General features: G+C 62.9%; 68 protein-coding genes. 26 read left to right on the forward strand and 42 right to left on the reverse strand.

Going from position 1 to position 82578, the window contains the following annotated elements:
• Positions 1-119: 119 nt before the first annotated feature.
• Together recJ and HMPREF3173_RS16750 are read right to left on the reverse strand one after the other, a co-directional pair.
• Entirely contained in the window at positions 120-1829 is a 1710-nt protein-coding gene (gene recJ, locus HMPREF3173_RS16745; RefSeq protein ID WP_070574688.1) for a single-stranded-DNA-specific exonuclease RecJ, read from the reverse strand.
• A gap of 30 nt (positions 1830-1859) precedes the next feature.
• The gene (locus HMPREF3173_RS16750) at positions 1860-2402 is read right to left on the reverse strand and encodes a YaeQ family protein (RefSeq protein ID WP_043212483.1); all 543 of its coding nucleotides are present in this window, start codon (positions 2400-2402) and stop codon (positions 1860-1862) included.
• 131 nt (positions 2403-2533) lie between these two features.
• Between HMPREF3173_RS16750 and HMPREF3173_RS16755 the strand changes: the two genes are divergently transcribed.
• Together HMPREF3173_RS16755 and HMPREF3173_RS16760 are read left to right on the forward strand one after the other, a co-directional pair.
• Positions 2534-3733: a CaiB/BaiF CoA transferase family protein gene (locus tag HMPREF3173_RS16755; RefSeq protein ID WP_070574690.1), complete on the forward strand. Its 1200-nt coding sequence runs from the start codon at positions 2534-2536 to the stop codon at positions 3731-3733.
• Between the two features lie 10 nt (positions 3734-3743).
• Positions 3744-4631, forward strand: coding sequence for a TIGR02285 family protein (locus HMPREF3173_RS16760; protein WP_070574692.1), 888 nt, complete (start codon positions 3744-3746; stop codon positions 4629-4631).
• Between the two features lie 148 nt (positions 4632-4779).
• Here HMPREF3173_RS16760 and HMPREF3173_RS16765 read toward each other — a convergent pair whose 3' ends face one another.
• The 6 genes from HMPREF3173_RS16765 to xerD all read right to left on the reverse strand — a co-directional run bounded on the left by HMPREF3173_RS16765 (position 4780) and on the right by xerD (position 10517).
• Positions 4780-5061 carry a DUF3509 domain-containing protein gene (locus HMPREF3173_RS16765; RefSeq protein ID WP_043212477.1) on the reverse strand — a complete coding sequence of 94 codons (282 nt, stop codon included), beginning with the start codon at positions 5059-5061 and terminating at the stop codon, positions 4780-4782.
• Between the two features lie 79 nt (positions 5062-5140).
• Positions 5141-5566, reverse strand: a complete 426-nt coding sequence (locus tag HMPREF3173_RS16770; protein ID WP_070574694.1) for a response regulator — start codon at positions 5564-5566, stop codon at positions 5141-5143.
• A 174-nt stretch (positions 5567-5740) separates the two neighbouring features.
• A complete protein-coding gene (thrC, locus tag HMPREF3173_RS16775; protein WP_043212473.1) occupies positions 5741-7150 on the reverse strand; it encodes a threonine synthase in 1410 nt (469 codons plus the stop codon).
• Between the two features lie 167 nt (positions 7151-7317).
• Entirely contained in the window at positions 7318-8622 is a 1305-nt protein-coding gene (locus HMPREF3173_RS16780) for a homoserine dehydrogenase (protein ID WP_043212471.1), read from the reverse strand.
• 82 nt (positions 8623-8704) lie between these two features.
• Positions 8705-9466, reverse strand: coding sequence for a DsbC family protein (locus HMPREF3173_RS16785; RefSeq protein WP_070574696.1), 762 nt, complete (start codon positions 9464-9466; stop codon positions 8705-8707).
• A 154-nt stretch (positions 9467-9620) separates the two neighbouring features.
• A complete protein-coding gene (gene xerD / locus HMPREF3173_RS16790) occupies positions 9621-10517 on the reverse strand; it encodes a site-specific tyrosine recombinase XerD (RefSeq protein ID WP_043212466.1) in 897 nt (298 codons plus the stop codon).
• Between the two features lie 68 nt (positions 10518-10585).
• On the opposite strand from xerD, the gene HMPREF3173_RS16795 reads away from it, so the two are divergent.
• Positions 10586-12424, forward strand: a complete 1839-nt coding sequence (locus tag HMPREF3173_RS16795) for a cation:proton antiporter (RefSeq protein WP_070574699.1) — start codon at positions 10586-10588, stop codon at positions 12422-12424.
• Here the strand turns inward: HMPREF3173_RS16795 and HMPREF3173_RS16800 are convergent.
• The 6 genes from HMPREF3173_RS16800 to ffh form a co-directional block, all read right to left on the reverse strand.
• A complete protein-coding gene (locus HMPREF3173_RS16800; protein WP_070574701.1) occupies positions 12418-12828 on the reverse strand; it encodes an acyl-CoA thioesterase in 411 nt (136 codons plus the stop codon). The two genes, HMPREF3173_RS16795 and HMPREF3173_RS16800, sit on opposite strands and share 7 nt — an antisense overlap.
• 208 nt (positions 12829-13036) lie before the next feature.
• A complete protein-coding gene (gene rplS, locus HMPREF3173_RS16805; protein ID WP_043212460.1) occupies positions 13037-13387 on the reverse strand; it encodes a 50S ribosomal protein L19 in 351 nt (116 codons plus the stop codon).
• Positions 13388-13429: 42 nt separating this feature from the next.
• Positions 13430-14182, reverse strand: coding sequence for a tRNA (guanosine(37)-N1)-methyltransferase TrmD (gene trmD, locus HMPREF3173_RS16810; RefSeq protein WP_070093151.1), 753 nt, complete (start codon positions 14180-14182; stop codon positions 13430-13432).
• A gap of 3 nt (positions 14183-14185) precedes the next feature.
• Positions 14186-14722, reverse strand: a complete 537-nt coding sequence (rimM, locus tag HMPREF3173_RS16815) for a ribosome maturation factor RimM (RefSeq protein ID WP_070574704.1) — start codon at positions 14720-14722, stop codon at positions 14186-14188.
• A 5-nt stretch (positions 14723-14727) separates the two neighbouring features.
• Positions 14728-14979 carry a 30S ribosomal protein S16 gene (gene rpsP, locus HMPREF3173_RS16820; RefSeq protein WP_043212455.1) on the reverse strand — a complete coding sequence of 84 codons (252 nt, stop codon included), beginning with the start codon at positions 14977-14979 and terminating at the stop codon, positions 14728-14730.
• A gap of 238 nt (positions 14980-15217) precedes the next feature.
• Positions 15218-16594 (reverse strand): signal recognition particle protein, encoded by a 1377-nt coding sequence (ffh, locus tag HMPREF3173_RS16825; protein WP_043212452.1) that lies wholly within the window; start codon positions 16592-16594, stop codon positions 15218-15220.
• Positions 16595-16885: 291 nt separating this feature from the next.
• On the opposite strand from ffh, the gene HMPREF3173_RS16830 reads away from it, so the two are divergent.
• The 3 genes from HMPREF3173_RS16830 to HMPREF3173_RS16840 all read left to right on the forward strand — a co-directional run bounded on the left by HMPREF3173_RS16830 (position 16886) and on the right by HMPREF3173_RS16840 (position 20463).
• Entirely contained in the window at positions 16886-17695 is an 810-nt protein-coding gene (locus tag HMPREF3173_RS16830; protein ID WP_043212451.1) for a cytochrome C assembly family protein, read from the forward strand.
• 9 nt (positions 17696-17704) lie between these two features.
• Positions 17705-18907 (forward strand): transporter associated domain-containing protein, encoded by a 1203-nt coding sequence (locus HMPREF3173_RS16835; RefSeq protein ID WP_070574706.1) that lies wholly within the window; start codon positions 17705-17707, stop codon positions 18905-18907.
• A 254-nt stretch (positions 18908-19161) separates the two neighbouring features.
• Complete coding sequence (locus HMPREF3173_RS16840; RefSeq protein WP_070574708.1) at positions 19162-20463, forward strand: MFS transporter; 1302 nt, start codon at positions 19162-19164, stop codon at positions 20461-20463.
• A 90-nt stretch (positions 20464-20553) separates the two neighbouring features.
• On the opposite strand, the gene purT is transcribed toward HMPREF3173_RS16840, so the two are convergent.
• The 5 genes from purT to HMPREF3173_RS16865 form a co-directional block, all read right to left on the reverse strand.
• Positions 20554-21735: a formate-dependent phosphoribosylglycinamide formyltransferase gene (purT, locus tag HMPREF3173_RS16845; RefSeq protein WP_043212445.1), complete on the reverse strand. Its 1182-nt coding sequence runs from the start codon at positions 21733-21735 to the stop codon at positions 20554-20556.
• 115 nt (positions 21736-21850) lie between these two features.
• Positions 21851-22318 (reverse strand): VUT family protein, encoded by a 468-nt coding sequence (locus HMPREF3173_RS16850; protein WP_070093158.1) that lies wholly within the window; start codon positions 22316-22318, stop codon positions 21851-21853.
• A gap of 49 nt (positions 22319-22367) precedes the next feature.
• Positions 22368-22571 carry a DUF1289 domain-containing protein gene (locus HMPREF3173_RS16855; RefSeq protein ID WP_070574710.1) on the reverse strand — a complete coding sequence of 68 codons (204 nt, stop codon included), beginning with the start codon at positions 22569-22571 and terminating at the stop codon, positions 22368-22370.
• A 1-nt stretch (position 22572) separates the two neighbouring features.
• On the reverse strand, positions 22573-23097 hold the full coding sequence (locus HMPREF3173_RS16860; RefSeq protein WP_070574712.1) for a gamma carbonic anhydrase family protein: 525 nt from the start codon (positions 23095-23097) through the stop codon (positions 22573-22575).
• A 45-nt stretch (positions 23098-23142) separates the two neighbouring features.
• Positions 23143-23742 carry a CoA pyrophosphatase gene (locus HMPREF3173_RS16865; RefSeq protein WP_070574714.1) on the reverse strand — a complete coding sequence of 200 codons (600 nt, stop codon included), beginning with the start codon at positions 23740-23742 and terminating at the stop codon, positions 23143-23145.
• A gap of 133 nt (positions 23743-23875) precedes the next feature.
• Between HMPREF3173_RS16865 and HMPREF3173_RS16870 the strand changes: the two genes are divergently transcribed.
• The 5 genes from HMPREF3173_RS16870 to HMPREF3173_RS16890 all read left to right on the forward strand — a co-directional run bounded on the left by HMPREF3173_RS16870 (position 23876) and on the right by HMPREF3173_RS16890 (position 33610).
• On the forward strand, positions 23876-24430 hold the full coding sequence (locus HMPREF3173_RS16870; protein ID WP_070574715.1) for an NUDIX hydrolase: 555 nt from the start codon (positions 23876-23878) through the stop codon (positions 24428-24430).
• A 19-nt stretch (positions 24431-24449) separates the two neighbouring features.
• Positions 24450-24986: a L,D-transpeptidase family protein gene (locus tag HMPREF3173_RS16875; RefSeq protein ID WP_043212440.1), complete on the forward strand. Its 537-nt coding sequence runs from the start codon at positions 24450-24452 to the stop codon at positions 24984-24986.
• 155 nt (positions 24987-25141) lie between these two features.
• Positions 25142-26824: a ShlB/FhaC/HecB family hemolysin secretion/activation protein gene (locus HMPREF3173_RS16880; protein WP_070574716.1), complete on the forward strand. Its 1683-nt coding sequence runs from the start codon at positions 25142-25144 to the stop codon at positions 26822-26824.
• 23 nt (positions 26825-26847) lie between these two features.
• Positions 26848-31374 carry a hemagglutinin repeat-containing protein gene (locus HMPREF3173_RS16885; RefSeq protein WP_070574718.1) on the forward strand — a complete coding sequence of 1509 codons (4527 nt, stop codon included), beginning with the start codon at positions 26848-26850 and terminating at the stop codon, positions 31372-31374.
• A gap of 190 nt (positions 31375-31564) precedes the next feature.
• Positions 31565-33610 (forward strand): PhoX family protein, encoded by a 2046-nt coding sequence (locus HMPREF3173_RS16890; protein WP_070574720.1) that lies wholly within the window; start codon positions 31565-31567, stop codon positions 33608-33610.
• Positions 33611-33704: 94 nt separating this feature from the next.
• Here HMPREF3173_RS16890 and HMPREF3173_RS16895 read toward each other — a convergent pair whose 3' ends face one another.
• On the reverse strand, positions 33705-34016 hold the full coding sequence (locus HMPREF3173_RS16895; RefSeq protein WP_043212432.1) for a YqfO family protein: 312 nt from the start codon (positions 34014-34016) through the stop codon (positions 33705-33707).
• Positions 34017-34018: 2 nt separating this feature from the next.
• On the reverse strand, positions 34019-37915 hold the full coding sequence (purL, locus tag HMPREF3173_RS16900; protein ID WP_070574722.1) for a phosphoribosylformylglycinamidine synthase: 3897 nt from the start codon (positions 37913-37915) through the stop codon (positions 34019-34021).
• 275 nt (positions 37916-38190) lie between these two features.
• On the opposite strand from purL, the gene mltF reads away from it, so the two are divergent.
• Positions 38191-39648 (forward strand): membrane-bound lytic murein transglycosylase MltF, encoded by a 1458-nt coding sequence (gene mltF, locus HMPREF3173_RS16905; RefSeq protein ID WP_070574725.1) that lies wholly within the window; start codon positions 38191-38193, stop codon positions 39646-39648.
• Positions 39649-39661: 13 nt separating this feature from the next.
• On the opposite strand, the gene tadA is transcribed toward mltF, so the two are convergent.
• From tadA to HMPREF3173_RS16940, 7 genes are all read right to left on the reverse strand, one after another.
• Positions 39662-40141 (reverse strand): tRNA adenosine(34) deaminase TadA, encoded by a 480-nt coding sequence (gene tadA / locus HMPREF3173_RS16910; protein ID WP_070574726.1) that lies wholly within the window; start codon positions 40139-40141, stop codon positions 39662-39664.
• A complete protein-coding gene (locus HMPREF3173_RS16915; protein WP_070574727.1) occupies positions 40141-41523 on the reverse strand; it encodes a multicopper oxidase family protein in 1383 nt (460 codons plus the stop codon). Before HMPREF3173_RS16915 ends, tadA begins: the two co-directional genes overlap by 1 nt.
• A 182-nt stretch (positions 41524-41705) precedes the next feature.
• Entirely contained in the window at positions 41706-44951 is a 3246-nt protein-coding gene (locus HMPREF3173_RS16920; RefSeq protein ID WP_070574729.1) for a dermonecrotic toxin domain-containing protein, read from the reverse strand.
• A gap of 176 nt (positions 44952-45127) precedes the next feature.
• Entirely contained in the window at positions 45128-46705 is a 1578-nt protein-coding gene (gene guaA / locus HMPREF3173_RS16925) for a glutamine-hydrolyzing GMP synthase (protein ID WP_070574734.1), read from the reverse strand.
• A 78-nt stretch (positions 46706-46783) separates the two neighbouring features.
• The gene (gene guaB, locus HMPREF3173_RS16930; RefSeq protein ID WP_043210622.1) at positions 46784-48253 is read right to left on the reverse strand and encodes an IMP dehydrogenase; all 1470 of its coding nucleotides are present in this window, start codon (positions 48251-48253) and stop codon (positions 46784-46786) included.
• 147 nt (positions 48254-48400) lie between these two features.
• Positions 48401-48955 carry a sugar ABC transporter ATPase gene (locus HMPREF3173_RS16935; RefSeq protein WP_070574736.1) on the reverse strand — a complete coding sequence of 185 codons (555 nt, stop codon included), beginning with the start codon at positions 48953-48955 and terminating at the stop codon, positions 48401-48403.
• Between the two features lie 46 nt (positions 48956-49001).
• Positions 49002-49757, reverse strand: coding sequence for a sulfite exporter TauE/SafE family protein (locus HMPREF3173_RS16940; protein ID WP_070574738.1), 756 nt, complete (start codon positions 49755-49757; stop codon positions 49002-49004).
• 97 nt (positions 49758-49854) lie between these two features.
• On the opposite strand from HMPREF3173_RS16940, the gene HMPREF3173_RS16945 reads away from it, so the two are divergent.
• The 7 genes from HMPREF3173_RS16945 to HMPREF3173_RS16975 all read left to right on the forward strand — a co-directional run bounded on the left by HMPREF3173_RS16945 (position 49855) and on the right by HMPREF3173_RS16975 (position 58786).
• Positions 49855-50760 (forward strand): LysR family transcriptional regulator, encoded by a 906-nt coding sequence (locus tag HMPREF3173_RS16945; protein ID WP_070574740.1) that lies wholly within the window; start codon positions 49855-49857, stop codon positions 50758-50760.
• Positions 50761-50780: 20 nt separating this feature from the next.
• On the forward strand, positions 50781-52160 hold the full coding sequence (gene xseA / locus HMPREF3173_RS16950; protein ID WP_070574820.1) for an exodeoxyribonuclease VII large subunit: 1380 nt from the start codon (positions 50781-50783) through the stop codon (positions 52158-52160).
• Positions 52161-52163: 3 nt separating this feature from the next.
• Entirely contained in the window at positions 52164-52991 is an 828-nt protein-coding gene (locus tag HMPREF3173_RS16955; protein ID WP_070574742.1) for a M23 family metallopeptidase, read from the forward strand.
• Between the two features lie 431 nt (positions 52992-53422).
• A complete protein-coding gene (gene leuA / locus HMPREF3173_RS16960) occupies positions 53423-55096 on the forward strand; it encodes a 2-isopropylmalate synthase (protein WP_070574744.1) in 1674 nt (557 codons plus the stop codon).
• A 218-nt stretch (positions 55097-55314) separates the two neighbouring features.
• Entirely contained in the window at positions 55315-56619 is a 1305-nt protein-coding gene (locus HMPREF3173_RS16965) for a hypothetical protein (RefSeq protein ID WP_070574746.1), read from the forward strand.
• A complete protein-coding gene (locus HMPREF3173_RS16970; RefSeq protein WP_070574749.1) occupies positions 56616-57761 on the forward strand; it encodes a merozoite surface protein 3b in 1146 nt (381 codons plus the stop codon). Before HMPREF3173_RS16965 ends, HMPREF3173_RS16970 begins: the two co-directional genes overlap by 4 nt.
• A complete protein-coding gene (locus HMPREF3173_RS16975; RefSeq protein ID WP_070574751.1) occupies positions 57758-58786 on the forward strand; it encodes a DUF6384 family protein in 1029 nt (342 codons plus the stop codon). Before HMPREF3173_RS16970 ends, HMPREF3173_RS16975 begins: the two co-directional genes overlap by 4 nt.
• A 143-nt stretch (positions 58787-58929) precedes the next feature.
• Here HMPREF3173_RS16975 and HMPREF3173_RS16980 read toward each other — a convergent pair whose 3' ends face one another.
• Genes HMPREF3173_RS16980 through zwf form a run of 3 tightly spaced genes read right to left on the reverse strand, consistent with a single transcriptional unit; the run spans position 58930 to position 61791 of the window.
• Positions 58930-59604, reverse strand: coding sequence for a bifunctional 4-hydroxy-2-oxoglutarate aldolase/2-dehydro-3-deoxy-phosphogluconate aldolase (locus HMPREF3173_RS16980; RefSeq protein ID WP_070574753.1), 675 nt, complete (start codon positions 59602-59604; stop codon positions 58930-58932).
• Positions 59605-59621: 17 nt separating this feature from the next.
• Positions 59622-60335 (reverse strand): 6-phosphogluconolactonase, encoded by a 714-nt coding sequence (pgl, locus tag HMPREF3173_RS16985; protein WP_070574755.1) that lies wholly within the window; start codon positions 60333-60335, stop codon positions 59622-59624.
• The gene (gene zwf, locus HMPREF3173_RS16990; protein WP_043210640.1) at positions 60322-61791 is read right to left on the reverse strand and encodes a glucose-6-phosphate dehydrogenase; all 1470 of its coding nucleotides are present in this window, start codon (positions 61789-61791) and stop codon (positions 60322-60324) included. Before zwf ends, pgl begins: the two co-directional genes overlap by 14 nt.
• A 210-nt stretch (positions 61792-62001) precedes the next feature.
• On the opposite strand from zwf, the gene hexR reads away from it, so the two are divergent.
• Positions 62002-62865 (forward strand): DNA-binding transcriptional regulator HexR, encoded by an 864-nt coding sequence (hexR, locus tag HMPREF3173_RS16995; RefSeq protein ID WP_177343703.1) that lies wholly within the window; start codon positions 62002-62004, stop codon positions 62863-62865.
• Positions 62866-62883: 18 nt separating this feature from the next.
• Here the strand turns inward: hexR and HMPREF3173_RS17000 are convergent, their stop codons facing one another.
• The 10 genes from HMPREF3173_RS17000 to edd all read right to left on the reverse strand — a co-directional run bounded on the left by HMPREF3173_RS17000 (position 62884) and on the right by edd (position 74621).
• Complete coding sequence (locus HMPREF3173_RS17000) at positions 62884-63738, reverse strand: D-hexose-6-phosphate mutarotase (protein ID WP_070574760.1); 855 nt, start codon at positions 63736-63738, stop codon at positions 62884-62886.
• 117 nt (positions 63739-63855) lie between these two features.
• Complete coding sequence (locus tag HMPREF3173_RS17005) at positions 63856-65199, reverse strand: carbohydrate porin (RefSeq protein WP_070574762.1); 1344 nt, start codon at positions 65197-65199, stop codon at positions 63856-63858.
• Between the two features lie 42 nt (positions 65200-65241).
• Entirely contained in the window at positions 65242-66390 is a 1149-nt protein-coding gene (locus HMPREF3173_RS17010) for an ABC transporter ATP-binding protein (protein ID WP_070574764.1), read from the reverse strand.
• A gap of 3 nt (positions 66391-66393) precedes the next feature.
• Entirely contained in the window at positions 66394-67230 is an 837-nt protein-coding gene (locus HMPREF3173_RS17015; protein WP_043210652.1) for a carbohydrate ABC transporter permease, read from the reverse strand.
• Positions 67223-68131: a carbohydrate ABC transporter permease gene (locus HMPREF3173_RS17020; RefSeq protein ID WP_070574766.1), complete on the reverse strand. Its 909-nt coding sequence runs from the start codon at positions 68129-68131 to the stop codon at positions 67223-67225. The genes HMPREF3173_RS17015 and HMPREF3173_RS17020 overlap by 8 nt, the downstream gene beginning before the upstream one ends.
• 98 nt (positions 68132-68229) lie before the next feature.
• Complete coding sequence (locus HMPREF3173_RS17025; protein ID WP_070574768.1) at positions 68230-69495, reverse strand: ABC transporter substrate-binding protein; 1266 nt, start codon at positions 69493-69495, stop codon at positions 68230-68232.
• A gap of 133 nt (positions 69496-69628) precedes the next feature.
• Complete coding sequence (locus HMPREF3173_RS17030) at positions 69629-71083, reverse strand: ATP-binding protein (protein ID WP_070574770.1); 1455 nt, start codon at positions 71081-71083, stop codon at positions 69629-69631.
• Positions 71064-71762 carry a response regulator gene (locus HMPREF3173_RS17035; RefSeq protein ID WP_371906688.1) on the reverse strand — a complete coding sequence of 233 codons (699 nt, stop codon included), beginning with the start codon at positions 71760-71762 and terminating at the stop codon, positions 71064-71066. Before HMPREF3173_RS17035 ends, HMPREF3173_RS17030 begins: the two co-directional genes overlap by 20 nt.
• A 76-nt stretch (positions 71763-71838) precedes the next feature.
• Positions 71839-72798, reverse strand: a complete 960-nt coding sequence (locus HMPREF3173_RS17040; RefSeq protein WP_070574774.1) for a glucokinase — start codon at positions 72796-72798, stop codon at positions 71839-71841.
• Positions 72795-74621 (reverse strand): phosphogluconate dehydratase, encoded by a 1827-nt coding sequence (gene edd / locus HMPREF3173_RS17045; RefSeq protein WP_070574776.1) that lies wholly within the window; start codon positions 74619-74621, stop codon positions 72795-72797. The genes HMPREF3173_RS17040 and edd overlap by 4 nt, the downstream gene beginning before the upstream one ends.
• Before the next feature lie 265 nt (positions 74622-74886).
• Between edd and gap the strand changes: the two genes are divergently transcribed.
• From gap to HMPREF3173_RS17075, 6 genes are all read left to right on the forward strand, one after another.
• A complete protein-coding gene (gap, locus tag HMPREF3173_RS17050) occupies positions 74887-75888 on the forward strand; it encodes a type I glyceraldehyde-3-phosphate dehydrogenase (RefSeq protein WP_070574778.1) in 1002 nt (333 codons plus the stop codon).
• Positions 75889-76062: 174 nt separating this feature from the next.
• Positions 76063-76575, forward strand: a complete 513-nt coding sequence (locus tag HMPREF3173_RS17055) for an RNA polymerase sigma factor (protein ID WP_070574779.1) — start codon at positions 76063-76065, stop codon at positions 76573-76575.
• Between the two features lie 91 nt (positions 76576-76666).
• On the forward strand, positions 76667-77629 hold the full coding sequence (locus HMPREF3173_RS17060; RefSeq protein ID WP_070574782.1) for a FecR family protein: 963 nt from the start codon (positions 76667-76669) through the stop codon (positions 77627-77629).
• Positions 77630-77755: 126 nt separating this feature from the next.
• Complete coding sequence (locus HMPREF3173_RS17065) at positions 77756-80353, forward strand: TonB-dependent receptor (protein WP_070574783.1); 2598 nt, start codon at positions 77756-77758, stop codon at positions 80351-80353.
• A 183-nt stretch (positions 80354-80536) separates the two neighbouring features.
• A complete protein-coding gene (locus tag HMPREF3173_RS17070) occupies positions 80537-81130 on the forward strand; it encodes a biliverdin-producing heme oxygenase (RefSeq protein ID WP_043210679.1) in 594 nt (197 codons plus the stop codon).
• A gap of 55 nt (positions 81131-81185) precedes the next feature.
• Complete coding sequence (locus tag HMPREF3173_RS17075) at positions 81186-81602, forward strand: YbaN family protein (RefSeq protein WP_070574785.1); 417 nt, start codon at positions 81186-81188, stop codon at positions 81600-81602.
• On the opposite strand, the gene HMPREF3173_RS17080 is transcribed toward HMPREF3173_RS17075, so the two are convergent.
• A partial coding sequence (locus tag HMPREF3173_RS17080; RefSeq protein ID WP_256544523.1) for an amino acid permease occupies positions 81582-82578 on the reverse strand: 997 nt, incomplete at its 5' end. The genes HMPREF3173_RS17075 and HMPREF3173_RS17080 overlap by 21 nt on opposite strands.

The following is an 82578-nucleotide window of genomic DNA, read 5'->3' on the forward strand; positions in this document are numbered from 1 at the left end:
CTTTGGCCAAGACCAAAGTGACCCGCCGTAAGGGCGGAAAGGTGAATCAGCGTCGACAAATCAAACGGATAAGCCCACAAACCTCAAAACCAACAACCAACAACCAACAACCAACCAGCTCACCGCGGCTCCATGTGCGCAATCATCAACTGCACACTCTCATTCCCCCGAAACTCATTCACATCCAGCTTGTAGGCCAACTCCACCCACCGCACCGTCGGATTCGGCCAGACATCCCGATCGATGCCAAAGGCGATGCCATCGAGCTTGACCGAGCCGCACTCGCTCTTGAGCACCACCTTCAGATGCCGCTCGCCCACCACCCGTTGTTCAATCAGTTGGAACACACCATGGAACAGTGGCTCCGGAAAGTGCTGCCCCCAGGGCCCCGCATGACGTAGGGCACGGGCCAGGTCCAGGTGGAACTCCTCGACCGCGAGGGTACCGTCAGACAGCAATCGCCCGGTCAGGTCCTCTTCCACCAGATGCCGACGAACCTCCTCATCGAAGGCCGCGGCAAACGCCTGGAAGTTTTCCACCGGCAATGACAGACCAGCCGCCATGGCATGCCCGCCGAACTTGCTGATCAAGTGCGGCTGACGCGCCGCCACCGCATCCAGCGCATCGCGAATATGGAACCCTGGCACCGAGCGCGCAGAGCCTTTGAGCATGCCCTCGCCGACATCGGCGAAGGCGATGGTCGGGCGGTGATAGCGCTCTTTCATGCGCGAGGCGAGGATGCCGATCACACCCTGGTGCCAGTCGGCCTCGAACAGGCACAGGCCATAAGGCATGGATTCGACCGGCAGGTCCTTGAGCTGGGCCAGCGCTTCACGCTGCATGCCTTGCTCGATGGACTTGCGGTCCTGGTTCAGGCCATCCAGGGCTTGGGCCATCTCCAGCGCTGCGACCGGATCGTCGCAGAGCAGACATTCGATCCCCAGGCTCATATCGTCCAGGCGGCCAGCAGCGTTCAGGCGTGGGCCCAGGATGAAGCCCAGGTCGGTGGAGGTGATGCGCCGATGATCGCGCCGAGCGACTTCGAGGATGGCCTTCAGGCCAGGGCGGGCGCGGCCGGCACGGATGCGCTCCAGGCCCTGGTGCACCAGGATGCGGTTGTTGGCGTCCAGCGGGACAACGTCAGCGACACTGCCCAGCGCCACCAGGTCAAGCAGTTCACCGATGTTCGGTTGCGGCTGATGATCGTAGCGCCCCAGGGCGCGAAGGCGAGCACGCAGCGCCATGAGCACGTAGAAGATCACCCCTACGCCGGCCAGCGCCTTGCTGGGGAAATCGCACCCTGGCTGGTTCGGGTTGACGATGGCATCGGCATCGGGCAATTGCGCACCCGGCAGGTGATGGTCGGTCACCAATACCTTGAGCCCGGCGGCCTTGGCTGCTGCCACGCCCTCGACACTGGAGATACCGTTGTCCACCGTGATCAGCAGTTGTGGCTCCCCCTGCAAAGCCACTTCGACGATCTCAGGCGTCAGGCCATAGCCGTACTTGAAACGGTTGGGCACAAGGTAATCGACCTGGGCCGCGCCCAGCAGGCGAAGCCCCAGCACACCGACCGTACTGGCCGTGGCCCCGTCGGCATCGAAGTCGCCGACAATGACAATACGCTGGCGCTGGTCCAGCGCCTCCAGCAACAGGTCCACCGCCGCGTCGATGCCCTTGAGCTGTTGATACGGCAGCAGGCGCGCCAGGCTCTTGTCCAGTTCGGCCTCGGACTGCACGCCACGGGCGGCGTACAGGCGGGTCAGCAAGGGGGGCAGGTTACCGAGGAACGGCAGGCTCGGTGGCAGGGGACGGGGTTCGATACGCATGAGGTCTTCGGCAGTCAGGTTGAGGACAGGTCAGCCACGCTCACCGAGCAGCCATTCCAGCTGCACTTCGTGCTGGCCACGGTCGTCGGTCACGAACACGGTGCCTTCACTGATCATGACGTCCCACTTGATCGAGCGGGGCATGTCGGTGGCCAGAATCTCCAGCACGTCCTGGGGAACCGCGGCGATGCTGAGGTTCTTCAGGCCCTTGACCGCATCGACCACTTTGTTCTGCCACACCCGCAGGCTGCCGTAGGCCAGCAGACTGGTACGCTCGGTGCGACGCGAGCACCAGGTCAGGCGCTCGGCGTCCGGTTGGCCGACTTCAATCCAGTGCAGGACGCGGTCGTCCAGGCTCTTTTCCCACAGGGCTGCTTCGTCCACGTCGGACAGACCACGGCCAAATGACAGGTTCTCGTTGTACCAGAGCGCGTAGGCCAACAGGCGTACAGCCATGCGCTCCTCGGTTTCCGATGGGTGACGGGCGATGGTCTGACGAACGTTCTCGTACACACCGCGGTCGAGGTCGGTCAGATTCAGTTCGAACTTATAAGTGGTCGATGGCTGGGCCATGGGCGGGGGCTTCTTGCGAAATAAAAGTCACACAGTCTAACCGATCCCACTCTTCGTTGCGCCGCGGCAGTACCTGACGTCGACGACCTATGATAAAACCACGGGCTAAGCCCAGCTGCCACGGATGCCCCATGCCCACGCCAAGCAAACCCCTCGCCGGCCTGAAAGTGATCGAGCTCGGCACCCTGATCGCCGGCCCCTTCGCCTCGCGTATCTGTGCCGAGTTCGGTGCCGAGGTGATCAAGGTCGAGTCGCCCAACGGCGGCGACCCGCTGCGCAAGTGGCGCAAGCTGTACGAGGGCACTTCGCTGTGGTGGTTCGTCCAGGCGCGCAACAAGCAATCGCTGACGCTCAACCTCAAGCACCCCGAAGGCCGTGAAGTGCTCAAGCGCCTCCTGGCCGAAGCGGACATCCTGATCGAGAACTTCCGTCCGGGCGTGCTGGAAAAACTGGGCCTGGGCTGGGATGTGTTGCACGCACTCAACCCGCGCTTGGTCATGGTGCGTCTGTCAGGCTTCGGTCAGACGGGGCCGATGAAGGACCAGCCCGGCTTCGGCGCGGTCGGCGAGTCCATGGGCGGCCTGCGTTACATCACAGGCTTCGAGGACCGGCCACCGGTACGCACGGGCATCTCCATCGGCGATTCGATTGCCGCCCTGTGGGGCGTGATCGGTGCGTTGATGGCCCTGCGCCACCGCGAGGTCAACGGCGGCCAGGGGCAAGTGGTGGACGTCGCGCTGTACGAGGCCATCTTCGCGATGATGGAAAGCATGGTGCCGGAGTTCGACGTGTTCGGCTTCATCCGCGAACGCACCGGCAACATCATGCCCGGGATCACGCCCTCCTCCATCCACACCAGCGCCGACGGCAAGCATGTACAGATCGGCGCCAATGGCGATGCCATCTTCAAGCGTTTCATGCAGGCCATTGGCCGCGACGATCTGGCCAACGATCCAAGCCTGGCCACCAACGACGGGCGTGACCTGCGCCGCGACGAGCTGTACGGCGTGATCGACCGCTGGGTCAACAGCCTGCCGCTCGAAGAGGTCATGCGGGTCCTCACCCAGGCCGAGGTACCAGCCAGCCGCATCTATTCGGCCGAAGACATGTTCAGCGACCCACAGTACCTGGCTCGCGAAATGTTCCTCCAGGCCAAATTGCCCGATGGCAAGCCGTTCAAGATGCCAGGCATCGTTCCCAAGCTTTCGGACACGCCAGGCTCCAGCGAGTGGGTCGGTCCGGCCCTCGGCGAACACACCGAGTCGGTATTGACGCGCCTGGGCTACGACGCCGTAGCCATCGGTCGACTGCGCGAAACCGGTGCGGTCTGAACGCCCACCGATGCGCACAATCGCCAGGCACCTGCTTGGGCTGCTGATCATCCTGTGTGGGATGCTGCCGACCATGGGGCAGTCCAAGGAGCGCTTGATCTGGCTGGTGCGCGATCTGCCGCCTTTCACCATCTTCGAAGGCACGGCCAAAGGCCAGGGTGTCGTTGACAACCTGCTGCCGCGGCTGATCGCGCAGATGCCCGAGTACGATCACAGTATCGTCAGGGTGAACCGTGCACGGGGCCTACAGATGCTCCAGGAGCCCAGCTTTACCTGCGACCCGACGCTGCTATGGACGCCTGAGCGCGCCAAGTTCGTGCGCTTTTCCATCCCTTCGCTGGGGGTATTGAGCAGCGGATTGGTGATACGCAAGCAAGACCAGGCGGCCCTGGCCCCGTTTCTCGACAACCAACAGGTCGACCTCAAAAGCCTGCTCAGCCAGACTCCACTCAAGCTGGGCATCGTCGCCGAACGCAGTTACAGCGTTCAAATCGACGAAATCCTCCGAGAACTACCCGACACGGCCTTGAGCCGCCATTACGGCAATGAAGCTACCGCCAATTTGCTACAGATGCAGCGCTTGGGCCGTCTGCAGCTGGTGTTGGGCTACTGGCCGGAAATCCGCTACTTGATCCAGGCTCAGGGCAACAACCCGGATGAATACGCCTTCCACCCGATCCAGGGCGTGAACCGCTACCAGTTTCTGCATGTGGGCTGTTCCGATACGCTTTTGGGACGCGAGGCCGTCCGTCATATCGACCAACTGCTGCTCACCCTACGTCGCGAGACACTGCCAGCGTTCTATGCCCGCTGGCTGGCCCCGGAAGAGCACGAACAATACTTGATCGATAGCCAGCACTTTTTCGACACCCAGACCGATAGCGCCGAGAAGCACTGAAACTGCCTCGACTGGCTTTAAAAAAAGAAACCCCGGGCGCAGGAAGGAACACCCAGGGTCGAACGAAAGTCAGGGGGACTTTCCGGAACAGCCTTGAGCACCGGAGCCAAGTGCTGTCGAACTGCTCTTAAGGATTCTGACGAAACCTTCAGGCAAAGGTTCCGGAAAATGCTCGCTGATGCTGCAAGGCTGCAATTACACAAGGTTGCAGACGCCCTTCGGCGATTTGCAGGTCTCGGTGCAGGCCGTCAACCAAGTCAACCAGCAGGCGCTGGTCCTGTAGCTGATGCGGGCTGACCGAACGCCTGAGTGTCACATCACCCTGCTGATCGATCACGGTCAGTTGACGGTTGCCGCTGGCGTCTGTTTCGCCGAGCAGGGCCTGGTAAGGGGTCAAGGCGTCGTTGAGCAGTTTGCAGATTCTTTCCATCCGGCGTACTCGCTGTTCGTGGAACCTATCGGAACTGACCACCAGACGCCCTGCAAAGTTCGTTTATGCCGCGCCGGTATCAGTGAGCATGCGCGGGGTACATGACAGTTTGAATATGCCCCTCGACTTCATGATGGATACGCTCCAACGCCCGCTGCAACCTCGGCATCACCAACGGCCAGGACAGCTCACCGATCACTCGAACCCCCTGGCGCCGAGCCTCCCGGGCCAGGCCTTCGTCATGGTCGATCGATTGTCCGACGAACAACAATGCACAGGGTTGCTGCGCCTGCGCCACCTGCCGAAGCAGTGTTCGCCCGTAATGTACAGGCAAGCCGTGATCGAGGATCAACAGGTCGATGATGCCCCGCTGAGCCAGGCAATCTTTTGCCTCGGCCAGGTCCTGGGCCACGCGCACATTGAAGACGCCTTGGGCATTGCAGGCCTGATGCAGCGAGATATCGTGGGAAGGTCGTGCGTGAATCAGTACGTTGAGCCAATGCATGAACCGCTCCTGGAGTAGCACTATGCCCATATGGACGGGCGAGCCACTCTAAAAGCCCCATGCAGCGGCTGGAATAGGAAATTACTTAAGCTTCTAAAGAAAGATCTGACTCATCTTTTGCAGACGAGTAGGAAACCGTCTGGGGCCGCTGCGCGACCCCGAGCGGGTTGAATCTTAGAGCGGTTTACCGCGGTTGCCATGCTGGGCGACGAATGCCTGGACAGCCTTCAGATCGTTGGCCAGGACCGTGCAGCGTTCGTCACGGCTGAACAGGTCGCTCAGGTGCGCTGGCAGCTCAAGGGCTTTGCCGACACCTGCCTTTTCCACCGCTTCCGGGAACTTGACCGGATGCGCGGTACCCAGGACAACCATCGGCGTATCCAGGCTGCGACGGCACTCACGGGCGGCCTTGACGCCGATCGCTGTGTGCGGATCGAGCACCTCACCGGTGGTGGCGAACACCTCGGCGATGGTCTGGCAGGTTTGCTCGTCAGTCACGGCCAGCGAATCGAACAACTTGCGCGCCTCGGTCCAACGGTCCTGTTCGACACTGAAGCCGCCGCCCTGCTTGAAGCGCTCCATCAGCTCGGCGATGGCGGCGCCGCTGCGCCCGTGCAGGTCGAACAGCAGGCGTTCGAAGTTGGAGGAGACCATGATGTCCATCGACGGCGACAGCGTCGGGTGCAAGGTGTCCTTGACGTACTGGTTACCGCTCATGAAGCGATGCAGGATGTCGTTGCGGTTGGTCGCCACGATCAGTTGGCTGATCGGCAGGCCCATGTTGCGTGCCAGGTAGCCAGCGAAGATATCGCCGAAGTTGCCGGTCGGCACCGAGAAGGCCACCGAACGGGCCGGGCCGCCCAGCTGCAGCGCCGCATGGAAGTAGTAGACGATCTGGGCCATGATCCGCGCCCAGTTGATCGAGTTCACCGCCACCAGACGGGTGCCCTTGAGGAACGACTGGTCGGCGAAGCTGGCCTTGACCATCTCCTGGCAGTCGTCGAAGTTGCCTTCGATGGCGATGTTGTGGATGTTGTCGCCGAAGATGGTCGTCATCTGGCGACGCTGCACTTCCGAGACACGCTGGTGCGGATGCAGGATGAAGATGTCGACGTTGTCGCAGCGGCGGCAACCTTCAATGGCGGCCGAACCGGTGTCACCGCTGGTGGCTCCGATGATCACCACGCGTTCACCGCGCTTGGCCAGGACGTGGTCGAGCAGGCGGCCGAGCAACTGCAGGGCGAAGTCCTTGAACGCCAGGGTCGGGCCGTGGAACAGCTCCATCACCCACTCGTTGCCCGCCAGTTGGCGCAGCGGCGCCACCGCGGCATGGGCGAACTCACCATAGGTTTCTTCGAGAATCTTCTTGAAGTCGGCGTCAGCGATGCTGCCATCGACGAACGGGCGCATCACCCGGAAAGCCAGCTCGTGGTACGGCAGGCCAGCCCAGGAAGCGATCTCTTCCTGGGTGAAGCGTGGCAGGTTCTCCGGCACGTACAGACCGCCATCGCTGGCAAGGCCCGCCAGCAGGACGTCTTCGAAATTCAGGGCCGGTGCCTGGCCGCGGGTACTGATATAGCGCATGGGTGCAAACCTTTGGTTTGAGCGGCACGTTTGAGATGCAAGCTAAAAGAGATGCCGACCGGCGTTGCTCTCGTGCTTTGCGTCTCGCCCTTGCCGCGAATTTACTCTGTTCGAAGCCTCAACACCGCACTGCCTTCATTTGCAGCTTGCAGCCTGAAGCTTGCCGCTTAATTGAGCTGTTCGACGCGGATACGCACGACTTTGCCGACCACGTCCTGCAAAGCTTCCAGAGCGACGATGGCGTCGTTGATGCGCTTTTCCACCACTCGGTGGGTCAGGAGGATCATCGGCACCAGGCCGTCCTGCTCCTCGGCTTCCTTCTGCATGATCGACTCGATGTTGATACCACGTTCGGAGAGGATGCTCGCCACTTGAGCCAATACGCCCGGGTGGTCCTTGGCCTGGATACGCAGGTAGTAGGCACTTTCACAGGCTTCGATCGGCAGGATCGGGTGAGCCGACAGCGAGTCGGGCTGGAAGGCCAGATGTGGCACGCGGTTTTCGGGGTCGGAGGTCATGGCACGGACCACATCGACCAGGTCGGCGACCACCGAAGAGGCGGTCGGCTCCATGCCGGCGCCGGCGCCGTAATACAAGGTGGAGCCGGCAGCATCACCGTTGACCATGACAGCGTTCATCACGCCATTGACGTTGGCGATCAGACGATCATTGGGAATCAGGGTCGGGTGGACACGCAGCTCGATGCCGGCGTCGGTGCTGCGGGCCACGCCCAGGTGCTTGATGCGATAACCCAGCGCCTCGGCGTAATTGACGTCGGCGGTGGTCAGCTGGGTGATGCCTTCGGTGTAAGCCTTGTCGAACTGCAGCGGAATGCCGAAGGCAATGGAGGCCAGGATGGTCAGCTTGTGGGCAGCATCGATACCTTCGACATCGAAGGTCGGGTCGGCTTCGGCGTAACCCAGGGCCTGGGCTTCGGCCAATACGTCGGGGAAGGCACGGCCCTTGTCACGCATCTCGGTGAGGATGAAGTTGCCAGTGCCGTTGATGATGCCCGCCAGCCAGTTGATGCGGTTGGCAGAGAGACCTTCGCGGATCGCCTTGATCACCGGGATGCCACCGGCCACGGCTGCTTCGAAGGCAACAATGACGCCCTTCTCGCGGGCCTTGGCAAAGATCTCGTTGCCATGCACGGCAATCAGCGCCTTGTTGGCAGTGACCACGTGCTTGCCGTTCTCGATGGCCTTCAGGACCAGGTCGCGGGCGATGGTGTAGCCACCGATCAGTTCGATGACGATATCGATCTCGGGGTTGCTCGCGACTTCGAACACATCAGCGGTAATGGGGGTACCGGTAATCTGGCAGTTCGGGTTCTGCGAGCGCATGGCGATCTGTGCCACTTCAATACCGCGCCCGGCACGGCGGGCAATCTCCTCGGCGTTGCGCTGAAGTACATTGAAGGTTCCGCCACCGACGGTCCCCAACCCACAGATGCCTACTTTGACCGGTTTCACTGTGAACTCCCCATTGAACGGCCGGCACCTGCGCCGACCGTGAAACATGCCGTCTCCCCATGGTGACGGCGTACTGATTGAATTACTTGGCAGCCTTGCCGTCACTGGCCAAGGCCAGCTTGGCGACCTGCGGTGCCGGCTGGTAGCCCGGGATCACCTGACCGCTCTGCAGGACGATCGCCGGCGTGCCGTTGACGCCGATCGACTGCCCCAGCTCGAACTGCTTGCTGACCGGGTTGGCGCACTTGGCGGCCTTGATTTCCTTGCCCTCGATCATCTTGTCAAGCGCCGCGCGACGGTCACTGGAGCACCAGACTGCCTGCAACTGCTCGTCACCCGGCGAGCCGAGGCCCTGGCGCGGGAAGGCGACATAGCGCACCTCGATACCGCGGCGATTGAGCTCCGGCACTTCAGCATGCAGTTTGTGGCAATACGGGCAGGTGGTGTCGGTGAAGACGGTGATATGCGACTTGGTCTCGCCCTTGGCAGGATAAACCACCATTTCGGCAGCTGGAATGCCGTTGATGAGCTTGGCGATGCCCTGGCGTTCGGTCTTCTCGGTGAGGTTGACCGGCTTGCCATCCTGGATCTGGTACAGGTACCCCTGCATCACGAACTGGCCATCGCCACTGGCATACAGGACACGACCACCTTGCAGCTTGACTTCATACAGGCCGTTGACCGGGCTGCTGGCGACGCTTTCGACCGGCACTTCCAGCGCAAGGGTCTTGAGGGTATTACGAATGGCCTGCTCGGCACCGGCGCTGGCATCGGTGGCCGCGGCGACGGCAAAAGTGCTGGCCAACGCCAGGGCGGCGGCGGCGAAAATCTGGGTCACGCGCATGGGGTACTCCTGAAGGCGGACGGGGCCGGAGGATGTCGATCCGCGGCAAAAACGCGGCGAGTGGACGGCCCTTGATGCAAACCGTCCAAGCCTACCACAACAGGCTGATGCTAAATGCCCCCTCAACCTCCATAGGTCGGAACATGAAAATCATTCATCCACGAGGATGGTGCTGGGCATGCAGCTGCTGCAACCGTGCCTTAGCGACATGGGTGTAGATCTGGGTGGTGGACAAGTCACTGTGGCCCAGCAACATCTGCACCACACGCAGGTCGGCCCCATGATTGAGCAGATGCGTTGCGAAGGCGTGGCGCAAGGTATGCGGCGACAGCGGTTTGTCGATGCCGGCAACCCGCGCCTGGTGCTTGATGCGGTGCCAGAAGGTCTGGCGGGTCATCTGCTCCCCGCGCTGGCTGGGGAACAGCACATCACTCGGGCGCCCGTTCAACAGGTCGTTGCGGCCGTCGCGCAGGTAGCGTTCGAGCCAGATCACCGCCTCTTCGCCCATCGGCACCAGGCGTTCCTTGCTGCCCTTGCCCATCACCCGCAGAACCCCCTGGCGCAGGTTGACCTGATCGAGGGTCAAACTGACCAGTTCGGTCACCCGCAGGCCACAGGCATAGAGCACTTCAAGCATGGCCCGGTCGCGCTGACCGATGGCTTCGGCCAGGTCCGGCGCCTGCAACAGGGCCTCGACATCGTCCTCCGACAGGGATTTGGGCAATGGTCGCCCCAATAGCGGCATTTCCACTTGTAGGGTCGGGTCGACGCCTACCAGCTTTTCTCGCAGCAGATAACGAAAGAAGCCACGCAGACCGGAGAGAAAGCGTGCCGTGGAGCGTGGCTTGTAGCCTTCCTCCAGGCGCCAGGCCAGATGGTCCAGAATCAGGTCACGGCCGGCATCAGGCAAAGCCACGCCACGCTCCTGCAGCCAGCCGTTGAACAGCGCCAAGTCGCTGCGATAGGAGACGCGGGTATTGTCGGACAGGCCTTTTTCCAGCCAGAGGGCATCAAGAAACTGGTCGATCAGGGGATGGTCGAGAGCGGGCATGAAAACTCGGTGGCAAACGGTGCAATGGCGCTTAGTCTTTCATAACAACGATGGCATAGGGAGCCCATATGAGCGAACAGCAGATTCTCTTGAGTTTCGGTGGCATCGGCGCGGCCGCCCTTGCCTGCCAATGGCTGGCCTGGCGCCTGAAACTGCCAGCGATACTCTTTCTGCTGCTATGTGGAATTCTGGCCGGCCCCGTGCTGGGCTGGCTATCGCCGCAGCAATTGTTCGGCCCGCTGCTGATGCCACTGGTGTCCCTGGCCGTAGCCCTGATCCTGTTCGAGGGCAGCCTGACCCTGCATTTGTCCCAATGGCGCGAGATCGGCAGCGTGGTGCATCGACTGGTGACGGTGGGCGCCTTGAGCACCTGGCTGGTGATCGCCCTCGCCACCCACTGGTTGCTGGGCTTCGAGTGGCCCCTGGCAATCCTCTTCGGCACCCTTACCTTGGTCACAGGCCCGACCGTGATCGTGCCAATGCTGCGAGTGGTGCGACCCAAGGCTGCAATCGCCAACATCCTGCGCTGGGAAGGGATCGTCATCGATCCGATCGGCGCCCTGCTGGCAGTGGTGGTCTACAGCTTCATCATCGCCCGAACCGACGGCGACGGGCTGAGTCAGAGCCTGGTGACCTTTGCCGGCGTGATTTTCTGCGGCAGTACCCTGGGCGCCGCGGGTGGCTGGCTGCTGGGCCAGATCATGCGCGCGCAATGGCTGCCAGAGTACCTGCACAACCTGGCGTCGCTGGCAGCGGTGCTGGGCATCTTCATCGCCGCCAACCAGATCGTCCATGAGTCGGGACTGCTGGCCGTGACGGTCATGGGTATGTGGCTGGCCAACATGCCCGGCGTGGATGTGCGGCAGATCCTGCACTTCAAGGAAAACCTCAGCGTGCTGTTGATCTCCGGGCTGTTCATTCTGCTGGCCGCCCGCCTCGACCTGCATGCGCTGCTGGCACTGGGCCCGGCGGTGCTGGCACTGCTGCTGGTTATCCAGTTGCTGGCCCGGCCGCTCAATGTCTTGTTGTCTACCTGGGGCTCGAACCTGAACTGGCGCGAGCGCCTGCTGCTGGCCTGGATCGCGCCACGGGGCATTGTCGCCGCGGCCGTTTCGGCGATCTTCGCCATTCGCCTGGATGAAGCCGGCCACGAGGGTGCACTGCTGCTGGTCCCTTTGACCTTCGCGGTCATCATCGGCACTGTGGTTTTGCAAAGCGCCACCGCAAGGCCACTGGCCCGTCTGCTCAAGGTGGCCGAGCCTGCCCCAAGCGGCTTTCTCATCGTCGGCGCCAACCCGCCGGCCCGCACCATTGCAAAGGCCTTGCAGCAATTGGGCAGCCGGGTGTTGCTGACCGATTCGAGCTGGGAGAACATCCGCGCCGCGCGCATGGATGGGCTGCCGACCTACTTCGGCAACCCTGCATCTCAGCACGCCGACGCCCACCTGGACCTGGTCGGCCTGGGCCATCTACTGGGCCTTTCGCCTGCCGGTGAACTCAACGCCCTGGCCTGCGCACGCTTTCGCCACGACTTTGGCCACAATCGATTGTTCGTATTGGCCAGTGGCCTGGAAAAGCAGCGCAGCGACAAGCACCGTGCCAGCGAGGAGCATCGCGGCCAACTGCTCGGTTCGAGCACGATGACCTATGGGCAACTGGCCAATCGCCTGCATCAAGGCGCCGAGCTGTACAGCACCCACCTGACCGACAGTTTCAACTGGCAGGACTACCAAGCGCTGCATGGCGAACGCGCAACCTTGCTTTTCGCCCGTGACAGCAACGGCTGGGTCCATGTCGCCAGCCCGGACTCCCCTCTCAAGCCCCAGCCTGGCTGGACCCTGGTGGCACTGGTGGAGGCAGACCTGGAGGCGACTACCAAGGTCGAGGCGCAGACCTTGGATCAATGAGCGGGGAGCACGGGCACCGGCCGCTTGTCCTCGTCGATGGCGACGAAGCTGAACACACCATGGATGGCCCGTTCGCGGCCATCCAGGTACATGTTCTCGACAAAGACATCCACTTGTACCTGCAGGCTGGTATTACCGACCTTGATCACCGTCCCCACCAGCTCGACGATCGAGCCCGCGGGAATCGGGTGTTTGAAGTCGATGCGGTCGGTCGACACGGTCACCAGCGGCAAACGACAGAATCGCGTGGCGGCGATGAACGACACTTCGTCCATCCAGGCCAACGCAGTACCGCCGAACAGGGTGTTGTGGTGGTTGGTGGTGCTGGGGAAGACAGCCTTGGTCACGCGGGTCACCGACAGCTCGGTGCGGCGATGGATTTCCTGATCTCGAGGGGTGGTCATGAAGGGCTCTTGTCGCAGGGGCTTGAAAGCGGTGTCGCCTGATTCGCGGGGAACCCTGATTCCACAGGGTTGGCGCAATCGTGGTGGGAGCAGGTTTACCCGCGAAGAAGCCCGCACCGCCAATACAGAAATTCAAAAAGCAAAAAAGCAGCCCGAAGGCTGCTTTTTTCTCGCAAGGTGGCCGCTGGGGCCACCGGTCAAACGGCACTTAGGCCAGTTTTTCCTTGATGCGAGCGGCTTTGCCGGACAGGTCGCGCAGGTAGTACAGCTTGGCCTTACGCACGTCACCACGACGTTTCACGGACAGGCTGTCGATCTGCGGGCTGTAGGTCTGGAAGGTACGCTCTACGCCAACGCCGCTGGAGATCTTGCGCACGGTGAAGGCGCTGTTCAGACCGCGGTTGCGCTTGGCGATAACGACACCTTCGAACGCCTGCAGACGGGAACGGTCACCTTCCTTCACTTTAACCTGGACAACAATGGTGTCGCCTGGTGCGAAGGTTGGGATTTCCTTGTTCATCTGCTCGGCTTCGAGCTGCTGGATGATCTTGTTGGTCATGCTGTGCTCCTAAGGCGGATAACTCGATCCACCATCGATACGTTAACTATCGTCCCGCTCGCGGAGATATTCCTCGAGCAGCTTCTTCTCTTCTCCAGAAAGCGAGCGACTTTCCAGAAGATCGGCGCGTCGTTCGAAGGTCCTACCAAGGGACTGCTTCAATCGCCAACGCCGGATGTGTGCATGGTTGCCACTAAGCAACACGTCGGGAACGCGCTGATCCGCATACACCTCCGGTCGGGTGTAGTGCGGGCAGTCGAGCAGACCGTCGGTGAAGGAGTCTTCCTCCGCCGAGTCCACATGCCCTAAAGCTCCGGGCAGCAGTCGCGTAACCGCATCGATCAGTACCATGGCCGGCAGCTCGCCACCGGAAAGCACATAGTCACCAATCGACCACTCTTCATCGACATGAGCTTCGATAAAACGCTCGTCAATGCCTTCGTAACGACCGGCGATCAGGATCAACGATTCCTGTTGCGCCAAGTCTTTGACCGCCTGCTGGGTCAGCTTGCGGCCTTGTGGCGAGAGGTAGATCACCTTCGCCGATGCTCCGGTCGCTTGCCTGGCGCTGGCCAGGGCGTCTTCCAGAGGCTTGATCTTCATCACCATGCCCGGACCACCGCCAAACGGCCGATCATCCACCGTGTGGTGACGATCAGTGGTGTAGTCCCGCGGGTTCCAGCAGGTCACTTGCAGCAACCCCTGTTTCACCGCGCGGCTGGTAATGCCGTACTCCGTGATGGCCGAGAACATCTCGGGGAACAACGTGACGACTTCTACGCGAAGGTTACCCATCGTTTAGAAATCCGCGTCCCACTCGACCCGCATCACACCTGCTTCCAGGTCGACTGCCAGCACGCATTGCTCCGTATAGGGCAACAGTCGCTCGCGATCATCCAGGCTGCCTGCGCAAGGCTTGACCACCATTACATCGTTCGCACCGGTCTCCAACAGGTGATCGATCTTGCCGAACAGTTGTTCGTCTTGATTGATGACCTTCAGACCTACCAACTGGTACCAGTAGTACTCGTCAGCGGCCAGGTTGGGCAAAAGGCTCCGCGGAATGCAGATTTCATAACCGCTCAGAAGACGGGCTTCATCACGATCATCAAGGCCCTTCAGTTTCACGACCAGGCCCTTTTGGGAGCCACGACCGTTGACCAGCTCGACCTGTTTTACCTTGCCTTCGTGCCGAAGCGTCCAGCGCGGATAATCCAACAGGTTTTCAATCGGATCGGTAAAGGAATACACCTTCACCTCGCCGCGAACGCCGTGAACCGAAAAAATCTTGCCGACTACAATGAGAGCGTCAGCGTTTTCTGGCGTCGCGTTCATACTGCTCAGGCAGCGGCCTTGGCAGCGTCCTTCAGCAGCTGAGCAACGCGCTCAGACGGCTGTGCGCCCTGGCTCAGCCAGTAGTTGACGCGTTCCTGATTGACCGACAGCTTGACTTCAGCGCCGGAAGCAACCGGGTTGAAGAAGCCAACGCGCTCAACGAAACGGCCGTCACGGGCGTTACGGCTGTTGGTCACGGTCAGGTGATAGAAAGGGCGCTTCTTGGAGCCGCCACGGGCAAGACGGATGGTTACCATGTGAACATCGTTCCTATAGTCGGTGCTGCAAATCTGAATGCCCAAATGGGCACAGGGTGCCCAAAAGGCCGCATATTCTCGGGGAATACACGGACATTTGCAAATGCCTTTTTCGGCGCGGGGCTACCACACCGTTCAGATCTGCCGGTTAAGCCGCGAATTTCGCGACATCGTTCCCGCCGAAGCGGGATTTCGGGAGAGCTGCCTTATAGATAGAAGGCAACCTCCCAGAATCGAATTAGAGCTTCGGCATGCCGCCACCTGGCAGCATCCCGCCAAGGCCACGCATCATCTTGGCCATGCCGCCCTTGGCGGAGAATTTCTTCATCATCTTCTGCATCTGCTTGTGCTGCTTGATCAACCGACCGACGTCCTGCACCTGGGTGCCGGAGCCGAGGGCGATGCGGCGCTTGCGCGAACCGCTGATGATTTCCGGGTCGCGACGCTCGGCAGGGGTCATGGAGTCGATGATCGCTTCCATCTGCTTGAACTGCTTCTCAGCCGCACCCTGGGCATTGCCCATTTGCGACAGGTTGACCCCACCGATGCTCGGCAGCTTGTCCATCAGGCCGCCCAGGCCGCCCATGTTCTTCATCTGCTGCAGTTGGTCGCGGAAGTCTTCGAGGTCGAAGCCCTTGCCCTTCTTGAGCTTCTTGGCGAGCTTGTCGGCCTTGGCCTTGTCGATGTTCTGCTCGGCCTGTTCGATCAGGCTGAGCACGTCACCCATGCCCAGGATGCGCGAGGCGATACGGTCAGGGTGGAAGGGCTCGAGCGCTTCGGTCTTCTCGCCCATACCGATGAACTTGATCGGCTTGCCGGTGATCGCGCGAACCGACAGGGCTGCCCCCCCACGAGCGTCACCGTCGACCTTGGTCAGCACCACACCGGTCAGCGGCAAGGCATCGCCGAAAGCCTTGGCGGTGTTGGCGGCGTCCTGGCCAGTCATGGCGTCGACCACGAACAACGTCTCGACCGGCTTGACCGCGGCGTGCAGTGCCTTGATCTCGTCCATCATGTCGGCGTCGATGTGCAGACGACCGGCAGTGTCGACGATGACCACATCGATGTACTTGAGCTTGGCTTCGCGGATCGCCGCCTCGGCAATGGCCACAGGCTTCTGGCTGATGTCCGACGGGAAGAAGGTCACGCCGATGTCATTGGCCAGGGTTTCGAGCTGTTTGATCGCTGCCGGACGATAGACGTCGGCAGAGACCACCATCACGCTCTTTTTCTTGCGTTCTTTAAGGAAGCGCGCCAGCTTGCCGGCAGTGGTGGTCTTACCCGCACCTTGCAGACCGGCCATGAGCACCACGGCTGGTGGTGCGGCATTGAGCGCCAGGTCTTCGTTGGCCGCGCCCATCAGGCCTTCGAGTTCAGCCTGGACGATCTTCACGAACGCCTGGCCCGGGGTCAGGCTGCGCGACACTTCGGTGCCGACCGCGCGCTCTTTGACGCTGTTGACGAAATCCTTGACCACCGGCAGGGCGACGTCGGCCTCGAGCAGGGCCATGCGCACTTCGCGCAGCGTGTCCTTGATGTTGTCTTCGGTCAGCTTGGCCTTGCCGGTGACATGGCGCAGCGTCTGTGACAGGCGGTCGGTCAGGTTTTCGAACATGGTGATCCTTTCAGGCCCTAATGAAGCCGAGGTTTTTCAGGCGCCCAGGTGAATATGCACACGCGCTGGGCACAGCAAGGCGGCGATTATAGCGAAGAGCGAGGGCGGCGCACACCTGGGTGCTGACCACTGGGGTCCAGGTGACTTGTTCGCGGGCGAACCCGCGCCTACAAGGCCAGCGCCGGCCCTGTGGAATCTTGCAGATGGGGTAGGCCCTACCGTCTCCAGTCTTCCTAGAGCGGCGGGATCTATGCCAAACTCCGTCCCTTTAGGGCTTGCCTACCAGGACTTATGCTCTCTTCCCCCAGCCTCATCCCCAACCTGCTCGCCGCCGGCCTCTACATCGCCGCCGCTCTCTACCAAGGCAGTCGCCTGGCCCAGGGCAGCCGCGCCGACAAACGGCTGCTCGGTCTGCTCGGTGCCCTTGCGGTCATTGCCCAGGGTAGCGCCCTGTTCTTCCAGCTGATCACCCCGCTGGGCCTTAGCCTCGACTTCTTCAGCGCCGCCAGTCTGATCGCCGTCGCGGTGATCGCGCTGACCTTGCTGGCCTGCCTGCGCATCCCGGTCGAAAACCTGCTGATGCTGCTGTTCCCGCTCGGCGCGGTGACCGCCCTGCTGGCCCAGTTCGCCCCGCCTGGCACCGTACCGCTGGTCAATGAGGAGCCTGGGATCCTGGCGCATATCCTGCTTTCGATCCTGGCCTATGGCTTGTTCACCATCGCCGTGTTCCAGGCCCTGCTGCTGCTGTTGCAGGACTACCAGCTCAAGCACAAGCATCCTTCTGGGCTGATCCGTAACTTCCCGCCCCTGCAAACCATGGAAAGCCTGCTGTTCGGCTTCCTCTGGGCCGGTTGGGGTCTGCTGTCGCTGTCGCTGGTGTCCGGCTGGCTGTTCCTGGACAACCTGTTCGCCCAGCATCTGGTGCACAAGACGCTGCTATCCTGTGTGGCCTGGGTGGTGTTCGGCCTGCTGCTGTGGGGACGCACCCGCCTGGGCTGGCGCGGCCACAAGGCGATTCGCTGGACCCTCGCCGGTTTCTGCCTGCTGATGCTGGCCTATTTCGGCAGCAAGCTGGTACGTGAATTCATCCTGCATATCTGACGACCGCCCATGGACACCCTGCCGTACGCTCCGCTATTCGGCACTCTGGCACTGGCGCTGCTCTGGTCGGCGCTATTCACCGCCGTCGACGCGGCCCGCCAGCAATTGAACGGCCATCAGCGCCCTGCTGACAGCGCCGAGCCCGCAGTGCCCGCCCAAGCCGTGGTGCTCTGCGCAAGCCTGGGCAAGCTGCTGGTGCTGGGCCTGGCCTGCCTGATCGGCCAACGCTACAACGGCGAACACGGCTTCTGGCTGGCGGGCCTGGCCGCCAGCGGCGCCCTGTTGGTCTTGGCCGAGTACCTGCCAAGGCGCGCCGCCCGACGCAACCCGCACGCCTTCCTCAACCTCGGCACCCTGCTCAGATGGCCTCTGCTCGCATTGCAACCCTTGGCCTGCGTGCTCGACGGCTGCGCCAAGTTGATCCTTCGCCCATTGCGCGCGCAACCCGCCGCCGTGGCATTGCACCCACAGGAGCACGACGATTTCGACGAACCAGAGCCCTACGAAGCACCACGCCAAGGGCTGCTCGAAGGGCTGCAATCCCTAGACAAGATCACCGTCAACGACATCCTGGTGCCCCGCAACGAGGTGGACGGGATCAACCTGGACGACTCGCTCGAGCAGATCGCTGAACAACTGATCGTCAGCCGCCATACCCGCCTGCCGGTCTACCACAGTGATATCAACCAGGTCGAAGCCATCCTCAATACCAAGCTGATCAGCCATCTGCTGCCCCATGGCGAGCTGACCCTCCAGGCGCTGCGCGCGGCCTGCTACGAACCCTACTTCGTTCCCGAGAGCACTCCGCTGCAACGGCAGTTGCTGAACTTCCACAAGCAGCAGAGACGCTTGGGCGTGGTGGTGGACGAGTACGGAGAGGTCCAAGGCATCGTCACCTTGGAGGACATCCTCGAGGAGATCGTCGGCGAGTTCGAGGATGAGCACTCGCTGGAAAACGCGCACGTCCACCCCCTGGCCGACGGCCGCTACGTGATCGAAGGCACCGCCTCGCTGCGCGAAATAAACCGCAGCCTGGGGTGGCACCTGCCCTGCGACGGCGGCCCGAAGACCCTCAACGGGCTGGTCACCGAAGCGCTGGAAAGCATTCCGGAAAGCGCTGTATGCCTGAAGATTGGCCGCTATCGCCTGGAAATCCTCGAAACAGAGGACAATTGCGCCAGCAAGGTACTGGTGTGGACCGTGACCCGATAGCTATACTCCGGTCACGCTTACCCAGCCCTGCCGTCCCGCCTGCTACCCGCTTCCGGCACCACACGGCCGGTGCGCTCCACTGACACGCCCCGCGGTCCTGCTTCGACACCCAGAACAGCCCGCTCCCGTCCCTACCCTTGGGCTATCGTCGGTCGAGCGACTCACACTTTGACGCTCCGGCGCCCGCACGCCCATGCCTGCCTGGCAGGGAGCGACCCGCCCATAGGGAGCAATGACTGTCAGGGACCTAAAACATGACTATCAGCAGTACCTGCGCCGACACCTCGGCAGCCCCCGTCAATTCCCCCGCCCGTGTGGCCACCGCCAGCTTCATCGGCACCGCCATCGAGTTCTACGACTTCTACGTCTATGCCACTGCCGCCGCGCTGGTGATCGGCCCGGTGTTCTTCCCGTCGGGTTCCGGCACCGCGCAGATGCTCGCGGCCTTTCTGACCTTCGGTATCGCCTTCCTCGCCCGCCCGCTGGGTTCGGCACTTTTCGGCCACTTCGGCGACCGTATCGGCCGCAAATCCACCTTGGTCGCCTCGTTGCTGCTGATGGGCGTTTCGACCACCCTGATCGGGGTTCTTCCGGGTTATGACAGCATCGGCGTCTGGGCGCCGATCATCCTTTGCCTGCTGCGCTTTGGCCAAGGCCTGGGCCTGGGCGGCGAATGGGGCGGGGCGGCACTGTTGGCCACCGAAAACGCCCCTGAAGGCAAGCGTGCCTGGTTCGGCATGTTCCCGCAGCTTGGCCCCTCCATCGGTTTTCTGGCGGCCAATGGGCTGTTCCTGACCCTGGCGCTGGTGCTCAGCGACGAGCAATTCCGTGACTGGGGCTGGCGCATTCCGTTCCTGCTCAGCGCCGCGCTGGTGATCGTCGGCCTGTACGTGCGCCTGAAGCTCGAGGAGAGCCCGGTATTCGCCAAAGCCGTGGCACGCCACGAGCGGGTGAAGCTGCCGGTGGTCGATCTGTTCGCCAAGTACTGGCTGCCCACCTTGCTGGGCGCGGCGGCGATGGTGGTGTGCTACGCGCTGTTCTACATCTCCACGGTGTTCTCCCTGAGCTATGGGGTCTCGACACTGGGCTACAGTCGCGAGAGCTTCCTGGGCATGCTGTGCTTTGCCGTGGTGTTCATGGCCTTGGCCACGCCGCTGTCGGCCTGGCTGAGCGATCGCTATGGACGCAGGCCGGTGCTGATCGTCGGCGGCCTGCTGGCGGTTGCATCGGGATTCACCATGGAGCCGCTGCTGACCTCAGGCTCGACCACCGGCGTTGCGCTGTTTTTGGCCATCGAGCTGTTCCTGATGGGCGTGACCTTCGCACCGATGGGGGCATTGCTGCCTGAGCTGTTCCCGACCCACGTGCGCTACACCGGCGCCTCGGCAGCCTACAACCTCGGCGGCATCGTCGGCGCCTCGGCGGCACCGTTCTTTGCCCAGCAGTTGGTGAGCATGGGGGGATTGAGCTGGGTGGGCGGCTATGTGTCGGTAGCCGCAGTGATCAGCCTGATCGCCGTCTTGTGCCTGAAAGAGACACGCAATACAGAGCTGTAAGTGCGGAGCGGCAAGCTTCAAGCGGCAAGAAAAAGCCAAAGCCTGCGCGGATTTGCTTTTTCTTGCAGCTTGAGGCTTGAGGCTTGTGGCTTAAAATTCGACCGTGACCGCCTGGGCAGCCCGGGTCGCTTTGGCCCGAGCCGCTTCGATCGACTCGTCCCGCGCCAGGCATACGCCCATGCGACGTTGGCCATTGATTTCCGGCTTGCCGAACAGGCGGATGGCGGTATCGGGCTCGCTCAGGGCCGCACCCAGGTTGGCGAAGGTGGTCTGCTGTGACCGGCCTTCAGGCAAGATTACCGCCGAAGCCGACGGACCGAACTGACGCACCACCGGGATCGGCAGGCCCAGAATCGCGCGAGCATGCAAGGCGAATTGCGAGAGGTCCTGAGAAATCAGGGTCACCAGCCCGGTATCGTGGGGGCGCGGAGAGACTTCGCTGAACCACACCTGATCGCCCTTGACGAACAGTTCCACGCCGAACAAACCACGACCGCCCAAGGCGTCGGTGACCGCCTGGGCCACACGCTGGGACTCGGCCAAGGCCTTCGGGCTCATGGCCTGTGGCTGCCAGGATTCCTGATAGTCGCCCTTCTCCTGACGGTGACCGACCGGTGCGAGGAAGGTGGTGCCGCCTACATGACGCACAGTCAACAGGGTGATTTCGTATTCGAAATCGATGAAACCTTCGATGATCACCCGGCCTTTGCCGGCGCGGCCGCCTTCCTGGGCATAGTCCCAGGCCTTCTGCAGGTCGGCATCGCTGCGCAGCAGGCTTTGCCCCTTGCCCGAGGAACTCATCACCGGCTTGACCACGCAGGGGTAGCCCAGGTCAGCGACGGCCTTGGCGTAGTCTTCGAAGGTATCGGCGAAATGGTACGGCGAGGTCGGCAGGTCCAGCTCTTCGGCGGCCAGCCGACGGATGCCCTCACGGTTCATGGTCAGCTGGGTGGCGCGGGCGGTGGGGACGACATTGAAGCCTTCGTTCTCCAGCTCGACCAGGGTCGCGGTGGCGATGGCTTCGATCTCTGGGACGATGTAGTGCGGCTTTTCAGCTTCGATCACCGCACGCAGGGCAACGCCATCGAGCATGTTGATGACGTGGCTGCGGTGCGCCACCTGCATGGCGGGGGCATTGGCGTAGCGGTCCACGGCGATGACTTCGACACCCAGACGCTGCAGCTCGATCACCACTTCCTTGCCCAGCTCGCCACAGCCACACAGCAGTACACGGGTCGCGGTGGGCGACAATGGGGTTCCGATACGGGTCATTTCAGGTCCTCGAAGGCGTCCGGGGCCGCGCCGGGTTGGCTGCCGCCCGCTGAAAAAGGACCGATATTCTACACCCGCCGAGGCATTCCGGGGCCGCTGCGCAACCCCGATCACATCACCCTGCGACGACCTCGCGTCGGGCGCGCCAGGTCATGGCCAGCCACACGGCAGTGACGCCGGCAAACTTGGACGCCAGAGCCGTACCGATCACTGCCGGGGTCAGGGCGCCGATCATGCCGAAGAAGATGAAGGTGTCCACCGGAATGCTCAGAGCCGAGCTGAGCCATAGACGGTCACGCAACGGCCGACGGGTGATGCTGAACACCAGCCAATCGATCAGCTCGGAGACGAAGAACGCGGTGGCACTGGCCAGGGCAATGGCAGGCTCCGAAGTGACATAGGACAGCACCAACGCCGCCAGCATGGCCAACAATGCGCCATGACCATAGCGGGTCTGCACCATGTCGCGCAGGATGAACACCAGCCCACCCCAGGCGGACCAGATCACATCCAGGTGCGGGGCACTGGAAAAGGCGTAGTTGATCAGCACTACGCTACTGATATAGGCAATGAGATAGAACATGGGATCACACGTTGGGCAAGCGGCACAGAATACTTGATTTTCGAGTCAACTACAGCCTCGACCCGATGACCAAGCCTGACGCCACCGCCCGCTCGTGGCACAGCACCAGCACCTGACGGCGCTCGTCGTTGCTCATGCGCGACCAGCGGGTGATCTCGCTCACCGTGCGCTGGCAGCCGACGCAGATGTCCTGCTCGTCCAGCGCACAGACATTGACGCACGGCGAGGCGACCGGGCGTTCGGCGTTCTGCATGTCAGTCATCCTGGGGGGCCAGCTCGCGCGCGTAGCGCTCGGCATTATGGACATAATGTGTGGCGCTGGCTTCGAGCATGCGCTTCTGCGCCTCGGTCAACTCGCGCACCACCTTGCCTGGCGAACCCATGACCAGCGAGCCGTCCGGAATTTCCTTACCCTCAGGAATCAGTGCGTTGGCGCCGATGATGCAATGCTTGCCGATGCGCGCGCCGTTGAGAATCACGGCATTGATACCGATCAGGCTGTGATCGCCCACCGTGCAGCCGTGGAGCATCGCGTTATGGCCGACGGTCACGCCCTTGCCGAGGGTCAGCGGCGAGCCCATGTCGGTGTGCATCACCGTGCCATCCTGGACGTTGCTGCCTTCGCCGATGTCGATCAGTTCGTTGTCGCCGCGCAGCACCGCGCCGAACCAGACACTGGCCCCGGCCTGCAGGCGCACCTTGCCGATCAAGGTGGCATTGGGGGCGGCCCAACTGGTGGGATGGGTCTCGACCCGCAGGTCGCCCAGGCGGTATTTCATGTCTTGCTCCTCACGGTTGAAGGCAGATGGCGGGTTGGGCCCCGCTCAGATCTGGGTATAGCGCTCAGGGGGCTGGTGCAGGCTGATGCCAGCGTCGAACAGCACATTGACCAGTTCGACGATCATGATCGCCGACAACCCCCAGATCTTGTACTCGCCGTAGCGGTAGGCCGGCACGTACCAACTGCGCCCTTGGTAGTCGATACGGTGGGTATGGTCGCGCGGGTCCTGGCGGAAAAACGCCAGCGGAACCGTGAACACGGCGGCAATCTCCGCGTCGTTGGCCCGGTATTCGACGTAATCGGGGATGATCCCGACGAATGGCGTCACTTTAAGGCCATGCAGTGAGATCACCGGGCTCAGCGGGCCGATGACTTCCACCAGTCCCGGCGGCAGACCGATTTCCTCCTCGGCCTCGCGCAGGGCGGTGAACACCAGGTCCGGATCCTCCGGGTCGCGTCTACCACCGGGGAAGGCCACCTCGCCTCCATGGGTGGAAAGCCCTTTGGCCCGCAGGGTCAGCACCAGCTCGGGCTCTTCGCTACGCGTGATGGGCAAGAGCACCGCCGCCTCGGGGAAACGCCGGTCGGTTTCCAGTGACGTGGGGGTGTGATTGCTCATTCGGCGAAGAAGCTCGTCCAGCATTGCACTCTCTCGATTCCAAGGCCTGCCCTGCATGATGCACCAAAGCCGTGAAGCACCCAAGCCCCGCCAGCAGGCCGCTTGCGCAGCGCAGGCCCGGCACGCCAAGATAGCTGCAGATAAAGGGAAGAACAGCATGAAATTCTGCAGCGTGTGCGGCCAGGCGGTCATTCAGCGGATCCCCGAGGGCGACAGCCGCCTGCGGTATGTCTGCGATCATTGCCATACCATCCATTACCAGAACCCCAACATCGTCGCCGGCGTGCTTCCCACCTGGGGCAGCCAAGTGCTTCTTTGTCGACGGGCGATCGAGCCGCGCCGGGGGTTCTGGACGCTGCCCGCCGGGTTCATGGAGAACGGTGAAACCCTCGATGCGGCCGCCCGACGTGAAACCGTCGAGGAGGCCTGCGCCCGGGTCGGGCAGATGAGCCTGTACCAGTTGTTCGACCTGCCTCACATCGACCAGGTACATGTATTCTTCCGCGCCGAGCTGGCTGACCTGGATTTTGCCGTTGGCGTCGAGAGCCTGGAGGTGCGCTTGTTCGAGGAACATGAAATTCCCTGGAACGAGTTGGCTTTCCGCACCGTCGTACGGACACTAGAATGCTATTATCGCGACCGCATCGGGCAGCACTACCCCGTAGGCCATGAGTACCTGCCGCCGATGAACGTCTCGTCGTCCACCATTTAGCTCTCAGGGATACGGTTTCATGCGTTGGTTGCTTGCCCTTTTCTGCCTTTCCGTTGCATCGGTGTCCCAGGCCGCCTTCACCGAGACCATCATTCGCAAGCCTGTCGAACCGTCTGCGGTCGCCAACCAACCACTGATCGACAAGGTCCTGGTGATCAAGTCCGAGCGCCGCCTGCAACTGATCAGCCGCGGCGAGCCACTCAAGACCTACCGCATCTCCCTGGGCAAGCAACCCAAAGGCACCAAAGAGCGCGAAGGCGACAGCAAGACGCCCGAAGGCCTGTACTGGCTTGACTGGCGCAAGGTCAGTGACCGCTTCAACCTGGCCATGCACATTTCCTACCCGAACATCAGCGATGCCGCCCGCGCCCGCCGCGAGGGCGTGAGCCCAGGCGGCATGATCATGATCCATGGCACGCCGATCAACGAGGACTACCCGGAGTGGTACTTCCATACCCTGGACTGGACCGAAGGCTGCATCGCCATGCGCAACAATGACATGCGCGAGGTCTGGGACATGGTCAAGGACGGGACCTTGATCGAGATCCGTCCCTGATTCCTACAATTCGATTAACTTTGTAGGAAATTACACACATTAAACCCACCCCCACCTGACGCCCAGATGGGTACGGGACCGCATCCAAACGGTAAGTCGGATTCTTAGAATCCCCGCAAAAAAGCACATACGTGCAGCCATTGCGGGGCTTCTCCATGTCGACTTCCTTGCGTCGCTTCGCCAGGCCAATACTGGCCAGCCTGGCCCTTGCCTTGATGGTCCACCCAACTGCGTGGGCCAACGATCCCGCCACCTCGCAACTACGCGAGCAACAACGCACCCTGCAGCTTCAAGAACGCCGGCAGCGCCTCGAGCGATGGCAACGCCGTCGTCAGCCAGGCCCGGTACGGGTCGACCCTGCCCCACCTACTCGCGCAGATTCACACTGCTGGCCCACCGCCGGGTTACGCCTGAGCGGGAACCGAGTGCTATCGAACCAGCAGCTGGAAGCGGTCCTGCGTCCCCTGTGGCGCCCTTGCCTGAGCGTCGACGACATCAACACGCTGCTCAGGGCCATCACCGACAGCTACGTCCAGGCAGGTTATCCGGCCAGCCGCCCTTACCTGGCGCATCGGCCCCAGGCCGGCAAGCCACTGGCTATCGTCATCGTCGAAGGCTTCGTCGAATCCATCGAACTGGCCGGTGCCGACCTGCCGCTTTCCTTGCGAGGCGCCTTTCCCGACCTGCTCGGTCACCCCTTGTACCTGCCCGCACTCGAGCAAGGCCTGGACCAGCTCAACCGCCTGCGGGCCTATGACCTGAACGCCGACCTGCTACCGGGTGAGATCCAAAGTGGTACACGCGTGGTCATCCAGCCGCGCCGCACCGGTTCGCGCTGGCACCTGGACAGCCGCTTGGACAACCGTGGCAGCGACCTGACCGGTCGTCATCGCCTCAACCTTGGGTTAGGACTGGACAGCCCACTGGGCTTGAACGACGACCTGCGCCTGGGCGTGGCCTCGACCGTGTTCGACGCCCCCGGCCGAAGCCAAGGTGTGAACCTCTATTACAGCGTGCCCTACGGCCCGTGGAGCCTGGCCGTGAACGCCAGCTGGATGCGTTATCGCACTCCCCTGCCACAACGGCGTCAGGTCAGCACCGGCGAAAGCCATCTCCAGGGCCTGAGCGTGGAACGCCTGCTTTGGCGCAACAGCCAAGGGATGTTGAGTGCGCTCGCCCGACTGGACCGCAAGCAACTGGTCAACCGCATTCAACACACGGCGATCGCGCAGCAAAGCCCGACGCTGACCACCTTCGAGGCCGGCCTCAACCTGCTGTGGCTCGAAGGGGGGCTGTGGAACGCCTATGTGGGCGTGTCACAGAACCTGGACTGGTTTGGCGCCGAGCATTCACTGCTGCCCTCGAAAAGGGCTGCGCAAACGCATTGGCGCAAGTACCGGGCCAGCTTCGTGCATTTGCGCCAGGGGCCTGCGCAATGGCCCTGGCGTTGGCAGAGCGAGTTGAACCTTCAGTACAGCGAGCAACCGCTTCCGGCGATCGAGCAATTGCTGCTTAGCGACGACGCCGCCGTTCGCGGCTGGCGTCAGGACACGGTCGCCGGTGCCAGCGGCGCGGTCTGGCGCAACACCTTCAGCCAGCCCCTGCCCTTCTTCCGGGCATTGGAGATACGCCCTCACCTGGGCCTGGACCTGGGCTGGACCCGCTTCACCCCCGCCAGCGCTCCCCAACGGATCGCAGGGGGCGCTCTGGGTGTAGTGCTAGGGCCTCCCGCCAATCACCTGCGCCTGGACTACCAACGAGCCCTGTACGCCAGCGAACGCAACCGCCGCTCGCTGGAACCTGGCCTCTGGGTCCTGGAGTGGACCCTGAGTCTCTGATCACACAACAAAAGAGAAAAACAGTGACCCTTACTACCCACCCCCACTCAGTGAGCCCGGATGTCTTGCGCTGGGCCATTTTCATTGCCCTGGTGACATGCTCCTGCGCCGTGGCCGCAGATGGCTTGCAACCAACCTCCGGGCCCGGCGGTACGCCGGTCGTCAACAATAACCACGGTGTACCGGTGATCGACATCGTCGCCCCCAATGCCCGCGGCCTGTCCCACAACCAGTTCCTCGACTACAACGTCGCCAAGCCCGGCGTGGTGCTCAACAACGCCTTGCAGCCTGGCCAATCACAACTGGTCGGTGCCCTGAACGCCAATCCACAATTCCAGGGCCAGGCAGCGTCGACCATCCTCAACGAAGTCGTCAGCCGCAACGCTTCGCTGATTGAGGGGCCGCAGGAGATTTTCGGTCGCGCCGCCGACTACATCCTGGCCAACCCCAACGGCATCACCCTCAATGGCGGCAGCTTCATCAACACCACACGTGCCGGACTGCTGGTCGGCACGCCGGACATACAGGATCAACAGATCCGCTTTCTCGATACCCTGCACGCCAGCGGTACCCTGCAGGTGCTCGAAGGCGGACAATCCAACCGCGAGACGGCATTGGAGCTGATCGCCCCACGCATCGATCAGCAGGGGGCGCTCGAAGCCCGCACAGATCTGAACCTGACTGTCGGGCGAAATCGCATCGATGCCCAGGACGGACAAATCATTCAGCACCTGCCCAGCGCCCCGGCCAGCATCGATGCCAGCCTGTTCGGCGCCATGCGTGCCGGGCGCATCCGGGTGGTAAGCACTGCCGAAGGTGCAGGTGTACGCGTGGGCCCTTCCCCATTGAGCGCGGACGATGGCATCAGCGTTCGTTCTTCAGGCACCCTGCACGTCAGCGGCACGGCCGATGAACGTGCGCGTCTGCGCACCGAGCGGGGTGAACTGGCGTTGACCGCAGCTGGCGACCTGACGCTCGACGCCGTCGAGGCCAAAGCCGGGCGTATCGAATTCGCCGCCGGCAACAAATTGACCCTGGACGCCAAGACTCGGGAAAGCCTCCAGCGCGATCACGAACAATGGAACAACAAGTTCCTCTTCGTCACCACCGAGACCTACAACCGCGAGCGCACCACCACCGACCGTCAGCAACAAGGGACACTGCTGCACGCCGACGAAGGGATCGCACTGCAATCAGGCGATGACATGCGCCTGGTGGCAGCGAACCTTCGAACCCGAGGCGAGCTGAGGCTCGAAAGCGCGGCCAAGCTCGATGTCGAAGCCGGCATCGACAGTCAACGGATCGAAGAACAGGTGCGCCACCGCAAGCACCTGTGGCGCGGCGACAGCGATACCGACCGCTACAAGGAAACCGCCAACGCCAGCCAGCTGGAAGGCGGACGCATCGTGATGACCGCCGGCGATACGCTCAACGTGCAGGGCAGCCGCCTGCAAAGCCAGGGCGACACCCTGTTCAAGGCCGGCCAGGTGAGCGTGACCACGACCACCCTGCAGGACACAGGCACACAACGCGACTATCGGGGCGATCTGGTCTCCGGCGCATTCTTCGGTTCACGCGATGGCAACGAACGCAAGGGCCAGACGGTGGCCGGCAGCGAGCTCAAGGTAGGAGGCGATCTCGACATCATCGCCGATCAGGTCACGGTCAAGGGCAGTACCTTGAGCAGCCAGGGCGATTCGGTCCTGTTCAGCGAAAAGGGCCTGCTGGCCATCGAGGCCGATCGCAACCGCATCACCACGACCGAGCACGAGCGCGACAGCAAGCTGTTTGGCCTGTTCGGTAGCGACCAGACACGCACCACGCGCCAGGAGCAAGCAATCGTCAGCGACCTGAACGCCACCAGCGACCTGCGCCTGGCCAGTGCTGAAGAGATGCGCCTGATCGGCGCCAAGGCCACGGCAGGCAAAACGCTGCAGGTGCAGGCCAAGGGCGACCTGCTGATCGCCAGCGCGCAAGCCCAGACCCACAGCGAAACCCAGCAGGTACAGCGCGGGCTGAAAACCAGCGCCCGCCAGACCCAGGATGCCCAGGACGGTAAGGCGGATTCGCGCCAGTTCGAAGCGAGCCTGGGGTACCAGGTAACCAACACCCAACAGCAGGCCGATCAGACGATGCAGACACCCAGTGAACTTAAAGGGGCAACGGTAAGCCTCGACAGCGGCGCTCACCTACAGGTCAATGGCTCCAGGGTCCAGGCCACTGCCGGCATGCTCACCGTCCAGGGCGCGAAAATCTCCCTCGGCGCAACACACGATACCGTCCGATCGACCACCGAAAAGACCCGCAGCGAAGGAGGCCTCACAGTCTCGGGTGGCATCGACCGGCTGGGCAGCGCCACCACAGGCCAGCGTCGCCAGGACACCACCGTCGAAAACGACAGCACGGCCGTGCGCAGCGAACTGCTGGCCAAGGGCGATCTGACGCTCTCTACCGCAAACCTTGCCAGCGACGCCGCCCGGGTGGAGGCAGGCGGGACCTTGCAAGTCAACGCAGGGCAGATCGACAACCGGGCCGTTGAAGACCTCAAAGAGCGCAAGCAGGATGCCACCGGCTGGCGCGCCGGCCTTGGCGCCAGCCTGGAATACCGCGACCTGACCCGGCCCATCGAGCGCCTGGTCCAAGGCGAGGAGGCTGCGCGCTTCCAACAAGCCTCGGTCGAGGATGCCCTGGCCGCCCCCAGCATCGGCGGCGACCTGACTGTCGAGCACATCAAGCGCCTGGAAAACCAGCGACGAGGCTATGCACAGGTCAGCGAATTCACCGGTGCCTCGGTCCAGGTCAAGGCCGACCGGATCGAGGACCAAGGCACTCAATGGCGAGCCACTGCCGGCACGCTGAAGATCGACGCCGGGCGCCATCAACTGAAAGCGGCCAGCGATACCCAGTCCGACACCCTCCAGCGCCTGGATGTCGGGGGCGACCTACGCGTGGACACCAGTACCGGGCAGGACATCAATGGCCGCGGCGCAGGTAAGGGAGGCTCTGTGGATAAAACGCAAACCCAGCTCACCGCACGCCCTGGCGGGCTGTTCGGCCAACAAGGCGTCCAGATCCAGCTCGCAGGCCCGGGCCTGTATGAAGGCACGCGCGTCGATGCAGGCAACGGCGCCTTCAGCGCGCAGAGTACCGGCAGCTTGACCTTTGCCGCGGCCACCAACAGCACATCCGAGCAATCGCTCCAGCTCACCGGCAATGCCTGGCTCAAGGGCGGCAATCGCCCCGGCAGCACAGGCCTTGAGGGGCGTGGCTATCTTGACCGCGAGCGCGAGCAACGCCAATCGAGCACCGCCCACGTCGCGCAGATCGACGCCAAAGGCGACGTCGCCCTCAAAAGCGGCGGCGACCTGCTACTCGAAGGCACCCGTATCGGCAGCCGGGAAGCGCCTACAGGCGAGGTCCGCCTGGACAGTGACGGCCTGCTGCAGGTCAAGGCCGCCCGCAATACCCAAACGGCCAGTGGCGGCAAGATCGGTGGGGGCCTGGAACTGGCCGCCAAGACGGGTAACAGCAAGGGGGGCGCCCTGGGCGGCCACTTCACCCATGCAAAACTGGACGAAGATGCCAACCAAGCGGTCGACGCGCGCATCGACACTCGCGCAGAAGTGCATATGAGCAGCCGCGCCCGCGAGGACGTCGCCCTGCACGCGCAAGGTCTGCAAGTCTCGGCCACGCTGCTCGATCTGCAGACGCCCAATGGCGGCCTGCTGCTAGAGGCTTCAGGCAACCAGGACAAGCGCAGTAACCTGGACATCACCGGTGGCGCCGGCTTGACCCTCAGCCGAGGCGAACTCGACAGCCGCGGCCTGTATGGCCGGATCAAGCTCGACCTCGATAAACGCGACAACCAGATCTGGAATGCCAACACCCTACGCGCAGACCACATCAATCTGTACACCCAGGGCGATGCCCGCTTCGAAGGTATCAGCCTGGGAGCCAGACGTATCCAGGGTTCGGTTGGCGGCGACCTGTTGCTGGCCAGTCGCAAGGACCGCATCGATACCCTCACCGTCGGGGTAGATGCGCGCTTGAGCCAAGAGAAGAACCCACAAAGCTATACCAACGCGGCCAAAGCCCTGGCGGGCCCGGCAGCAGGCAAAGTCGGCAATAAGACCAGCTCCGCCCTGAGCCAGGCCGAGCCCGGCTTCTCCCCTACCTTCAAGCTGGACCTGTCCCATCAACAGCGCGACACCGTGGCCCATCAAGCCACCTTCAGGGGCACCGACGGCATCGCCCTCAAGGTCGGTGGCGATGCGAAGCTGGTGGGCGCGCGCTTGCTGTCGGCGAATGGCCCTGTCGGGCTGGATGCAGCCTCGGTCACCCGCCAAACCCTCTCGGGCACCGACTACCGTCGAGATGTCTCGATCGACGCGTCCAACTCGCCGGTCGACCTGGGGGCGGCCATCGCCGAGCTGGCCAAGGACAAAGGCGCGGCCGAGGGCGACAACCCACTGGATCTGGGGCTGGTACGCACCAGTGGACACAACCGCACGGAGCAATGGGCCTCGCACATCGAGCAGAAGCGCCGCTAGGCCAACCGTGGCACGAGCAGGCATGCCTGCTCGTGTTCGAGGGCAAGGCCATCCATCACACATCCTGAAAACCAATCTTGACCGTGACGAACGGGTTTCGGCGGCCCTTTCATGGTTTTGCCAAAAAATCGTCATACTTTGCGTTCAAAGTCGCGGTCTTCCTTCCACTCAGCAATGCAAGGACACCCTGATGAGTCGAGAAAGCGGCGATAACCTTGATCGCAACTCCAGCGGCAATCTGCCAATGGCCAGTGTCATGGATGCCTACCTGAGCCGACGCAGTGTCATGCGCGGCAGCTTGGGGGCGGCCATCGCGCTGATCGCAGGGGCAGGCCTGACCGGCTGCCTGGGCAGTGGCACCAACCAAGGCACGCCCGCTCCGGCTCGTCCCGCCACTCCCAGGCCCAGACTGGGGTTCCAGTCGATCCCCGGCTCGCGTACCGATGGCTGCGCCGTGGCCGCCGGCTACAGCGCCTATGTACTGGCGCCCTGGGGCACACCGTTGAACAGTAAGGCCAGCCCCTGGAAAGCCGACGGCAGTAACACATCCACAGATCAGGCCAACGCCATGGGCATGCACCATGACGGCATGCACTTCTTCCCCATCGGTGGCAGTTCCGACGATGGCCTGCTGGCAATCAACTTCGAATACATCGACCCTGCCGCGCTGCACCCGCACGGCCCGACCACCTCTGCCAATGGCAAGCGCCCGGCCGAAGAAGTGCGCAAGGAAATCAACGCCCACGGCGCCGGCGTGGTTCGCCTGCGCAAACTCAACGGGCGCTGGCAGGTGGTCGACAACGACCCGCTCAACCGACGCTTCACCACCGCCTCGCTGATGGAGATCGCCGGCCCTCTGCGCGGCAGCGAGCACGTCAAGACCCGGTTCTCGCCCGCCGGCACCCAGTGCCGTGGCACCAACAACAACTGCGGTAACGGCTATACACCCTGGGGCACTTACCTCACGTGCGAGGAGAACTGGCCCGGCATCTTCGTCAACAAGGGCGCCCGCCCTGCCGACCAAGTGCGCATCGGCGTGGCCACCTCGAGCGGCCAGTACGGCTGGGAGAGCGCCGCAGGTGACCGCAGCGAAGCCAACGATGAGTTCGCCCGCTTCGACATCACCCCTCGCGGCGCCAGCGCCACCGAGGACTACCGCAACGAAGCCAGCACTTACGGCTACATCGTCGAGATCGACCCGTACGACGCCCGCACGCGCGCCGTCAAACGCACCGCGTTGGGCCGGTTCCGCCATGAGGGCTGCTGTCCTGGCCTGGCGGTAGCCGGCAAGCCGCTGGTCTGGTACATGGGCGACGACTCCAACAATGAATACCTGTACAAGTTCGTCTCTGACGCTGTCTGGGACCCTGCCGACGCCAACCCGAGCGATCGACTGGCCACCGGCGCCAAGTACCTGGACCAAGGCAAGCTCTACGTGGCGCGCTTCGATGCCGACGGCACCGGCCACTGGCTATTGCTCGCCCCCGGCACGGCCACCACGGGCGGCAGCACCTTGGGTGCGCTGTACGGCGACCTGGCCGGGATCATTCTCAATACCCGGGGTGCTGGCGATGCCGTGGGCGCAACGCCCATGGACCGCCCGGAGTGGACGGCGGTCAATCCCCTCAATGGTGACGCCTATGTCACCCTGACCAACAACAGCGAACGCACACCGGCCAAGGTCGATGCGGCCAACCCACGCGGCCCGAACCGCCACGGCCACATCATCCGCTGGCACGACAGCGACGATCAGCGCAGCTTCACCTGGGACATCTTCGTCTTTGGCGCCAATGCCGATGGCGGTGCCGACATCAATCGTTCGGGCCTGACCGAACTGAACCAGTTCGCCAGCCCCGATGGAATGAGTTTCGATAGCCGCGGTGTGCTGTGGTTCGAGACCGACAACAGCGAATCGAGCGTGACCCGCTATACCAACGACCAGTTGCTCGCGGTGATCCCCACCGATCTGGTGGACGCAAACGGCAGGCAAGTGCCGATCGATGCCCGCAACCAGGCAGACTTGCGCCGCTTCTTCGTAGGGCCGAACGGCTGCGAAGTGACTGGCATCACCTTCACTCCCGACAACAAGACGTTGTTCGTCAACATCCAGCATCCGGCCAACTGGCCCCGCAGTGACATCGCTACCGACGCCACCCCCACAGGCAGCCGCGTGCGGCCTCGGTCGTCAACCGTGGTGATTCAACGCAAGGATGGAGGAGAGATCGGCATCGGCTGATGCCTGTAGAAAGGGCCGCTACGCGTCCCATCGCAAGCATCGAGCGCGCTGCGATGGGCTGCATAGCGGCCCCTGGGATATCACACGAACGGGATCAGAACTCGGCGAGCCGCCAGACCTCATAGGCTGGCGTCTCGTACGGGTGGCTCGCCTTGAGCGCGGCGACGACTTGGGCGATCAACTCATCCGCCACCACCAGCTCGACCTTCCACTCCTCCACCTGCTCGACCTGACCGGTCTGCCCGAGGTACGGCTGGCTGCCGTCCAACGGGCGGAACTGGCCCAGGCCCTGCGTCTGCCAGGCACAGTGGTCATAGTCGCCGATGCGTCCGCCGCCTGCGGCGAACACAGCGGCCTTGACCACTTCCACATGGCTCGGTGGCACGAAGAAGGCGAGCTTGTACACGCTTAGTTCACCCAGACGCGCGCGTTGCGGAACATGCGCATCCAGGCGCCGTCTTCCTGCCACTCATCCGGACGCCAGGAGTTCTGCACGGCACGGAATACACGCTCAGGGTGCGGCATCATGATGGTCACGCGACCGTCGCGGCTGGTGAGGCCGGTGATACCACGCGGCGAGCCGTTCGGGTTGGCCGGGTAGGCCTCGGTGACCTTGCCGTGGTTGTCGACAAAGCGCAGGGCCACGCAACCGGACAGGTCCGCTTCCAACAGGGCTTCCTCGCTGGCGAACTCGGCATGGCCTTCACCGTGGGCGATGGCGATCGGCATGTGCGAACCGGCCATGCCCTGCAGGAAGATCGAGTTGGACTTCTGCACCTCGACCATCGCCACACGCGCCTCGAACTGCTCCGAACGGTTGCGCACGAAGTGCGGCCAGTACTCGGTGCCCGGGATGAGTTCGTGCAGGTTGGACATCATCTGGCAACCATTGCACACGCCCAGGGCGAAGCTGTCGTTACGCTCGAAGAACGCCTGGAAGGCTTCACGGGCACGGCTGTTGAACAGTGCCGACTTGGCCCAGCCTTCACCGGCGCCCAACACGTCACCGTAGGAGAAGCCACCGCAGGCCACCAGCCCCTTGAACTCGGCGAAGTCGACACGACCGGCGAGAATGTCGCTCATGTGCACATCGATGGCGGCAAAGCCTGCGCGGTCGAAGGCGGCAGCCATCTCGACCTGGCCGTTGACGCCCTGCTCGCGCAGGATGGCCACTTGCGGGCGCACGCCCTTCTTGATGTACGGCGCTGCGATGTCGTCGTTGACGTCGAAGCCCAGCTTGACCGACAGGCCTGGGTTTTCTTCTTCCAGCAGGACGTCGTATTCCTGGTCGGCGCAATCGGCGTTGTCACGCAGGCGCTGGATCTGGTAACTGGTCTCGGCCCACTGGCGCTGCAGCAGACGACGCTGGTCGTCGAACAGCACTTCGCCATTGAGGCTGATGGACACTTCGCCGTTGTTGACCGGCTTACCGATCACCGCGACGCAGTCGCCCAGGCCAGCGGCGCTGAACTGCGCCAGCACATCCGGGGTGGCGTCCTGGCGAACCTGGATGACCGCGCCCAGCTCTTCGTTGAAGAGAATGGCCGGTACGTCGCCTTTGCTGTCGGTCAGCGGATCGAGTTGCAGGTCCAGACCGCAGTGGCCGGCGAAGGCCATCTCCAGCACGGTGGTCAGCAGGCCACCGTCGGAACGGTCGTGGTAGGCCAGCAGGTGGCCGTCGGCGTTCAGGCCCTGAACCACTGCGAAGAAGGCCTTGAGATCCTCTGGGTCGTCGACGTCCGGTGCCTGGGCGCCGAGCTTGCCGAAGGTCTGGGCCAGGATCGAGGCGCCCATGCGGTTCTTGCCGCGGCCCAGGTCGATCAGGATCAGGTCGGTCTCGCCCTTGTCCATGCGCAGTTGCGGCGTCAGGGTGTCACGGATGTCGACCACCGGTGCGAATCCGCTGACGATCAGCGACATTGGTGCGGTGACGCTCTTCTCGACGCCGTCCTCGCTCCATTTGGTCTTCATCGACATGGAGTCCTTGCCGACCGGAATGGTCAGGCCCAGCTCAGGGCACAGCTCCATGCCGACCGCCTTGACGGTGTCGTACAGACGGGCGTCTTCACCTGGGTGGCCAGCCGCGGACATCCAGTTGGCCGACAGTTTGATGTCGGAGAGCTTCTCGATACGGGCACCGGCCAGGTTGGTCAGCACTTCGCCGATGGCCATACGGCCAGAGGCTGGGGCATCGAGCAGGGCCAGCGGGGTGCGCTCGCCCATGGCCATGGCTTCGCCGGTGTAGACGTCGAAGCTGGTGGCGGTGACGGCGCAGTCGGCTACCGGGACCTGCCACGGGCCGACCATCTGATCGCGGGCGACCAGGCCGGTGATGGTGCGGTCGCCGATGGTGATCAGGAAGCTCTTGCTGGCAACGGCCGGGTGGTGCAGGACGCGCTCGACGGCGTTGTCCAGGTCCAGCGTGCTCGGGTCGAAGTCATCGCCCAGCTCGGCTTCACGGGTGACCGAGCGGTGCATGCGCGGCGGCTTGCCGAGCAGCACATCCAGCGGCATGTCCACCGGGGTGTTGTCGAAATGGCTGTCGGTGACGGTGAGGTGTTTCTCCTCGGTGGCTTCGCCGACCACGGCGAACGGGCAGCGCTCGCGCTCGCAGATGGCCTTGAAGCGCTCGAAGTCCTCGGCGCTGACCGCCAGCACGTAACGCTCCTGGGACTCGTTGCTCCAGATCTCGTGCGGGGCCATGCCCGGCTCGTCGTTGGGCACGTTGCGCAGTTCGAAACGCCCACCGCGACCACCGTCGTTGACCAGTTCAGGGAAGGCGTTGGAAATACCACCGGCGCCGACGTCATGGATGAAGGCGATCGGGTTCTTGTCGCCCAGTTGCCAGCAGCGGTCGATGACCTCCTGGCAACGGCGTTCCATTTCCGGGTTTTCGCGCTGTACCGAGGCGAAGTCCAGGTCGGCGGAGCTGGCGCCGGTGGCAACCGACGAAGCCGCGCCGCCACCCAGGCCGATCAGCATGGCCGGGCCGCCGAGCACGATCAGCTTGGCGCCGACAGTGATTTCGCCCTTCTGCACGTGGTCTTCACGGATGTTGCCCATACCGCCGGCGAGCATGATCGGCTTGTGGTAGCCGCGCACTTCTTCACCGCGCGGGGTGTCGATGGCTTGCTCGAAGGTACGGAAGTAGCCGGTCAGGGCCGGACGGCCGAACTCGTTGTTGAATGCGGCGCCGCCCAGGGGGCCTTCGACCATGATGTCGAGAGCGTCGACGATACGGCCCGGCTTGCCATAGGCCTGCTCCCACGGCTGTTCGAAGCCAGGGATGCGCAGGTTGGAAACGGTGAAGCCGGTCAGGCCGGCCTTGGGCTTGGCCCCACGACCGGTGGCGCCTTCGTCGCGGATCTCGCCGCCGGAGCCGGTGGAGGCGCCGGAGAACGGGGCGATGGCGGTCGGGTGGTTGTGGGTCTCGACCTTCATCAGGATATGCACCGGCTCCTGGACCGCGCCGTACTGGCGGGTTTCAGGATTCGGGAAGAAGCGGCCCGCCACGTGGCCGACGATGACCGAGGCGTTGTCCTTGTAAGCGGACAGCACGCCTTCGCTGTGCATCTGGTAGGTGTTCTTGATCATGCCGAACAGGCTCTTTTCCTGAGCCTGGCCGTCGATGTCCCAACTGGCGTTGAAAATCTTGTGGCGGCAGTGTTCGGAGTTGGCCTGGGCGAACATCATCAGCTCGATGTCGTTCGGGTTGCGCTTGAGGCCCTGGAAGGCATTGACCAGGTAGTCGATCTCGTCTTCGGCCAGGGCCAGGCCCAAGTCGACGTTGGCCTGGGCCAGTGCGGCACGGCCACCGCCGAGAATGTCCACGGAGGTCATCGGCTTGGGCTGGGCGTGGCTGAACAGATCGGCGGCGTCTTCCAGGCGGGCCAGCACACGCTGGGTCATGCGGTCGTGCAGCTCGGCGGCGATCAGCGCGGCGTCGGCATCGGACAGCTCACCGGCGACGTAGTAGGCGATACCGCGCTCAAGGCGCTGGATGCTCTGCAGGCCGCAGTTATGGGCGATGTCACTGGCCTTGCTGGCCCAGGGCGAGATGGTGCCCAAGCGCGGGACCACCAGGAACAGGCGACCGGCCGGCTCCTGGACCGGAACGCTCGGACCGTACTTGAGCAGACGCCCCAGCACCTGCTGCTGGTCGGCGGTCAGCTCGCCATCGACATCGGCGAAGTGGGCGAATTCGGCATACAAACCAGTAACAGCGGGGACTTTCTGGCTCAGTTGCTCGAGTAACTTACCGTGGCGGAAGGCAGAAAGGGCAGGAGCGCCGCGCAGGATCAACATCGTCGGGACAGCCTCAGGAAGGGGTGTGCTTAGAGGCCGTGCATTCTAGCCTAATTCGCAGACTTTCGGCACCCGCTCTAAGCCAATGCTGCCGGGCGGCGGAACCGGACTTCGGGGTCAGAAATATCGCTTCAAGCGGCAAGCCTCAAGCGCAAAGAAAATGCAGGCCGCCATGGTCCGCTTTTCGCTTATCGCTTGCCGCCTGAATCAGCTAGCAGACCTGCCAACCATTGTCGAGATATGGCGGGACCGGTCCTTTGCGTATACTGCAACCTATGTTCGCCCTCACTGCTTTGCGCCAGCGCTGCGCCAGATGGCTCTTCGCAACCGGACTCTTCCTGCTGCTCGGTGCCTGTGTTGAAAAACCCAGCACCCTCGAGCGCGTCAAGGAGGACGGCGTGCTGCGCGTGATAACCCGCAACAGTCCCGCCACCTATTTCCAGGACCGCAACGGTGAAACCGGCTTCGAGTACGAACTGGTCAAGCGTTTTGCCGACGAACTGGGCGTGAAACTCGAGATCGAGACCGCCGACAGCCTCGATGAACTGTTCGACCAGCTGGGCAAGCCCTCCGGCCCGGTGCTGGCCGCCGCCGGACTGGTCAGCAGCGAAAAACGCACGGCCCAGGCGAGATTCTCCCACCCTTACCTTGAGGTGACCCCGCAGGTCATCTACCGCAACGGCCGCTCACGCCCCACCAACGTCAAGGGGCTCATCGGCAAGAAGATCATGGTGCTCAAGGGCAGCAGCCACGCCGATCAACTGGCCGAACTGAAAAAGCAGAATCCTGCCCTGGAATACGAAGAGTCCGACGCGGTCGAGGTCGTTGATCTGCTGCGTATGGTCGATGAAGGTCAGATCGACCTGACCTTGGTGGATTCCAACGAACTGGCCATGAACCAGGTCTACTTCCCCAACGTCCGAGTGGCCTTCGACTTGGGGGATTCCCGCGATCAACGCTGGGCGGTTGCCGCCGGCGAAGACAACAGCCTGCTCAACGAAGTCAACGAGTTTCTCGACAAGTCGCAGAAGAACGGCACCCTTCAGCGCCTGAAGGATCGCTACTACGGCCATGTCGACGTGCTCGGCTATGTCGGGGCCTACACCTTCGCTCAACACTTGCAGCAGCGCTTGCCCAAGTACGAGAAGCATTTTCGCGCCACCGCCAAGGCCGAGCAGGTGGACTGGCGCCTGCTGGCGGCGATCGGTTACCAGGAGTCGATGTGGCAGCCGGAGGTTACCTCCAAGACCGGCGTGCGCGGCTTGATGATGCTGACCCAACGCACCGCCCAGGCCATGGGCGTGTCCAATCGCCTGGACCCGAAACAGAGCATCCAGGGCGGCGCCAAATATTTCATGCTCGTCAAGGACCAGCTCGACGAGAGCATCAAGGAACCGGATCGCACCTGGTTCGCCCTGGCCGCCTACAACGTTGGCAGCGGCCACCTGGAAGACGCACGCATGCTAGCCAAGCGAGAAGGCCTGAATCCGAACAAATGGCTGGACGTGAAGAAAATGCTGCCGCGCCTGTCGCAGAAGCAGTGGTATCGCAAGACCCGCTACGGCTATGCCCGCGGCGGCGAGCCGGTGCACTTCGTGGCCAACATCCGCCGTTACTACGACATCCTTACCTGGGTGACCCAGCCGCAGCTCGAGGGGCAGGTCGCCGAAGGCAACCTGCACGTACCGGGGGTCAACAAGGACAAGCCGGCCGAACAGCCCTCGCCGATGTGACGCACAGGCGTTGCTAGCACTTAGCCCGCCGTGCCTTGAAGAAATCGCTCAGAATCTGCCCACACGCCTCGGCCAATACCCCTCCCTCGAACATCACCCGATGATTCAAAAAGCCCTGGGTGAAGAACTGCCCCTGGCTCTGCACGATCCCGGCCTTGGGCTCCAACGCGCCATAAACCACCCGCGCAATGCGCGAATGCACGATCAGCCCGGCGCACATGCTGCACGGCTCCAGCGTCACGTACAGGGTACTGCCGGGCAATCGGTAGTTGCTGGCGGCCTTCGCGGCAGCACGGATAGCCACCATCTCGGCGTGCGCACTGGGATCGCTGTCGGTGATAGGACGGTTGAAGCCCTGTCCGATGACCTGCCCATGCTGCACCAGCACCGCGCCAACCGGCACCTCGCCCATGGCCGCCCCCTGTGCGGCGAGTTCCAGGGCTAATTGCATGAATTCCTGATCGCGGCTGCGATCGATGATCTGCGGACGCATCAGACCACCGCGATCGCGGCCATCAGGCCGGTTTCCATGTGGTCGATCACATGGCAATGGAACATCCAGGTGCCTGGGTTATCGGCCACCAGCGCTACCTGGGCGCGCTCGTTCTTGCCCAGCAAATAGGTATCGGTGAACCAAGGTTCGACGATCTTGCGGCGATTGGAGGCAATTACCTTGAAACTCATGCCATGCAAATGAATGGGATGCTGGTACTGGGTCATGTTTTTCAATTCGAAGATGTAACTCTTGCCCTTCTTCAGCGTGGCGATCGGGCGATCGGCGCAGGTCTTGTCGGTGATGTCCCAGGCCTGGCCGTTGATCTGCCACAGGCTCGGTGGGCGGCCGTTGTCGGTATCCACCGACACCTTGCCGGCCCATTCGAAATTGAAGTTGAGCTTTTGCGCATTCTCCAGGTCCGGCTCGGCGATCGGATTGGCCGGCAGCGCCTCGGGCCAGTCCCCCGGCGCTTGGTCGCTGGCCACCGAACGCAGGGTCCCCAAGCGCACGAAGCCGTCACGCAGAGAAATCTCCTCGCCTGCCTCGGGGATACGGATCGCCAGGCAAATGCGCATGCCTGGGCCGAGCCAGTAGTCCTCTTCCAATACGCGCGGAGTGACGGGATTGCCATCGAGCGCGTACACCCGCGCCTCGCAGTTGCCCTTGAGGTTGATGCGGTAGGTCCAGGTGTTGTCCAGGTTCAACAGACGCACCCGCACCACCTGGCCTGCCGGCAGCTCGGTGACCGCGTCCGCCTGGCCGTTGATGGTGATCAGGCGCCCAGCCGTACCGTTGCGCGCGGCTTCGCGAGGGATACTGAACGGCAGCCAGGCCCCCTGCTCGTCCACGTGCCAGTTCTTCAGGCTCAAGGTCCGCTCATGCAGGAAACCGGTAGGCTCGCGCTCCTCGACGATCAACGGACCGACCAGGCCACGCCCTAGCTCTTCGGAACTGCTGACGTGGGGGTGGTACCAGTAGCTGCCAGCATCGGGCACACGGAACTTGTAGTCGAAGAACTCGCCCGGCTTGACTGGCAATTGCGAAACGTAGGGCACCCCGTCCATTTCCAGCGGCAGACGGATGCCATGCCAATGGATGGTCGTTTCCACGGGCAGGTGATTGATGAAGCGCACCCGCAACCAGGTGCCCTGACGGACACGCAGTTCAGTACCTGGCGCCGAGGGGCCAAAAGCCCAGGCCTGGGTTTTGAACCCCGGCACCAGCTCCACGTCCAGCGGGGCAGCGATCAGTTCATAATCGTGCCCGGCATTTTCGTCCTCGACTTTGCCCAGCCAGTAACGCGCCGCGCCTCCGGCGCCCAAGCCAACCACGGCAAGGCCGGTCAGGCCCTTGAGCATTTGTCGACGGGTAAAGGACATCGGTGCGGGTACCTCGTTTCTGCGCAATCAGTCTGCCAGCAGTGCTGGCAATGAAGGGCGAATACGATACACCTGCATTTGCGAAAGATTAAGTGAAGTCTTGAGCGGGCGACTGGATCACCTTGTCGCAGCGAGAGCGCGCAGAAGGCCTGACTCCCCATAACCCTCTACGCGCCTCGCTATCAAGTGCCCGCCTGACCGACAGTCGCACTCCAGGAATTCTCCGCACCTGCCCGGATTTTCAACCGCCGCCCAAAGGGGGCATAGAAATCAACGGCAGCCTCTCGAAATTCGAGATACGCCAGAGAACGCATCCCCGCCTTGGGCTTCAACACATCGTCAAGCAGGTCCGCGTAATCTGGACGTACGCGCTTAAGTGTGTCGAGGAACATCTGGGGACCACTGATTGCAAAGATCTTGCGCATATAGGGATTGGTCCCGTCAGCGTTTAGCGCGCGGGAGCTTTCCAGCTCACGAAGTGCGTCGATCTCATTGATCCAACGACGATAGGCCGCCTGCTGGATCTCCTGGAGGACCGGATTACCGGCGTGACTTGCAAAATGGCTGTTACCTGGGCCGTAAAAGCCCATTCTTGGTGACGAGACCGCCCCACCGGTCAATACATCATCCGGCCCCGCATTGAGTTCAGCGTCTTCAAACGCCCCGACCATGACGTCATCACAATCCATGTAGAGACCGCCGTATTCGTGAATCAGGCGATACCTCAAGATATCCGAAGCGGCCGCCAGATTTTGTCCGGGGCCACTGCGAAAGTAACGATAAGGCACCACGGTTTCATCATCGGTGAGGAACTTGAAGAAAAACGGCTCGTCCCTCAGCTCTGAAACCGCCAGGTTGGGGAACTCGGCGAACGCCTGTTTCAACCGATCCAGTTCACCCGTAAACGCGGCATTGTCGACGTCCAGATGCAGCGTGAACTTCAAGCCAGGATTGGCACGAATGTTCGTCTTCATCGTTTCAATCAATTCGCCCCTGGGCCCTCGCTCACCTAGCCAAATCTGGTGAACTTCCCGGTTGATCGCGCGGGCCTCCTGCGAGACGCCCGGAATACGAGGAAACGTGTAGATCTCATAACGTACGCCGAACCGAAGCGATGCCCGAGCCGCAAGAAACGACTTCACACTGCCTTGCTTCCAGACACCCTTATTGTTCAGCCAGTGGACCTTTCCATCATAAGATTTCCATCCCCCGATATCGGCATCGAAAGTGACGCGCGTGCCCTCGGCGGAGTTCATCGCGTAATACGTGTCTATCTGTTGTTCTTCTTCGAACGCCGGGCGCACCTCGATACCATCCATGGGCACTTCGATCTGTACGGGAGGATGTGCACGAACCAGGGTAATGCCCGGTTTGACACGCTCCGGCAACGGCTCAGCCTGCGCTGTCACCTCGATGAAACTCTCACCACCGCGCAGGCCAGGTTTGACATCGATATCGGAATAAAACCCCTTCAACCGTTTGATATAGGGGCCTTGGATATCGGCCTCGTATGGAGAAACGATTCTGTACTGCCCTGCGCGCTCGATGCGCTCGACACGGTATACCTTGGCATGCACCCGAGCGTAGCGAGTGAGGACTCCGGAAGCTGCGTCGGTTTCCTGATAGACAGCACCGAAATCATCCACCCCCCATTTGCCGCCCTCGCCCAGCGGCCCGTTGTATTCGAACTTGGCCAGTTCATCGCGCAGTTGGGGTGACAATGAACGAAGACCGTCGGGCTCGATACCGAACGCCTTCACACTGTCAAAGGTTTGAGCATGTAGGTTGGCGCGCGCCTGCCTTTGCGTCTCTTCATGCGCGCGACGGGCCATGCGCTCATCGGCTGATTCATTGGCCCGCTCTTCTCGCTGACGGGCAATCTCTTGCTCCTGCTGCTCTGCCGTGGTGGCATTTTCCAGTGTTTCCTGGGGGGTGAGCGTATTTGCCTTTTGCCCTATCTCGTCCGCAGCCCCTGGGGTGAGCGTATCGCCTACCCGCGCCGCAGCGCCTGCAGCCTTGGCCAGCTCCAAGGTGGCTGGCACAGCGTTGAGAATGCCAAAGACGATGCGGCGCTTGCCTTGCGCCTGATCCTCGACCGTGCCGTTGACGACCTCATCGGCTCCCAAGCCGATCAGCGCAGCGGACATCGTTGCCACGGGCAGCCAAAGTGCCGGGATCGCCATTGCAACGATACTGGTGACAGTCAATGCGGTGGACAGTACCTCGCCTGCGACCCCTTGATTGTAAGCGGCACGGCTTCGAATCAGCCGCACGGCATCGGACTGCAGACGGCTTTTCAGAGAGTTTTTGAAATGTGTGAACGGCCAAGGATGAATAGCGGGGCCGAGGGTGATTTCATCGTGTGGATTCCAGCGGGAGTAATTGCCCACATGCCAAGAGGGGAACGCGCCCAGGCCCAACAGCGCTGTCTTTAGGCCTGACACGAATATCCCGTCCGGGTCGTCTTCGGCCTTGAAATGACCTTCCAGAACCGTGCGGCGCTGAGTGAATCTGCATTGCAGGGCGAACCAGTCGCAAAACGCTGCCATATCCTCAAAACCATGCAGCGGCGAAGAATTGCCGGGGATGTAAACCAGCAGGCGTCCGGACTGTTCATCCTTGAAGACAATAATGTCGCTCGCCGTATAGCGATAAACCAAGAGCTCGCGAATGCTGACGACATGCTGATCGAGCGCCGCTTGCTCGAACGCCTCGTAAGTCAGTGTTTCCCAGGTGGTGGACACCTCAAGCCCCAAGGCCCTGAGCACCATGTACTTGTCATTGAGCGTCAACGAACCTTCTTCATGCTGAACAAAGGCAGCCCTGAGCACCGATGCCTTGATCAGCAAGTTGTATTCCCGCTCGTGAAGACGCCAAAAGCTCTTCAAGTGCCTCAGATAGTTCGCCTGAAGATCGGCCTCCCAGGCGAAATGTTTGAACTGCTTCGGGTCCAGGCGGACTTGCGTATCGCTGGAGAAGCGCTGAGGCGTTGTCTTGCGATAGATCGCCTCATAGGCAAAGCAGTTATCCAACGGCAGAGGCGTCTCGCTGATGACCGTGGGATAGCCCTCGAGCCTGAACGCCTCCAATGATCCAAGATGACTGAAGAGACTGCCATCTCCCTGTTGTTGCCAATTACGCATCAGGGCATCGGTCAAGGTCATGGACGATGCGATGTTTGCGCGTTGATCGCCCTCATCCCAGGCATCGATATACAAGGTCGTGATGAACAGATCATCAGGGTCGATGTCCAGCTCCAGCGCCTGCAACACATAGGCCTTGGCCACGTCATGGGCAAATTTGCGCGGCGACGGGTAGTCCAATGCCTGCTGGTTCACGAAGTCCTTCAATAAAAAAGGCCCACTCGCTTCCTGCCTGGAGGCAGTTACTTCGTCGTTTAAATCCTGGAAAACGCTTCGCTCGGTCATTTCGACAGTCCTTCGCAATGAAGGCCATAGCATGCGAAGTCTGCCGATTCTTAAAAATCCAACTATTTACCACCTGCTGAGAACCCGCCATCCGCTGCGGCGCGTCCAACAAAAAGCCCGCAGATGTGCGGGCTTTTTGTTGGCGCTTCAGTTGCCGGATTACTCCGGCAAGCCGGTCACTCCCACTCGATGGTGGCTGGCGGCTTGCTCGACACGTCGTAGGTGACGCGGGAGATGCCGTCGATTTCGTTGATGATGCGGCCGCTGACGGTTTCCAGCAGCTCGTATGGCAGGTGCGCCCAGCGAGCGGTCATGAAGTCCACGGTCTCGACCGCGCGCAGGGCGACGACCCAGGCGTAGCGACGGCCATCGCCAACGACGCCGACCGACTTGACCGGCTGGAACACCACGAATGCCTGGCTGGTCTTGTGGTACCAGTCGGCCTTGCGCAGCTCTTCGATGAAGATATGGTCGGCGCGACGCAGCAGGTCAGCGTATTCCTTCTTCACTTCACCCAGGATGCGCACGCCCAGGCCCGGGCCCGGGAACGGGTGGCGGTAGACCATGTCGTACGGCAGCCCCAGCTCCAGGCCGATCTTGCGCACTTCGTCCTTGAACAGCTCGCGCAGTGGCTCGACCAGCTTGAGGTTCATTTCTTCCGGCAGGCCGCCGACGTTGTGGTGCGACTTGATCACGTGGGCCTTGCCGCTCTTGGCGCCCGCCGACTCGATCACGTCCGGGTAGATGGTGCCTTGGGCGAGGAACTGGATGTTCTCCAGCTTGCTGGCTTCGGCATCGAACACGTCGATGAAGGTGCGACCGATGATCTTGCGCTTCTTCTCCGGGTCGGTTTCGCCGGCCAGGTTGTCGAGGAACTGCTGCTCGGCGTCGGCACGGATCACCTTGACGCCCATGTTCTCCTTGAACATGGCCATCACTTGGTCGCCTTCATGCAGGCGCAGCAGGCCGTTGTCGACGAAGACGCAGGTCAGTTGGTCACCGATGGCGCGGTGCAGCAGCGCGGCGACTACCGAGGAGTCGACACCGCCGGACAGGCCCAGCAGCACGTTGGCCGAGCCAACTTGCTCACGGACCTGGGCGATGGCGTCTTCAACGATGTTGGACGGGGTCCACAGGGCCTCGCAGCCGCAGATGTCCTGGACGAAGCGGGACAGGATGCGACCGCCCTGCTTGGTGTGGGTCACTTCCGGGTGGAACTGCACGCCGTAGTAGCCGCGGGCGTCATCGAACATGCCGGCGATCGGGCAGCTCGGGGTGCTGGCCAGCACGTGGAAGTTGCCCGGCATCTGGGTGACCTTGTCGCCGTGGCTCATCCAAACGTCCAGACCCAGTACACCGTCGTCATCAACGTGGTCTTCGATACCGTCGAGCAGGCGGCTCTTGCCGACCACATCAACACGGGCGTAACCGAACTCGCGCAGGTCGGAACCTTCGACCTTGCCGCCCATCTGCTCGGCCATGGTCTGCATGCCGTAGCAGATACCCAGTACCGGCACGTTCAGGTCGAAGACCGCTTGCGGTGCGCGCGGGCTGTTGGCTTCGTGGACCGACTCGGGGCCGCCAGCGAGGATGATGCCGCGTGGGTTGAATTCGCGGATCGCTTCATCGTCCATGTCGAACGGGTGCAGTTCGCAGTAGACACCGATCTCGCGCACGCGGCGGGCGATCAACTGGGTGTACTGGGAACCGAAATCGAGGATCAGGATGCGGTGAGCGTGAATGTCGAGGGCCATGACTCAATCTCGTCAGTGGAAATCGGAAACGACGCGGGGCTGTCGTGACAGCCCCGCTAACAGGTATTGCTGGAAGCCTTAGCCTACGCGGTAGTTAGGGGCTTCTTTGGTGATCTGCACGTCATGCACATGGGACTCGGCCATGCCGGCACCGGTGATGCGCACGAATTCAGGCTTGGTGCGCATCTCTTCGATGGTCGCGCTGCCGGTGTAGCCCATGGAAGAACGCAGGCCACCCATCAGTTGGTGGATGATCGCAGCCAGGGCGCCCTTGTACGGCACACGGCCTTCGATGCCTTCCGGAACCAGCTTCTCGGCGCCAGCCGAGGAGTCCTGGAAGTAACGGTCCGAGGAGCCTTGGGCCTGTGCCATGGCGCCCAGCGAGCCCATGCCGCGGTAGGCCTTGTAGGAACGGCCCTGGAACAGCTCGACCTCACCCGGCGCCTCTTCGGTGCCGGCGAACATCGAACCCATCATGACGCAGGAGGCGCCAGCGACGATGGCCTTGGACAGGTCACCGGAGAAGCGGATGCCACCGTCGGCGATCAGCGGTACGCCAGTGCCTTCCAGTGCGGCGGCGACGTTGGCGATGGCGCTGATCTGCGGCACACCGACACCGGCGACGATACGGGTGGTGCAGATCGAGCCAGGGCCGATACCGACCTTGACCGCGTCAGCGCCGGCTTCGGCCAGGGCCTTGGCGGCGGCGCCGGTGGCGATGTTGCCGCCGATCACCTGCACTTGCGGATAAGTCTCTTTGACCCAGCGAACGCGATCGATCACGCCCTTGCTGTGACCGTGAGCGGTGTCGACCACCACCACGTCAACGCCGGCGGCAACCAGGGCGGCAACGCGCTCGCCGGTATCCTTGCCGGTGCCGACCGCAGCGCCCACGCGCAGACGACCTTGGTCGTCCTTGCTGGCCAGCGGGTAGGCCTTGGCTTTTTCGATGTCCTTGACGGTCATCATGCCCTTGAGGCTGAACTTGTCGTCGACGATCAGGACTTTTTCCAGACGGTGCTTGTGCAGCAGCTCGCGGACTTCGTTCTTGTCGGCGCCTTCGCGCACGGTGACCAGACGCTCTTTGGGCGTCATCACTTCACGAACCTTGGCGTCCAGGCGGCTTTCGAAGCGCACGTCACGGGAGGTGACGATACCGACCAGGTCGCCGTTCTCCAGCACTGGAACACCGGAGATGTTGTTCAGGCGGGTCAGGTCGAACAGGTCGCGCACGGTGGCGTCGGCGTCGATGGTGATCGGGTCCTTGACCACGCCAGCCTCGAACTTCTTGACCTTGCGCACTTCGGCAGCTTGCTGCTCGATGGTCATGTTCTTGTGGATGATGCCGATGCCGCCTTCCTGGGCCATGGCGATGGCCAGGCGCGCTTCGGTCACGGTATCCATGGCGGCGGAAACCAGGGGAATGTTCAGCTCGATGCCGCGGGTCAAACGGGTCTTGAGACTGACTTCATTGGGCAGTACCTCAGAATAGCCAGGTACAAGGAGAATATCGTCGAAGGTCAGGGCTTCTTGGCTGATACGCAGCATCGCGGGGGCTCCCGGGCGGGAAAAATGGAAGCGCGCCATTATACTCATCCACGGCGCGCCGCTCAATGCAATTCAAGCTCCAAGTTACAAGCGGCAAGCGACGAGATTCACTCCACCCACGTCTGCGCTTTTGCTGTCGCTTGCGACTTATGGCTGGCAGTTGACCTGCACCACCGCCACCGGCTGGTCCAACCAGTCGGCGAAGCTGTCGAGAAAGGCCTGGGTGAACCCGGCCTCGCCCCAGTTGTTGAAGATGAACCCCAGGTTGGAAAAGGCGCACGGCTGCAGGAACAAAAAGCCGTTGATGTCGTCCTCGAAGCCGCACAGCGGGCAGGTGAAGTTATCGCTCACCCCGGGCATCCACTCCTCCAGGCTCTCGAACAGCGGCTCGCCGATTTCGCGCCGACACTCAGGGCAACCCGCTTCTTCGAGAAAGCCCTCGGTCGGCGTATAGATGCAGCGCTTGAGCATCACCTCCAGGCCGTTGATCTGCTCGCCGAAGGGGAGTCGTTCCGGATGCAGCGCGACCTTGTGTGCGCCCTGGGCCAAGGCGTACCCCATGCGATTGCCGGTGCGCCCACAGGTGCTGAGCTGCTCCTCGACGATCTTCTCGCGCACCAGCCAGCGCAGGATCGCCCGGGCGCGGGCTTCGTGGACCGGGACGGTGGAGAGTTTGGGAACGATGATGCTCTGGGTGTTCATGAACGAAACGGGCCTGCGGACTGCGGTAATAGCGCGATTCTACCGCTCAGTCACCCAGGTAGCGACCGATCAACGCCACTCCGCTGGCCAGCACCAGCCAGGTGACCACACGCACGAAGGCTTCGCGGGACAGTTTCAAGGTCAGGTGCCGCCCCAGCCACAGCCCGACTGCCATCACCGGCAGCAGGCAGGCCGCGAGAAACAACAGGCTTGCATCGGCGTATACCCCGGCGGCAACAAACAACGACAGGCGCACCACGGTACTGCAACTGATGAGCGCACTCTGGGTCGCCCGTGCCTGCTCCGTGGAATCCAGCCGGGCATTGAGGTAGATCGCATAAAGAAACCCACCGCTGCCGAACAAGGCGCCGAACAGCCCACCTGCCATGCCCATCGGCACCGCCCAGGCGCCTGCAAGCCGCGCAGGTCGCACCTTTACGGTCAGGCCATACAAGGCATACCCCGTCACGAACAGCCCCATCAGCAATGACAGAAGCTCCGATTTCAGGCGCAGCAGAAAGACCACGCCCAAGGTACAGCCCACCGCCATGCACGGCAGCAAGCGCAGCAGTTCGCCCCGCACCACCGACTGGCGCGATGGCAACCAGTTGCCAAAGGCCGCGACGAAGTCCAGCAGCACCAGCAGCGGAATGATCCGCGACAGTGGCATGAAGTGGATCAGCACCGGGCCCGCCACCAACGCCGTACCGAAACCGGCGATACCGAACACAATGTAGGCCACGCCAACCCCCAGCAGGATGGGCAGCCAGTCAAGGCCTGAAAACGACAATTGGGCAAGCATGGGCATGACTCCTGAAAACACCGAGACAGGTTAGCCAGGCACGAGCCATGCCGACTAATATGCCTTTCCACCCTGAGATATCTCGAAAAGGCATGCAATGACTTCCATCCGCCAGTTGCGCTACTTCGTTGAAATAGCCCAGAGCGGCAGCTTCAGCGGGGCTGCCGAGCGGCTGTACATCGCCCAGTCTGCGCTAAGCCGTCAGATCAAGGAGCTGGAACATCAGCTCGGTACACCTTTGTTCGAGCGAACTGCCCGCCAGCCTCGGCTGACCTCGGCTGGCCTGGCCTTTCTCGATCGCGCACAGCGCCTGTTGGCCGATCTTGACCAAGCCGAGCGCCTGGCCCAGGAGATCGGTCAGGGTCTGCGCGGCAGTCTGCGCCTCAATCACTCCAGCACCGTCCCCTTGACCGGCCGGCTGCTGGCGAGCCTAGGCAGCTACCTGAACAACAATCCTGGCGTGTCCTTGGAGATTGCCCAGCAGTCCTCCGAAGCACAGCTGGAAGACATCGCCGAAGGCCGGCTCGAACTCGGCCTGTTGCGTCTGCCGGTGCTGCGCCAGCACCAGGATGTGGAAATCCATGCCCTGTTCAGCGAGCCATTGCTCCTGGCCGTGGCGGCAGACCACCCACTGGCCGATGCCCCCCAGGTGGCACTGGCGCAATTGCATGATGAGCGTTTCATTTCCATCCCTCATCGACAGCGAGGGGGCTTGAGCTACCTGTCCGCTTCGTTGTGCATGGAGGCGGGATTCTTTCCACGCGCCGCCCAGGTCGTGTCTCGCAAGACCACGCAACTACAGCTGATACAGGCAGGATTCGGGGTGGCGCTGTTACCAGCCTGCATGCGCGACATCGCGCCGGCCTCGGTGCGTTTCATACCGTTGCAAGAGGCTTGCCCGAGCACCGTGGCCCTGGCGTGTCGACGAGACGCGGGAGAACTGGTGCGCCAGTTCGTCTCGACGATGCCAGGTCCAAGCGCCAGCACAGACAACCAGGCGTGATGTCCTTTATGATGCCGGCCATGATCAGAGACCCCTTCGAACGACTCGGCCTGGACCGCGAGGTCCTCACCGTCAGCCAGCTCAACGGCCGCGCGCGCGTGCTGCTCGAGGATGTGTTCCGCAGTGTCTGGGTGGAAGGCGAGATATCCAACCTCGCCCGCCCGGCCTCCGGGCACATGTACTTCACCCTCAAGGACAGCGGCGCCCAGGTACGCTGCGCGCTGTTCCGGCAGAATGCCGCGCGCGTGCGCCAGGCCCTGCGCGATGGCCTGGCGGTCAGGGTGCGCGGCAAGGTGTCGTTGTTCGAGGGGCGCGGCGACTACCAACTGATCCTCGACACGGTCGAGCCCGCCGGCGATGGCGCCCTGCGCCTGGCCTTCGAAGCCTTGAAGGAAAAGCTCGGTGCCGAAGGCCTGTTCAGTGCCGAACGCAAGCAACCTCTGCCGGCCCACCCGCGCCGCATCGGGATCATCACCTCCCCTACTGGCGCAGTGATCCGCGACATCATCAGCGTGTTCGGCCGACGCGCCCCCCAAGTGGAACTGAACCTGATCCCCACCGCAGTACAGGGCCGGGAGGCCATCGCCCAGATTGTCCGTGCCTTGCGCCTGGCCGACAGCATGGGCTTCGATGCGTTGATCCTGGCCCGCGGCGGGGGGTCGCTGGAAGACCTCTGGTGCTTTAACGAAGAGGACGTCGCCCGCGCCGTGGCCGCGTGCGTGACGCCCATCGTCAGCGCCGTGGGCCATGAGACCGATGTGTCGATCAGCGACTTCGTCGCCGACGTTCGCGCGCCGACCCCCTCGGCCGCCGCCGAATTGCTGGCGCCGGACAGCAGCGGCCTGCAACAGCGCCTGGACAGCCTGCAGCGGCGCCTGTTGCAGCGCATGAAAAACCGCCTGGCTCATGATCACCTGCGCCTGGATGGCCTGGCCCGCCGCCTGCGCCACCCGGGCGAGCGCCTGCGCCAGCAGGCACAACGTCTGGACGACCTGGACATGCGCCTGCGCCGCGCCTTCATGCTCAACATGAACCAGCGCCATGAGCGCCTGGGCCGGCTAGACACCCGCCTGGCCGCGCAACATCCGGGGCGCGCGCTCAAGCTGCTCGGCCAGCGCCTGGACAGCCTCGCCGAACGCCTCCCGCGGGCAATGCGCGAAGTGCTCAAGGATCGTCGCCAGCGCTTCCAGGCCCAACTGCAGACCTTGCACGTGGTCAGCCCCCTGGCGACCCTGGCCCGCGGCTACAGCATCCTGCTCGACGAGCGCGGCCAGGCTGTCCGCAGCGCCGCCCAGACTCACAACGGCCAGCGCCTGACCGCCCGCCTGAACGAAGGCGAGCTCAAGGTGCGGGTCGAGGACAACCACCAGACTCCGGTCACCCTCTCGCTACTGGACTGACACATGCCCCGCCTGTTCGCCCCTCTGCTCGCCTTCCTCTTGCTGTTGCTCGGCACCCACGCCCAAGCCAGCTACATCACGCGCCAGCTGAACAAGCCGGTGCCCGGAGGCGTGGCGGTGGTCGACCTGGGCCCTGCTCCCTCGGCACCCAGCGCACGCTTCGATGGCAAGCCGGTGCTGGTGGTCCAGGAGCAGGGCAACTGGCTGGCCATCGTCGGCATTCCCCTGACCCAGAAGCCTGGCACCGCTGTGCTCACCCAAGGTTCGCGCACCCTGCCCTTCACGGTCGGCAGCAAGAAGTACCCCGAGCAACACATTACGTTGAAGAACAAGCGCCAGGTCAACCCTGCCCCCGCCGACCTCAAGCGCATCGAGCGCGAGCTGGCCGAACAGATCAAGGCCTACCGCAGCTTCAGCCCTGCCCTGCCGAGCAACCTGATCCTCGACAAACCGGTCAGCGGGCCGCTGTCGAGCAAGTTCGGCGTGCGTCGCTTCTTCAACGGCGAGGAGCGCAACCCCCACGCGGGCCTTGACTTCGCCGTGCCCGCCGGCACGCCCATCAAGACCCCGGCCAATGGCAAGGTGATCCTGGTGGGGGATTACTTCTTCAATGGCCGTACCGTGTTCGTCGATCACGGCCAGGGCTTCATCAGCATGTTCTGCCACATGTCCAAGATCGATGTGAAGCCAGGCCAGACGCTGCGTCGCGGTGAGGTGGTCGGCCGCGTGGGCGCCACAGGCCGGGCAACCGGGCCGCATATGCACTGGAACGTCAGCCTCAACGATGCGCGGGTGGATCCGGCAATTTTCATCGGGGCGTTCCAGCCCTGATCCAGGCGTACCGACTTCGCGAGTGAACCCGCTCCCACAAGGCCGACGCTGTAGTGGAGGCCTTCACAGAACCCTGTGGCGGCGGGTTTACCCGTGAAAAGGCTCACACCGTCAACAACGTTTCCATTGAGTTGCGCCATCAAAAAATAGCGCGCAAAAATACCGAACCCACTGTTCGATATCAGCCATAAAATCTCGCACAAGCGCTTTTTTTAAGCATTCCTCTCAATTTTTTCCGAATACTTGCCATCCCACCAGTCACTGGTTAGGGTTGAGGCATGAAAACCTTCAGCACCCTCATCCTGCTCCGACAACATCGCAGCCTCTGCCTGGTCAGCGCCCGACTACCAGGCTGATCGCGTCGCCTCGCCTCTTCATCTCGTTATCGCTCGGCAGGCCCGATCTCGGCCGCACATAAAAGGATTGCTTCCATGACCATGCTCAAAGACCCTTCGAAGAAATACCGCGCCTTCCCGACCATCGATCTGCCTGACCGTACCTGGCCGTCGAAGACCATCACCCAGGCGCCGATCTGGTGCAGCTCCGACCTGCGTGACGGCAACCAGTCGCTGATCGAGCCGATGGATTCGGAGAAGAAACTGCGTTTCTGGAAGACCTTGGTGCAGGTCGGCGTGAAGGAAATCGAAGCCTCGTTCCCGTCCGCCTCGCAAACCGACTTCGACTTCGTGCGCACCCTGATCGAAGACGGCCACATCCCGGACGACACCACCATCCAGGTGCTCACCCAGGCCCGTGAGGACTTGATCGCGCGTACTTTCGAATCCCTGCGTGGCGCCAAGAAGGCCATCGTCCACCTGTACAACGCCACCTCGCCGTCGTTCCGCCGCATCGTCTTCAACCAGGACAAGCAGGGCGTGAAGGACATCGCCGTGAATGCCGCCAAGCTGTTCGTCAAATATGCCGCGCAGCAGCCGGAAACCCAGTGGACGTTCCAGTACTCGCCGGAAACCTTCAGCGCCACCGAGATGGAGTTCGCCAAGGAAGTCTGCGACGCGGTCATCGAGGTGTGGAACCCGACCCCTGAGCACAAGATCATCCTCAACCTGCCGGCCACCGTCGAAGTGTCGACACCCAACGTCTATGCCGACCAGATCGAATGGTTCTGCCGCAACGTCAACCGCCGCGACAGCGTGATCATCAGCCTGCACACCCACAACGACCGCGGCACCGGCATCGCCGCCACCGAACTGGGCCTGATGGCCGGCGCCGACCGTGCCGAAGGCTGCCTGTTCGGCAACGGTGAGCGTACCGGCAACGTCGACCTGGTGACCCTGGCCCTGAACCTCTACACCCAGGGCATCGACCCCAAACTGGACTTCTCCGACATCGACGGCGTACGCAAAGTCGTCGAGGAGTGCAACCAGCTGCCTGTGCACCCACGTCACCCGTACGTGGGCGATCTGGTCCACACCGCGTTCTCTGGCTCGCACCAGGACGCCATCCGCAAGGGCTTCGCCAAGCAGAAGGACGATGCGCTCTGGGAAGTGCCGTACCTGCCGATCGACCCGGCCGACATCGGCCGCAGCTACGAGGCGGTGATCCGCGTCAACAGCCAGTCCGGCAAAGGCGGCATCACCTACCTGCTCGAGCAGGAGTACGGCATCAGCCTGCCACGTCGCATGCAGATCGAGTTCAGCCAGGTGGTACAGGGCGAGACCGACCGCCTGGGCCTCGAAATGACCGCTCAGCAGATCTACAGCCTGCTGCACAAAGAATACCTCCAGGCCAACACGCCCTATGCGCTGGTCAGCCATCGCCTGCAGGAAGAGAACGGCCACAGCGCCGTGGAAGTGGAAGTCGCTGGAGAAGGCGAAACCACCCTGCACTGGCGCGGTAAAGGCAACGGCGCGCTGGAAGCGCTGGTCGCCGGCCTGCCCATCAGCGTGGAAATCATGGACTACAACGAACACGCCATCGGTGCCGGCACCAACGCCAAGGCCGCGGCCTATATCGAATTGCGCGTGGCCGGTGGTCGTCCGGTGCATGGCGTGGGGATCGACGAGAACATCACCACCGCCAGCTTCAAGGCGCTGTTCAGCGCACTGAACCGCTCGCTGAGCCAGCAGGCGGCCAAGGCGGCGTAAGCTTCAGCCGTCCCTGAAAAGGGCCCGTATCCGCCGATACGGGCCCTTTTTTTTGCGCAAGATCGCTCGGCCATACACAGAAGGCAGGTAGCCATCACTTTGCCCATAATGCTGGGTATACTCGCTTCATCTTCCACCGCTTCGATCAAGGATGACGACCCGTGAACCCGTCCGCCATCACTCGATCACCGGCAAACGGACCAGGGACGCTGCTTCTGATGACTCCCGTCACCCTCATGGCACTGGCTGACCAAAACAGCCAAGACTACTTGAGCCGCCTAATCGACTGCCTGCACAGTTGCGCCCACCTACACACAGAGCACCTGCAATTACAGGTACACATTCTCAGTGATCTGTACGACATCGCCGATGACAGCTTCGAAGCCCGCCAGATCCAGCACGTGCTCAAGCAACGTCAGCAGCAGCAAGCCCAGTGCTACGCGCAACTGAAGCAGGCGAGCCAAGACGCAGCCGTATCGACCCAGACGCTGCGCGAACATCAAGCCAAGCTGGACCAGGGTCTGCAACAGGCGCTGGGCGAATCCAGCCAGAGCCCCGCGATGCGTGAGTGCCAGCACGAACTGCAACAGGCTCAAAACGCACGCGAACCCTTGAAGCGCGACCACCTACTGCTCAGCCAGGAGTGCACGCAGAAGCTTGCGAACTATGTCCGCCATCCGATGTATCGGTACCTGCGCCAGCAAGGCTTTGCCAGCACGACCTATCGACGCAACGCACTGAACCGGTTCCTGGACGAATGGCTCGCCAAGCACTGCAATTTCAGCCAGAACCTGCGCAATGAACAGCTGCTCAACGCCATGCAGCAACACAGCGCCGCACAACTGGCCGAGCATGACAAACACATAGGCGCGCTGGAGCAGCGTTTTGAGGATCTACGCAAGGCACTGACTCAACAGCCCGTCCAGGCCAAGCAAGTGCGACGCATCGAAACGCTGGCCAACCAGGTCATCGATCACTGGGCCCAAGTCGAGCCCCTTTATCTCGAAGCCCTCCGGTATGCGCGCTGCGAGGACGAGGACGGCCAGGATGCCCTGCGCTGGCTGAAGTACGAACTCAAGGCCGAGTCACTGGAGGCAGCACTTGCGCAATGGGCAGCCATCGGCTCGCCCCAGCCCGAGCGCTATCGCCGGGAATTGCTCGCGCTGCGCCAGCGACTGGACATCGCCACCGAGCAGATCAACGAGGCACTAGACGCCCTTCGACATGCCGAGGCACTGGAGTTCGCCTTACGCACCAGCATGAGCCCATTCGCTTGCACGTGCGGCGCCCAGTCCACGGCGCCCACACGGTGTACCTGTCACCTGCTGTTGCCCACAGGCGAGCGCTATGCGCCGCGCCCGGACTATGCGTCACTGATCGACAGCTACATGAATCGCGCGCTGCTGCTGGGTTCCCTGATCAATACGATCAAGGCCGCACGCCTGGCACCGGCCACGGCGCCGGAACACACCGTCAGCGACACCCTCTCCCCAGCCCCACAACTCATGCAAGGACACCCATGAGCCAATATCTGGAACGAGCCCTCAATGGCCTGCAACAACTCGGTATCAGCTTCGGCCAGCCCGCCGCTCAGCCCGCCCCGGTGTTAGTGCTGCTGGATAAAGTCGCGCATTACGACAACGACCGCGTCACGGCCATCGCCGCTGTATTGCAGCAAGCCACCCTGTTCAACCAGATCGTGCGCGAGCAGATCGAGGGGATGGACATCGCCAACCGCTACCTGGACATCACCGAAAGCTTCACCTCAATCCGCGAAGATGCCGCGAACATGGCCTCATGGATGGACGATGGTCGCCTGGACACCCTCGAACGCCTGAAACTGGGTTGGATGAACATGGCCCGCGGCTCGATTCCCAGCCGTTTTGGCGACATTCGCAAGCACTACCTGGAGGTGAGCAAGGCCGCCAGCGACCAGATCGCACGGGAAAACCTCATCCTGGAAACCTACATGGATTTCCGCCTGGCGATGAAGACCGCCGAGGTCGAGGCCCAGCAGGTGCTGGCCATCGCCGCCCAGGCGCTCAAGGCGCGCACCCAGGCCCTGGATGCGGCCAGCGCCCAGGTGACCGCAGCCGAGCAGCAGGACCCCGCCCGGCGCGCGGCGCTGGAACTGGCCCGCGACGAAGCCGTGCGCGCACTGCAAAACGAAGACAAGAGCTACCAGATCATCAAGGACATTGCCGATGACCTGAGGGTTGGCTACAACACCGCCGAAATGGTCTTCGCCCGCATCAGCCAGGTCCACGTGGTCAAGGAACGCCAGTACCAACGCATGGTTTCGTTCTTCTCCACCAACGAAGTGGTGCTGACCAGCCTGGCCGTTTCGTTCACCGCCAACCAGGGCATGAACGAGGCCACCCACACGCTCAATGCCACCACCGATGGCATCAGCAAGGGGCTCGAAGCCCTTGGCCAACTGGGCAACCAACAGCTGGACGCCGCGCTCAAGGCCAGCTATGGCTCGACCGTCCGCGTCGATTCGGTACGCGCCCTGGCCCAGGCCACCCTGGACTTCCAGAATGACATGAAAGGCCTGACCGACACCTACCGTGCAGAGTCCACCAAAGCTGCACAGGAAATCGCCACCGCCGTGGAAGACGCCAAGCGCGCCTTCTCCGCCCTGCTGACCAAAGCCGCGCAATGAGCAACGGCACATTCAGCGAACAGATGGGGGCCATGGCCCTGGTCGACGAGCTACGCCTTCAGCAACGCCAGATGCAGGAACATCTGGACCTGCCGCGGCGCCGCGAGGAAGTCGCCGAACGCATCCGTGGCTACTATCAACGCCAGGGCATCGCCTGCGATGACGCGCTGATCGAACAAGGCGTGCGCGAGTTCTTCGCCCGCCGCCTGGTGTTCGAGGCGCCCGCGCTGAGCTGGCCGCGCCGATTGCTGGCCGGACTTCTCCTGCGCCGCGCGCTGACAGCGTGGTTGCTGGTAGGCGTCGCCCTGCTCGGCGGCACGCTGCTGGCGACCAAGCAGCACCAATCTCCGGCACCCTCCCAACCGAGCAAATCCAGCGTTGCCAGCGCCGGCAACGGCCTGGCCGTGCCCGCACCACAGTGGTCGTCAAAAGCAGAACAGGCCGCCTACCAGGCACGCCTGGAGCAATACACGCAGCTGATGGCCCGTATCGACGCCATGCCGCTGTCGAGCGACATGCGCGCCAGGCTGATGCCGTACGCCCTGTCAACCGGCCCGCTGGTAGCCAACCATCAACCGGCCGCATCCAGCCAAGCGCTTCGCGAATTGCAGTTGTTCACAGACTTCGTCGAGTCGAAACTGCAACTGGTGATTCCCGACGGCACGGGCGAGGTGTCCGGTTACGAACGCTGCCTGATGGGCGACACGTGCCAGCGAGGCAGTAAAGACGGCAAGGCATGGTTCCTGGTCTTCCAAGGGCACGACCCTCAGGGGCGGGTGGTGACAATGCCGGTGTTAGGCAGCAACGGCTTAACCACCTTCACCGACACCGTGGGCGTCCAGGTCAGCCGTGCGCAATACCTCAGGTCGCGCAAAAGCAAGAGAGCCACTGGCCACATCGACAAGCCGATCTTCGGCAAGAAGGACGCCTACAGCCTTGACCGAGGTTTCGACGCTCGCATTATTCCCGGTGGCAGATACGACAACCCATCCGAAGACCCACAGTACATCACCGCCCGCTTCTGACCGGACCGACCGCAGGCACGCCTGCGGCGCCTCTATTGAGGACCGCTCCCCGGGCAGCGCTCACACATCGTCTTCATGGCAGGCAAAAAAAGGGGCGCCAATCAGGCGCCCCACAAGCGTTGTAGCACACAACAAATTCGTTTTCAGTCCAGCAGCGCCATCGCCTCGGCACTGCAGGCCTCGATCCGTGCCCAGTCGCCGTTCTTGATCCAGCTGCTGTCGAGCATCCAGGTCCCGCCCACGCACATCACGTTGGGCTGGGCCATGTAGTTGCGCACGTTGGCCGGGTTGACACCACCGGTGGGGCAGAAGCGGATATCGCCGAACGGGCCGGCGAAGGCCTTGATGGCCGCCACGCCGCCACTGATTTCGGCGGGGAACAGCTTGAAGCGTCGGTACCCCAGGGCATAGCCCATCATGATTTCAGACGGCGTACTGATGCCAGGCAACAGCGGGATATCGCTTTCGACGCCCGCCTGGAGGAGATCCTGGGTCACTCCAGGGGTCACCACGAATTGTGCGCCAGCCGCTTCCACGGCAGTGAACATGGTGCGATCGAGCACGGTGCCAGCACCGACGCACAGCTCCGGGCGCTGCTCACGCAGCACACGAATGGCCTTGAGGCCATGCTCGGAACGCAGGGTCACCTCCAGGGTACGGATGCCGCCAGCGGCCAGGGCGTCGGCCAGGGGCAGGATGTCTTGCTCACGGGCGATGGTGATCACCGGCAGAATGCGTGCCTTGCCGCAGATCGCGTCGATCCGGGCGGCTTTCTCGGCCATCGAGAGCAGAGGCTGTTGGCGTTCGAGCGTGGTCATGAGAGTGGATCCTTGGCTCATGGGCACCAGTAGATGTCCAGGGGGTCGTGAAGAAAGGCGCGAATCGGCATTTCGGTTGGGTCAGCGGCCGCTAATGCGGCGCGCAGGGTAGCGAGTTTGCCCAGGCCTTGCACGGACAGCGCGGTGAATCCGGCGCTGGCCAACAGGGCACGGGTCATGCTCAGGCGCTGGCGCGGCACACTCGGTGCCAGCATCGGCAGGCAGCGGTGCGTGCTTCGCAGGTCAAGGCCTTCAGGCAGGTTGGGGCTGGCCGGGAACAACGAGGCCGTGTGACCGTCATCGCCCATGCCCAGCACCAGCACATCGATTGGGGGCAACGCAGCCAGGGCCTGGTCGGCCAGGACAGCGGCGGCGTCGAGATTCTCGGCACAGTGATACAAGCCCACGAAGCGAGCCTTGGCGGCCGCGCCCTTGAACAGGTGACGCACCAGCAATCCAGCATTGCTGTCGGCATGCTCGACCGGTACCCAGCGCTCGTCGGCCAGGCTGACCGTGACCTTCGACCAGTCCAGCGCTTCGCCTGCGAGCTTCTCCAGGAAGGGTACCGGGCTGCGGCCACCCGACAGGACCAGGCACGCCTGCCCCTTGTCGGCAATGGCCTGGCGCAGGCGCTCGGCCACATCATGGGCCAATGTCGCCGCCAAGGCCTTGCCATCAGCCAGCGAATGCATCGTTACGCTCGCCGGCAGTTGCAGTTCAGATATCGCCATACCACGCCCTCCCATCACGTGTGATCAGTGCGATGGAGCTCATCGGCCCCCAGGACCCCGCCGCATAAGGCTTGGGTGCGTCGCCAGCGTTCTTCCAGCCGGCAATCAGCTGATCGCACCACGTCCAGGCATATTCGATTTCATCTTTGCGCACGAACAGGTTCTGGTTGCCGCGCATCACTTCCAACAACAGACGCTCATAGGCATCCGGGATGCGCGCGCTGCGCCAGGTATCGGAGAAATTCAGTTGCAAGGGCCCGCTACGCAGTTGCATGCCTTTGTCCAGGCCTTGCTCCTTGGTCATGACCCGCAAAGAAATGCCTTCGTCCGGCTGCAGGCGGATGATGAGCTTGTTACCGATCTGCAAACGCTGCTCGGGGGCGAAGATGTAGTGCGGCGTTTCCTTGAAGTGGATGACGATCTGCGACAGCTTTTGCGGCATACGCTTGCCGGTTCGCAGGTAAAACGGCACGCCGGACCAACGCCAGTTGCGGATGTCGGCGCGCAGGGCGACGAAGGTCTCGGTGTCGCTCTGAGCATTGGCGTTGTCTTCTTCCAGGTAGCCCGGCACCGGTGCACCATCGCTGTAGCCGGCAATGTACTGCCCGCGCACCACCCGGGTGCTCAGGGCTTCGCCGGTGATCGGCGCCAGGGCTTTGAGCACCTTCACCTTTTCGTTGCGGATGCTGTCGGCGGACAAATCGCTGGGCGGGTCCATGGCAATCAGGCACAGCAGCTGCAACAGGTGGTTTTGGATCATGTCGCGCAACTGGCCGGCCTTGTCGAAATAGCCCCAGCGCCCTTCGATCCCCACCTTTTCAGCCACGGTGATTTCCACGTGGGAGATAGAGTTCTGGTTCCACTGGGTTTCGAACAGGCTGTTGGCAAAACGCAGCGCGATGAGGTTCTGCACCGTCTCCTTGCCCAGGTAGTGATCTATACGATAGACCCGACTTTCCGGGAAGAACCGCGCCACGGCATCGTTGACCCGACGGGACGACTCCAAGTCGTGACCGATGGGCTTTTCCAGCACGACCCGAGTACGGGCGGCCAGGCCGGCTTTGTCCAGGTTCTCGCAGATCGCGCCGTACACCGAGGCGGGCGTGGCGAAATAGGCGATCAAAGGCAGGTCTGCGGCCACCTGTTCGGCCAGCGCCTGGTAGCCATCGGCCTGGAGGAAGTCCAGGCGCACGTAGCTCAGACGGGCGAGGAAACGCCCCAGCGCACCGGGCTCGATGTCCGCCTCCGGCACGAAGCGGCGCAGGTGCGCCTCGATGGTCGCCAGATGCTGCTCGCCATCGCCGGCTTCACGGGCCAGCGCCAGCAGGCGCGAATCGGCGTGCAGCAAGCCGGCGCGGTCGAGCTGATAAAGCGCGGGAAACAGCTTGCGCAGTGCCAGGTCGCCAAGGGCGCCAAACAGGGCAAAGGTGCAAGGTTCTACACTGATCGCAGCCATGATGTTGGTTCTTTCCTAAAGTTGGCCTAGGAATATCGTTTTCAACCGCGGTTTTCAAGGGGTAATGTAGTAAAAACCACAACATTACCCTACAACTGTGACAGACAAGTGGTGCGGCAACCTCGCCGACAGTACGATAGACACCGTGCAAAAAGCCCGCTGTTCCATCAGCCGGCTGTCTTCCCGACCCAAGGACACACCATGGACCGCGTGAGAAACCTCCTGGAGCAGATCCAGGGACGCCTCGACGAGCTGAACAAGGCCGAACGCAAAGTCGCCGAAGTCATCCTGCTCAACCCGCAACAAGCCACCCGCTTCAGCATCGCCGCGCTTGCCCAGGCCGCCAAGGTCAGCGAACCGACGGTCAACCGTTTCTGCCGCTCCTTCGGTGTCAGTGGCTACCCCGAACTCAAGCTCCAGCTGGCCCAGAGCCTGGCCAGCGGCGCCGCTTACGTCAGCCGCGCGGTGGAGGCCGACGATGACCCGGCCGCCTACACCCAGAAGATCTTCGGCAGCGCCATCGCGTCGCTCGACAGCGCCTGCCAGGCGCTCGACCCGCAACAGGTCAGCCGCGCCGTGGACATGATGATCCAGGCTCGGCAAATCCACTTCTTTGGCCTGGGCGCCTCGGCCCCCGTGGCCCTCGACGCCCAGCACAAGTTCTTCCGCTTCAACCTCGCGGTGTCGGCCCATGCCGATGTGCTCATGCAACGCATGCTGGCCTCGGTCGCCCACACCGGCGATCTGTTCGTGATCATCTCCTACACCGGTCGCACCCGTGAACTGGTGGAGGTGGCCCGCGTGGCGCGTGAAAACGGCGCCTCCGTGCTTGGCCTGACCGCCGCCGGCTCGCCCCTGGCCAAGGCCTGCAGCCTAAGCCTGAACATCCCGCTGCCGGAGGACACCGACATCTACATGCCGATGACCTCGCGGATCATCCAACTCACCGTGCTCGATGTGCTGGCCACCGGCATGACCCTGCGCCGCGGCGTGGACTTCCAACCGCACCTGCGCAAGATCAAGGAAAGCCTCAACGCCAGCCGTTACCCGATCGAGGACGACGAGCTCAACTGAGCCGGTGTGCCTGCAGGCTCAGGTGAGCCGGTGTGCCTGCAGGCTCAGGTGAGCCTGCTGCCCCGGTGCCAGGCTCAGGCCCTCGCCGCTGCCGCTGGCGATCTCGACGCAGACGAACCGCTGACACTCGCGCCCGCTGACGCCCACCAGCGGACGCCTGCCCGGGTGCCAGACCACGGTGTCGTCGGAATCCCCACTGTCGATGCACAATTCACGCTCCCAGGCCGGGTCCTGCAGCTGTACCCGGGGCGTACCCGGATAGACCTTCTGGCAGCCGCCCTTGACCTTGAGCGCACCGTCCTCGCGGCACGCCTGGCGGTTGAGGCGGTCATAGCCTTCGATGTCCTCAAGCCCAGACAGCGCTATCTCAGACACGTCACTGATACGCCAATAAGCCAGCAGCGCATGACTCAACTGGCAAGGTTCGCTGTCCTGGTGCTCGGTGGTCAGGCTCAGTTCCATGCCGCTGCCCAAGCGCGCGTGCAAGTCCACTTGCCAGTCGCACAGCTGCAGGCGCCAGGTAAGGGTCACGCCCTCCTCGTCCTCCTGGCTCTCGACCAGCTTCCAGTCGAGCAGGCGCGCCCAACCATGGGACGGCCACAAATCTTCGCTGGGATGACGTCCATACCAAGGCCAGCAAACCGGCACGCCACCTCGGATCGCCCCGGCCAGCGGCCACTGCTCGGCGCACCATAGCCACGGGCGTTCGCCGGCAGGCTGAAAATGCACCAGCTGCGCGCCCTGGCGACTGAATACCGCCTGGCAACGGGGGTGATCGATAATCAACACATCGCGCTGCTGGTAACGCTCCCACTCGAACGTCGGCCTGGGCCTCTGCGCGCCAAAGAAGCGATGTAGCGGATGTTCGGGCATGGTTCCAAGCTCTTGCTGTTTGAGATAGCGCTGTCTCGGCGCAGGCTTCATTTCCACCGAGATCCAGTGGAAATGAAGTGGCCGGGAATGGATGGCGTAAATTTACAACAATTTTTCTCAGAATGACGACTGAATCTTCAATCCTGCGACCAGCGCATTGTCGACCTCATCCACTCCCCCCGGGCTCTTGATGTACTGCAGGTTCGGCCGCACGGTCAGCCAGTTGGTGACGTGAAAGCCATAGTAGAGCTCGGCGTTGTATTCGGTGCGCTGCAGGGGCACGAAGCCCGGATTGTCGTAATCGTCGATACCACTGCTAGCATTGAGCTGCTCGGCGCGCTTCTTGACGTCATCATTGACATGGATCCGCGCAATGCCAAAGCCAATGTCGTCCTTGGGCCGGGCATCGAAGGGGCCTTTGTAGACCATGCCGACCTGCTGGTAGTTGTCGATGACGTTGGTAGCCTTGTCGTGCACGGTGAAATTGGCGAACAGGCTCAGGCCTCGGTTGACGTCCCCCTTGTGCGCCGTCACCTGCTGCTGTGCCACGACCCACCAGCCGTGCTTGCTGGAGTGGGATTTGAAGTCATTGCCGGTGATGCCCTGGGGCTGGCCGTTGACGTCCTCATAGACATCGTCAGCATTGGCGGTGCTGTAGTAGTAGCCCAGGCGGTACTCACCCGGCAGGCCGTTGACCTTGGGCGACCAGACCATCTCCACCGGCAGGATCGCGCCCTTGGTGCCGCTGCCGCTGAGCTTGAAGCCGTTGCCGGTCTCAAGGTTCGACGGATTCTGCTCGAAGGCCCCCACCTGCACGAAGAATTCCGGGTTGATGTTGTACTTGACCCGCAGCGCCCACTGGCTGACCGGCCAGTTGTACCAGATACCGCCCACCCAGTTACCCACCTGGGAGCCGCAGAAGGCCAGGTTCTGGAAGTCGCAGGGGAAGCTGTTGAAGTCCTCGCCCTCACCGAAGCGCCCGAATTTCACATCCAGGGCGCCATCGAAGTACTTCTGCTTGATCCACATCTGCGTCAGCCGCCAGGTCTGGCCGCGGCCCCAGACTTCCTGGACCGAGCTGAACTGCCCAGCGCGCGGGTCGCTGATGCGGTCGTTGGACAGGTTGCGGCCACTACGTTCGGTGATTGCCAGCTTGAATTCGGCGTCGTGCCAGCCAAGGATCTTCTGAAGATCCAGGTGCGCGCCCAGAGCGAACTGGTCGCTGTAGCGGGCAGTCTTGTCGTCGTTGTAGCCGCCGTGCAGGTTGCCGGCCACCTCGCCGACGTAATCGAGGGTGAAGTCGTAGCCTTTTTCCAACAGCTCGGTTCGGGTGCCGCCCCAGTCCCCGGTCATCCATTTCGAATCCGCCGAGAAGGCCTCGGCCGCGTGTGCCCCACCACTGCCGACAAAGGTCAGCAACGCCAGCGAGCCCAGCGTCCTGATGCGTTTGCGATGGTCCATCCCTTGTTCCTCACTTTTCTTGTTATTGATGGTTTAGACGACTCAGCGCCCTTTGAAACGCGCCACATTGCCTCCAGCGACCGGCGCAGGGGCAACCTGCCCCAGGCGCTCACCGCTGGCAACATCGAACAGCAGCACCCGCGAAGGATCGAACTGCAGCTGCAGGCTGTCTCCCACACGGCAGGCGACATCCGGCGCCAGCCGGCAGCAAACCTTGACCTGGTTGAGGGTGACGAACACCAGCAGGTCCGGCCCGGTGGGCTCAGTCACCTGCACCTCGGCGCGAATGCCATGCATGCCCTCGCCCGCGCCCACGCCGATCTGCTCGGGGCGAATGCCTAGCACCACTTCGCACCCTTCGAGTTCGTCCGACAGATGCCCGACGGGCAACTCGCAACGGGCCTGCCCGCTGTCAAGCAACGCCACCAGGCGCCCTTGTTGTTTCGTCAGGCGCGCCGGGATGAAGTTCATTGGCGGTGAGCCGATGAAGCTGGCGACGAACTGGTTGGCCGGGTCGTTGTAGATCTGCTGCGGGGTGCCGAACTGCTGGATGACGCCGTCCTTCATCACCGCCACTTTGTCACCCAGGGTCATGGCCTCGATCTGGTCATGGGTGACGTACACGGTGGTGGTTTTCAGACGCTGGTGCATCAGCTTGATTTCGGTGCGCATCTCCACCCGCAGCTTGGCGTCGAGGTTCGACAACGGCTCGTCGAACAGGTAGATCTTCGGCCGCCGCGCCAGGGCCCGGCCCATGGCCACCCGCTGCTGCTGCCCGCCGGAAAGCTGGCCTGGCTTGCGCGTGAGCAGGTGTTCGATCTGCAGCAGCTTGGCCACCCGCGCCACCTCGTCGTCGATCGCCGCCTGAGGCATTTTGCGGATCTTCAGCCCGAAGGCGATGTTGTCGCGCACGTTCATGGTCGGGTACAGCGCATAGGACTGGAACACCATGGCGATGTCCCGATCCTTGGGGCTCATGCCGCTGATATCGGTGCCGTCGACGAGGATTTCGCCGCCACTGATGTCCTCCAGCCCGGCGATGCAGTTCATCAAGGTCGACTTTCCGCACCCTGATGGGCCGACCAGGATCAGAAACTCACCGGACTCGATGCCCAGGTCAATGGCCTTGAGGGTATCGGGCAGGCCGCTGCCGTAGCGCTTATTAACGTTGCGAAGTTCGAGCCGTGCCATGTGTCACCCCTTGACCGCGCCGGCGGTCAGGCCGCGCAGGAAATATTTGCCGGCCAGCACATAGACCAGCAGGGTCGGAAGCCCCGCGATCATTGCCGCCGCCATGTCGACGTTGTATTCCTTGACCCCGGTGCTGGTGTTGACCAGGTTGTTCAGGGCCACGGTGATGGGCTGGGCGTCGCCGCTGGCGAACACCACACCAAAGAGAAAGTCGTTCCAGATCTGAGTGAACTGCCAGATCAGGCAGACCATGATGATCGGCACCGACATCGGCAACAGGATCCGCCCGAAGATCGTGAAGAACCCCGCGCCGTCCAGCCGCGCCGCACGTACCAGGGCCTCGGGCACGCTGCAGTAGTAATTACGAAAGAACAGCGTGGTGAAGGCCAGCCCGTACACGATATGCACCAGCACCAATCCTGTGGTGGTGCTGGCAAGGCCAAGCTTGCCGAGGGTGAACGAGGCCGGCAGCAAGACGGTCTGGAACGGCAGGAAGCAACCGAACAGCAGCAGGCCAAAGAACAGCTGCGAACCCCGGAAACGCCACATCGACAGCACATAGCCGTTCAAGGCGCCCATCAAGGTGGATATCAGCACGGCTGGCACGGTGATCTTCACCGAGTTCCAGAAGTAGCCTCCGACCGTGTCCCAGGCCTTGATCCAGCCGATCCCAGTGATCACTTCCGGCCAGCTCAGCAGGTTGCCTGCGCGGATGTCTTCCGGCGATTTGAAGCTGGTCAGCAGCATCACCACCAGCGGTATCAGGTACAGCGCACAGGCAGCCAGCAAAGTGGCATGGATGGCCAGGCGGCTGGGGGAGAACCAACGCGGACTAGTCATGGCGCTTGGTCCTCAGTTCCGAATACAGGTAGGGCACTAGGATCGCCAGAATGGCACCGAGCATGAGGATCGCACTGGCCGAGCCCATGCCCATCTGCCCACGGCTGAAGGTGAAGTTGTACATGAACATCGCCGGCAGGTCGGAGGCGTAGCCCGGGCCGCCAGCAGTCATTGCGGCCACCAGGTCGAAGCTCTTGATGGCGATGTGCGCCAGGATCATCAGGGCACTGAAGAACACCGGCCGCAGGCTCGGCAGCACGATGCGCAAATAGATCCTCGGCAGGCTCGCGCCATCGACCTGGGCAGCCCGGATGATCGACGGGTCGACTCCACGCAGGCCGGCCAGGAACAACGCCATGACAAAGCCTGAGGCCTGCCATACCGCAGCGATCACCAGGCAATAGACCACCCGGTCCGGGTCCACCAGCCAGTCGAAACGAAAGCCCTCCCAGCCCCAGTCCCGCAGCAGTTTGTCCAGGCCAAGGCCTGGGTTGAGCAGCCACTTCCAGGCGGTACCGGTGACGATCATCGACAGCGCCATCGGGTACAGGTAGATCGTGCGGATGACGCCTTCGCGGCGGATGCGCTGATCGAGCAACACCGCCAACAGCACCCCCACGACCAGGCTGATGGCAATGAACAAGCCACCGAACACCAGCAGGTTCTTGCTGGCGACCCACCAGCGGTCGTTGGCCAGCAGTTTGGCGTACTGGGTCAGCCCGGCCCATTTGTAGCTGGGCATGAAGCTGGAGTTGGTGAAGGAGAGCACGAAGGTCCAGAGGATGTAGCCGTAAAAGCCCACCAGGACAATCAGCATGCTAGGCGCCAGCACCAGTTTCGGGAGCCAGCGTTGCAGGGCGTCCAGGGGGGAGGCCCGCAGGGTTGCGGTTGCTGTGTTCATGTGAAGTACCGAAGAACATGCATCTAGCGCGAGTCCTGTGGAAGCGGGTTTATCCGCCTCCACAGGGGCCAGTAAGGTCAGAGAGACCGCAAGCGGTGCTACTGCGCGGCCTTGATCGCCGCGCCCAGCTGCTTGGCCGCCTTGGCAGGGTCTGCCTTGGGGTCGTTGAGGAAGTTGGTGACCACATCGAAGATGGCCCCCTGCACCGCCAGCGATGAGGCCATGTTGTGCGCCATGCTCGGTTGCAGCCCCTGGCCTTTCTCGGCCTCCTGGAAGTCCTTCTGCGACTGCTGGGTGCAGGCATCGAACGGCGTCATGTCCATGCCTTGGCGCACTGGCAGCGAGCCCTTGGCTTGGTTGAAGGCGGTCTGGAAGGCCGGCTCCAGCGCGACCTTGGCCAAGTCGTTCTGGGCCTTGATATCGCGCTCGTTCTTGAGTTTGAACATCGCCAAGGAGTCGATGTTGTAGGTGAAGCTGCCCTGGGTGCCGGGGAATGGCACGCACTGGTAGTCCTTGCCGGCCACCTTGTGGGCGGCGGTCCATTCGCTCTTGGCCCAGTCACCCATGATCTGCATGCCGGCCTTGCCGTTGATGACGTCGGCGGCAGCGATGTTCCAGTCTCGGCCGGCGCGGTTGGCGTCCATATAGGTGCCAAGGCGCTGCAAGGTCTTGAAGGTCTCCACCATCTTGTCGCCGGTGAGCGTCTGTTCGTCCAGCTCGACGAACGCCTTGTGGTAGCCCTCAGGCCCCAGGATGCTCAGGACCAGGCTTTCGAACACCGTGCTGTCCTGCCAAGGCTGGCCGCCGTGGGCCAGTGGCTGGAAGCCTGCGGCCTTGAGTTTGTCGGCGGCGACGAACAGTTCATCGAGCGTATGCGGCACCTTGGCGCCTGCCTTCTCGAACACCACCGGATTGACCCACAGCCAGTTGACCCGGTGGATGTTCACCGGCACGGCTACATAGTGATCATCGTACTTCCAGATAGGGGTCAGCTTGGCCGGCAGCAGGGTGTCCCAGTGGTTGGCATTGGCCACCTCGTCGAGCTCGGCGAGCAGGCCCAAGGCACCCCACTCCTGGATATCCGGGCCCTTGATCTGGGCGGCGGCCGGTGGGTTGCCGGCCACGGCGCGGCTCTTGAGCACGGTCATGGCCGCGGCACCACCGCCACCGGCCACGGCGTTGTCCTTCCAGGTGAAACCGTCTTTTTCGACCTGCTGCTTGAGGGTGTTGACGGCGGCGGCCTCACCGCCGGAGGTCCACCAATGCAGGACTTCGACAGAGCCCTTTGCTTCGGCAGCCAGGGCGGTCAGCGGCATGAATGAGGCGAGGGAAACGACAGCGGCGAGGCGAGTGATCGCATTCATCGTGGAGAACCTTTCTTGTTGTTATGCGAGGCAAGTCGTGGTGCTTGCGCTTGCCTTGGAGTCTAAACAGCCGTCGAAGGCCGCCAGGTAACGAAGGGATGCGCGAATGTCACCAAGCGGTGACATTCGCCACTCAATCGGTGCTGCGCGGCAAGCTGAGAGTGACCCGCAGGCCACCCTGACGCAGGTTCAGCAGGCTGACCTCTCCGCCATGGCTATGGGCGATGTTACGCGCGATGCCCAGCCCCAGGCCGTAGCCCTGCTGCTGACCGGCCAGGCGAAAATGCGGTTCGAAGACCTGCTCTAGGCGCTGTTCGGGAACCCCAGGCCCCTGATCATCCACCTGCAGGACAACCCCTGTGGCGCTGTCGAGAATGCGCAGATGGGCCCGTTCGCCATACTTGATGGCGTTGTCGATCAGGTTACCAATGCACCGCCGCAGGGCCAGGGGCTTGCCCGCGTAGGGCGCCAGGGCACGGCCTTCGAGGGTGATGCGGCCATCGCCCAGGTAGGGCTCGGCGAGTATCTCCAGCACCTGGTTGAGGTCCACAGACTCGATATTCTCGTGGATGTCGGTGTCCTTCACACACTGCAACGCCCCTTTGACCAGCAGTTCGAGCTCGTCCAGATCACGACTGAACTTGGCCTGCAGCTGCTCGTCCTCGAGCAGTTCGACCCGTAGGCGCAAACGCGTGATGGGCGTGCGCAGGTCATGGGAAACGGCGCTGAACAGCTGCGCGCGCTCAGTCAGGTAGCGACTGATGCGCTCGCGCATGCTGTTGAAGGCCCGCCCCACTTCTGCCACTTCGCTGCCCCCACCTTCGGTGACGGGCGCGACATCGGCGCCCAGGGACATCTCTCGCGCCGCCCGTGCCAGACGCTTGAGCGGGCGGCTCTGCCAATGCACGAGCAGGCCGATGAACAGCAACAGCAAAGCGGTGGTCAACGCGATGAAGCCGATCTGCTGACGCGGCAAGCGCTCGGCTTCCAGGCTCGTGTAGGGCTCGGGTAACAGCGAGGCGATGTACAGCCACTCGTCCTTGTCCAGGCGGATCTGGGTGACCAGCACCGGCGGGTTCAGCGGCTCCAGGGTCAGTGAGTAATGCGCCCAAGAGCGCGGCAGCTCGTCGAGCTTCAGGCCACTATTGAAAATGCGCAGCTCCTGGGGGCTGACGAATTCCACGGAGATTTCCATCTGCGGCCCCAGCCGCTCGTGCAGTACCGACTGGAACACGTCGATCACCGCCTGCTTGCGTGGCGTGATCGGCAGCACCGGCATGTCCAGCGGCTTGTCGTTGAGCGAGACGAAGAACCGCGTGCCACCCATGCTGCGCAACTGGTCCAGCACCATGGGCCGATAGGCAACAGGCAATGAGCGGAAGTAGCTGACACTGGCGCTCATCGAATGGGCCAGGCTACGGGCACTGGCCTGTAGGCCCTGGAGCTGACTGGCACGCAGCTGGGAGACCCAGATCACGCTCGACAACCCTTGGGCCAGCAGCACCACCAACAACGTCAACGACAGCATGCGCCCGAGCAGCGAGCGCGGCAGCAGGCGCCAGCGCCGCTCAGCAGGCAGGGCAGACATGGGCCGCCAGCAGGTAGCCACTGCCGCGCACGGTACGGATCAGCCGTGGCGGTTTATCCGTGTCACGTAACCGCTGGCGTAGGCGGCTGACCGCCATGTCGACGATGCGGTCCAGCGGCATCGGCTCACGGCCTCGGGTGGCATTGCCGATGGTGTCGCGGTCGAGGATCTGCTGCGGATGGTCGAGAAACAGCTTGAGCAAGGCGAAGTCGGCGCCGGAGAGAATCACTTCTTCGCCATCGCGATGAAACAGGCGATGACTGATGGTATCCAGGCGCCAATCGTCGAAGGCCAGCACCGCCTGACTGGGTACCGCCTGACCGAACTCGGCGCGGCGCAGCAACGCCTTGATGCGCGCCTGCAACTCGCGCGGGCTGAAGGGTTTGCCCAGGTAATCGTCGGCCCCCAGCTCCAGGCCGATCACCCGATCGGTTTCATCGGAGCTGGCAGTCAGCATGATGATCGGCACCCGCGCCAGGCGCGGGTGCTGACGCACCCAACGACACAGGCTGAAGCCATCCTCGTCGGGCAGCATCACATCGAGAATCACCAGATCGCAGGGCTCGGCCTCCAGCGCCTGGCGAAAGCCCTTGCCATCGGCCTCGGCATGCACCTGAAAACCTGACCGGCTCAGGTACGCCTGCAACAATTCGCGAATGTCCTGGTCGTCGTCGACCATCAGGATCGATTTGCCAGCAGTGGTCACTGAACCTTCCTCTGGTAGTGATAACGGACGGGCATCAAGGGCCTGGCGATCAATGGCCCAATGCCTGCTGCAACGCCACACCGGCACCCAGCAACCCGGAAAACTCCGCAGTCACCAGCCACACCGGCACCCCTTCGAAATAGCCGCTCATGCAGCCCTTGTCGGCAAAGCTCGCGGCAAAGCCACTGTGTAGAAACAGTTCGGCAAAACGCGGAATCACGCCGCCGACAATATAAACCCCGCCCCGTGCTCCCAAGGTCAGTACATTGTTACCGGCCACGCGCCCGAGGAAACGGCAGAACTGCTCGATCACCGCCAATGCCCGCGGCTCGCCGCCCAGCGCGGCATCGGTGATATGCGCAGGCGTCTTGTGTCTGGGGATGTCGCCATCGAGCGCGCACATGGCTTGGTACAGACGCACCAGCCCGCCGCCACTCAATACCGTCTCGGCGCTGACATGGCCAATCTGCCGATGGATCTGCTGATGGATCGCCGCTTCGCGTTCGTTGCCCACCGGCAGATCGACATGACCTCCCTCACCCGGCAAGGCCAGCCAATGCTGGTTGTCCAGGCGCAACAGGCTGCCCACGCCCAGGCCGGTACCTGGTCCGATGACCAGAGCCGGGCGTGCAGGGTCGGCCGCGCCCGGACACACCTGGCGATACTCGCCCGGCTGAAGGCGCGTCATGCCCAGGGCCATGGCACTAAAGTCGTTGATCAACAGCAGGTGCTCGACCTGCAAGGCCTGGCAGAAGGCACGGCGGCTCAGACGCCAGTGGTTGTTGGTGAAGCGAAACGCATCGCCGCTCACAGGCCCGGCAACTGCCAGGCATACGGCCGTCAGCCCGCCGCGGGCAATGCCTTGCCCGGCCAGATAAGCCTCGATGGCCTGCTCGGGGCTGGTGTAGTCGGCAGTGGCCAGGACCTGCACCGACTGCAACTGGTTGTCGTGCCACAAGGCAAAGCGGGCATTGGTGCCGCCGATATCGCCAACCAGCAGCGCAGTCATTTGAGCTGCTCCAGGGCCGAGGTGAAGGCGCTGGCGCCCTGCTCGGCGGAGCTGAACGCCACCCGCATGAAGCCGAACAGCTCGCGCCCCATTCCCAAATCGTTGCCTTGGGGAGGTTCCGGCAGGTCACGGGTGGCCAGCTCCTCGGCCGACACCATCAGCTGCAGCGTGCCTTCGATGCCATCGACCCGCACGATATCGCCATCGCGCACCCGCGCCAGCGGGCCACCGTCATAGGCCTCGGGGCACACATGGATCGCCGCCGGGATCTTGCCCGAAGCGCCGGACATCCGCCCGTCTGTGACCAGCGCCACTTTGTAGCCACGGTCCTGCAACACCCCCAGGAAAGGGGTCAGCTTGTGCAACTCAGGCATGCCGTTGCAGCGCGGCCCCTGGAAGCGCACCACCGCGACGAAGTCGCGCTCCAGCTCGCCGGCCTTGAACGCATCGGCCAGGGATTGCTGGTCATGGAACACCCGGGCGGGTGCCTCCACGACTTGATGCTCGGGCGCCACGGCCGACACCTTCATGACACCTCGCCCGAGGTTGCCGTTCATCACCCGCAGGCCACCCTCAGCCGAGAACGGCCGTGCCACCGGGCGCAGGATGCTCTCGTCCAGGCTCTGGCGCGGCCCTTCACGCCAGACCAGCTTGCCCTCCTCGAGGAACGGCTCCTGGGTGTAGCGGCGCAGACCGTGGCCGGCCACGGTGTTGACGTCCTCGTGCAACAGCCCGGCATCGAGCAGTTCGCGGATGAGAAACGCCATGCCACCCGCCGCCTGGAAGTGGTTGATGTCGGCCTTGCCGTTGGGATAGACGTGAGACAGGGTCGGTACCACCTCGGAGAGGTCCGCCATGTCCTGCCAGGTCAACTGGATGCCGGCAGCCTGGGCAATGGCCGGGATGTGCAGGGTGTGGTTGGTGGAGCCGCCAGTGGCGTGCAGCGCGACGATCGCGTTGACCAGCGCCTTCTCATCGACGATCTCGCCCAGGGGCATGAAGCTGCCGCTGGCCTTGGTCATGCGCGTGACCTGTTGCGCCGCCTCGGCGGTCAGGGCGTCACGCAGCGGTGTATAGGGATTGACGAACGATGCGCCGGGCAAGTGCAGGCCCATGACCTCCATCACCAGCTGGTTGGTGTTGGCCGTGCCATAGAAAGTGCAGGTGCCGGGGCTGTGATAGGACTTCATCTCCGATTCCAGCAGCTCTTCGCGGCTGGCCTTGCCTTCGGCGTAGCGCTGGCGCACGTCGGCCTTTTCCTTGTTGGAGATCCCCGAAGGCATTGGCCCGCCTGGGACGAAGATGGTCGGCAGATGACCAAAGCGCAGGGCGCCCATCATCAGGCCGGGCACGATCTTGTCGCAGATGCCGAGCATCAATGCGGCATCGAACATGTTGTGGGACAAGGCGATGGCGGTGGACATGGCGATCACTTCACGGCTGGCAATGGCCAACTCCATGCCCGGTTCGCCTTGGGTGACGCCATCGCACATGGCGGGCACGCCACCGGCGAACTGGCCGACCGAGCCGATCTCGCGCAGAGCCTGTTTGATCTGTTCCGGGAAGTGCTGGTACGGCTGGTGCGCCGACAGCATGTCGTTGTAGGCCGAGACGATGGCCACGTTGGCGGCGTTCATCATCCGCAGGCTGTGTTTGTCCTCGGCGCCGCAGCCGGCCACGCCGTGGGCGAAGTTGGCACATTGCAGGCGGGCGCGCATGGGACCGTCGCTGGCCGCGCCGCGAATCAGCTCCAGGTAGCGTTCACGGGTGGCACGGCTGCGTTCGACCAACCGTGCGGTGACCTCAAGGATGCGCGGATGCATGTACTGGACTCCAGGCTGACTGTAAGGGTGGCGTCGATGGGCATTTCCCCTTCAAACGATTGCGGCCTAGGCTCAAGGTAAGGGGGCCTGACGCAATCTGGGGGTGGTCTGCCCGACCACTCGTTGTAGGTTTAACAAAATACTGCCATCAAAAAGGCTTGTTTTCTATCCAGCAGTGAATAATCTTGTAATTCCAATAACAAAACCGTTTCAGTGAAGTGACCTTTTTGCCACAAGCTTCACTCGGACTGCCAGAGGTAATGCCATGACCCTTCGGATCGCCATCAATGGATTTGGCCGCATCGGACGCAACGTCCTGCGCGCACTCTATACCCAAGGCTACCGCCAGGACCTGCAAGTCGTCGCCATCAACGACCTGGGCGACAGTGCGATGAATGCCCACCTGCTCAAGTACGACAGCGTGCACGGCACGTTCGATGCTCAAGTCGAATCCGACCAGGAGAGCCTGACGGTCAATGGCGACCGTATCTCGGTCAGTGCCATTCGCAACCCGGCGGAGCTGCCCTGGAAGGCCGAAGCGGTAGATGTGGTGTTCGAATGCACGGGCTTGTTCACCGACCGCGCCAAGGCAGCAGCCCACCTGAGCGCCGGCGCAAGCAAGGTGATCATCTCGGCGCCCGCCAAGGGAGCCGACGCCACGGTGGTGTACGGGGTCAACCACGACACCCTGCGCGCCTCGCACCAGATCATCTCCAATGCTTCTTGCACCACCAACTGCCTGGCGCCGATCGCCCAGGTGCTGCACCGTGAGTTCGGCATCGAGCAAGGGCTGATGACCACCATCCACGCCTACACCAATGACCAGGTGCTCACCGACGTCTACCACACCGACCCCTATCGCGCGCGCTCGGCCACCCAGTCGATGATCCCGAGCAAGACCGGCGCCGCCGAGGCCGTGGGCTTGGTGCTGCCGGAGCTGGCCGGAAAGCTTACGGGCATGGCGGTGCGGGTGCCGGTGATCAATGTGTCGCTGGTAGACCTGACCGTCAACCTCAAGCGCGAAGCCAGCGCCGAGGAGGTCAACCAACTGTTCCTCGAAGCCAGCCGGCACTCGCGCATCCTGGGTTACAACGCCCTGCCGCTGGTGTCCTGCGATTTCAACCACAACCCGCTGTCGTCGATCTTCGACGCCAACCACACCCGCGCCAATGGCCGGATGCTCAAGGTGCTGGCCTGGTACGACAACGAATGGGGCTTCTCCAACCGCATGCTCGACAACTGCCTGGCGCTGTGCAACGCGGGTTGACCTGGCAGACCATCGCACGCTGCGTCAGTGCCTGGTGCGGTTTTTGTAGGGCCTGGCGAAGCCTGCGACGGGTCGCAACACTGCGACACTTACCCACTCTTTACATCGATGAGGCTTGACCAAACCACAAGATGATAAGCATTATCATTTGCCTTTCGTCGGTCAGGTTTCCTCGTGAGTCAGTCCCGGTTCAACACAGTGTTCCTCACCCAGCGCCTCCCTTTGCTGCGCACGTTGCAGCGCATGGTGGGCAACCCCAGCACGGCCGAGGATCTGCTCCAGGAGACCTACCTGCGGGTCACCCGCGCCTTGGGCGTACGCCCCATCGAGCACTTGGAGCCGTTCGTGTTCCAGACTGCGCGCAACCTTGCGCTCGATCACCTGCGCGCGCGCCGCGTGCTGGCCCGCACGCTGGTTGACGATGTCCCTGACGAGGTGCTGCACAACGTCGCCGCGCCGACGAGCAGCAGCGAAGAGGCCGCTCACGCCGAGCAACTGCTCAAGCACCTGAGCGTCAGTCTCGATCAGCTCACCCCACGCCAGCAGCGCATTTTCATCCTCAGCCGACTGCATGGCGCCAGTTACCTGGAAATCGCCGAGCAGTTGAAGGTGTCGGCCAGCACCGTACAGAAAGAGCTGAAACTGATCATGGCCATCTGCGTGGGCGTCGCCGAACGCCTGCGCTGAGCCGACCATTCGCCGGTCGGCAGCGCCCCCCACTTGCCACGCCTGCTCGCAGCCATGATCATTCGCGAAAAAACCACAGCAAGGATTTTCTGTGACAGACAGCCCTGCCCCTCGCCCGTCTCCCGACGCGCCTGATGCCCGAGCGCGTGCCATGGACGAAGCGCTGGACTGGCTGGTACGTCTGCAATGCGCCAGTGAGCAAGACACCCGGGATTTCGAAGCCTGGCTGGGCGCCGCCGCAGAGAACGCCGAAGCCTATGTCGAAGCCGAAGCCCTGTGGAACGGCGCACCGCTGCATCAGGCCGCCGTGCAATTGAACCACCGTCACCGCACCGCCTTGCGCGGTCGCCTGCGTACCCACTGGAAACCTTTGGCCACCGCCGCCGTGCTGCTGGTCGGGCTGCTTACCTTCGGCAACCTGCCCGTGCGCCTGCAGGCCGACCACTTGACCGTGGTCGGCGAACGTCAGCGCCTGCAACTGGACGACGGCGCCCAGGTATTGCTCAACACCAATTCAGCCTTCGCCAACGACCTGCGTGACGGCCGCCAGGTCGCACGTCTGCTGCAAGGCGAGGCTTACTTCCAAGTACCGGGCAACAGCCCTGCCCCGCTCGTGTTGGAAGCAGGCCCGCTGCGCGCGCAGGCACAAGACACCGACTTCGCCGTGCGTTACCTCGATGGCGAAGCGCAAGTGCGGGTGCAGCGTGGCGATATCGATTTGCAGGGCGCCCGTGACCAGCGCATCCGCCTGTCGGCCGGCGACAGCATCAGCGTCGGCCCTCAGGGGTTCGGCCAGCGCCAACGCCCAGACATGCACAAAGACCTAGCCTGGGTCGAAGGCCGTCTGGTGTTCGAGAATTGCCCGCTCAGCCAGGTCCTTGCCGAAGTGCGCCGCTACTACCCCGGTTGGATCATCAACCGCAACCCGAAGCTCGAACAGGTGGCGGTGACCGGCAACTACCGCCTGGACCAACCTCTGGAAACCCTGCGCGCCCTGGCCCACATCACCTCTGCACAAGTGCACGAGTATCCGGCGCTGGTGATCCTCAATTGACGCCCTGAAGTTTTTTTACGCGATCGCGCCTTCCCGTCCGTCTCGTTATAGCCAATGCAACTGATTCTTGTTTGAAACAAGAACGGTCACCACCTATAACAGTTCGCGCGTCAGGGAGCGCCTTCGATGTCCACAGGTCCAACTCGCCCGTCCACCCCTTCCCGCCGCATGGGGCAATTGTCCCTGCTGACACTGGCCCTGCTCGCCAGCGGCGCCTGCAGCCTGCCTACCCTGGCCGCAGAACCGGCCAATGCCAGCAGCCCACGCCTGGGCGACTACCGCTTTGCCATCGAGCAGCAGCCACTGGTCTCGGCGATCAACGCGTTCAGCCAGGTCACCGGCTGGCAGGTCGGTTTCAGTGCCGAATTGGCCGAGGGCGTGTCGTCACCGGGGGTACGGGGCTCGCTGCCTGCGCAAGCCGCATTGCGCCGTCTGCTGCAAGGCACCGGGCTGAGCCTGCGCAAGATCGGCAACGCCAACGTGGTATTGGAGCGCCAGCAGGCCAGCAACACCATCGCCCTGCAGCAACTGACCGTGAGCGCCACCCGCAGCGCCCAGGACGTCAGCCAGGTGCCAAGCACCGTCAGCGTGCAGACCCGCGAGCAACTGGATCGCAGGAACGTCAACGACATCAAGGAGCTGGTCCGTTACGAGCCCGGCGTCTCCGTCGGCGGCGTCGGCCAGCGCAGCGGCCTGAACGGCTACAACATCCGCGGCATCGATGGCGAACGGATCCTCACCCAGGTCGACGGCGTCTCGGTTCCGGATGGTTTCTTCTACGGCCCCTATGCCCAGACCCAACGCAACTATGTCGACCCCGAGATCGTCAAGCGCGTGGAGATCCTTCGCGGTCCAGCCTCGGTGCTCTATGGCAGCAATGCCATTGGCGGCGCGGTCAGCTACTTCACCCTCGATCCGGACGACATCATCAAGCCTGGCAAGGACATGGGCGCCCGCCTCAAGACCGGCTACAGCTCGGCCGATGAAAGCTGGCTGACCTCCGCCACCGCCGCCGGCCGCCAGGGCGACTTCGACGGCCTGTTGCATCTGAGCCAGCGCAACGGTCACGAAACCGAATCCTACGGCGAGCACGGTGGCACCGGCCTTGACCGCACCAAGGCCAACCCCGAGGATGCGCGCACCACCAACGTACTGGCCAAACTGGGCTGGAACTACGCCGAGGACGCGCGACTGGGCGTTACCTACGAGCGTTACAAGGACGATCGCGACCAGAATGTGCTCAGTGCAGTGGGTGGACCGTTCATTCCCGGCATGGGCGCTTCGAACATGTATCGCGCCCGAAGCGCCGATGACACCATCACGCGGGAACGCTTCGGCATCAATCATGAGTTCGGCCTCGACAGCCTGCTGGCCGATCACATGAAATGGAGCCTGAACTACCAGATCGCCAAGACCGATCAACGCACCGAGGAGCTATACTTCGCCCGTGGCCGCGAAGTGCTTCGTGATCGGCAGACGACCTACAAGGACCGCCAATGGGTGCTCGATGCACAGCTCGACAAAGCGTTCACCGTTGGCGCCACCGACCATCTGCTGACCTACGGCACAACGCTCAAGCAAGAAAAAGTCACCGGTTCTCGTAGCGGTACGGGCGTCTGCCTGAATGTTGGTGGCTCCTGCACAGCCATCGGCCAGATCAGTCCCCCCGACAGCCTGGCCCGGGTCAGCGACTTCCCCGACCCGACCATCAACACCTACAGCCTGTTCGCCCAGGACGAGATCCGCTGGAACAACTGGACCTTCCTGCCGGGCGCACGCTACGACTACACCCGGCTCAAGCCGCACCTGACCGATGAGTTCCTGGCCACCCTGCCGACCTCGGGCAACACCACCGTCAGCGACAAACAGAAGAACTGGCACCGCGTTTCGCCCAAGCTGGGCGTCACCTACGCCTTCAACGACCACTACACCTGGTACGGGCAGTACGCCGAAGGCTTCCGCACGCCGACGGCCAAGGCATTGTATGGCCGCTTCGAGAACCCGGCCGGCGGCTATGTGGTCCAGCCGAATCCGAACCTTGAGCCGGAAAAGAGCAAAAGCTACGAGACCGGTCTGCGCGGCAACTTCGATGCGGGCAACTTCGATGTCGCCGTCTTCTATAACAAGTACCGCGATTTCATCAATGAAGACGCCCTGCTCAACGGCAACGACGCGCTCGACTTCCAGGCGCAGAACATCAAGCACGCCACCATCAAGGGCGCCGAGGTCAGAGGTCGTCTGAACCTGGATCGCTTTGGCGCACCGCAAGGCCTGTACACCCAAGGCTCGGTGGCCTACGCCTATGGCCGCAACGATGACACCGGCCAGCCGCTGAACAGCGTCAACCCACTCACTGGCGTGTTTGGCCTGGGGTATGAGCAGGACAGCTATGGCGGCCTGCTGAGCTGGACATTGGTCAAGCGCAAGAACCGCGTCGACGACACCACGTTCTTCTCCCCCGACGGCAGCACTTCGCGCTGGCGTACCCCCGGCTATGGCGTGCTCGACCTGAGCGGCTTCTACAAGATCACGGACGATGTGACCGTCAATGCCGGTCTGTACAACCTGACCGACAAGAAGTACTGGCAGTGGGATGACGTACGCAGCTATGCCACTGTCGGCCAGAACGGCCAGAGCGAAGCCGCCGTCACCCAGCCCGCCAACCTCGACCGCCTCACCGCGCCGGGACGCAACTTCGCCATCAATTTGATCTGGGATATCTGAGCGCCGTCGTGCGACGGCACCGCATCGCCTGCTTCGCGGCTGAAGCCGCTCCCACAGGGACTGCGCCGGTCTCAGGATCGGCGCGGTACCAGTGGGGCCTTCACCCTCTGCAAACACCTTTTTTACGGTCGGATCCGACCCGATTCGTCTCGTCTAGAGCCCTCATCTGCCAAGGACCTTTCCATGACCGCCACCCCCGCCCTGCGCTCGCAGCGCCTGAACCAGGTCACCCACGCACCGCACACCGAGCTGGACGCCCTGGTCAAATCCCACAAGCCATTCGACAGCCGCGAAAGCTTCGCCCGCTTCGTGGTCGCCCAGTACCTGTTCCAGTCCGAACTGCAGGCCCTGTACAACGACCCGCGACTGATCGCCATCGTGCCGGACCTGGCCCAGCGCTGCCGTGCCGAGCAGGCACGTCTGGACCTGGCCGACCTGGACACCGACGTTCCCGCCCCTTTGCCCGGCGCGTTGCAAGGGCCGAGCCTGGGCCAGGCCTTGGGCTGGATCTTCGTCTCCGAAGGCTCCAAACTGGGCGCCGCGTTCCTGATCAAGCGTGCCGTGGCTCTTGGGCTGTCCGACAGCTTCGGCGCCCGTCATCTGGGCGAGCCGGCCGGTGGTCGCGCCGAAGGCTGGAAGCAGTTCACCCGAATCCTCGATAACCTCGAGCTTTCGGCCGAGGAGGATGCCGCCGCCGAACGTGGCGCAGTGGCGGCCTTCGAGCGCTTCACCGAACTGCTCAAGCATGCCTATGCCGCGGATGCCGCACTGGCCTGAGAGGCTTCACCCGGTCACCGCTCCGTTGGCCGGACCGTTTTTTCGCAGTGAGACCATGACCCGACCAGCCCGCTCGAAACTCGCCCGCCTGCTCTACGCAATCCTGGCCTATGTCAGCTTGGGTATTGGGCTGGTCGCGATCGTCGTACCCGGCCTGCCCACCACCGAATTCATTCTCCTGGCCGCCTGGGCAGCGACTCGCAGCTCCCCGCGTCTGAGCGCCTGGCTGGAAAATCATCGGTTGTTCGGGCCGATCCTCCATAACTGGCGCAATGGCAAGGTGATCCAGCGCCGTGCCAAGGTCAGCGCCACGCTCAGCATGCTGCTGTGCGTGGGGCTGATGCTGACGTTCTTCGAGCATCGCTGGCCAGTGTTTCTGGCCATTGGCGGCATGACCTTGGGCAATCTGTGGATCTGGTCGCGCCCGGAGCGACCTGTCCCGCCCTGCCCCTCACAAACTCAGCACCCCTGAATACAAGCCGTAGGCCGCTAGCCCCGCTCCGGCTAGCACCGCTGCGAAGATCAGCTTTTCCCAGCCAATGAACAACGCCTTGCCTTGTTCGTGCTTGGCTCGGGCGAACAGGATCACGCCCGGCGCATAGAGCAGGGCCGAGAGCAGCAAGTACTTGAGCCCCCCGGCATACAGCAACCAGACGGCATAAAGCAGCGCCACCAGGGCGACTACCAGGTCCTTGCGACGCACCTGCGGCTGCTCGGCATAGCCTTCGCCACGCAGGGTCAGCAGCACCGCGTAGGCCGCCGACCAGAAGTACGGCACCAGAATCATCGACGACGCCAGGTAGATCAGGCTGGTGTAGGTGCCCGCCGAGACCAATGTGATCAGCAGGAAGCCCTGAATCATCACATTGGTCAGCCACAGGGCGTTGGCCGGTACATGGTTGGCGTTCTCCTTGGCCAGGAAACGCGGCATGGTCTGGTCCCGCGCCGTGGCGAAGAGGATCTCGGCGCACAGCAGCGCCCAGGAAAGCAGCGCACCCAGCAGCGATATCGCCAAGCCAATGCTGATCAGCAAGGCGCCCCAGGGCCCGACGATGTGTTCTAGCACCGAAGCCAACGAGGGGTTCTGCAGATTGGCCAGCTCTGGCTGGGTCATCACCCCCAACGACAGCACATTGACCAGCACCAACAATGCCAGCACCCCGAGAAAGCCGATGACCGTGGCCTTGCCCACGTCCGAGCGATGCAGCGCCCGCCCCGAATACACACTGGCGCCCTCGATGCCGATGAACACGAACACGGTCACCAGCATCATGTTGCGCACCTGCTCCAGCACGTTGCCGAACTTGGGGTTGCTCAGCCCCCAGATGTCACGGGTGAAGATATCGGCCCGGAAGGCGAAGGCGGCAATGACGATGAAGATCAGCAGCGGCACCACCTTGGCCACGGTGGTCACCTGGTTGATGAACGCCGCTTCCTTGATGCCGCGC

The sequence above is a fragment of the Pseudomonas sp. HMSC08G10 genome (genome assembly GCF_001808425.1).
Lineage (GTDB): Bacteria > Pseudomonadota > Gammaproteobacteria > Pseudomonadales > Pseudomonadaceae > Aquipseudomonas > Aquipseudomonas guariconensis.

Excerpts from the sequence above, each read along its gene's own strand:
- recJ (WP_070574688.1), bottom strand. The coding sequence starts at position 1,829 with ATGCGTATCGAACCCCGTCCCCTGCCACCGAGCCTGCCGTTCCTCGGT.
- HMPREF3173_RS16750 (WP_043212483.1), bottom strand. The coding sequence starts at position 2,402 with ATGGCCCAGCCATCGACCACTTATAAGTTCGAACTGAATCTGACCGAC.
- HMPREF3173_RS16755 (WP_070574690.1), top strand. The coding sequence starts at position 2,534 with ATGCCCACGCCAAGCAAACCCCTCGCCGGCCTGAAAGTGATCGAGCTC.
- HMPREF3173_RS16760 (WP_070574692.1), top strand. The coding sequence starts at position 3,744 with ATGCGCACAATCGCCAGGCACCTGCTTGGGCTGCTGATCATCCTGTGT.
- HMPREF3173_RS16765 (WP_043212477.1), bottom strand. The coding sequence starts at position 5,061 with ATGGAAAGAATCTGCAAACTGCTCAACGACGCCTTGACCCCTTACCAG.
- HMPREF3173_RS16770 (WP_070574694.1), bottom strand. The coding sequence starts at position 5,566 with ATGCATTGGCTCAACGTACTGATTCACGCACGACCTTCCCACGATATC.
- thrC (WP_043212473.1), bottom strand. The coding sequence starts at position 7,150 with ATGCGCTATATCAGTACCCGCGGCCAGGCACCGGCCCTGAATTTCGAA.
- HMPREF3173_RS16785 (WP_070574696.1), bottom strand. The coding sequence starts at position 9,466 with ATGCGCGTGACCCAGATTTTCGCCGCCGCCGCCCTGGCGTTGGCCAGC.
- xerD (WP_043212466.1), bottom strand. The coding sequence starts at position 10,517 with ATGCCCGCTCTCGACCATCCCCTGATCGACCAGTTTCTTGATGCCCTC.
- HMPREF3173_RS16795 (WP_070574699.1), top strand. The coding sequence starts at position 10,586 with ATGAGCGAACAGCAGATTCTCTTGAGTTTCGGTGGCATCGGCGCGGCC.
- HMPREF3173_RS16800 (WP_070574701.1), bottom strand. The coding sequence starts at position 12,828 with ATGACCACCCCTCGAGATCAGGAAATCCATCGCCGCACCGAGCTGTCG.
- rplS (WP_043212460.1), bottom strand. The coding sequence starts at position 13,387 with ATGACCAACAAGATCATCCAGCAGCTCGAAGCCGAGCAGATGAACAAG.
- trmD (WP_070093151.1), bottom strand. The coding sequence starts at position 14,182 with ATGGGTAACCTTCGCGTAGAAGTCGTCACGTTGTTCCCCGAGATGTTC.
- rimM (WP_070574704.1), bottom strand. The coding sequence starts at position 14,722 with ATGAACGCGACGCCAGAAAACGCTGACGCTCTCATTGTAGTCGGCAAG.
- rpsP (WP_043212455.1), bottom strand. The coding sequence starts at position 14,979 with ATGGTAACCATCCGTCTTGCCCGTGGCGGCTCCAAGAAGCGCCCTTTC.
- ffh (WP_043212452.1), bottom strand. The coding sequence starts at position 16,594 with ATGTTCGAAAACCTGACCGACCGCCTGTCACAGACGCTGCGCCATGTC.
- HMPREF3173_RS16830 (WP_043212451.1), top strand. The coding sequence starts at position 16,886 with ATGCTCTCTTCCCCCAGCCTCATCCCCAACCTGCTCGCCGCCGGCCTC.
- HMPREF3173_RS16835 (WP_070574706.1), top strand. The coding sequence starts at position 17,705 with ATGGACACCCTGCCGTACGCTCCGCTATTCGGCACTCTGGCACTGGCG.
- HMPREF3173_RS16840 (WP_070574708.1), top strand. The coding sequence starts at position 19,162 with ATGACTATCAGCAGTACCTGCGCCGACACCTCGGCAGCCCCCGTCAAT.
- purT (WP_043212445.1), bottom strand. The coding sequence starts at position 21,735 with ATGACCCGTATCGGAACCCCATTGTCGCCCACCGCGACCCGTGTACTG.
- HMPREF3173_RS16850 (WP_070093158.1), bottom strand. The coding sequence starts at position 22,318 with ATGTTCTATCTCATTGCCTATATCAGTAGCGTAGTGCTGATCAACTAC.
- HMPREF3173_RS16855 (WP_070574710.1), bottom strand. The coding sequence starts at position 22,571 with ATGCAGAACGCCGAACGCCCGGTCGCCTCGCCGTGCGTCAATGTCTGT.
- HMPREF3173_RS16860 (WP_070574712.1), bottom strand. The coding sequence starts at position 23,097 with ATGAAATACCGCCTGGGCGACCTGCGGGTCGAGACCCATCCCACCAGT.
- HMPREF3173_RS16865 (WP_070574714.1), bottom strand. The coding sequence starts at position 23,742 with ATGCTGGACGAGCTTCTTCGCCGAATGAGCAATCACACCCCCACGTCA.
- HMPREF3173_RS16870 (WP_070574715.1), top strand. The coding sequence starts at position 23,876 with ATGAAATTCTGCAGCGTGTGCGGCCAGGCGGTCATTCAGCGGATCCCC.
- HMPREF3173_RS16875 (WP_043212440.1), top strand. The coding sequence starts at position 24,450 with ATGCGTTGGTTGCTTGCCCTTTTCTGCCTTTCCGTTGCATCGGTGTCC.
- HMPREF3173_RS16880 (WP_070574716.1), top strand. The coding sequence starts at position 25,142 with ATGTCGACTTCCTTGCGTCGCTTCGCCAGGCCAATACTGGCCAGCCTG.
- HMPREF3173_RS16890 (WP_070574720.1), top strand. The coding sequence starts at position 31,565 with ATGAGTCGAGAAAGCGGCGATAACCTTGATCGCAACTCCAGCGGCAAT.
- purL (WP_070574722.1), bottom strand. The coding sequence starts at position 37,915 with ATGTTGATCCTGCGCGGCGCTCCTGCCCTTTCTGCCTTCCGCCACGGT.
- mltF (WP_070574725.1), top strand. The coding sequence starts at position 38,191 with ATGTTCGCCCTCACTGCTTTGCGCCAGCGCTGCGCCAGATGGCTCTTC.
- tadA (WP_070574726.1), bottom strand. The coding sequence starts at position 40,141 with ATGCGTCCGCAGATCATCGATCGCAGCCGCGATCAGGAATTCATGCAA.
- HMPREF3173_RS16915 (WP_070574727.1), bottom strand. The coding sequence starts at position 41,523 with ATGTCCTTTACCCGTCGACAAATGCTCAAGGGCCTGACCGGCCTTGCC.
- HMPREF3173_RS16920 (WP_070574729.1), bottom strand. The coding sequence starts at position 44,951 with ATGACCGAGCGAAGCGTTTTCCAGGATTTAAACGACGAAGTAACTGCC.
- guaA (WP_070574734.1), bottom strand. The coding sequence starts at position 46,705 with ATGGCCCTCGACATTCACGCTCACCGCATCCTGATCCTCGATTTCGGT.
- guaB (WP_043210622.1), bottom strand. The coding sequence starts at position 48,253 with ATGCTGCGTATCAGCCAAGAAGCCCTGACCTTCGACGATATTCTCCTT.
- HMPREF3173_RS16935 (WP_070574736.1), bottom strand. The coding sequence starts at position 48,955 with ATGAACACCCAGAGCATCATCGTTCCCAAACTCTCCACCGTCCCGGTC.
- HMPREF3173_RS16940 (WP_070574738.1), bottom strand. The coding sequence starts at position 49,757 with ATGCTTGCCCAATTGTCGTTTTCAGGCCTTGACTGGCTGCCCATCCTG.
- HMPREF3173_RS16945 (WP_070574740.1), top strand. The coding sequence starts at position 49,855 with ATGACTTCCATCCGCCAGTTGCGCTACTTCGTTGAAATAGCCCAGAGC.
- xseA (WP_070574820.1), top strand. The coding sequence starts at position 50,781 with ATGATCAGAGACCCCTTCGAACGACTCGGCCTGGACCGCGAGGTCCTC.
- HMPREF3173_RS16955 (WP_070574742.1), top strand. The coding sequence starts at position 52,164 with ATGCCCCGCCTGTTCGCCCCTCTGCTCGCCTTCCTCTTGCTGTTGCTC.
- leuA (WP_070574744.1), top strand. The coding sequence starts at position 53,423 with ATGACCATGCTCAAAGACCCTTCGAAGAAATACCGCGCCTTCCCGACC.
- HMPREF3173_RS16965 (WP_070574746.1), top strand. The coding sequence starts at position 55,315 with ATGACTCCCGTCACCCTCATGGCACTGGCTGACCAAAACAGCCAAGAC.
- HMPREF3173_RS16970 (WP_070574749.1), top strand. The coding sequence starts at position 56,616 with ATGAGCCAATATCTGGAACGAGCCCTCAATGGCCTGCAACAACTCGGT.
- HMPREF3173_RS16975 (WP_070574751.1), top strand. The coding sequence starts at position 57,758 with ATGAGCAACGGCACATTCAGCGAACAGATGGGGGCCATGGCCCTGGTC.
- HMPREF3173_RS16980 (WP_070574753.1), bottom strand. The coding sequence starts at position 59,604 with ATGACCACGCTCGAACGCCAACAGCCTCTGCTCTCGATGGCCGAGAAA.
- pgl (WP_070574755.1), bottom strand. The coding sequence starts at position 60,335 with ATGGCGATATCTGAACTGCAACTGCCGGCGAGCGTAACGATGCATTCG.
- zwf (WP_043210640.1), bottom strand. The coding sequence starts at position 61,791 with ATGGCTGCGATCAGTGTAGAACCTTGCACCTTTGCCCTGTTTGGCGCC.
- HMPREF3173_RS17000 (WP_070574760.1), bottom strand. The coding sequence starts at position 63,738 with ATGCCCGAACATCCGCTACATCGCTTCTTTGGCGCGCAGAGGCCCAGG.
- HMPREF3173_RS17005 (WP_070574762.1), bottom strand. The coding sequence starts at position 65,199 with ATGGACCATCGCAAACGCATCAGGACGCTGGGCTCGCTGGCGTTGCTG.
- HMPREF3173_RS17010 (WP_070574764.1), bottom strand. The coding sequence starts at position 66,390 with ATGGCACGGCTCGAACTTCGCAACGTTAATAAGCGCTACGGCAGCGGC.
- HMPREF3173_RS17015 (WP_043210652.1), bottom strand. The coding sequence starts at position 67,230 with ATGACTAGTCCGCGTTGGTTCTCCCCCAGCCGCCTGGCCATCCATGCC.
- HMPREF3173_RS17020 (WP_070574766.1), bottom strand. The coding sequence starts at position 68,131 with ATGAACACAGCAACCGCAACCCTGCGGGCCTCCCCCCTGGACGCCCTG.
- HMPREF3173_RS17025 (WP_070574768.1), bottom strand. The coding sequence starts at position 69,495 with ATGAATGCGATCACTCGCCTCGCCGCTGTCGTTTCCCTCGCCTCATTC.
- HMPREF3173_RS17030 (WP_070574770.1), bottom strand. The coding sequence starts at position 71,083 with ATGTCTGCCCTGCCTGCTGAGCGGCGCTGGCGCCTGCTGCCGCGCTCG.
- HMPREF3173_RS17035 (WP_371906688.1), bottom strand. The coding sequence starts at position 71,762 with ATGGTCGACGACGACCAGGACATTCGCGAATTGTTGCAGGCGTACCTG.
- HMPREF3173_RS17040 (WP_070574774.1), bottom strand. The coding sequence starts at position 72,798 with ATGACTGCGCTGCTGGTTGGCGATATCGGCGGCACCAATGCCCGCTTT.
- edd (WP_070574776.1), bottom strand. The coding sequence starts at position 74,621 with ATGCATCCGCGCATCCTTGAGGTCACCGCACGGTTGGTCGAACGCAGC.
- gap (WP_070574778.1), top strand. The coding sequence starts at position 74,887 with ATGACCCTTCGGATCGCCATCAATGGATTTGGCCGCATCGGACGCAAC.
- HMPREF3173_RS17065 (WP_070574783.1), top strand. The coding sequence starts at position 77,756 with ATGTCCACAGGTCCAACTCGCCCGTCCACCCCTTCCCGCCGCATGGGG.
- HMPREF3173_RS17070 (WP_043210679.1), top strand. The coding sequence starts at position 80,537 with ATGACCGCCACCCCCGCCCTGCGCTCGCAGCGCCTGAACCAGGTCACC.
- HMPREF3173_RS17075 (WP_070574785.1), top strand. The coding sequence starts at position 81,186 with ATGACCCGACCAGCCCGCTCGAAACTCGCCCGCCTGCTCTACGCAATC.